This is a genomic window from Sporolactobacillus vineae DSM 21990 = SL153 (assembly GCF_000377985.1).
In the GTDB taxonomy this organism is placed as follows: domain Bacteria; phylum Bacillota; class Bacilli; order Bacillales; family Sporolactobacillaceae; genus Sporolactobacillus; species Sporolactobacillus vineae.
In genome coordinates this window covers 287,602-399,644 of the sequence record NZ_KB899043.1, presented here as the reverse complement: position 1 = coordinate 399,644, position 112,043 = coordinate 287,602, and the positions used below count along the sequence as shown (strand labels likewise).

Sequence of the window (112,043 nt, the reverse complement as noted above, 5' to 3'; positions counted from 1 at the left end):
ATCGCGGGGTGGAGCAGTCTGGTAGCTCGTCGGGCTCATAACCCGAAGGTCGCAGGTTCAAATCCTGCCCCCGCAACCAATGGGTCCGTGGTGTAGTGGTCTAACATGCCTGCCTGTCACGCAGGAGATCGGCGGTTCAAACCCGCTCGGACCCGCCATTTTTATTATTTTGTTTATCTTCTTTAGTTTACATAAAGATTTATCTTTTTATTATGGCTCGATAGCTCAGCAGGTAGAGCAGAGGACTGAAAATCCTCGTGTCGGTGGTTCGACTCCGCCTCGAGCCACCATTATGATGTGCCGGTCTAGCTCAATTGGTAGAGCAACTGACTTGTAATCAGTAGGTTGGGGGTTCAAGTCCTCTGACCGGCACCATTTTTATGTTTATTTACAATCTGGAGGGATAGCGAAGAGGCTAAACGCGGCGGACTGTAAATCCGCTCCCTTAGGGTTCGAAGGTTCGAAACCTTCTCCCTCCATTTATATTATAGGGGTATAGTTTAAAGGTAGAACTGAGGTCTCCAAAACCTCCAGTGTGGGTTCAATTCCTACTACCCCTGCTTATTACGATGGCGGTTATGGTGAAGCGGTTTAACACACCGGATTGTGGTTCCGGCACGCGTGGGTTCGAACCCCACTAACCGCCCTTGGTTTTTTGGCCCATAGCCAAGCGGTAAGGCAACGGTTTTTGGTGCCGTCATGCGCTGGTTCGAATCCAGCTGGGCCAGTAAAAATGCGGAAGTAGTTCAGTGGTAGAACATCACCTTGCCATGGTGGGGGTCGCGGGTTCGAATCCCGTCTTCCGCTCCATTATATGTGGCGGCATAGCCAAGCGGTAAGGCACGGGTCTGCAAAACCCTTATCCCCGGTTCGATTCCGGGTGTCGCCTCCATTTTTTTATGTTTATTTTTATTTATGCCGGCGTGGCGGAATAGGCAGACGCGCACGACTCAAAATCGTGTTCCGCAAGGAGTGTGGGTTCGACCCCCACCGCCGGTATCATTTATTGGATTAAAGGGCCCATTAAACCGAGGACAGTCAGTGCTTTGAGTAAATCAGAGTGCTGGCTTTTTTGTTGTCTTTTGGCTTTATACTAACAAATCGTATATCCAACAATATTGTGATCCCTTTAAATGATTTTTTTGATATGAACGGATCTTTTTCAGATAATTTTTGAGCCAGAGATTTCATTGACAAAACAGACTCAAGTGGTAAAATTAAAATAAATTACATGTAATAGATATAAATTAAAATTATTTACATTTAAACGGTGAGGAGGTTAGCTCTGCAGTCAACCATCGTTTTGTGTATCGTGAAGGGTTTCAATTTTTTATAGTATGAAATGTTAACGGTTACATCATAAGAATGTACCTTGTGAAATGGAGATCTGGACTAAATACAATGTATTGCGTATCGCACGAATGAATGACAGGACCAGTTGACGACTGTTCCAATAAGGGAAATGTTTCACAAAAAATATCAAAGACAAACGAATGGGCTGTAAGGGTTCAGGCGATTCGATAATGACATGAGGGTGAGTGAAGATGAAGATGACCGATCTGATGATCAAGCGTGCCATGGTCATGGACATGCAGGCGACAACTAAAGAAGAAGCGATCGATGAACTGATCGCCAGCCTGGAGAGGAATGAAAGGATCAACGACCCGAAACTCTTCAAAGAAATGATTCTGAAAAGAGAAGCGGAATCGAGCACCGGTATCGGCGACGGAATCGCCATGCCGCATGCAAAAACTAAAGCAGTAAATGAAGCAACAGTTGTCTTCGGGCGCAGCAAAAAAGGTGTGGATTACAAGGCGCTCGACGGCAAGCCGTCCTATCTGTTCTTTATGATTGCCGCACCTGAGGGCGCATCCAATGTCCATTTGCAGACGCTGGCAGCGCTGTCACGGTTGTTGATTGATCAGGACTTTGTTGCCGAGGTTAAGCAGGCTGAGACGCCTGAGCAAGTAGCCAGATTATTTGATGATAAGCAGGCTGAAAAAGAGAAAGCTGAGAAGAAAGAAGCGGCTCATCCGGCGCAGGAGACTTCGGACGATGACAAATTTGTCGTAGCCGTTACCGCCTGCCCGACAGGCATTGCCCACACCTACATGGCTGAAGATGCACTGAAGAAGAAAGCTGCAGAGATGGGCGTGGCCATCCGGGTTGAAACAGACGGATCTGAAGGCGCCAAGCACGTACTAACCCACGATGAAATCAAACGGGCGGCCGGGGTTATTGTTGCGGCTGACAAAAAGGTGGAAATGGCCCGGTTCGATGGCAAGAAGGTGCTTCAGACGCCGGTCAGTGACGGTATCCGCAAGCCTGAGGAATTGATTAATAAGGTGCTTCACGGACAGGCTCCTGTGTATCATGCAGAAGGCGGTGTGGATTTTTCCGAATCTGAAAGCACAGTCAGCATCTGGAACAGGATCTATAAAGACCTGATGAACGGTATTTCACACATGCTGCCGTTCGTTGTCGGCGGTGGTATTCTTCTGGCTATTTCGTTTATGTTTGAGCATCTTGGAAAGAATAACACCATTTTTCAGATGCTGAGTTCGGTTGCCGGCGGCCAGACCGGGGCGTTCCACTTCCTGATCGCGATTCTGGCCGGATATATTGCCGTAAGCATCGGCGACCGTCCTGCATTGATGCCCGGTGTTGTCGGCGGGTTTATGGCATATTCTTCGAACGCCGGGTTTCTCGGCGGCCTGGCAGCCGGCTTCCTTGCTGGCTGGGTGATCATTCTGCTGAAGAAAGTATTTGCCGGACTTCCTAGGACACTCAACGGTTTGAAACCAATTCTACTCTTTCCGGTATTTGGGTTGCTGATTACTGGAGGGCTCATGTATTATATCCTCGATCCAATTTTCACATGGGTTAATACAGGCCTGGTCGGTGCGCTGAGTCATCTTGGCACCGGGAATGCTATATTGCTCGGACTCGTTCTCGGCGGGATGCAGGCCGTTGATATGGGCGGTCCTGTGAACAAGGCAGCTTACACATTTGCGATCGGCGTCTTCACCAGCGGTGCGTCAAACGGCGGTCTGATGATGGCCGCAGTCATGGCCGGCGGGATGGTTCCGCCGCTCGCAATCGCCTTGGCCACAACCTTCTTCAGAGCAAAGTTCAATGAAGAAGAACGTAAGGCAGGAATTACGAATTATGTGCTTGGGTTATCGTTTATTACAGAGGGCGCCATTCCATTCGCCGCTGCCGACCCTCTGCGCATTATCTGTTCAAGCATTATCGGTTCGGCGACCGCAGGCGCTTTGACGCAATTATGGAAAGTCAGCATTCCGGCACCGCATGGAGGCATCTTTGTTGTTGCCCTGAGCAATCAGCCGTTTCTGTTTATCGCTGCCATTCTGATCGGTGCCGTGATCTCCGGACTGATTATCGGCTTTTGGAAAAATCCCCTGAAGAAACGGGAAAATTCGTCAGGGTTGAAACACGAGTAATTAATTATAATAAATCATGAAGGAAAAAACACTTATGGAGTTGATCCTGAATGCGGTCAGCGAAGCATAAAACTGGATGGTGCTCTGTACTTATCTTCCTGCAGCTTCTGCTTGGGGTCGGTGCGATTTTCGGCGGCGGGGCTTTGATCCTGTCGCCTGATGGCACACTGCTCCGGATACCGATTGAACTACTTCGCTACAGTCCATTTCATACCTTTTTGATTCCTGGACTCATTCTCTTTTCTGTGCTTGGCGTACTTCCACTGATCGCTGCTTTTTTTCTGATTACGGAGAAAAGGCCTCGCTTTGGCAGAGGATTCAGTCTCTATAAAGACATTCACTGGGCATGGAATGTTTCCCTTTACATTGGCTTTATCCTCATCGGCTGGATTATGATCGAAGTATACATTTTTCAGGCGATTGCGTTTATTCATGTCTTCTACCTCTTTCTAGGGATGGCGATTCAGGCAGTTACTTTGCTGCCCTCAGTGAAAGACCACTATCTCATTTCGGATTCAGACATTTCATGAGCCGATAACCGGTTCTGTGTTATAGTTGATTTTGTATGTCGTTCAATCCACAGAATTATCATCAAACTCAATGAACAGGTGTGTTAATTATTGATGGATATTCAACTATCGGAGAAAAAGATCAAGGGTCTTTTTTCGCCTTCGATTTATCAGAGAGGTCATCGATACTATACAAGCGGGCATGTCGGAGAACTTCGTTTTGATGCGGAAAGCGGCTGCTGGCAGGCAGAAGTTAACGGAACTGGGCAATACAAGGTTAGCGTTCGATTTGAAGGTCAATCATTTTTCTATCATTGCGACTGTCCGGCGGCTCATCGTTTTTCAAATCCATGCAAGCATGTGGCGTCGGTTCTCTTGAAACTATATGAATATCAACAAAGCGGGAGGATGATACCGGGAAATCGATCGACAGGAAGGCGAACAACTTCTGCCTCTTTGATTTCTTCACGTCGTGCTGAGCTTCAGCAATTGCGCCGTGAAGAGGTACTGACGGATCAGCTGATTGATACGTTTTCCAGGTTTCAGCAGAACGAACGTGACTATGAGTACAATGAACGGAAACAGCGGATGCGTATTGAATGGACACTTAAGCGCCATTCTTCATGGTTTGCTTTGGAGATGACAAGCGGCACGGAGCGGCTGTACATAGTTCGCAAGATCAGGAATTTTATTACTTCAGTAGCCAATCAGACTTCATATCGATTTACAGGCAAGTTTTCATTCAGCCCTTCAGAGCACGGATTCTCCCCGGAAGACAGGGCCGTGATTGACCTGATCAATGAACAAATGGAACGACGAAATTATCGAAATCTGCAATATGCTTATCTGGGCGGTTACGCGAGCTCTGATGAGCGCCAGTTTATTATTCCGCCGATGCTGTTTCCCACCCTGGTGAGTAAGCTAAAATCCTGCTCCTTCTATATTGACGATGACCGTTCAGGACGGATGAAAGCGGTCATACATGAACAGGAGATTCCGTTTGCCCTTCACCTTGATCAGCGTCCCGACGGTCATTATGAGGTGGATCTGTCTGATTTGAATGAATCGGAATATATGGATGAATACGGCTGTCTTATGAAAAATGACGGGCTGTACCCGCTTTCTTCCGCTCAGCAGGATTTCACCAGGGAGCTGATGTCGATCGTCAGGAGCTCGCAGCTCACCTCACTGCCGATTGGGAAAAAACAAATCGAGCCGTTTCTCTCTCATGTTGCCCCCGGTTTGAAAAAAATCAGTCAGCTGACGATTGCCGATGAAATCTCAGATCGAATGGCATCCTATCCGCTGCACGCAAAACTGTGGATTGATCGTGAAGCTGAACAGCTGACTGTTCAACTGGAATATCATTATGGCGATACAGTCGTGAAACCCTTCGAAAAAGAGAAAAGCGTGGGTTCAGACGAACAGATTTTTATTCGTGATGCGGAAAAAGAACAAAGAATTATGGATATACTCGAATCCGCCCAATTAAAGGTGAGGAGAAAACAGGTTTGCGCTGAAGGAGAGGCAAATATTTACGCATTCTTATTTGAAACACTTCCCAGATTGGAAGATTTAGCGGACATATTCATGACAAATTCGGTCAGGGAACTCTTGCTGCCGGAACGAAAGAAACCTTTTGCATCGATAGATGTGGACTCCGGCGGTAATTGGCTGGAGGTCAAATTTCAGATTGACGGCATCGAGGAGAAAGATATCCAGGAAATACTTCGATCGCTTGTTGAGAAGAAGAAATACTATCGCCTCCCCGGCGGAGCATTTGTCCCGCTGGAAGATGAAGAGTTTGCATCGGTCGGTCAAATGCTGGAAGCGCTGAACCTTTCAAAGTCAGAACTTCAGCACGATCAAGTGGAACTGCCGCTTTATCGCGGCAGTCAAATCGAATCGATTATTGGCGAAGAACATACGGCGATTGGCTTCAGTAAGACATTTCGACGTTTTCTGAACCGATTGAAAAATCCTGATCTGATTGACTATGAAGTCCCGGAAGCGCTGCATGCCAGGCTCAGAGATTATCAGCTTTACGGTTATCAATGGATGAAAACACTTGGCCAGTATGGTCTTGGCGGTATTCTTGCTGATGAGATGGGGCTGGGCAAGACGGTGCAAAGTGTCGCATTTCTGTTATCGGAAAAAGAGAAGGCAACTGAAATTCAACCGGTACTGATTGTAACCCCGGCATCATTGATCTATAACTGGAAGAATGAACTGACGAAGTTTGCACCGAATCTGCATGCCGTTGTTGCCTCCGGTACGGCGCAGGAGCGGAAAGCCATGTACCGGCAAGAACAGGGACCGGATATCTGGATTACTTCTTACCAGACGCTCAGGCAGGATATCCGTACCTATGAGGATCAGGCATTCAGCACGCTGATTCTTGATGAGGCGCAAGCCGTTAAGAATTTTAATACCAAGACAGCCAGATCCATCCGTAAAATTAATGCTCGGAATCGGTTTGCGCTGAGTGGAACGCCAATTGAAAATTCGATTGATGAGCTCTGGTCGATCTTCCAGACTATTTTGCCTGGATTTTTTCCCGGACTTTCGGATTTTAAAAAATTAGATAAGGAAAAAATAGCAAAAATGATTCGGCCTTTCTTGCTTCGCCGAGTCAAAAAGGATGTTTTGTCGGAACTTCCGGACAAGATCGAGACGGTCCAGACATCTGAACTGACCAAAGAGCAGAAAGAACTCTATCTGGCGTATCTTCGGAAAATCCGGGAACAAACAAAGGATTCTCTTAAAAAAGAAGGATTTGAGAAGAATCGGATCAAGATCCTGGCAGGGCTTACCCGTCTTCGGCAGATTTGCTGTCATCCCGCTCTTTTTGTTGAAGACTATCATGGGGAATCCGGCAAACTGCAGCATCTGCTGGAGCTGATCTCCGACGGACTCGATAATGGCAGGAGGATGCTCATTTTTTCTCAGTTTACCAGTATGCTGGCAATTATTCGTCAGGCATTGGATAAAGAAGGGATTAGCTTTTTTTACCTTGATGGACAAACACCGGCGAAAAACAGAGTGGATATGGTCGAACAGTTCAATCAAGGGGAGAAAAACGTCTTTCTTCTTTCCCTGAAGGCGGGAAATACAGGACTTAATTTAACTGGAGCCGATATGGTAATCCTTTTTGATCTGTGGTGGAATCCTGCGGTAGAGGATCAGGCGGTCGGAAGAGCTCATCGGATCGGTCAGCGGCACATTGTGCAGGTGATTCGTATGATTACTCAAGGTACCATTGAAGAGAAAATCCATAAACTGCAACAAAATAAACGAGATTTAATTGAATCAGTCGTAGAACCAGGTGATCAGTCGTTGTCCAGGTTAACGGAGAAAGACATCAGGGAGATTTTGAATATCTGATTGTGGTCCTTAAATCGTGGTTAAGAGTCTATTACCCCAGAAAGTAGGAACACCGAGTACTCGGGTATTCTCGAGAAAATCGTACAGCGATTAAAAGCAGCAGGATATGTTCAGATCAACCCGCTGCTTTATTGCTGCCAACCTTTAATAAAGAGTCCCGGTATTAGGTTGAAATTTAATGATGCACAATCTATAATGCATGTACATTATTACAAAATTTGCCGTGCGCGGCTTTACTCAGGCAGCGGCAAAGGAACTGGCCAAGTACAATATTACAGTCAATGCTTATTGCCCGGGAATTGTCGGCACAGGCATGTGGGATCGCATTGACGATGTCATGACGAACTATGAAGGGATTAATAAAGGTGAGGCATTTAAGAAAGCCATCGAGAGCATCTCGCTGGGCCGTCCTGAAAAACCGGAGGATATTGCCAACTTTGTTTCATTCATGGCATTGAGCAATTCGGACTATATGACCGGCCAGTCTGTATTAATTGACTGCGGTATTGTATTCAATTGAATTTTGATCTGTAACTCGGAAATGCGCGCATTTCTGGAAAATCACGCGTATTTCCGGAAATATGCGCGCATTTCCGGAAAATTGCGCGCAAATTGAAATAAATGCGCGCATTTCACACAATATACTAAAATATGGAAAAAATAGAGATGGCTGTTTCCATGATTTTGACCGGGACCAACACCTGGCTAATGATCTTTATTTTTGCAGCATTCACTGCGGTCTGTTCGGGATTTTTATGGGCCATGCTCAGGCGTATCAAAGCGATACCCATCATTTCGAAAGATCAATAGAACTAGTAAAAATCAAAAACCCGGTATGAGGCGGATAATCCCATACCGGGTTTTTGATTTTTTGCTTAATTAATCATTAATAGATTATGAAAGCAATGCTTTGATATAAAAAGTTACATTGAATAGAAGGATTTCTACTGATCTGAATGGCTGAAACGATCTGTGAATCTTAAAAAATGGTGGTTTAATACACTTGAGTATTGTTGCATTGGATCCTGGAAAACGATCCGGTTTCAATCTGTGCTATAGTAAGATCACATATTGCAAGTTGCATCCAGAGGAAAGACAATGAGGGGGAATTCATTTTATGACTAAGAAAAATAGAACGCTTTTCCTGACCCAGTTTAGTATTTTACTAGCAATTGAAATTGTGTTTTGCTTTACTCCGCTTGGTTCGTTACCGGCGCTTGGTCCGATTGTCGCCACTTTGTCCGCGATTCCTGTCGTCATCACGGCCCTGCTGCTCGGAACCGGAGCAGGTGCTGCGATGGGTGCATTCGCGGGGCTGTTCAGTTTAATCATCTGGACGTTAATCCCTCCGATGCCGATTTCAGCTTTTGTGTTCTCACCGTTTTACTCTTTTGGAAAATTTCATGGCAATTTCGGAAGCCTGCTGATCAGCTTTGTGCCGCGTATCTTAATTGGGGTCGTGACCGGTTTGGTCTATCAGGCACTGTCCAAAATTTTTCCCGGGAAAAATGTACTCTGCTTTTCATTGAGCGCTGCGCTGGGCAGTCTGACGAATACTTTTGGCGTTATGGGCGGCATCTGGCTGTTCTTTGGGGCTCAATATTCCTCACTTGTCGGCAAAGCTATGCTGGATATCATTGGTTTGACCGTCCTGACCAGCGGGATCCCGGAAGCGGTGATCAATGCCATTGCCGCGTCTGCCGTCTGCAAACCGGTAAAACTCATTTTGTCAAAAAGACGTTCATAACATCAATAGAACTGGCAACTGCGAGAAAAGAACATTCTGATTATTAATGGTACAGGCGGCGTCGGATTGAATGCAATGCAACTTGCCTATTGGGCCGGTCTGCATGTAATCGCCAGTGCTTCTCGCCCTGAAACAGTAAGCTGGTCAGTTGGAAATCTCGCAAGAATGAGAATCTATCGGTGATTATCGACGATATAGAAATGACACATTATCTATGAAAACCGAATCAAATGCACGAATCAACCCGGCATGAGACGTGCATTCCCATGCCGGGTTGATTCATGACAGTACAGATTGATTTCAAATAATATTTTCCGGAACCGGGAGACCGAGGCCCTCGGCGACACGTCTGCCGTATTCCGGGTCAGCTTTGTAGAAGTGGCGAATCTGCCGTTCTTTAATCGAGTCTTTTTCAACTGGCTTCATCCAGTTCACAAGATTGTTGATGAGCCTGGTGCGTTCGTCCTCACTCATTAAGCGGTACAGGTCGCCGGCCTGGGTATAAAAGTCATCATCGTCATAAGGAACGCTTGCTGCCGTACCGCTGACGTCAAATTCAGCCTGTTTGTTCTCCGGGGTTTCATGCGGTCCGCCGAAGCTGTTCGGTTCATAGTAGGCCGAGCGGCCGCCATTGTCGTCAAACCGCATAGCTCCATCCCGATAGTAATTCGTCGCATGATTCAGCGGGCGGTTAATCGGCAGCAACTGATAATTCGGTCCGATCCGGTGCCGCTGCGTATCCGCATAGGAGAAGAGTCTGCCCTGCAGCATTTTGTCCGGCGATACACCGATACCGGGAACCAGTGTCGCCGGTGAGAAGGCGGCCTGCTCAACTTCGGCAAAGTAATTTTCAGGATTCTTGTTTAACACCATTCGACCGACTTCGATCAGCGGATAATCTTTCTGAGACCAGACCTTGGTCACGTCAAACGGATTGAATCGATATGTTTTTGCCTCTTCAAGCGGCATGATTTGCACTTTTAACGTCCATGAAGGGAACTCACCGGCTTCAATCGCATTAAACAAATCCTGAGTATGATAATCCGGATTCTCCCCGGCTAATTTTTCGGCGAGATTGACATCAAGATTTTTGATCCCCTGATCGGTTTTCCAGTGATATTTTACCCACACGCTTTTTCCTTCGGCGTTCGTCCATTTGAAGGTGTGGCTGCCGTAACCGTGCATATGACGGAGTGTCGCCGGTATGCCGCGATCAGAAGCGAGAATCGTGACTTGATGGAGCGACTCAGGCGAAAGCGACCAGAAATCCCAGACGGCTGTCGGGTTCTTCAGATGTGTCCGCGGATCGCGTTTCTGGGTATGAATGAAATCAGGGAATTTGATGGCATCGCGAATGAAGAACACCGGCGTGTTGTTGCCGACCAAGTCATAATTGCCCTCATTCGTGTAAAATTTAACGGCAAAACCTCTCGGATCGCGGACGGTATCCGCCGATCCCAGCTCACCCGCAACTGTTGAGAAGCGGACAAACACCGGTGTATGTTTCCCGATTTCCGACAGAAAGTCCGCTTTCGTGTAGCGCGAAAGATCATTTGTCACTTCGAAGTAACCGTGCGCTCCGGCACCTTTCGCATGCACGACGCGTTCGGGAACGCGTTCGCGGTCGAAGTGTGCCAGCTTATCCAGCAAAGCCACATCCTGGATCAATGTCGGTCCTGATGAACCTGCTGTCATCGAGTTTTGGTTATCCCCCACCGGAGCTCCCCAACTTGTCGTTAATTTGTTCGTGTTGTCGCTCATGTCTTCCCCTCTTCCTTTGGAGTATGATCTGAGGATATCATAGATTAATTAAAATTAAAACTAATTAATATTAATTCTATATAAATGTTGATTTTGGCTGGTTAGGCGATGATGATTGCAAAGGTGATGGCTGTAATTTGATGGTTCATTCTTTGCACTGAGCTGGAGACTATATGATAATTATATAATACAATTGAAAAAATCCGGCGCCGGTCGGTAAAATGTATACTACGCTGTCAGTCCGGCATGAGCGGGCCGGGGATCCCTCCTGGAAGAGCGAGCGATTCCGAAAAGTTTCATGGATTGGAAAAGAAAAGGGCTGTTCTGCTTTACAAAACTAATAACATTAGTTAAAATACTAAATATAATAGTACCAGGGAGATGATAAATGATGAAGGTGACACAAAAAGACAGTATTTTTCAGCTGACGTTTTTCCCGTCCTGGTTTCCTGTGAACAGTTATCTGGCAGATGAAGGGGATGCACTGACACTGATTGATGCGGCGCTGCCGTTCAGTTATAAGGGGATTTTGAAAACTGCCGAAGCCATCGGCAAACCGATCTCGCGAATTATCCTGACGCATGCCCACAGCGATCATATTGGGGCGCTGGATAAATTGAAGGCACTGCTTCCGGACTGCGAGGTGGTGATTTCGGCCCGGGATGCGAAACTGCTCAGGGGTGATGTGACACTTGATACGAACGAACCGCAAACAAAGGTCAGGGGCGGTGTCCCTAAGCCGGGAACCATTAAGACGGTGCCGGACCGTGAAGTTTCGGAAGGCGATGTCGTCGGTTCTTTCCGTGTGGTTGCAACACCCGGGCACACGCCCGGACATATCGCTTTGTACAATGAGGCGTCGGGCGTGCTGCTTGCCGGCGACGCCTTTCAGGTGCGGGGCGGGGTGGCCGTATCGGGTCAGTTGAAACCCTTTTTTCCCTTCCCGGCCTGGGCAACCTGGAACAAGGAAGCGGCAATTCAAAGTGCGATAAAACTTGTACACTTGTCTCCGACTTTATTGGGCGTCGGACACGGGCACTTTTTAACGGATCCGAAAACAGTCATGGCTCAGGCAATCCGGCAGGCGCAAGTTGCTGAAGAGGTGGTGAAAAGGTGAAAGAAAAGATTACCAAACAGGCGATACTCAGTGTCAGCAGAGACATTGTCAATCAGGAAGGCTATGATGCCCTGACGCTCGCCCGGGTTGCCAAGGCACTAAAAATAAAGACGCCGTCTTTATATAACCATATATCGGGTTTAAAGGATTTGAGAAAAGAATTGGCGCTTGATGCGCTCAAACAACTGAATTATGAAGTGACCCAGTCGGCAGTCGGACGTTCGGGAGATGGGGCATTGAAAGCGATCGGGTTTGCTTTCATTCATTTTATGCGCGAAAATCCTGGTTTATATGCGGCGACTCTGATTGCCCCAGACCTGCAGGATCCGGATATTGACCAGGAGAGCTCCGCAATTGTCGCGATCATTATAAAAGTGCTCGAGCCGTACCATTTTGGTAATGTAAGGGCGATTCATTTCGTCCGGGGGTTGCGTGCGCTTGCTCATGGTTTCAGTACACTCGAATACCAGGGCGGATTTCAAATCGAAGTCCCGCTGGACGATTCGATTTCCGTTGCCTTTGATACCTTCATTAAGGGACTGATGGCGATGAATGAGGCGCCCGGAAAAGAGAATCAGAAAACGGAAAATCACTCTGCCTGAAGGAAAGATGCCCAATGCAAAAGGATCAAATGATCAGAATCGCCGAAGCATCGCTGCCCCGTCAGGCAATCAAAAAGGTTCAGTTCATCAGCAGCGGCTGGGATAATGATTTGCTGATCATTAACAAACGGATCGCGTTCCGATTTCCAAAAAAAGAAGGGATGCTTGATCAGTTTACTGATGAACTGACCATATTGCAGCGCTTAGCGATGAAAGATCCTGTTCTGCAGATTCCAAGATACCAGCCTGTTTACGAGGGCAGTAGAATAAAGGGTGTATCCTATCCGCTGTTGAAAGGCGAGTCGCTCAGTCAATGTCTAAACAATTTTCAAGCGAGTCATGAAAATGCCAGGCTGATTGCTGACTTTTTAACAAAGTTGCACAGCATCCAATTATCGGAGTTTCAGGGAACACATCTACATACTGAGTCAAGGGAAGCATTGTTCTCAAGAGTGCAAACCTTTTATGGACTTCAGCCGGTCTTTCACGAATTGTTACACGAGGTACAAAACAATGAACCCATTAATCGTGAACTGCTTCAACGATTCTTGGAACTTAGCGCTCTCGTCTTTCATTAAGTACTTTAAGATACAAAATAGCTGAATTGAGGTAGTAATAATGACAAATGAAGCATCGATTAAAAAATTCTGGAAGGCATTTAAGGTGCAACAGGAGATAACTCATGACAACTATCAGGCCTGGTCTTTCGGTTATACGCCCGAAACAGCTGATCAGCTGGCGGAATTGGTTGTCAGAGGTGTGAAGACAGCGACCACATCGGCTTATAAGCTCTACGAGGCTGATGAACCGCTCCCTCAGCCAGGGGAGTATAATATCATCCTTGACGGAAGCGGGGAGCCTGTGGCGATCACGAAAACCGTTGTTACGGAAATCGTGCCGTTCCAGTCCGTATCCTCGGAACATGCCTGGCATGAGGGCGAAGGGGATCGTTCATTAGCTTACTGGCGGGAGGTTCATGAAGCTTTTTTTAAGGAGGAATATGCCGAAGCCGGTTTAACCTTCAGTACGGCCATTCCCTGTGTCTGCGAAGTCTTTGAAGTGGTCTTCACAAGATAATCTCACTCCTGGTAAAGTTCCAGCGGCAGGTCGTCGGGATCTTTGAAAAAGGTAAAGCGTTTACCGGTCACCGGATCCACGCGCACGGCCTCTGTGGGGATACCCCTGGCATTCAGCTCCTGCACGGTCTCAGCTACATCATCGACAGCAAAGGCCAGATGCCTGAGTCCGGATGCTTCCGGATGGGTTAACCGGGCCGGCGGATCAGGAAATGAAAACAGCTCGATCCGGTCGCTGCTGTCGCCGACCGCCAGATCCAGTTTATAGGAATCCCGTTCTTTGCGATACATCTCATGAATAATGGTAAGTCCCAGTAAATCAACATAGAAATGTCTGGAACGCCGGTAGTCCGAGCAGATCACGGCACAGTGGTGAAGACGATTGATTTTCATCGCAACGAGCTCCCTTTCAGAAGAATATCCTTCACTGTAACAAAGCCCCGGGAAAAATTCAACGGGTAGTAACAGGGTGTATATCACTTATCACTTATTCACTCAGGTGTATCCCGCGTACATCCACTGGCGTTGAAAAAACGATTTGCGTATTCGTTTTGCCAAATTTTTGCAATGAATTGATGAATGAATCCAGCAATTCTGTACTCTCAAATATGACTTTAATGAGCATGGAGAATTCGCCGGAAATACAATTGCATTCAAGGACGTTAGGAACATCTCTAATGTAGGTATAAAACGCGGCCTTGTCTGCCGGCTCCACCTTTACATTAATAAACGCTTTGATATGGTATCCGGCTTTTTTAGGATCAATCAACGTGTAGTAATTTTTGATAACACCCGATTTCTCCATGTGACGTATTCGGGCGGAAATCGTTGGTGGAGAGATATAACATTCCTTCGCCAGCTCTTTGAGCGACACACGGGCATTTTGCTGGAGCCGATTAATAATCTTCCGGTCTATGGCATCCATTCAACAGGCCACCCTTTCTCCATTCGTCTATTATTATAGGCACTCCACTAATAGAAAATTAAATTTATTGTCAGGTTGTCTTACACATCTAATTTGTTTTTGTTATTATTTTTAACCGAAAAAATTATTAAATGAAAAAGAAATACCAGAAAATTATTTTATTGAACAAGTTCTTTAAAAGCTATCGCCTTTCCGTTCTTCCTGGATTATTTTAATCCTATCCAGGGAATAAATGAGGAGGAGTCAGCAGTGAGAATTGAAACAGATGCCATCGGCACGAAGGAAGTCCCTTCATCAGCATATTACGGCATTCATGCACTGCGCGCAAAAGAAAATTTCAATGTGACTTCGGAAACAATTGATCCGGAGCTGATCGATGGGCTTGCCATTATAAAAAAAGCGGCAGCCAGCGTTAATAGAAAAGACGGTTCACTCAGCAAAGAAAAAGCAGCAGCAATCCGCCGGGCGTGTGATGAGGTTCTCGAACGAAAACTGGATCATGCGTTCATTGTGCCGTCGATTCAGGGGAGCGCCGGGACGTCGATCAATATGAATGCCAACGAAGTCATTGCCAATCGGGCGATTGAACTCCTGGGCGGAGAAAAAGGCAGCTACTCAATAATACACCCGAATGATGATGTCAACCGTGGCCAGTCAACCAATGATACCTTCCCATCCGCAGGCAAACTTGCCTTGCTGCGTCTCAGCCGTCAGCTTACCTTGGAAATCGATCGATTTATCGACAGTCTGGACCAAAAGGCAAGTGAGCTGAAAGATATAGTTAAAATCGGGCGTACCCAACTCCAGGATGCACTGCCGACGACGGTCGGCGATACGTTCAAAGCATACGCTGCTGCTGCTGGCCGGAATCTTGATGAAATCAACCATAGCCGTCATGGGCTGAAAACCCTGAATCTCGGCGGAACGGCCATCGGTACATCCGTCAATGCTTCCGAGTATTATGTCCGTCACATTGTTCCCGAGGTCAGCAAGCTGTTTGGCGAAGAACTCAGCCAGGCTGACAACTTAATTGACGCCACACAGAATGTTGATGCTTTTGTCCGGCTCTCGCATGCTTATAAATTATTTGCGGTCACCTTATCCAAGATGGCCAGTGATCTCCGCCTGCTCTCCAGCGGACCGCAATTCGGCTTTAACGAGTTATTTTTGCCTAAAAAGCAGGCGGGTTCATCGATTATGCCGGGCAAGGTTAATCCAGTCATCCCTGAATTGGTCAATCAGGTCGCCTTCCAGATCATGGGTTATGACACGACAATTACTCTCGCCGCTGAAGCCGGACAACTGGAGCTGAATGCGTTTGAGCCGATTATCGTACGCAACTTAATTGTCACGTCAAGACTGCTGTCTAAAACACTGGTCACCTTCCGGATCAACTGCATCAACGGCATCGAGGCCAATCGCCCAAGATGCACCGATGAAGCAAATCATTGTGCCATTCTCGCAACAGCATTGACGCCATATATTGGCTACAGCAAAACATGCACGCTCGTCAAAGAATCTCTGCAGACAGGAACACCCATCCAGACTCTGGCCGGGCAGCTGCCGGATGTACCCGAATCTGTACTGAAACTGCTTGATCCTAAAAATCTGATTCATGTGTATGAGAATAAACCCGTGTATACCCATTGAATGATCCTTTTTTACCCGTTTGCCCGGGAGGTATGATTCCGATTTTCAAGTTTTATCAGAGTTCGAAGAAGATTGAGAATGCGCAGGCAGGTTTCGATGATGGGGCGGCGTATTTCTGATCACTGATGTCTGCTGAAAAGGGAAGTGCAGCGACAACCTCGTTCTTTTACAGAACGGGGTTTTTGCATTGCGGCGGCTCGAAAACGTTCCGAATCGGTCCGAAGGGGCTCCAAAATTTAAACCCGCACTGAATCCGGCAAAACAGTACCAATCCGACGAGCAATTTCTGAGTGAGAACAACTTCACTTCTCTGCTCTCAATTTAAATGTGACTAATCTGTGACACGACTGTGCTACTATAAATAAGTAAGGAGACGTTTCCCCGCTGGTGCTCACAAAGTCAGGCGTCACCAAGGAATTTTTACCGCTCCGGCTTTCAGAATGAGCGAAGGGGTATGATCCGGCACAGCTCCCGGTCGCCCACAGCAGGCTTTTTCTATGCGGCGGAGGATACCCGTCAGGCACTCTGTGAGCTGTATCCCCGTATAAATGAAGGGATGAAACGAACCAATGGGCAAGGGTTCCCGAAAAAGCTATTCGCCCAGGGCGCCGATCCGCACAATATCATGAATGTGGGCAGCCCGCAGCAGATCATTGAGAAAATTCTTTATCAACATGAAGTTTTCTACAATCAACGCTACATCGTCCAGATTGATTTTGGCGGGATGCCGTTTGACAAGGTCATGAAAAATAGTGACGTGATCAGATCGGAAATTTTACCGGCGATCAGAAAATATACAGCGAAGAAGAAATGAGGTGGGAAAGATGAAAATTGTCGGGCTGTCCGGAGCGATTGTCGGCAAGAAAACAAGAATTGCTATGGATCGCATCGTGAAGACGCTAAGTGAAAAGTATCCGGAGATTGACACAACGCTGATCGATTTAGCGGACTATGACGTTCGCTTCAGCGACGGACGTAATTATCTGGACTATGAAGGCGATACACGCTATGTCGCAAAAAAAGTGATGGAAGCAGACGCAATCATTATCGGCACACCTGTATTTCAGGCGTCCATCCCTGCGTCGCTGAAGAATTTATTTGATCTGCTCCCGGTCAATGCATTCCGGAATAAAGTCGTCGGCATGATTGTGACTGCCGGAACGCCAAAACACTATCTGATGGCCGAGCAGCAATTAAAGCCGATTCTCGCCTATATGAAGGCGGAAATTGTCCAGACATATGTCTTCATTGAAGAGAAGGACTTTTACCAGAACAAGATCCATAATGACGACATTATCGATCGTATCGACCGTCTGGTTGAGGATGCTGTTCTGTTAACCAAAACCTACGCAAAGGTCCATGAAGAAAAGGAAAAGGAGTATGGTTTCTAAACGGTTTGAGCTCTGGTTCGTTGGAAAATAATTTTGGGGAAAATAAATATAGTATGAAATATTACTTTCAAATCCAGCCAAAACGCTGTTATTCTATAACTTTCATGTTATCATTATAATAACAAAATAGAATCACCCGACCATTGAGCAATAATTATGAGAAAGATGAAATGGTAGCTGGTTCTCGTAAAAGGAGATGCTGTTGTGGCTGAAGCAAAAGTTACCGGCCGCGTGAATTCACGCCATATCGCCAGTAATATCTTTAAGGGTTCTTTGGGAAATATGATTGAATGGTATGACTGGTATGTCTATGCCGCTTTTGCTGTCTATTTCTCAACCGACTTCTTTCCGGCAGAAGATACGACGTCACAGTTGCTGAATACGGCCGCTGTTTTTGCCATCGGCTTTCTGATGCGCCCGATCGGCAGTCTGATCATGGGGCGCTATGCCGACCGCCATGGCCGGCGTGCCGCGCTGACGCTGTCGATCACGATCATGGCCAGCGGTTCGCTGATCATCGCGGCGACACCAAACTATCAGACAATCGGTGTCTTCGCCCCGATTATTCTCGTGCTCGCCCGACTGTTTCAGGGCCTGTCGCTGGGCGGTGAATATGGAACGTCCGCAACGTATCTGTCCGAAATGGCCAATAAAGGCCGCCGCGGGTTTTACTCAAGTTTTCAATATGTGACACTGGTCGGCGGACAGCTGGTTGCACTTGGGGTGCAGATTATTCTTCAGCTGTCGCTTAACGAGGCCCAGCTTAAAGCGTTCGGCTGGCGGATTCCGTTCGTGATCGGTGCGCTCGGCGCACTTGCCGTTCTCTGGCTGCGGCTGACCATGGATGAATCCGACCAGTTCAAGAAGATGTCCGGGAAAAAGAAACAGAGTGCCGGCACGATAAAAGCTTTGATGAAATATCCGCGGTCGGTCCTGACCGTTTTCGGACTGACGCTGGGCGGGACCGTGGCCTTCTATACCTACACGACTTATCTGCAGAAGTTCATGATCAATTCGGTCGGACTGGATAAGGAAGTCGTCAGCCTGATCAACTTCCTGGCGCTGCTGATCTTCCTGATTCTGCAGCCGCTCGCCGGCCTGTTGTCGGACCATATTGGCCGCCGGCCGCTGCTGTTCGCTTTCGGTATCTCCGGCTCGCTGCTGACGGTTCCATTGTTTCTGGTCATGCGCTCATCGCACAGTGCGCTTGCCGCCTTTCTGCTGATGCTGCTCGGTCTGGTCATCGTGACCGGTTATACGTCGATCAATGCGATCGTCAAGGCCGAACTGTTTCCGACTGAAATACGGGCGCTCGGTGTCGGCCTTCCATACGGCCTGACCGTTGCCGTCTTCGGCGGAACCGCTGAGTTTATCGCCTTGCTGTTCAAAAGTCTCGGCATTGAGACTGTGTTCTTTTTCTATGTTGCTGCCTGCATCTTCGTCAGTCTGCTCGTCTACTGGCGCATGCAGGAGTCGTCAAAGACTTCTTATATTGAGGCGGAAGCAGTAAAGGAGAAGTGACCGGCTGCTTTTCGGGCAAATAGCAATGCGTTTAAAAATTGAAGGCAAGCCTCCATGCAGGGGGCTTGCCTTCAGTGTCTGTATTCTATTTTTCCGGAATTGCGAAGATTATCTGTTTTTCCTTTTCTGGTGCATAATCAAAATTTCTCCGTCGCTCAGTTTGCTCGTGTCCGTTCCGTTCATTTCCATTTCGATGCGCAGATAGTCGATGAGTCGTCTGAAATCTTTTTTATCCATGGTGCACCGCCTTTTGCTTTGATGGTATAAGGATAGGACATGAAGATTAATAAATGATTAACAACAGTTGAAAATCAGATCATAATTTGACTTTTTATGATAATTATTATAATATAATAGAAGTGATAAATAGATAATAATTATAAATAATGGAGAGATAGAACCGTGAAAAAGTACGATTATAATTTCCCGAAGACTAAGGCAGCCCTGAATCAGCTGATTGCCGACATTAGTGAATTGAGCGCAAAAGTGCATCAGGCACATTGGTATATGCGCGGCCTTAACTTTTACACGATGCATCCAAAAATGGACGAATTTCTCGATATGCTGAACGGTCAGCTCGATGATGTGGCTGAACGCCTGATTGCCATTGGCGGTGCACCCTATGCTTCTCTTACTGAATTTCTTGACCATACGGTATTGAAAGATGTCAAAACGACTTTTGATGCGAAGAATTTGCCTGAACGGATCAGTGATCTTGTCGCGGATTTCAAGACGTTGAGGGATCAGTATCAGGAAACAATCGATATCAGCGGTGAAGAGAATGATCTGAGTTCCCAGGATATGATTATCGGTATGAAGACGGCTCTTGATAAAGATATCTGGATGATGCAGGCTTTCCTGAATAAGGCACCGCTGGATGATTCAACGGTTAAAGTGTCGGAACTGCAATATAAGTAAGCCACTGATTGTGCCTCGCAATTAGCTTTTTTGAATTAAATAGATAATAGAAAAAACAGTACGCGGAGTTCAGAACCGCGTACTGCTTTTTTTACTGATCAATTGTGACAATAATGTGATAATATTGTGCTATAATTGAGAATCAGAAGGGAGATGCTTCTGATGACCCTGTCTCAATCGGAAAGGGAAAAATTAAGGGATTTGTATCTCCAACATGAACGCCATCCATACCATGAGAAACGGATCTATTATCCGAGCTGGCCCATATTCAACCGTCAGGATCGTTTAAAGCACAGTGATTATAAAGAATTGAGTGAAGAAGATTTTATCTCCTACAATCCGTGGAAGCGCAAAACTTTCCTGGCCAAAATTTTAATCAAAGGAAAAAAGTATATAGATCGGCATCAATCGTGATTAAAAATTTAGTGTCCCTCCTTTGAAGGATTTTTTAAGAACAGGGACAGAATGAGTCCAATCACTTCAATGATCAGGAAGGTTATGAAAACTGCATGATAACCGGTGAGTGAGGCAGTTACAATGGTTTGCCCCTGTTTGAACTGTTCTGCACTGACATTAACTAGAATCAGCATTGCAACAGCGACGCCGGTGGATCCGAAAATCTGGCGCATTGTGGTGATCACTGCAGTACTGTCCGCAATCAACTGAGAGGGTAAAGCATTTGCGCCCATAGTCACGGCCGGCATCATCACAAAAGCATTGCCTCCTTCAATGATCATTGAAATGAGGATCATCACGGCAAGATTCATCTTGCCGGGGATCACAGCAAGTGCGAACCAGCCGGCAACAATACTGATCATACCGATGAGCATGGTTGTTTTGAAACCAAACTTATCTGCCAGTTTTCCTGTGACCGGGTTTAGAATGCTTAACAGTGCGGCAGCAGGAACCAGAGACAGACCTGAGGCGAGTGGCGGAAGGCCGATCATGCCCTGGAAATACAGCGGGAAAATGATAGTTGTGACGATCAGTGCAACATAAGACATGGCTGTCAGAAAGATCGCACAATCAAATCGGAGCACACTGAAAACGCGCAGTTGCAGCAGCGGTGTCTTCAGCTTCAGCTGCCTGAGTGTGAAAAGAATCAGGGCAATCAGGCTGACTGCCAGGATGGCAGGATCTGTGCCTGCATTCGTACCGGATTTGCCGATTTCGTTGATGACATAAAGGATCCCGATAAGACCCAAAGAGTAAATGACCGACAGAAAATCAAGCTGTGAACGGTGGAGCGGCACGACATTCTTGATAAAGACAAGGGCAAGAAGAAAGACGCAAGCGATGACGATCAGGAAAAACAGGAACAGCCCCCGCCAATTAATTGTTTGCAAAATGATGCCGGAAATAATCGGCCCACAGGCAAGCGCCGATCCCATGACAAGTCCGGCAACACCCATGATCGTGCTGCGCAGATCTTTTTCTGAAATGATCATCAGCACGGCTTGAAATGACGGAAAAAGAATGCCGACTGCAGCGGCTTCCAGAACTCTGCCGACCATCATGACCGGAAAATTCGGGGCAAGAATGATCACTATGGTCCCGACGGCGAAAAGCGCGAGAACACTTAGGAAAAGAATTTTAAAGTGTATATTGTTCAGCAGCCAGGGACTGACCGGCATCAGAATGCACATAACCAGCATGAATCCTGTCGTCAGCCACTGGATCGTGGACGCATTGACACCGAAGTGTGCCATCAGTGCAGGATAGGCTGTCGACAGTGAGGATTGACTGAGGGACATGGTGAATGTTCCGGCGAGAAGAATCAAGATAAAAAGAAAACGGTGATCAATTATTCCTCCATGTTTTGCTGCTTCTTTCATATAGGTACCTCTAATCTCTTTGATGTAAGTAGTCATCCAGGCATCTGTTCGCTGAATGGATCATAAGACAGCGAAATGGCCGGAGCATGATGTGTTCCGGCCATTTCAGGCTTTAAGCAAATGCATAAGCATCAGGGCATTACTCATTTGTTCCCTCGAGCGGTCCCTCTTGTTTGATGGCATCTGCTTTTGTCTCTTCATCCGTATTTTTGGCATGCTTAACAGGTGAATAGATGGAATAAACTTTCATTGGTTTGTCACCAATATTCGTCACGTTGTGCCAGGTTTCATCAGGAACGATGACAGCATCTCCGCCAGTAACCTCACGGGAAACCGTGATCTTGTTTTTATCCTTCCCCATCTCTACCTTGCCTTTTCCATCAACCAAATACAGGAACTGATCATTACCATGGTGAATTTCCATACCAATATCACCACCACCGGCAGGTATGGACATCAGTGTTACCTGAAAATGATCGCCGGTCCACAGGGTTGTCCGATAACGGGTATTCTGTTTTGCCGCGTCAGCAAGATGAACCGCGAACGGATCACTGCCGTAATCTTTGAGTTCGATTTTTTCTGTAACATTCTCTGTCAATGATAAAACCTGCTTTCCATTTTTACTGGGATGCATCCCAGCTTTAATTTTTCTTCAATGTATCGAGGGACAGGAAGTATCTTAGACGTGTAGTGTATCATCGCCGGGCTGCCAGTTTGCCGGGCACATGCCACCCGTTTGGAGAGCCTGAAGCACACGCAATGTTTCGTCTACGTCGCGGCCGATATTGTTATCATTGATGACAGAGTAGCGAAGATCACCTTTAGGATTAACGATAAAGAGACCCCGTAAGGCAACCCCTTCATCTGGAAGAAGGACACCGTACTTTTCGGCTGTTTCGTGCGTATGGTCGGCAGCCAGGCGGAAATTGATCTTCCCGATGCCGCCTTCTTTACGCGAAGTTTTCATCCATGCCTGATGTGTGTATATCGTATCGCACGAACAGCCAATAATGTCGGCATTTAAATCTTTGAATTCATTGTACCGATCGCTAAATGCGGTAATCTCTGTCGGACAGACAAATGTAAAATCCATCGGATAAAAGAAAAATACCGTCCACTTTCCTGCTTTTATATTTTCACCCAGATCTGCCTTACCGAATGTTCCGTCGGGATTGACACAATCTAGACGAAACTGTGGTGCTTGAGTATCTACCAGTCTTTCCACCAAATTAAAAACCTCCTGTGGATTTATATTTCTTCGGAATCCATGCCTTTTCAAAGAAAACGATTCAATCACAGCTGCAGCCGCGTCCTTTGAGTAAGTATGGATACCTTTTTAAAGAGAGTTCCGAGCAAGAGAGAATGACTAGATGGCTCTGATCCGGCACTCTTTGCGTTTACGACTATGTTTTAGCACATATTTTTAAAAATGTATAACCCGCATGAAAATGTCAAATTGATGTGTGAATTTATGCCGGGATTGGCCGGAGCGGTGAATGGAAGGTGAGGCCAGTATCTTCGCCGAAAAAAGTGAGCAATTAATGTGAATCAATTTTTTCACATGGCTCACTCCAATCTCCTTTTTGGGTACAAAAACACCGACAGAAATCATCACTGCCGGTGCTTTTCTTTGATGTTTCTCCCGGAAAATCAGATTTCCGAAAGTTTTTTCAGATGCTTCTCGGTGATTGCTTTGACCTTCTCATTGCGGCGGGTGTATTTCGGCACATCTGTGATCGGGTCGGTATGCATCCAGACGTTGACAATTTCCAGAGCAATCCCGGGGCCGATGATCTTTCCGCCGATGCAAAGAACATTGCTGTCCGTATGCTGACGGGCGAGCTTGGCACAGAAAGGATCCTGACAGACAGCAGCAGTCAGTCCGTAGATCCGGTTCGCGATCAGCGCACTGCCGTAGCCGACACCGTCGACGAAAATACCGCGGTCGGCTTCACCCCTGGCAACAGCCAGGGATGCAGGGTAGACATAATCGGACAGATCACAGGATTCGGTGCTGTCTGTTCCAAAATCGAGTACCTCATGGCCCTGCGCTTCGAGCCATTTCTTTATTTCACCTTTTAATTCATATCCGGCATGGTCACTTGCCATTGCGATTTTCAAGAAACATACCCCCATTGATTAACATTCCTATCTATTATAATATACCGAATCGCCCGGATCCTGTTTTTCTATGTTCAATCTGTTTCATTTGAGAAGGAAACCACTTGACAGGTTAATACGGAACGATTACTATTTAGAAATGTAATATTCGTAGAAAGGAAGTTGGTCTTTGGTCTATAAATCGTAATAATTACGATTTATAGACCGATCAACAAAGCCAGACAAAAAGATGAAGTGCGTTTCTGATATGAGGAGAAGCTCATGTAAGGAGTCCGGTTCGATGCTTAAAAAGATGAAAGTCAGTCATCTGGAAGTCAGTTTCAACGGAGAACGTGTCCTGAACGATCTTTCTTTTCAGATGTCAGCAGGCGAGATGCTGGCGGTGATCGGCCCGAATGGTGCGGGAAAGTCGACTTTGCTGAAGGCAATTCTTGGTGTGCTCCGGCCGCAGCACGGTACGGTGTTGCTGGATTCCGGCAAGAAACGGACGGTGATCGGCTATGTGCCGCAGTCGCGGGCCATTGATGAAGAAACACCGGTCAGTGCGCGGGACTTTGTATCACTTGGCCAGGTGTCCGGCTTCCTGCCGTGGCATTCTGCTTCAGAGAGACAGACCTTGAAAGACATCATGGCGTTTACCGACACACTGTGTTTTGCATCCAAACCGGTCGGCAGATTGTCCGGGGGTGAACGACAGCGCGCTTTTCTGGCTCAGGCGCTTGTTCGCCGTCCTGATCTGCTGCTTCTGGATGAATCGACGGCGAGTCTCGACCCGGAAGCACAGATCCGGGTGATGGATCTTGTCCGCCGTGCCGCCCGTGACTGGGGTGTCGCCGTTATTTTTATCAGTCATGATCTTCATCAGGTGGAGATGTATGCCGATCGCGTTCTGCTCATGGCCAGGGACTTTTCTCTGACGGGAGACCAGGAGACCATCCTGAACGATCCGGCATTGCTGAAAAAGGCTTATCATTCGGCGGAAACCAGGATCTATCCCGAATCCGGAGATGGTTCCCGGATGGGCGATGTGTCTTTCTCCTCTTAAGCCCCGGATCAATGGCATCAATAGATGAATCACATGGAGGGTTTTTGATGTTTCAGTATGATTTTATGCAGCATGCATTTATTGCAGGAACGCTCATCGGCCTGATGTGCGGCATCACCGGCGTATTTGTCATTGCCAGAAATCTTTCATTTGTCGCGCATACGCTGTCGCATATCGGTTTTGCCGGAGCGGCGTTCGCGGCATTCGCCGGGATTGATCCGCTGGCCGGCCTGCTCCTGTTCACATTGACCGGTGCTGCCGGAATCGGCCGGCTCGGTGTCCGGATGTTCCGCCGTGACGCTTCGATCAGTGTGGTCCTAAGTGTGGCACTCGGCCTTGGGATCCTTTTCCTTTCGCTTGGGAACGTTCAGGGTAACTATTCGAGTACACTCCTGTTCGGAAGCGTTGTCGGGATCAGTCTCCAGGACATCTGGCTGATTGTTGCAATATCTTCTTTTGTACTGTTTGTCCTTGCCGCCGGGTATCGCTGGCTGAAGTTTGATTCCTTTGATCAGACCGGTGCGCAGGCAGCCGGTCTGCCGATCGGTCTGATCTCTGTGGCTTTTCTACTTCTTCTTGCCGTCGCGGTCAGCGTGACGGTACAGATCGTCGGTGCGCTTCTTGTCTTTGCATTAATGACGGTGCCGGCAGCTGCGGCACGTTTTTACACCCATTCGATTTCCGGCATGATTCTGTTTTCGGCACTGATTGCTGTACTGAGTGTCTGGTTCGGCCTGACTGCCGGATATGCGACCAACGCACCGGTCAGTTTTTTTATCGTGCTGTTCAACGCTGCGGCCTATTTTTCCGGGATGGCTTTTCAGATGCTGCTGGAGCGACGCCGCTCTGCCGCAGATCAATCCCGGTGAATGGGTCGCCTGACCACTGACGCTCCATGGCGAAAATCACTTTTTGCTTTTCCCCGCAACGAGATAACTCCAGCCCTTCTCCTGAACAAGTTTCTTTTCCTTCATTAATTTTCCCAGTGCCTTTTTGAAATCACCCTTACTGATCCCGAACTGTTTCCGGATATCTTCAGGCAGGCTTTTGTCTGTAAAAGGCATGGCACCGCCGCGTCCGTTCATATAGTTAAGAATCGCTTCGGCATGCGGACTGATCTGTTCGTAGCTCCGCGGGCGCATCGACAGGTTGAGACTTCCGGAGTCTTTCACTTCGATTACGCGTGTATGAACGCGTTCCCCGAGCCGGAGTCTGCCGGTGGTTTCCCGGTAATGAATAAAACCGAGATAGCCCTCACTGGTGATTACATGAACACCGTCCAGCATTTTTCTGTAGACTGTTGCGTCAAACTCTTTGTTCAGAGAATCTGAAGGGGCCGGGAGCGAGATCACTTTCATGATCGATTCATCAGCAAGCCGGAGGAACAGCCGGTCTTTCTTGTCCCGTTTCAGGCTGCAGTATACTTTGTCGCCTGCCGCAGGCCAGTCGGGCCATTCATCAGGCAGGTCGTCCTTCGACAGGAGAATGTCTTTGTTAATCCCGATATCGACGAAGACCCCGTATTTTTTATGCATCGAAGCAACGGTCGCCCAGTCGTAGCGGCCCATCTGAATCTTCGGGAGGTGCATTGTTGCCGCCAGCCGGCCTTCATGGTCCTGATAGAGAAAGACGGTCAGATCCGCATTTTCATCGACCGGACCGGTGATGTCATTTTCATGGAGCAGGATTTCCTGCTTGCCGTCGGTTAGAAAATAGCCGAACGGTGCTTTGTGGGAGAAATGCAATGTGGCCACGTTCCCTGCTTTCAGCTCGTCCAAATAATCCCCTTCTTTTTACCTGGCTGTCTTTTTCTTGCAAGACGCCGGTCATATGACCTTTATTATACCATGCAGCCCGTTTTTTACGAAAAACCGTGAAAACCTGTTTTTTCTTTTAGTTCACATAAAATGTATATTGTCAATAGCAAAATATCGACAAGTGAATGAATGAGATTACAAAAAAGCATAATTTCATCGATTCGTAACAATTTAAAGTTGCTGATGGCTATGATAGAATGTACCTGCAAGAGAACAGAAAGCGTATTCATATGACTGTGATCTGATCTCGCTTCATTTTGAAAAGAAAAATAAAGATTTCGGGGAGCGATGTGTTGTGTCGGCATTCGAACTGTATGCTTCTGAACGACCGGATCCGTGGAAAAGTTTCTCCGGCCTGAATATGGGCTACCTTGATGAACAGTATGATAAGTATCTGGACGATCCGAAATCCGTAGACCAGACGTTGAGAAATTTATTTGATCAGTGGGGAAGACCGCAGGCGCCTTCCGGGACGGTTGTTGAACTGCCGCACGGGCAGACAGAAGCTCAGACACCGGAGTATGATCTGGACCAGGTTGTCGGATCTGTACGGCTTGCCGACCGGATCCGCAGGTACGGTCATTTACTGGCTCATGTTAATCCATTACAGGATTCCCGGGTGATTGAAACACATCTCATGGATCTTGCCTCATTTAACTTGTCTCCGCGAAAAATGAAAGCGATTCCATCGAAAGTTATCTGGCCTGAGGCTCCGGCAGGTGTCCGGAATGCGCTTGACGTGGTCAACTACCTTCGTGATCTGTATTCACGCTCGGTGGCCTATGAGTTTTCCCATGTGCAGGATCTTAATGAAAAGAAATGGCTGAACGAGGCGGTTGAAACCAGCCGCTATGTGTATCATGCAACCGCCGATGAGAAACGGGATTTGCTGAAACAGCTGATTAAAGTTGAAACTTTTGAGCATTTTCTGCATCACACATTCGTCGGCCAGAAACGGTTCTCGATCGAAGGGCTGGACGTTCTGGTTCCGATGCTTGATAAGTTGATTCAGTTTGGTGCCAGGGACGGAACCGGGCAGTTTATCATCAGCATGGCTCATCGCGGCCGGCTCAGCGTCCTGGCCCATATTCTCGGCAAACCTTATGAGAAGATTCTGGCAGAATTTGTTCATGCACCGATCAAGAGCATGGTTCCGTCCGAAGGGTCGAAAGGCATCAATTACGGCTGGACGGGCGACGTGAAGTACCATCTTGGTGCCGCCCGTTCGATTGAAGACCGGAACCGCAGATACCTGCTTCAGTACCATCAGGGTGATGAGGCGGATGCAAAGAACTTTCAGGTGCGCCTGACACTGGCCAATAATCCGAGCCATCTGGAAATGGTCGATCCGGTGATTGAGGGCTATGCACGCGCGGCACAGGATAATCGTCACCGGAGCGGCTTTCCGGAAAGAAACACGAATCAGGCGCTGCCGATCATGATTCATGGCGATTCCGCCTTTCCGGGAGAAGGGGTCGTTGCTGAAACACTGAATCTGAGCCGGCTGAACGGTTTCAATACCGGCGGGACCATACACATTATTGCCAATAACCAGCTTGGATTTACGACCGACCATCAGGATGAGCGGTCGACAGCCTATTCCAGTGATCTCGCTAAGGGTTTTGAAATTCCGATCATGCACGTCAATGCCGATGATCCGGAAGCCTGCCTCGGCGCCATTTCGCTGGCCTATGCCTACCGGAAGACATTCGGCAAGGACTTTCTGATTGATCTGTGCGGTTACCGGCGGTTCGGCCATAATGAATCGGATGATCCGGCACCGACGCAGCCGCTGCTCTATGCGAGGATTCGTAAACATCCGACGGTGGCCGGTATCTATCAGAAAGAACTGGTGAAGGAAGACATCGTTAAAGGTGAGGAACTGGATCGGTACAAGAAGCATTTGACTGATAAATTCCAGAAAATTTATACGGCATCGCGTGAGAAGGAGAAGGATCTGAAAGAACTGCCGTTCCCGAAGAAACTGGCGGAACCGCTGAGTTCCATTCACACGCAAGTTCCGGCGGATACGCTTCGGGGACTGAATAGCGAGCTGCTTGACTGGCCGGAACGTCTGCACGTTTATCCGAAACTGGCAAAGATTCTGCGCCGCCGCAAGACAGCACTGAATGCCGGGCACCGGCTCGACTGGAGCACGGCTGAATCGCTGGCGTTTGCTTCAATCCTTCGTGATGGTACGCCGATTCGGTTCACCGGGCAGGATGTAGAGCGCGGCACGTTCGCCCAGCGCCATGCCATCCTGCATGACGTCGAAACCGGCGCACAGTACTCCCCATATCATCATTTGAAAGGCGTCGCCGTCTCGTTCGACATCCGCAACAGCCCATTGTCCGAGACAGCGGTGATCGGTTTCGAATATGGATACAATGTGTTTGCCCCGGAAACGCTCGTTCTCTGGGAAGCGCAGTTCGGTGACTTTGCCAATGTCGGTCAGGTGATGTTCGACCAGTTCATTACCGGCGGACGGGCCAAGTGGGGTCAGAAATCCGGACTCGTCATCCTGCTGCCGCACGCCTACGAGGGCATGGGTCCGGAACATTCAAGCGGCAGGCTGGAACGTTATCTTCAGCTGTCCGCCGAGAACAACTGGGTTGTGGCCAATCTGACGACACCGGCACAGTATTTTCACATTCTTCGGCGTCAGGCAGCGATTCTGAATACGGATCTGGTCCGTCCGCTGGTGATTATGACACCGAAGAGTCTGCTGCGCCATCCGAAGGCGACCTCTGCACCGGTTGATCTGTCCGAAGGCGGTTTCCAGCCGGTGATCGAAGAACCGCGGACACCGGGAAGTGCCGAACAGACCGAACGTATCGTGCTTTGCAGTGGAAAAGTCGCTGTTGATCTGGCCGTTGACATTGAAGCATCGACAGAGAACCTGAACTGGCTGAAAGTCCTTCGTGTTGAGGAACTGTACCCTTTCCCGGCAAGCGAACTGAAAGCCTACTTCGACCGGTTCCCTAAACTGAAAGAGATTGTCTGGCTTCAGGAAGAGCCGAAGAATATGGGCGCCTGGAACTATGCGGCACCGAAGATTCGGAAGATCACTCCGGACGGGGTGATCCTCAATTACATCGGCCGTCCGGAACGCTCAAGCACGGCCACCGGCGAACCGAAATTTCATAAACAGGAACAGAAACGGATTATCTTTGAAACCTTGCATACACATTAAAAATTAATGGTAAAAGATGGGGAGGGGAACCGGAATGATCGAAGTTAAAGTCCCGGAGCTTGCGGAATCAATTACTGAGGGAACCATTGTCAGGTGGCTTGTTGATGTGGGAAATCAGGTGAATCAGGGCGATGATATCGCTGAAATTGAAACCGATAAAGTGAATGTGCAGATCAGCGCAGAACAGGCAGGGGTATTGAAGAAGAAAGAAAAAGATGTCGACGATACGGTTGAGGTCGGTGAAGTCATTGCACTGCTGGATGACAATGCGGAGTCCGATGTTGCAGCGGCACCGGCCGACCCGGCTCCCCCGGCTGCAAAACCGGAAAAACCGGCTGCTGCGACTCCGGTTCCTCCGGCAGCCGAACCGGCAGCTCATGTCCCCGGAAGACAGCAGATTGCCTCACCGGCTGCACGTCGTCTGGCCCGCGAGAAGGGTGTTGACCTGAACACTGTTCATACGGCCGACCCGCTTGGACGGATCCGTGCCAATGATGTTGCCCGACAGCCTGAGGCTGCACCAGCGCCGGCGCCGGCTGCCAAACCTCTGTTCATTGATCAGCAGGATCCCGGGAAACCGGTCGAACGGATCAAAATGACGCGTCGGCGTCAGACAATCGCCTCAAGACTGGTTGCGGCGCAGCACGAAGCAGCGATGCTGACGACATTCAATGAAGTGGACCTGACGGCGATTATGGCGATCCGCAAGCGCCGGAAAGAAGCGTTCATTAAAGAACACGATGTGAAGCTCGGCTTTATGTCCTTCTTCACGAAAGCGGTAGTCGGCGCACTGAAGAGCTTCCCGCTGCTGAACGCGGAAATCAGCGGTACGGATCTGATCGTGAAAAAATATTATGATATCGGCATTGCCGTGGCGACCGATCAGGGGCTGGTTGTACCTGTCGTCCGTGACGCCGACCGGCTGAACTTTGCGGAGATTGAACAATCCATCAAAGATCTGGCCGTCAAGGCACGGACGAACAAACTGACATTCAGCGATCTTAAAGGCGGGACATTCACGATCACAAATGGCGGGACGTTCGGTTCGCTGCTGTCCACGCCGATTATCAACGCACCGCAGGTCGGCATCCTCGGCATGCATGGGATCAAGAAACGTCCGATCGCTGTCGAAACGCCGGAAGGGGATAAAATCGAGATTCGGCCGATGATGTATATTGCCCTGTCCTATGACCACCGGATTGTCGACGGAAGTGAAGCGGTCCGCTTTCTCGTGATTGTCAAAAAACTGCTGGAGGATCCGGAAACGCTCCTGCTGGAGAGCTGATCAGGAAATAGTGTATATGCACGTGTAAAACAGCGCTATACCCTTCCGGGGATAGTGCTGTTTTTGCGAATGTGTATGATTTCCGTCACACAGAGCGTCCCAATTCGCCGGATTATCTTGTATAATTAGTGTAGAAGAAGGCCTTATTAAAAAGTTCATTAAATAAGGGCGTGAATGCAGTGGTAAATAAAACGGATCCGACGCAGATTCAAACAAATAACACGACGATGTTTTCTGACCGGAATCTTGAACTAATTCAATCAATAATGAATAAGGCGGAATTTAAAAAGGGTGCCAATATCTACTGGGAGGGGGACGCAGCGGATAAGCTCTACTTTCTGATTGAGGGCCGCGTAAAATTATTTAAGTCGGCCTATGACGGAAAGGATCTGGTCCTGCACTATTTTATACCGGGCGATCTGTTCGGCGAACTGAATTGTTTCGGGTTTGAGGACTATTCGTTTACGGCCCATGCAATTACGGACTGCGTCGTCGGCGTGATCGCAGAACGCGATCTGGAGGCACTGCTCATGCCCAATTCGAGCCTATCCTTCGAATTCATGAAATGGATCGGTCTGATGAGCCGCTATACGGAGATTAAACTTCGCGACCTGCTGTTTTACGGGAAAAACGGTGCGCTTGCCTCAACTTTGCTGCGGATGGCCCATGGTTACGGAAAACGGGAAGCAGACGGTATCCACTTCTCGATCAGCCTGACCAACACGGATCTGGCGCAGTTGATCGGCTCAACCCGCGAAACGGTCAACCGGATGCTGCAATCCTGGAAGAGTGATGGTGCGATTGACTATGCACACGGGACGATTGTACTTCGTGATCTGGGTTACATCAAGGCGATCTGCCACTGTGAAGACAAATGTCCGATGAATATCTGCAGGCTGTGACGGACTGGCCGAACGTGTCACAAGAAGCGATCGATTTAAGGAAAAGGCACTGAGCAAGCATTGAGAGAATAAGAAAATCTCAATGTTTCAGTTCATTGAATTAAAGGTGACGGAATTGAAAGCAGCAGGAAGAAAAATTTTTGCCGTTCTGATCGCATTGCTGCTGGTTGCCGGCTGTGATGCCGGGTCGGGAACGGGTTCATCCTCTCATGCGGAACCGGCCTCATCGCCGGATCAAAGTACACTGTCAACGTCTACGGATAACGAATCGTCGACGGCGGGTAATTCAAGTTCCAGACCGGCGGGAGCCCCGATACATAAAGCGAAGAAAAAGGCGAAAGCCAAAGTTCCAGGCGTGCCGGCCCGGGTGGTCAAGGTAGTCGACGGGGATACGTTTGACGTGATTTATCACAAAAAGGTGACCACCGTCCGTATTCTTCTGATCGACACGCCGGAAACGCATCATCCGATTCTCGGTGTCCAGCCTTATGGTCCGGAAGCGAGCCGTTATGCGCATCAGCTATTGGACGGAAAGACAGTCAATCTGGAAGTCGCCGTTAACGGGGGAAGAGACAAATATGGCCGTCTCCTTGCTTATGTCTTTGTCGGCGGCAAGTCCTATGAAGGGCTGCAGCTCTCGAAGGGCCTGGCGCGGGTTGCTTATATTTTCCCGCCGAACACGAAATATCTGGATCAGTACCGGGCGGATGAAGCAGCAGCACGGCAGAAAAGACTGAATATCTGGTCGGTCAGCGGATACGCCGGGGCAGACGGCTTTCACCCTGAAGTCATGAAGGGAACGGCTGCTTATAAGGAGATTCATCGCGGAACACAAAGCCGCCGGGGGAATTCTTCAAAATCCTCGGCAGCTTCGGCTTCCGGCGGTTTCCCGCCGGACAGTTCGGGAAATTGCAGCGGTGGGATTAAAGGGAATATTTCGGATCGCGGGAAGATCTATCATCTGCCATCGGAACGGTATTATAAAGTCACAAAAGCAGAAATCTGCTTCAGGACGCGCTCAGCAGCGGCTAATGCCGGATTTCGTGCTTCACGGGCAAGATGAATCATAGATGCAGACAGCGCCGGCGGTTCGCTACCGCCGGCGCTGTCTGCATCAGGTACGCATTGCATTTATTGCTGCTGCTGCTCCTGTGCCTGCAATTGAACTTCTTTTTTGACAGCATTGTAAGCCGTATCCAGATTGCGTATCCGGCGAATCAGTTCAAAATTTTTATTGATCCGGTCCTGAATGATTGCGGAGACAACGGTATGATAATAACTGTTGAGCGTCTGATTAGGCGTCATTCGGCCGTTGTTTTTACTGATCTGAAGCTGCAGCGCGCTTTTAAAATAGTCTACACTGAAAAGATTCGAATCCATGACTTTCACTCCCTGTAACAAGTCTTCATCCACCATAGCCCGACTAATGGATGGTATGTCAGCTGACGATCGTCCATTCATGTTCACCGCCGTGAACCTGTGTAAACATCTCCGCGGTCCTGGCCGCCAGTTTCCTCGCTTCCTGGGCCGACATGGACGGGCGGAGATAGACGATCTGCAGCGCATTTTTCGTCTTTTCCGTGACACAGGTGCGCTTCGAGTCGACAATCGGACTGCCGAATGCGCCTGCGCTGTCGGCCGAAACAATTTTATTTTCCATGTGCATCACCCGTCCGTTCAGGCCGTCATACCGGTCTTCGGCACCGCCGATTTTCAGCTGCACTGGCAGTTTCACCCGATCAAGATCATAGATCCCCAGTGGAATGCCGTACTGGACACTGAAGAAGTTATTCAGATCGACTGCCGAATGAATTTGGTGCGGCTGTCCGTCGCGCCTGATCTTCCGGAGAAGCGCTTCCTGCGACGGACGGTATCGGGAAGGGTCCGTCCCGACCTTTCGAAACACGGCGCGCCATTCGCTTACACCCGGAACCTCCTGAATGGGCTGGTCTTCCAGCGACAATCTGATATTCTCATAGTAGAGCGGCAGCCGTTCAGAAATGATTGGCGGTATGTCGGAGATCACGATATGCTGATAGCAGATGACAGCAGCTTTAAAATCCGGAATGACTTGTTTTAATGATGCTGAAATAGATACGTCACACATGGCGAACCTCCTGACACGAGCATTTTCTGTTTTCAGTTTACCACATATTGATTCCGTTCAAGACACAACTGAGGTGATCATTGACGATGAAAGTAAAAGAAGAACTGCTTGTTTCCACGGTTTCCTCACCGGTCGGTCTGCTGACGCTGGCTTTTTACCGCGACCGGCTCTGCCACATTGATTTCGGCACGGCGGAGGATACAACAGCCGGACTGATTCACTGGGCGAAGCGGAACGGTTTGCCGGCGTCGGTCAGTGACGTTTCGCAGGCCGGTGAACAGGCGGCGGAACAGCTTCATGACTATTTTTCCGGCAGACGAAAAACTTTCGATCTTGATCTTCTGTTGATCGGAACGGCCTTCCAGAAAGAGGTCTGGAAGGCACTGGCGGCTATTCCTTACGGGGAAACACGGACGTATAAAGATGTTGCGGTGGCGGTCGGAAGGCCGAAAGCGATTCGTGCCGTCGGCGGTGCGAATCACAGAAATCCGCTTCCAATCGTCATTCCCTGTCACCGGGTCATCGGGACGAACGGGGCACTTGTCGGCTACGGTGGCGGTCTGGACCGGAAGAAGCGTCTGCTGGAGCTTGAAAAGCCGGGTAAAATCAAGGCCGTTTCTTCGTCACTTTCCTGAAACGTCCACGCCTGCCGGATTCCGACGTATTCACCGGACATATCCCGCATAGTTTAGGCATGAGTGGTGAAAGCGGGTGAAAGCGTGAACGGACAGGACAGTTTCAACGCGTATCTGCGCGGCCTTGGCGACTGGTGGGTCGGGCGATCAGATGGGCCGGCCTTATTTGCGGCTGCCGAAGAGCGTCTTTGCAACATGCGCAAAATCAATGAGCTGAAAGAACGCGGGGCCGTGATTGAAAAGGCTGTGGTTCGTGTCGGAGAAAAACGGGTCACAGAGAAACGGGAAGATCAGGTGATCGACTATCAGTTCCATATTCAGTGGCTGATCCGGCAAAGCGCTTCGCTTTATCTGGAAGAAAAAATAGAAAACAGGCAGGCCGTGGTCCGCGGCGGGCTCCTCGTTTCGGACAGCCGGATGCCGGCGGCACTACCTGACAGGCACAGGCAACCGATTGTTCTGGCCGACCGGCCGGCCGATCTGTTCCGCGGCGGGCGGAGATATAACCGGCGCGAAGCCGTCCGATATGCCGAACTCTGGTGGAACCGGCGCAATCCTGCGTATCCTCAGGTAGAAAATGACTGTACCAACTTTATCTCGCAATGTCTGCATGCCGGCGCCATTCCGATGTGGGGCCGGCCGGTCCGGAGCCGCGGCTGGTGGCATCAGCGGTCGAGCTGGAGTTTCAGCTGGGCGGTGGCCAACAGCCTGCGCTGGTATCTGAGCCGCAGCGGCAACGTGATCGGGGCGACCGAGAAGGAACGTGCGGATCAACTCGTTCCCGGCGACGTCATTTGCTACGATTTCAACGGCGACGGGCACTGGAACCACAATACCATCGTGACGGCACTGGACGCATCCGGCCAGCCGCTGGTGAATGCCCACACCTATGATACACGGAACCGTTACTGGAGTTATACAGATTCACCGGCGTGGACGCCGAAAATACACTACAAATTTTTTCATATTGAAGACGACGTCTGAACAGCCGCCTCCTATGGTATAATAAATGAGCCCGTCTGACGGTGGATCAGTGGCCGGAACCTGCCGCTTTTCACCGGAAAAGGGCTACGAATTTTAAAGATGGTTGAGGGCATCGTCAAACCCTGCTCAGGCAGGCTGATGCCGCAGAGGTGTTTTTTCAAAATGGGTATTCATGTTGTGTTGTATCAGCCGCTGATTCCGCCAAATACCGGCAATATTGCCAGAACCTGTGCCGGCACGCACAGCTCGCTGCATCTGATCCGGCCGCTCGGCTTTTCGACAGACGACAAGCATCTGAAACGTGCCGGTCTGGACTACTGGCCGTCGGTGGATCTTCATTATTATGATTCGCTGGATGACTTTTTCACAAAGCATCCGGAGGGTGAGCGGTATCTGGTCGAGACGGACGGCAGCCGGCCCTACAGCGAATTTGATTACAGCGACCCGGCGAAAGATTACTATTTCTTTTTCGGCCGGGAAACGACCGGACTTCCGAAGCCGTTTATCCGCGCGTATCGCGACCGCTGCGTCCGGCTGCCGATGACTGATAAAATCCGATCATTGAATCTGTCCAATTCAGCGGCAATTATCATCTATGAAGCACTGCGCCAGCAGCACTTTCCGGATCTGACCTGAACCGGCTGCGATGATTTTGCAGGTGTCCGTACCAGATTTAATGAAAGATTGCCGAGTCCCCGCATACACTCTTAACTACTAGGGTGAATCTTTTCTGGGGGGATTCGATGAACTTTCTTGATAAGCTGAAACAATTCCGCGACTATGAGGAACAACTGAAGTGGGAAGGCACTTTTGCAGACTACCTGGAACTGGTCAGGAAAAACCCGGTGATCGCCCAATCCGCGCATTCACGAGTGTATCAGATGATCACCTCTGCAGGGGTGACCGAGAAGGATGGGCATAAGCAGTACCACTTTTTTGACGGACAGATTTACGGACTTGAAGAAGCCATCGAGCGGCTCGTGGAGGAATATTTCCATCCGGCGGCCAAACGCCTCGATGTAAAAAAACGGATTCTGCTCCTTATGGGGCCGGTCAGCGGCGGGAAGTCGACGATCGTGACGATGCTGAAACGCGGGCTCGAACGGTACTCCTGGACAGATGAAGGCGCCGTCTACGCGATTAAGAACTGCCCGATGCATGAGGACCCGCTCCACCTGATTCCGCCGCATCTGCGTGAAGACTTTTATCAGGAAACGGGTATCCGGATCGAAGGAAACCTGTCGCCGCTGAATGCCATGCGTCTGGAAAACGATTATAATGGAAAAATTGAAGATGTGACCGTCGAACGGATTTTTCTCTCGGAGGACAAGCGGATCGGTATCGGGACGTTCAGCCCGTCGGATCCGAAGTCGCAGGATATTGCCGATCTGACCGGCAGTATCGACTTTTCAACGATTGCTGAATTCGGATCGGAATCGGATCCGCGGGCATATCGGTTCGACGGTGAACTGAACAAAGCAAACCGCGGTCTGATGGAATTCCAGGAAATGCTGAAATGTGATGAGAAATTTCTCTGGCATCTGCTGTCCCTGACGCAGGAAGGAAATTTCAAAGCAGGGCGGTTCGCACTGATTTCTGCGGATGAGCTGATCGTCGCCCACACCAACGAAACAGAATACAGGACATTCATCAGTAACAAGAAAAATGAGGCGCTGCACTCGCGAATGATCGTGATGCCGGTTCCTTATAATCTGAAAGTCAGCGATGAGGAGCGAATCTATCAGAAACTGATCTCGGAGAGTGATGTGGCGAATGTTCATATTGCGCCGCACGCGCTGCGCACAGCCGCAGTGTTCTCCATCCTCACGCGGCTTAAGGAAACCAAAAGCAACGGGATTGATCTGGTCAAAAAGATGCGCCTCTATGACGGTGAGCTGGTTGAAGGATTCAATGCGGCCGACATTAAAGAGCTGCAGAATGAATTTTCTGATGAAGGCATGAGCGGAATCGATCCGCGGTATGTCATCAACCGGATCTCTTCGGCAATCATCCGCAAGGGCGTTCCGTCGATCAATGCGCTCGACATCCTCCGTTCGATTAAAGAGGGGCTCGACCAGCATCCGTCGATTACCGATGAAGACCGCAACCGTTACTTTGAATTTATCGCCATTGCCCGGCGGGAATATGATGAGCTGGCCAAGCGTGAGGTGCAGAAAGCCTTTGTCTATTCCTTTGAAGAATCGGCAAAGACCCTGATGGATAACTATCTGGATAATGTTGAAGCCTACTGCAACAGCAATAAGATCTTTGACCCGATTACCGGCGATGAGGTCGATCCGGATGAGAAACTGATGCGGTCGATCGAGGAACAGATCGGTATTTCAGAAAATGCCAAGAAGGCGTTCCGTGAAGAGATCCTGATCCGTATCTCCGCTTACGCGCGCAAGGGCAAACGATTCAACTATCAGTCTCATGAACGACTGAAAGAAGCGATTCAGAAAAAACTGTTTGCGGATCTCAAAGATGTTGTTAAAATTACAACATCGAGCAAAACGCCTGATGAGACGCAGTTGAAACGCGTCAATGAAGTTATTGCCCGGCTTGTGGATGAGTACGGCTACAATTCAACGTCGGCGAACGAACTACTAAGATATGTAGGCAGTCTGCTCAATCGATGAGTTCCGGAATTCAGATACCTGTCCGGACCGGATTGGATTTCCGACAGGGCAGCGATCCGAAAAAGAGAAAGTTGATGAAATGCACGAATGAAGGAAATCTGGAGCTGGATCAAGGCCATTGTGATCGCACTGATCGTCGTGGCACTTGTCCGGCAGTTTATTTTCAGCAATTATATTGTCAGTGGAGAATCGATGATGCCGACGCTTCAGAACGGCAACCGGCTGATCGTCAGCAAGCTTGACTACACGTTCGGGAAACCGCATCGTTTTGATATCATTGTGTTCCATGCGACACCGACCGACGACTATGTCAAACGGATCATCGGGCTGCCCGGAGACCGGATCGAGTATCACAACGATCAGCTGTATGTGAACGGGAAACCGGTGCCTGAGCCTTATCTGAAGGCCTACAAAGCCAATCTGCCGAAGGGCACCGATCTGACCGGAAACTTTACACTCAAAGGCTATACAGGGAAAACTGTTGTGCCGAAAGGGAAACTCTGGGTGATGGGCGATAACCGGCAGAACAGTGAAGACAGCCGGTATTTCGGTTTCGTTGATGAGAAACGGGTCGTCGGCAAAGTCGCTTTCCGTTATTGGCCGACAAATGTCTGGGGAACCGTTCATCTCGTAGCCTGGATTCGATAATTTGGATTTTTTTGAAAAGCAGCGACCGGTTTTTCCGGGCGCTTTTTCACTTTTTGGGAAGGGCACTTTGACAGGGGTCTTCTCTGAATCAGGGACAATAAGAAAAGCGCCCCGCTGCCGGAGCGCTTTTCTCCATACCTTATTGAGTCAGATCACGGCGTTTTCTGTATCCTTTTTGAAAAAGTATTTCATGGCATGGTAGACATCACTCTTCTGCTTCAGAATATAAGAGTGAAAGGCATCATGACCGATATTCCGGTATGCGCCCATCAGCGTGCTGGAACGGTGATAAGGGTTAATCTCGCCGTAGCCGAAGAAATCGGTCAGTTCCATAATCTCATTAACGAGCCGGACACATTTGGGATTATCCGAAGAGAGATTGTCGCCGTCGGAGAAATGAAACGGGTAGACGTTATATAAGGAAGACGGGTATTTCGAGTCGATCAGTTCGAGCGCTTTGATGTAGGCCGACGAGCAAATGGTTCCGCCGCTTTCTCCTTTTGAAAAGAAATCCTCTTCACTGACGACGGTCGCCTCGGTGTGGTGGGCGATGAACTGAATCGACACTTTTTCATATTTGGTGCGCAGGAACCGGGTCATCCAGAAGAAGAAGCTGCGGGCAATATATTTTTCCCAGACGCCCATGGAGCCGCTTGTGTCCATCATCGCCAGGACGACCGCTTTACTTTCCGGCTTGATGATCGTGTCCCATGTCTTGAACCGCAGATCCTCATCCCGGATTGGATAGATCTGCGTTTTCCCGTCACGGGCATTTCTCTTGATCGCAGAAAGTATGGTACGCCGTTTGTCGATGTTGCCCATCAACCCTTTGCGACGAATATCCCGGTAATCGATATGATCGACGACGATTTCCGGTTCCTGTTTCTGTTTCAAATGGGGCAGTTCGAGCTCGTTGAAGAAAAGATTTTCAATTTCCATGATCGATACGTTCGCTTCATAGTAATCAATTCCCGGCTGGCTTCCTGCGCCTTTACCCTTGCCGGGACCTTGCCCGGCGCCCGGCTTCTTGCCCGGTGCCCTGGCGATTACGTCGCCGACTTTGCTGTTGCCCTTGCCCTGGCCGACATGTTTCGCTTTATCATAGTTGTATCGCAGCTTGTACTCGTCGAGTGAACGAATCGGTATCCGTGTCGTCTTTTTCCCGTCCGACAGAATGATGCTTTCGCTGCTGACCAGATCAGGAAGATTATTTTTAATGGCTTCTTTAACCTTCTCCGAATGCCGGCGCTGATCCTGTTCGCCCTTCCGGTGCAGATCCCACTGCTCTTCCGAAATCAGAAAGTTTTTCAACGTAGTTTTCCCCTCCTGGTCGTTCTCCGCCTGGCATTGTCTCACAGGCTTATTGATCCAGTTTATGATGCTGAAGCGTAAATCTTGACTCAATTGATACACTTATCTGAGCGCTTCCTGAATTCATAGAATTGTAAAGAAACCAAAGTTTATGACCGAAACAGCCGGATGATTTTTCTCGTTTCGAAACAGGTCGTGGTAAAATGGCATTATGAAGAAAGAGAAGGGTTGTCTGTAAATGATAAAGGCCATTATTTTTGACTTTGATGGTGTCATTCTTGACAGTGAACGGATGATGTACCTGGTTATGACGAAAATGTTCCATGACTATCAGACAGAACTTCCGCTCAGCCTGTGGAGTCAGGCCATCGGCACCCAGCACGGGTTTGACTCAATCAAATATCTGGAAGATAAGGCGCATGTGCAGATCAAGCGTGATGATTTTATTGCGAAAAGGGATGAGCTGTTCCACCAGCTTATCGAAAAAGAGGATGTGCTTCCCGGGGTCCGGTCGGTGCTCAGACAGGCACGGGAACTGGGGCTGAAAATCGGTCTTGTGACGAGTTCAAGAGGCGACTGGCCGCTGAAACATCTGAAACGGCTCGGTATCTCCGGCTACTTTCAGACGATTAAATCGACGGATGACGTTCAGCGGGTGAAGCCGGATCCTGCTTTATATCTTCAGATCCTGGAAGATCTTGAGGTTTCGCCGAAGGAAGCGCTGGCGATTGAGGACTCATTCAACGGTTCGCTGGCGGCAAAGAAAGCGGGCATGACCTGCATTGTTGTGCCGAATGCGGTCACCAAACAGCTGCCGTTCGGCCATGTGGACGGCTGCTTCAATTCGCTTCAGGACGTCCGTCTGAAACGGCTGATCCAGTACTTTTCGCTTCCCGTAAAACGATAGGGGCAAATAAACGGCTTTTCAGTGAAAACGATGCCGCCGCCGCTGCCCTTTTTGTTATATAATAGAGTCGAGATTGATGTTATTTACTTCCAAACGGGGTGTAACAATGAGCTGGAAAACAGTTTATGAAAAATGGAACAGTGATCCGCAGCTGGATCCGGATCTGAAGAAGCAGCTGGACGAGATCGCCGGCGATCCGGCAAAACTGGAAGACTGCTTCTACAAAAATCTGGAATTCGGTACAGGCGGCATGCGCGGAGAGATCGGTCCGGGCACGAACCGCCTGAATATTTATACGGTACGGAAGGCTTCCGAAGGGCTGGCAAGATATATTGAACACGCCGGTGAAGATGCAGTGAAGCGCGGCGTGGTTATCGCTCATGATCCGCGTCACTTCTCACCGGAATTCACTCTGGAAGCGGCCAAAACATTAGGCGCCCATGGAATTAAAACATTTATTTTCGACAGTTTACGGCCGACGCCTGTGCTTTCCTTTGCCGTCCGTTATCTTCATACGTATTCCGGAATTGTGATTACTGCCAGTCATAATCCGCCGCAGTACAACGGCTATAAAGTTTACGATCAGTTCGGCGGTCAGCTTCCGCCGGCTGAAGCGGATGATGTCATTCGCTTTGTCGGGACCGTGGAAGATGAGCTTAAAGTCAAGGTCGGCGACGAAGACGAACTGAAGGCGAAGGGCCTGCTCGAAGTCGTCGGCAAGAAAGTAGACGATGCCTATCAGGAAAAGCTGAAGACACTGTCGCTGAATCCGGACGTGATCAAAAAGGTCGGACCGGATCTGAAAATTGTGTTCACACCACTTCACGGGTCGAGTTACCATCCGGTGATCAATGGTCTGAAAAACTGGGGTTTCACCAACGTCACGGTGGTTAAAGAACAGGCCGAACCGGATCCGGAGTTCTCGACGGTGAAATCGCCGAACCCTGAGGAACACGCGGCATTCAAGCTGGCCATCGGTTACGGCAAGAAGATCGATGCCGATATTCTGCTTGGGACGGACCCCGATTCCGATCGCCTCGGTGTGGCGGTCAAGAATGATGCCGGTGAATACACGGTACTTACCGGCAACCAGACCGGCGCCATTCTCCTTAACTATCTGCTGACGCAGCGCAAGGCGAAGGGGCAGCTTCCGAAAAACGGTATTGTCGTCAAGACCATTGTGACTTCGGAAATTGGCCGGGTTATTGCTGCAGCATTCGGCATTCCGACGGTGGATACGCTGACCGGTTTTAAATTCATCGGTGAGAAAATTCATCAGTATGAAGTCAGCGGTGCGCACCAGTTCTTATTCGGCTATGAAGAGAGCTATGGCTGCCTGATCGGTTCATTCGTACGCGACAAGGATGCGGTTCAGGCGTCTGTATTTGCCGCAGAAGCGGCCGCTTACTATAAATCTAAAGGCCAGTCGCTGTACGACGCGCTTCAGGAGATCTACAAGACATACGGCTATTTCGAAGAGGGTCTGGAATCCATCACCTTGAAAGGCATCTCCGGCAAGGAGGAAATCAATGCGATTATGGATGACTTCAGAAATCATCCGCCGGTTGAAGCGGCCGGAGCCAAAGTGGCGACGATTGAGGATTATGAGCAATCGGTCAGCACGGATGCTGCTTCGGGCAAGAAAACAAAGATCACGCTGCCGGTATCTAACGTGCTGAAATATAAGCTGAGTGATGATTCCTGGTTCTGCCTGCGTCCGTCGGGTACCGAACCGAAAATCAAGTTTTATTTCGGTGTTAAGGGGAAAGACGCGTCCGACCGTGACAGCAAGTTTGCTGCATTGAAGTCGGCCGTCATGGATCGGGTTCACCATCTTGTCAATAAATAATTAGGTAGAAAACAGAGGAGTTCTGGTCCCGGGCTCTGCACGACGCCCTGAGCAAACTCCTCTGTTTTTGTCTATAATATAGGTAGTTTCCATGAAAACATTCGCGCAGGAGAATGGCTTGCTTTCAGCTGCTTCGTTTTTTAGTGCGGCAAGGCTTCGGCGAATGCTTTTTTGTTCAGTGATTCAGTGGCATTTTAAATATGGAGTATGTGTTTCAGGAGGAACTCATGAATAAGTTACAGCAGGAAATCAGCCGGCGGCGCACATTCGCGATCATTTCCCATCCGGATGCAGGGAAAACGACGTTAACCGAAAAGCTGCTGGTTCTGGGCGGTGCGATACGTACTGCGGGTGCGGTCAAATCGCGCAAAGCGGAGAAGTTTGCGACGTCGGACTGGATGGAACTTGAGAAGAAACGCGGCATCTCGGTCACTTCCAGTGTGATGCAGTTTGAGTATGACGACTATAAGATTAATATTCTGGATACGCCGGGACACCAGGATTTCAGTGAAGACACGTACCGGACACTGATGGCCGTCGACAGTGTGGTCATGATCATCGATGCGGCGAAAGGCGTCGAGCCGCAGACGATTAAGTTATTCAAGGTGTGCCGTGACCGCGGCATTCCGATTTTTACCTTTATCAATAAGCTGGACCGGGACGGCAGGGATCCGCTGGAACTTTTTGAAGAGATTGAAAAGGTACTCGGCATTGAGTCCTATCCGATTAATTATCCGATCGGCATGGGCCGCTCCTTCCGCGGTGTCTATGACCGTCAGGAACATAAAATCGAATGGTACAATGAGAAACGGGAACGGCAGGTCCAGAAACTGGATGAGGTCGATGAATTGTCGACCATTCTGAAGGGCCAGGTTGATGATTATACCCTCAGCCAGCTGGAAGAAAATCTGATGCTTCTGGACGAAGCGGGCTCCACCTACGATTTTGAGCGGATCAAAGCCGGTAAGCAGACACCGGTCTTTTTCGGAAGCGCCATTTCCAGTTTCGGTGTGCCGACCTTTCTTGAGCACTATCTGAAGATGGCACCGGGACCGCAGCCGCGCCGGTCCAGCGCAGGTATTGTTCAGCCGGATGACCCGCGCTTCTCTGGTTTCGTCTTTAAAATCCAGGCCAATATGAATCCGTCGCACCGGGACCGTATTGCCTTTCTCCGCATTGTTTCCGGAAAATTTGAACGCGGCATGAACGTCTATCTCGACCGGACCGGCAAACAGCTGAAACTCGCGCAGCCGCAGCAGTTCTTTGCCGACAGTCGGGAACTGATCGATGATGCCTATCCTGGCGACATCGTCGGGCTGTACGATACAGGATTCTATCAGATCGGCGACGCCGTCTGTTCGGAGAAGGAGACGTTCAATTTCGGTGCGCTGCCGCAGTTCTCTCCGGAACATTTTGCCAAAGTGCGGGCAAAAGACGCGATGAAACAGAAACATTTTCTGAAAGGCGTCAGCCAGCTCGCCCAGGAAGGCGCCATACAGGTATACAAAACGCCTTACGAGGAGACGATTCTCGGCGTTGTCGGGACACTGCAGTTCGACGTGTTTGTCTACCGGATGGAAGCCGAGTACGGAGTAAAGCTGGACATTGAACGGATGCCGCATCAGGTGGCCAAGTGGATTGTCAGCCGCGACGACGCTGAAGCGCTGCGGCGGAATTCGAATAATCTCGTCGTAACGGATTATAAGGATCGACCGGTGATCATTTTTGAAAATGATTTTTCGCTCCGCTGGTTTCAGCAGAAGCATCCGGAAATCGAACTGCGCGATTCCAGTCATAATCTGTAAGCCAATTGAAGAAGTAAAAAAACAGGGGACACGGTCTCCTGTTTTTTTTTATCAACACGGCGGCTGTGCGGGACATTATTTTCCAGAATATGGTGTTCGGCTGGATTTTGCGCGCTGACGGCTGGATTTTGCACGCTGACCGCTGGATTTCACGCGCTGACGGCTGGATTTTGTGCGCTGACGGCTGGATTTCAGGATTTTTTTGAACGATCTGCCTTATTCAGACGAATTACTTATGACTGGACGAAGAGATGGTGGCACAAAAAAAGAAAAGCCGTGTTATACGGCTCTTCTTAAGGTTCTCTAATCATCTATCCATAATCTCAGGCAGCAAGTATTGCTTGCCACAGGAGGGACAGACGCTTATTTTTCAATCCGGTCGCTCAGTTCCTGGCGTACCTCTTTAGCAGCTTCCACCATGTTCTTCAGAGCCGGGATCGCTTCTTCCGGCTTGCGCGTTTTCAGACCGCAGTCCGGATTGATCCAGAAGATTTTCGGATCGAGCACTTTAAGCGCCCGTTCGGCGTACGATTTAATCTCATCAACACTGGGAATGCGCGGGCTGTGGATGTCGTAGACACCAAGCCCGATTCCTTTTTTGTATTTAAAATCTTCAAAAGTTGAGATGATCTCGCCGTGGCTTCTTGCCGCTTCAATCGAAATGACGTCGGTATCGAGCGCGTCAATCGCCTCAATGATCTCGTCAAACTCGGAATAACACATATGTGTGTGAATTTGCGTGTCATTATTGACAAATGAGGTTGCCAGGCGGAAGGCATAGACTGCATTGTGCAGATATCCCTTCTTCTTTTCTTCTTTCAGCGGCAGACCTTCGCGCAGGGCGGGTTCATCCACCTGAATCATGCGGATATCCGCTTCTTCGAGCGCGTGCACTTCTTTCTGCAGGGCCAGAGCGATCTGGTTGAAGACATCAGCCTGTGGAATATCGTTCCGGACAAACGACCAGTTGTAGATCGTGACCGGTCCGGTAAGCATGCCTTTAACCGGCAGCCGGGTCAGCGACTGAGCAAAGGCGCTCTCCTTCACGGTCATCGGACCTGTCCAGGCGACGTCTCCGAAAATCAGCGGCGGTTTGACGCAGCGTGATCCATATGACTGAACCCAGCCGAACCGGGTAAACGCAAATCCGGCCAGTTTCTCGCCGAAATATTCGACCATATCGTTCCGCTCGAATTCGCCATGGACGAGCACATCGATGCCGATTTCCTCCTGGATTTTGATCCATCTGGCGATCTCGTCCCGGATAAACTGATCGTACTGTGCCTTCGTCCATTCACCCTTGCGCAGGTTGCGTCTCGCCTGTCGGACTTCTGTTGTCTGCGGGAAACTGCCAATCGTTGTCGTCGGCAGGAGCGGAAGATTAAACGCATCCGCCTGAATCTGCTGCCTGAGCCTGTAGGAGCCGGGGCGGGTCGGCAGGTCGTCCCCAAGCTGATCGAGTTCTTTCCGGACAGCCTGGTTGTTCCTGTGGGCGGATTGCTGGAGCGTCTCAATATCTTTTTTATTGGCCTCAAGCAGTCCGGTAATGGCAGCTTTGCCTTCGTTCAGCCCGTGAGTCAGCGTTACTGCTTCACCAAGCTTCTCATCCGCGAATGCCAGTGCGTTTTTCAGCACGGGATCCAGCTCTTTTTCATTTGTAATGGTGACCGGCACATGCAGAAGACTCGATGACGGTGTGACCCAAAGCTTATCTTTTCCACCGGCGGCCTGAAGCAGTGTTTCAAGTTCGGCAAAGGTCGCGGAAAGATCATTCTTCCAAACATTGCGTCCGTCGATGACACCGGCGGCGAGCACTTTATCGGCAGGGAACCCGTATTTTTTAACAGCAGCAAGGTTGGCGGCTTTCCCATAGACAAAGTCAAGCCCGATGCCGTCAACAGGAAGCTGAACGATGTCGCGATAAGCATCAACAGCTTCGAAATAGGTCTGGAGCAGCAGTTTCAATCCGGGAACGCCATTCTTGATCTGCTGATAAACAGGTTTAAAGACGGCCAGGTCTTCCTCAGGCAGCGTCTTAACAAGAATCGGTTCGTCGATCTGGACCCATTCGGCGCCGGCCTGATGCAGCTCATTCAGTACTTTGATGTAGAGCGGGATCAGGGCGTCCAGCAGAGTCCGGAAGTGCTCCTGATCATAGCCCTTTGACAGTTTCAGCAAAGTGATCGGGCCGAGAATCACGGGCTTTGCCGTAATGCCCAGTTCCTGCTTCGCTTCCTGAAACAAATCGAGGAGCCGGTTTCTCGTGATCCGCGGCTGCGTCCGGTTGCTGATCTCCGGCACGATATAGTGATAGTTCGTATCGAACCATTTGGTCATTTCCGATGCTTCAGCATCCTTATTGCCGCGGGCAATGGAAAAATAGGTTTCCAGAGAAATTTCTTTTTCACCCTGATCGAACCGATCCGGGATCAGTCCGAAAAGGACCGCCGTATCCAATACGTGATCATAAAGACTGAAGTCACCGACCGGAATCAGATCGACACCGATGTCACGCTGTTTCTTCAGATAGCTGAGGCGCAGTGCTTTCACCTTTGCCAGAAATTCATCTTTTGAGATTTTGTGCGACCAGAAATGTTCCAGCGCCCTTTTCCATTCTCGCTTTTCCCCGATTCTCGGATAACCCAGATTTGCACTTAATACAGTTGCCATGAACTTGCCCTCCTGTTTAGCGGCTGCAGAAAAATGACTGAATAAAAAACCTCTCCGATAGAATCAGAGAGGCTTTTGTATTCATCCGCACCCTCTTATTTTTCAAAGCCGTCAATCATGACGCTTTGCTGGAATTGGCACCTTTTTCATGAAAATGGAAAGGTTGCCGGGCTTCATTGGGCCAGTCCCTCCGCCGCTCTGAATAAGAGTTAATTAATTTAGTTGCATTTTAGCACGAAAGCGCCAGAGCGTCAATTTTGAATCCGGTCATTGACGTCAAAATCAAGTCTTAGGGGACTCAGGGTGCAGGCCATTGTTCACAAAAAAGTCGATTACAGATCTGGGAAACGGCAATCCTGCAGATAAACTATGCTATCATGAAAAAGTAATTTTTTTAAGATTATGTCTGCTTGTTTTCCGTTGCGGACCCTCGTTTTTCGCTCCGGACAACAGCAAAAACACCCCTCACTATTACAGCGCTTTTCATAAAGAAAGACAAGGAGGCGGCCCGTCACCGGTGCCGGGACTCCAGATTGTTGACCTTTATGCCGATAAATAGTACAGAAGGTTATTGACCGGTTGATTTGAAGGGAGAAGTAGCTACATGTTTTTACGCACCAGGAAAAATACCGAAAGCAGCTGGCTGAAACAGGCGGAAAACGAAACTGTTGCCATTGGCGTCAGCGATCCGAAGATCAAAGAAAAGCTGGACATGCTTGAGTTGACAGCCCATGATCTTCAGTTGTTAAAGGCCCTCCGTCCGTTTGTTGCCAAAGAGATCGATGCGATCGCGGAAAAGTTTTATGCCAGTTTCTATGAGATTGAACCGCTCCGGAAAATCATTGACCGGTACAGTACGGTCGAAAAGCTGAGCAAGACACTTGCCGGCCATATCATGAATTTTTTTGATGGAAAAATCGATGATGCGTTTGTCGAAAGCCGGGCACAAGTCGGGCGCATGCACTATAAGATCAATCTGACACCAAGCTACTATATGGGCACTTTTCAGAATATCCAGTATCATCTGATTCACATTGTCTTTCGTGAGGTCGGGGACCATCCTGCGGCAGAGCAGGCGATTCACGCCATCAATAAAATGATCAGTCTGGAACAGCAGATTGTCCTTGAAGTCTATGACCGGGAATACGCCAGAAATCTGGAAGGGGAATTCGAGCAGGGCCGTCAGGATCTCCGTTCGGGAATGACGCAAATCAGCGGCAGTCTGAACGAGGTGACGAGCCGCACCAGGGCCGCAGTGAAAAAGTTGCAGGATCACTTTAACCTTGTTCAGACAACGGTGCATTCCAGCAGTGAAGAAACGGAAAAGGCTAAGAACCAGGCTTCAGAAGGAAAAGTTCAGCTCGAGCGCCTTCTTGATCAGGTAAGCATGGCCAATCGGTCAATCACGGACATGGGAACGATGGTCGGTCGCCTGAAGCAGGCATCACAGGAAATCGGGCGCGTGACCGACCTGGTCCGGGACATCTCCGAACAGACCAATATCCTGGCGCTGAATTCGGCGATTGAGGCAGCCAGAGCCGGCGAGTACGGTAAGGGATTCAGCGTTGTTTCCGAAGAAATCCGGAAACTCGCTGAAGAGACCAATCAGGCGACAGCACAAATCTCTTCCTTGATTGCAAATTCATCCAGAGTAACCGGGAATGTCGTGACGTCTCTGGCAGATGCCACAGAAATCATTGAAAAAGGAATGAAAGAGTCCAGAGACACGGGGAAAAAGTTTGAACAGATCATCACTGCCGTCGACAGAAGCAACAAACTGTCGAAGAAGGTGGACAGCAATGCGGAAACGCTGGCAGAAATCACGGAACAGATCGGCCAGGGGACAAATACCCTTTCCGATTCAGTCACACGCCTGATGCAGAAACTATAAGACACGCAGACTGGCATTAAAAGACACACAAGACAAAAAACAAACGGACGATGCGAATGAACTGTGCATAGCCCGTTTTTTGTCTTCGGTGGCTATCCTGGACGACGGGCACTTTAATGGAAATAAGGACGATCGTTAGGTAGAATGAAAATAGTTGTTGAAATAGTCGGAAATGATCAAAAAAGAGAGGAAATGCCATGACGCCAAGCCCCGCCTCACATCAATTGATTGCCGATATGATCGACCATGTGGAAACGGTTGTTGTTGGGAAAAGAAAGATTATCAGACTGATCACTGTCGCGCTTCTTGCCGGCGGGCATGTCCTGATCGAGGATATTCCCGGAGTCGGAAAGACCGTTCTTGTCCGGTCGATCGCCAGGTCGATCGGTGCGGATTTCAAACGCATCCAGTTTACACCGGATCTTCTTCCCTCGGATATTACCGGGATGTCCGTGTTCAATCAGAAAACCGGTGAATTCCAGTTCCGGCCTGGTCCGCTGATGGGCAATGTCGTTCTCGCCGACGAGATCAACCGGACTTCGCCGAAGACTCAGTCCGCCCTGCTTGAAGGGATGGCGGAGGGCCGGGTCACCGTGGACGGGACGACACATAAGCTTCCGGATCTGTTCTTTGTGATGGCGACTCAGAACCCGATTGAGTATGAAGGGACGTATGCTTTGCCGGAAGCACAGCTGGACCGGTTTCTTCTGAAACTGTCCATGGGCTATCCGAGCCGGGCAGACGAACTGGCGATTCTTAACCGGCTGTCAGGTGAAAATCCGCTGGAACGCCTGCAGCCGGTGCTCACGATCGAACAGATACTGGAGCTTCGCCGCCAGGTAAGAGAAGTCTATGTTTCTGACAGTATGAAAAATTATTTGCTGGATATTGTTGAAGCAACCCGGCATCATCCGGATATTTACCTTGGCGTCAGTCCGCGCGGCTCGCTGGCTTTTCTGCAGGCGGCACGCGCCTATGCCTTCATCTGCCGGCGGAACTACACAGTTCCGGACGACCTGAAGGAAGTCGCTCCTTATGTACTGGGTCACCGGATTATCCTGCGCGGGGATCAGACCGGCGGGCAGAAAGCTGCCGAACTGATCCGGAGCATTATCGCATCCATCCACGTTCCTGTCCGTACAAAGGAATCCATCCGATGAAACGACGGCTCAGTTCGTTCCGTTTCCTCAAAAATAAATTGCAGCTCAGATTCTGGGCTGCACTGCTTGTTTTTATCCTGATGTTCTATTTTGCTATGGTACAGGGCGGCTTTATCAGCTGGTTCCTTTTCTACACTTTTCTGCCGGTCATGCTTTATCTGACCCTTATTTTCCTTTATCCGCCAAAATGGATCGCAGCGACCCGGATCGTGCCGGGCGGAGAACTGTTCGGCGGTGATCCTGTACCCGTCAAACTGGACCTGAGCCGGAAAGCCGTCATTCCGTTTTTTATGGTTGCGGCCGGTGAGCATCCGGAACCGGATTCCGGCATTCCTGAAGAGGCAGGTTATCCGATGAGACTTGCCTGGATGGGAAAAAATACCTCGTTTACCGGCTGTCTGGCCTCTGTTCCGCGCGGCATTCATACATTTTCGTCCGTACATGTTGCATTCGGGGATCCTTTTGGCTTCTTCCAGAAGAGGTGCACGCTCCCCTGCCGGAGTACGCTGACGGTTTATCCGAAAATCAGACCGGTCGTCCTGTCCGGGCTGAGAAACCGTCTGGATCGTGCCTCGATTTCAGGCGATGCGGATATTTTCCAGTTCAGCGGTTTGCGGGATTACCAGCCGGGTGACCGCCTGTCCTGGATGGACTGGAAAGCGAGTGCGCGAAAAAATGCGCCGGTTGCCCGTCAGTTTGAGCCGGAGGTCGAACATCATGCTGAAGTCGTCCTGTCTTCCTTTAAGGATGATCCGGCAGTGATTTTCGAACGTGCCGTCTCATTTACTGCGTCGATGGTCATCGCCCTGTTGGCAAAGAGTTCCCGGGTGCAGCTGACGGCCGGCGGCGCTTCACCGGTACGGCTTACGCTGCAGGCCTATGGCAAGAAGGAACGTGCAGAACTGCTTCATCTGCTTGCGGGACTGCATCGAAGTGACGGGCAAGGTCGGGACCGTTCTGAAAAAGTGCCGGCAGGACAGACATCCGTCACAGTGATCATGGGGCGCGATCTCGCCGGCCGATCCCTTCACAGGGAAAGGCTCTGTTTTTATTTTTCTGATCCGGTGCAATCTGAGATCAGGGCAGAGGGAATGCCGAAAGGAACCGTTCTTTTTCGCGTTCCCGGAGATGATTTCTCAGCCATTCAGAAGGTGAGTCATTAATGCGAAACAAGTTTCGAAAGTGGCCGCATCTGCTGTCATGGCTCCTGGCCGTATTCATTTTCTGGACATGCGTCCGGCCGGTTATGACGCTGACGATCCTGAACCAGCCTTTACAGCTTTTCCTGTTCTTTTTTATCCCGCTCCTTCTGCTGAGTATCGGGGCGCCATTCTGGCTGGCCGGGCTCGCAGGAATTCTTCAGACCGGGTGGGCCATTCACAACTATTTTTTCAATGATCTGCCGCTGCTGGACAGTCAGTGGCTGGTACGTACCGTTCGTGAGCTGAACAGGAATGCACGGATGGTCTGGCAGGGCAATCTGACCGGTATGTCCGACCTGTTCAGCGCGTTCCTGTTTTATGTGCTCCTGTGGCTGATCTGCGTGGTGGTATGGCGCTGGTTAAAAACAGGCAGACTTTATCTCTATTTTTTTCTGTCTGTGGCAGCGATCAGTATGGTCGATACGTTTACAGATGTAAAAGCCGCGCAGTCACTGCCTTTCGTGATCGTCGCAGGCCTTCTTATGGTCGGCATCGAAAATTACAGCCGGCTGGATGAAGCGGCAGGGCCGGCCGTGAACCGAACCGGTTTCATTAAATGGCTGCTGATCGTGACGGCATCACTTTTTCTTATTCTGGCAACCGGTTTTGCCGGTCCCAAAATGGATCCTCGATGGACAAGCCCGCTCGTCTATCTTCAGAACAAAGGCCTGATCTCCGGCGGACTGCTGACGAGCCAGCGAATCGGTTATGACAGCGATGATACGCGTCTCGGCGGATCACTTGGCATGGATGCCACCGTCCTGTTCACAGCCCGCATCAGCGGTGATGCCGGATACTGGCGCGTGGCCACCAAACATATTTATACAGGAAAAGGCTGGTCGGCCGGGAAAAGCGGTTATTTTGTTCCGCTGGTCGACCGAACACAGAATCTGAACCGCATCGCGCTCTATGGGAAGAATACGAAAACGACGAAACAGTCAGCCCGGCTGACTTTTACCAATGACAGTCCGGCGATTCTTCCCTATATCGGCCAGCCGGCCTCAGTAGCGGCATCAAATCCAACCTTGAAAATCAATCCGGATGCGGGCCAGGTGCTGACGGCAGATGAAAAACCGGTTCGTACGGAAACCATCAGCTATCTGCAGCCGGTCTACCAGATTCCCAGCTTGCGCCGGGTTAAGGGGAGTCCGGATCCTGAGTCGATCCGAAGCCGTTATCTGCAGCTTCCCGGAGAACTTCCGGATCGCGTGCGCACCCTGGCCCGGAAACTGACCGCAAAGAGTACCAACCGCTATGATGCAGTTATGGCGGTGATGAACTATCTGAAATCGCCGCGCTTCTCCTATTCCACGGATCAGGTGCCGCGGCCCGCCGGGAATCAGGACTATGTTGACCAGTTCCTGTTTACTTCACGGACCGGCTACTGTGATAATTTTTCGACTTCCATGGTTGTCCTGCTGCGATCGGCGGGGATACCGGCGCGGTGGGTCAAAGGGTTTACTTCCGGAGAATATACCGGACAAACCGAAGCAAGAGTCAATGGAAAGACGGTCCCGGCATCCATCTATCAAGTAAAAAATTCCGATGCGCATTCCTGGGCGGACGTCTACTTCCCCGGCAGCGGCTGGGTGAGTTTTGATCCGACACCGACATTTGCCGATCCGTCGGTTTTCACTGAAACAGGGAGCAGCGGAAGCAGCAGCCCTGCGTCAGGGCGAACACCCCGGACGCCGGGAGCGTCTTCCAGTACGTCGTCTGCGCAGGCAGCGTCCCGTTCAAACCGTACACCGGCTCAGAGCATGGCGCCTGATTCCGGGAGCGTGCCGCAGAAGTCGCCTTTTAGTGATCATTCCGGGAAACAAGCAGCTGCAGGGCATGTCTCTCTGCTGCCGCGGCTGCTGAGCGTAGCCGCCGGAATTCTTGTGCCGGCCGTTCTGCTGGTCGCATTTCTGACCCGGAAATCATGGCTGAGCCGGCTTCTGAGCCGGCGCCTGACCAGGCTTGCGGTGACTGACGGAGTCTCATTTAACCGAGCTTATGCGCGCGTGCTGTCACTGCTGCGTCTGAATGGGATGAGACGTAAAGATTCCCAGACTCTTCGTGAATTTGCCGAGGAAGTGGACGGGAAGATTTCCGGCAGGGCGATGCAGGAACTGACGCAGCGTTATGAACAGCTGATCTATTCAGATCAGGCCGGGCTTTCCCGGGCGGATCAGTCGGCAATCATGACCAACCTGCGTCTTATCGCCGCAAAGTTGGCCGATGCACCAAAAAAATCGTGAATGTACGCTGACGACGTTTCTGCTTTTCTCGTCTGTCAGGGCTTTTTTAACTTCCCGGCATCTCCGGCAGGCTGGTTCCGGTTTTATAAAAGCGGGACGGAACATAGGATGAAGAAAGACCATTGCAGATGGCCGGAAAGGCGGGAAGACCAATGCCCATAAACGGCAGCGAACGAAAAGCACTGGAACAAGCCATAGACGAGATCACGGAAATTGCAGAAGGATTCGGCCTCGACTTTTACCCGATGCGCTATGAGATCTGTCCCGCGGAAATCATTTATACATTCGGGGCTTACGGGATGCCGACCCGTTTCTCACACTGGAGCTTCGGCAAACAGTATTACAAAATGAAAATGCAGTATGACCTCGGCCTGAGTAAAATTTACGAACTGGTGATTAATTCCGATCCCTGTTACGCCTTTCTGCTCAATACGAACAGTCTGGTTCAGAACAAAATGATCGTCGCCCATGTTCTTGCACACTGCGATTTCTTCAAAAATAATATCCGCTTTGTCAATACGCGGCGGGACATGGTTGAGAGTATGGGTGCGACGGCAGAGCGGATTCACCGCTATGAAAAGCAGTACGGAAGAAAGAAAGTAGAGAAATTTATCGACGCGGTCCTGGCGATTCAGGAGCACGTGGATCCGCGGATCATCAGAAAGGGCGACTGGCTGGACAATAAACCGGGGAAACCGGCGAAAAAGAAGAAACGTCCGTTATCTGCTTATCAGGACCTGCTGAATCTGGACAACAGTCGGCAGGATGAGCCGGCCGAAGAGGTGACCCGGTTTCCCAGGCGTCCGGAAAAGGATCTGCTGTTTTTTATTGAAGAGTACAGCAGGATACTGGAAGACTGGCAGCGCGATATTCTTACGATGCTGCGGGAGGAAATGCTCTATTTCTGGCCGCAGCTGGAAACCAAGATTATGAATGAGGGCTGGGCGTCTTACTGGCATGTCCGGATTATGCGCGAGCTGGATTTGACGTCCGATGAAGCCGTTGAATTTGCCAAACTCAATGCCCAGGTTGTTCAGCCTTCACAGAACAGTCTCAATCCTTATTACCTCGGACTGAAGATTTATGAGGATATTGAAAAAAATTATGACGATCCGAACGATGAACTGAGCCGGACCGGCGTCCGGGAGGGGTCCGGCCGTGAGAAAATTTTTGAAGTCCGGGAGCTGGAATCCGACCAGTCGTTTATCCGTAACTATCTGAGTAAGGATCTTGTCCGGCAGGAGGACCTGTTCCTTTTTGAGAAAAAAGGAGAGAACTATACCATCACGGACAAAGATTATCGGAATGTCCGGGATCAGCTCGTTGCCATGCGGGTGAACGGGGGTTTTCCGTATATCGTGGTCGAAGACGGCGATTACCGGGATAACGGCGAGCTGCTTTTGAAACACCGCTATGAAGGCGTCGAACTGGATGTCAGGGAGCTTGAAGGTGTGCTGAAATATGTCGTACAGCTCTGGGGGAGACCGGTTCATTTGCTGACAGTGGTCGATGAGCATCCGACCCTGTTCAGCTGCGAGAACGGCGAGGTGCATCGCAACCGTCAGGACGGGTGAGCGGTGCAACCGGATGGACCAAATTCATGGACGACACAGGATCAATAGTGTTCCCGCTTAGTGCGGGCGCTGCTGATCTTTTTTATCTGAAAACGTATGCATTTTTAACGCCTCTTGTTATTGTCGGCTTCCGGCCAGTGGTCTATATTGATCTTAGTATAGGTTTCATGTCACAGAATTGTTTTATCGGCAGTGAGGAGGGATTCTTTTCATGTTCGGGAAACTAAAAGGTTTTCAGCAGCAGGGCAGCAGTGTGACGATCCGCTTTGAACAGAAAGCGGCGACGGTGGACATTATCACACCGGGCATCGTCCGTTTCTTTGTTCCATTTACAGCCAAACAGCAACCGTCGAAAGCGATTGAACAGCTGCAGAAAACGCCGGGATCGTTTACCGTCCGCAGCGGGAACGGTGAAGCGGTGATCGAAACAGAGAAACTGACGGTCCGGATCGGTGACGACTTTCGGACAACGGTTCTGGACAAAGACGGACGCGTCCTGAGTGAAGATGATCCGGGAACGGCGGCGCCTTTTATTCGCCGGGGTGCCGGTGAAGGCCTGGAACTGGCCGCTGCGGAAGGGCACAAACTCGAAGCAGAGCGAAACAAACTGAAGTTTCAGGTGCGGAAAAAGATGGAGCACGACATGTTTTTCTACGGCCTGGGTGAGAAGACCGGGCATCTGAACAAGAAGGGCTATCACTATAAGATGTGGAATACCGATGATCCGAGTCCTCATGTGGAGAGTTTTGAAACTTTGTACAAATCGATTCCATTTTTTATCGCCCTGAAAGACCGGCAGGCATTCGGCTATTTTCTTGATAATACGTATGAATCCGTGTTCGATCTGGGCAAGGAAAACAGCAATTATTACGCGTTCGGCGCTGTTGACGGCAACCTTGACTATTATTTTATTTATGGACCGTCGGCCAAAGAAGTGGTCGGCGGGTATACACACCTGACAGGCACCGCGCCGCTGCCTCAGCTCTGGACGCTCGGCTATCAGCAGTGCCGCTGGGCGTACGTTCCGGAGCAGCGGCTGCGCGAGGTCGCAGAGACCTTCCGCCGGAAAGATATTCCTTGCGACGCGCTTTACCTGGACATCGACTATATGGACGGCTACAGGGTGTTCACCTGGGATAAGAAGAAGTTTCCGGATCCTCACAAGACGCTGCAGGACTTGAGAGAACAGGGCTTTAAAGTGGTGACGATCATCGATCCCGGGGTGAAAAAGGATAAAGGGTACCCAATTTACGACCAGGGCATGGCCGGCCACTACTTTGCGACGGATAAAGACGGCCTTCCCTATGTCAATAAAGTCTGGCCGGGTGACGCCCTCTATCCGGATTTCTCCAGTCACAAAGTCCGGTCCTGGTGGGCGGCCAATCAGAAAATCATGACCGACACCGGTGTGTCCGGTATCTGGAACGATATGAACGAGCCGGCGAGCTTCAACGGACCGCTCCCGGACGACGTGCAGTTCCAGCACGACGGCGTGCCTGCAGATCACCGCGAGATCCATAATGTCTACGGCCATTATATGGCCAAAGCCACCTATGAAGGGCTCAAAAAGGCAACCGGAAAGCGGCCGTTCGTCATTACCCGCGCATGCTACGCCGGAACGCAGAAATATTCGACGGTCTGGACGGGTGATAATCAGAGTCTGTGGGAACATCTGCGGATGTCGCTGCCGATGCTGATGAACCTCGGGCTCAGCGGGGTCCCTTTCTGCGGCACCGATGTCGGCGGCTTCGGCTTTGACTGCACCGCAGAACTGCTCGCACGCTGGATTCAGGTCGGCGCCTTCACTCCGCTGTTCCGCAATCATTCCAGTATCTATACAAGAGACCAGGAACCATGGGCCTTTGGCGAACAGACTGAGGCGATCTGCAGGAAATATATCAAACTGCGGTACCGGCTGCTTCCCTACCTCTATGACCTGTTTCACCAGGAAGAGAAGAACGGGCTGCCGTTGATCCGGCCGCTTCTGCTGAACGATCAGCATGATCCAAGGACGTATGAGATCAATGACGAATTTCTCTGCGGCGATGATCTGCTTGTCGCTCCGGTGGTGACACAGGGGGAAAAAGCACGTGCCGTTTACTTGCCGGAAGGAAGCGACTGGGTGGATTACTGGACGAAGACTGTCTATAAGGGCGGCCAGTATATCATCCGGGAAACACCGCTGGATGTCTGCCCGATTTATATCCGGTCCGGCGCCGTCATCCCATTGTATCCGGTTCAGCACTATGTTGGTGAACAGCCGGTGACGGAACTGACGCTGGATGTCTATCCGGCGAGAAAGGGTATCCGCAGCTACCGGCACTATCAGGACGACGGGGAAAGTTTTGCCTACCGTAAGGGTGCCTTTAACCTGTATCAGTTTGACGTTACCGCTGGCGGAGACGGGAAGACGATCCGAATTTCAGCGGAGAAAAAGCATGCAGGATACGAAAAAGGTTATCGTTCCTTCCGGTTTATCGTGAACCAGATTCATCCTGCAGCAATCACGCTGGAGGGTGAACCGGTTGCTTTTAGTGATTCCGGAAATCAGACTGTGTTCACGGTGAAAAAAACCGGCGAGGTGACGATTCAGCTGTGAGCCGTTCAACCTTTGAGGGAATCTTCCCGATTGCCCTTGATTTCATCGGCATCTTATTTTTTAACGGATTTGGATAAGACAAGGCGCCGACTCGACAGGACGTTCATACCCTGATGGAAAAGGCGAAAGCGGTGAGGTCTTTGTACGATGACGACACTATGAATCCGTATGACTCAGCGGGTACCGGTCCCGAATTCAGGCAGTCCCCTTTGCAACCTGTTCCTGTTCCCGGACCGCAGGAACTTCATGATGCGATGCGGACACTCTGGGAACAGCATGTATTCTGGACCCGACTGGTGATTCTGGGCATTGTTTCGGATCTTCCGGATCTGACGGCGTCCACGGAGCGTCTGCTTCGGAATCCGGCAGATTTTGGCGGAATCCTCAGAATATATTATGGTGAACCGGCCACGTCACAGTTTGTCCGGTTGTTTACCGACCATCTGCAGATCGCTGCTCAGCTGGTCAAAGCAGCAAAAGCCGGTGATACCCGGGCCGCGGAGGCGGCCGAACGCAGCTGGTATCAGAACGCGGATCAAATTGCCCGCTTTCTTGGAAGCATCAATCCGTACTGGTCGGAGCAGCAGTGGCGGGCGATGCTCCATGAGCATCTGGCACTGACCAAGGCGGAAGCTGTTGCTTTACTGACCCGGAAATATCCGGAGAGTGTCCGGCTGTTTGACGAGATTGAGCGGCAGGCACTGATGATGGCAGATATGATGACACAGGGCATCATCAGGCAGTTTTATCATCGACCGGGGCAATGAAAGAACCCGTGCAGCAGCGAGGAGCAGGATCAAAAAAGCAGCGGATGCATGCTGCTTTTTCGTGCTTTTGGGGACAGACTCAACGATCGTAAAGAGCATCAGGGTTTTGAAATAGCTGCGACACAGGAGGAGTGATGACGATGGATCAGAATTTTTCTTCGCCGGCTGATTTTTTGCAGGAGATGGTTCGCGTGCAGCAGATTCCCGGTGCGGTATACGCTGTGGTCAATGAAAAGCAGACATTGACAGAAAATGCGGTGGGCTATGCCCACCTTGGAAAGAAAATACCGATGCAGCTGGATACACTTTTTGACCTGGCGTCTCTGACAAAGGTATGCGCCACGCTCCCAAGCATTCTGCTGCTCGTGGAACGAGGCGTGCTGGACTTCGATGATCCGGTCCGGCGATTCTTTCCAGAAGAAGAAAACGGATCGCTGACACTGAAGCATTTGCTGACACACACAAGCGGGTTTCCGCCGTCCGTTCCCTTTTACCAGTATCATTGGTCCAAAGAGCAGATTCTCGGCTATATACTCTCACTGGACAGTGCACCGGGACAAAAGGTCGTCTACAGTGATCTGAATTTTATGCTACTCGGCTTTCTGGTTGAGAAACTGACGAAGCGCCGGCTTGATGTGTTTACCAGGGAGCATATTTACCAGCCTCTAAAGATGAATCATACCGGCTTTAATCCGGACACGGATCTGTCTGCGGTTGCCGCTACAGAATGGCTCCCGGAGCAGCAGCGTTATCAGTGGGGAAAAGTCCATGATGAAAATGCAAATTATTTAGGCGGCGTTTCCGGCCACGCGGGTTTATTTTCCGATCTCCACGATCTGAAAATTTATGTTCAGATGCTCCTGAATCGTGGAAGGACAGAGAACGGTGATTATTTTCTGTCGCCGGCCATGCTGCAGGCCAGTGAACGGAACTATACACGGGATCTCGGAGCAAGCCGCGGCTTCGGCTGGCAGCTCATGGACGATCAGTCCCCGGCGGGTTACTTTCTTTCAGAACGAAGCTTCGGACACACCGGTTTCACCGGAACCTCCTTCTGGATTGATCCGGAACGGCGTCTTGGTTTTATTCTATTGAGCAACAGGGTACATATCAGCCGCAGAATCAATATGAACCGGATCAGAAGGATTTTCAATAACCTGTTCATGAGCGACTACTCAAGGCACTTATCTTGAGTGGACGCCTTTTTTTGATATGGGTTATTCTTTTTCTAAGGGCTTTGTTAAACCTGTCTGCTGTTTTTCGCTGCAGGCGCTCGCTTTGATAGCAGAGTGTGTGATGGTATGGGAACAGGGGATCAGGAATTTGTGTTAACTTTTATAACACAAATTCCTGATCCCTTCTTTATTTTTTAAAACGATTGGTTTACAATCTCATTATATTACATGAAAAGCAATGAATCTGCATGAAGAAGGAGAGGATCAGATAATAATTGTCAGATCAAATAACAAATAAAAGGGAGAAATTGAGATGAAGCAAGTGAAGCTTTACAAGCGATTATTTGCCGGTCTGATCTATCCGGTTCTGGCACTGATTGTCTATGCTTTTTTCTGGCTTCTTTCATTAACCGGATTCGGAGGATTCAGCGGTGTGGCGCACACATTCGGTTATTTTCTGCCGCTGATTCTTTCCGTCGGACTGGCCATCGGCATTTCTCGCGATCAGAGCGGTGCTTCGGCGCTGGCCGGCTGTGTCGGCTATCTGGTTTTTTCCGCCTCGCTGACATCAATCGTCAATGCAAAACTTGTTTTTGATCTGACGATGCCGGTAACGGTCGGCGGAGGTCTGACCGTAACGATCATTTTCTTCTTGATTTGTGCCTGCCTGACCGGAACGGTAGCCGGCTGGCTCTATAACAAATTTTACAATATCCACTTGCCGGACTGGCTGGCCTTCTTCGGCGGACGCCGTTTCGTTCCGATTATTACCAGTGTCTATGCATTGTTTCTTGGCGCCTTTGTCGCTCAGATCGTGCTGGCTCATATCAAATAAAGGGGGGAATCTGAATGAATGGTTTAGGTGGACTGCAGAGATTAGGCAAATCATTGATGCTGCCGATTGCCGTGCTTCCGGCGGCGGGCTTGCTCAACCGCCTCGGCGCGTCAGATGTCCTGAACATCCCCTTTATTAATGCGGGCGGCAATTCTATATTCAGTTATCTGCCGCTGCTTTTTGCAATGGGCATTGCTATCGGGCTGTCCAGGGATGGCAAGGGTGCCGCGGCACTCAGCGGAGCCATTGTTTACTTTATCTTGAATTTCGGGGTTGTCGGTGTTGATAAAAACATCAACATGGGCGTTTTTGCAGGTTTTATCGCCGGTCTTTTCACACCGATTATTTATAATCGATTCTACGACAAAATGACCGACCGTCCTTATTTTAATGGAAAGCATCTTGCTATACTTTTAAACGCTGTTGCGGCGATTGTTCTCGTTCTTATTTTCGGGGTGGTCTGGCCTTATGTACAGGATGTGCTGAACAGTATTAACAGTTGGATTGTCTCGGCCGGGGCTGTCGGTGCAGCGGTCTTCGGTTTTGCCAACCGCATGCTGATTCCGACCGGTCTGCACCATGTACTGAATACGTATCTCTGGTTCGGGTTCGGTAAATATCACGGTGTGACCGGTGATATCAACCGGTTCTTCGCCGGTGATCCGACGGCCGGAACTTATCAGGTCGGGTTTTTCCCGATTATGATGTTCGGTCTTCCTGGAGCTGCTCTGGCAATGGTGCTCACGGCAAAAAAGGAAAAACGGAAAGAGACGTTCGGCATGATGCTCTCGGTCGCGCTTACTGCTTTCCTGACCGGGATTACTGAACCGATCGAATTCTCGTTCATGTTCCTTGCCTACCCGCTGTATGTCGTCCACGCTTTGCTTGCCGGTATCTCAGGGCTGATCACCAATCTGCTCGGCATTAAACTTGGATTCAGCTTCAGCGCCGGGGCGATTGACTTTGCGCTCAACTTTACGCACGGAACCCGTGCCTGGGAACTGATTCCGATCGGCATTGTCTTCTTCTTCGTCTACTTCGGGATATTCTACTGGGCGATCAAAAAATTCGACATCAAAACGCCGGGACGTGAAGATGACGATGCAATAGCCTTTGCTGGTGCCGGCATTATCAGTGACCAGGGTTTTGACGAAGAAGCGCAAACACAGAGTCAGTCAAAGGACAAGTATCAGGTCATGGCCGATCGCTTTTTCAGGGCCATCGGCGGTAATGACAACCTGGAAGTGATTGACTACTGTACCACACGTCTCCGCCTGACGGTCAAAGATACAGAATCTGTCAATGAAAAAGCGATTAAAGCGGCCGGCGCACGCGGAGTGGTCAAGCTCAATCAGAAAAATCTGCAGATCATCATCGGAACCGATGTGGAATTTGTGGCCGATGCGCTGAAATTCATCGCCGACCCGGTGCATGCCGCAGCGGCAGCTCCGACGGCGGCGAACGCCCCGGATTCCGGAGCAGCTTTGCCCGGAACAGAGAAAATATACGCTCCGGCGGATGGCAAAACCCTGCCTCTCAAGGAAGTGCCGGATCCGGTCTTCTCGCAGGGAATGATGGGTAAAGGCATTGCGATCAGGCCTGAGAACGGCGTCTTTGTGGCTCCGGTGGGCGGCGAACTCATCCAGCTTGGCAAGACGAAGCATGCTTTCGGTATCCGGACACCGCTTGGTGAAGAGATTCTGGTTCATATCGGTCTGGATACGGTGAATCTGAAAGGCGAAGGATTTGCGGCTTTTGCCAAGGAGGGCGACCAGGTCGCAGCAGGGCAGAAGATCATCGAAGCGGATCTGAAGACGATTCGTGAAAAAGCAAAATCAGATCTGACGATGGTTGTCGTTACGAACAGTATGGCGAACAAATTTACTTTTGACTGGGCAGAACCCGGACATGTTAAGGCCGGAGAAACGCTGTTGTTTGAAAGCCGGACAAAATAAAAGGCGATTCAAGGAGCCTGTGTTCTGTCTTATCTGTCAGAAAACCGGAAGTATATATTCGGCTTCCGGCTTTTTGCATGGATTCACCTGCTTGATACGGGTACTTATGCTTCTTTTTTGATAAACTTAATTCAGACAGTCTAACAATCCATTCGGAAGGGAAGCGATTCCATGTTGTGTCCCGTATGTGACGATGTCAGGATGAAGGAAGTTGAAAAAGGTTCGGTGGTCGTCGATATCTGTCCGAACTGCAAAGGCGTGTGGCTTGACCGCGGGGAACTTGATAAAATCACCCGTGTTGTGCGGCAGGAAAAAGAATGGACAGGAAGCCGGTATGACAGCCATGATGATGAAGATGTGTACGATCGAAAAGGGCGGTACGGCGAAAGACAGGATCATGATCGCCATCAGGATTACGGACACAGGAAAAAGAAAAAATCCCCGCTGGATTTTCTCGGCGACCTGTTCGACTGATGTTTAAGATTGCGGTTCCGAAGCAACTGATTGCAACAGAATCCGGCTCTTGCAGCGGATTCTTTCATACATAGCGTGACGGCTATTGAGGACGATGCGGGGTAAATCATGCACAGAAAGAAGGGCTTCAGCATGCACATTCACTATTTTCAGCATGTGCCGTTCGAAACACCGGGAATGATCGCTGACTGGGCGGAAAGACGCGGACATGTAATGACCGGTACACATTTTTACAAACCTGATGCCGCGCTCCCCGAGATCGGACAGATTGACCGGCTGATGATCATGGGCGGGCCGATGAATATCTATGAAGACGCGGCCTTTCCGTGGCTGCGTGACGAGAAACAGTTTATTAAAAATACCCTTGACCGGCATATTCCGATACTCGGCATCTGCCTCGGGGCGCAGCTGCTCGCCGACAGTCTCGGCGCTAGAGTGTATCCGGGCAGGGAAAAAGAAATCGGCTGGTTTCCGGTAACGATCCACGCGGCGCAGGAGAGTCCGTTCCGTGTCCTTCCGGATCAGCTGAATGTCCTGCACTGGCACAGTGACACGTTCGCGCTTCCAGAAGGGGCGCGTCGGACGGCTTCGAGCAAGGTGACCGTGAACCAGGCATTTGTGTTCCGGCAGAATGTGATTGGTCTCCAGTTTCACCTTGAAGTTGCGGATGCTAATGTCCGCCGGCTGATTCGCCATTCACAGGATGAGCTTGTTCCCGGACCGCACATTCAGACGGAGGCGGAACTGCTTGGAAAGCAAGAGACCATTGATAAAAACCGCCGCCTGCTTTTTCAGTTTCTGGATGCCTGGTCTGCCGCCGCAGATCGGGATTGAAACCGGACCTTCAGATCACACCGAACTTTTTGAGCGCCGCTGCGATGCCATCCTGATTATTTGAGGAGGTCACATCGTCGGCGGCTTCTTTTACACCTTCCGGAGCATTGCCCATCGCCAGTCCCTTTCCGGCAAAACGCAGCATTTCAATGTCATTATAGTTGTCCCCGAAGGCCATTGTTTCTTCACGCCGGATGCCGAGTCTTTTGGTCAGAAAGTCAAGAGCAAACGCCTTAGTCGCTTTTTTATCCGTGATCTCGAGATAAGTCGGTTTAGACTTGTAGAACGTGGCCTCTGTTTGTCTTTCAACCAGCAGGTTTTCCAGTGCTGTGATCTGATCCGGATTCCCCATACACAGCACTTTATTAACCGGAGGCACGGGATTTCCAGTCTCAAAATCGAAGACCTGAAGCGCTGTGCCGGCAATTTCCTGTTCCTGACGGATCCATTTATTTTCCGGTTCCGGGACGAGCCATGAGTTAATGCTGTAGGCCGAGAAACAGATATCTGGAAAACGATTACATTTTAGCTGATCGAATCGGGTTACAAGATCAGGATCCATGGAAATGTTCAGCAGCGGATGCCCGATGTCTCCCTCATTGACGATTAACGCGCCTCCGTAACAGACCATCGGATCATGAATTGCAAGCTGTTTCTGAATCGGGCTGATCCCGTCAGGCATCCGTGCGGAGACGAGGATAAACGGGATGTGCCGTTCTTTGCAAGCAAGGATGGCCTGTTTCGTTTTCGGACTGATCCGGTGTTCTGAAGTCAGGAGTGTTCCGTCAATATCACTGAAAATCATTTTAAAAGTCATCTGTAGCGCCTTCTTTTTGTTTTTTCTTTTTGCTGAAGCCGGCCGCTTAGTATCCTCACGCTATTTTTGCCCGGTCCGGTCACGCGAGAATCACTTCAGTTCCGGCAACAGCGGCAACCGGCAGGAATTTTGCCGGAATGTTCTGATCTGTGATGATTGTCTGCACATCTTCCCAGCCGAATCCCTTGAAATAGCTCTTCTTCGCAAATTTCATATGTTCCGCAAGAACAAAGATCCGGTCCGACCGTGTAACAGCCAGGCCATTGATTGCTGCGTCATCCGGATTATCATAATAAAATCCATCTTCCGTGATTGCAGCCGTACCCAAAAAGGCGCTGTCAAAGCGGATCTCGCTCAGTTTACCGGCACTTTCCGGGTCATAGAAGTAACGATTTTTCTCATTCAGCAAGCCGCCCAGCAGGTATACATGGTTTCCTCCCCGCTGAGAAAGAATTTCCGCGGTATCCAGCGAGTGGGTGTAGACCGTAACTTTCCTGTCAATCATTTTCGCCATACAGGAAATGGATGTGGAAGCGTTCAGAAAATATAACTGTCCGGGTATCAGAAACTGCTGCGCACAAGTGCCGATCTTCTTTTTTTCATCCGAGAAGTTGTAGGCGCGCTGATGATAGCCAAGTACCGCGTTCTGCAGGTCGAGCAGCGCGATGCCGCCATGTGTCCGGGCTGCTGCTCCTTTACGCACCAGTTTGACAATATCCCGGCGCGCAGTATCACGCGATACATGAAAGAGCCGGCAGATCTCACCGACGGAAAGGGTGCGTGATGTTTTCAGATGGCTGAGAATCAGCGCCAGCCGTTCTTCCTGGAACACGATCATCACCTTCTTTCAAAGTAATTGTAATCAGTCCTATAAGTAAAATCAAGTACATATAAGTAAACATAATTATTTTGCGACACTCATTCGGACCGTTCGTCCCGACAAGTTTCCAACATGGGTCATGGAATTGCGAACAATGCCGGTCCGTCTGTTCATTTAACTGAAAACAGCGTATACTGCCTTTGCACGATGACATTTGCCAAGGGGGCCTTTTAGCGATTATTCAGCTGACTAGAAGAAAGGAGGTACGGATCGATGACGGTGACGGACATTATCCTGTTATTGATTGTCATTGCTTACAGCGGTTACTATTTGTTCGACGGACTGATTCAGCCTTTTCTTGGTGGAAAAACCGTGCTTACGGTCAGACTGAGACGGAGGAATTATGCGGATCAGCTGATTTTTGCCGGAATCGTCGTGATTATTTTTATCAACAACAGGGTTCATGGCGGCGGCGGACTGACGGACTTATTCCTGCTGCTGCTCACAATGGTCCTGCTTTACGGCGTCATTTTCTATGCTCCGAAGGCACGGTTTAAAGAAAAGGGCTTTTATTACGGGCTATCCTATAATGCGTACGCCGGTATTAAGAAGATGAAACTGTCCAAAGACGGCGTTCTGGTCATTGAATGCGAAAAACGCCGGGTTCTGCTGTTTGTCAGGCAGGAGGAAGATCTGGAGAAGATCCTTAAAATGTTTGTGGCACATGAATGATGGCTGCCTGGTTCGCCTGCGGCAGTCTTTTTGCAATGATGCATCTCACAAAAATGCATCTTAATGGATAAAAATTTTCATGACTCTTAAAATAATGATTAATGAGCTTAATAAAAAATGGGATTTCATGGTGAGATGGAGGCCGTAATATGTCGCAGCTTGACGATATTTTAACATTTAACAAAGATTTTGTGGCGAAAGAGGCCTATGTTCCTTATGAAGCGTCCGGGCATCCGGCCAAAAAACTGACCATTGTGACCTGTATGGACTGCCGGCTGATTGAACTGATGCCGAAAGCCCTGAATATCCGCAATGGCGACGCGATTGTAATCAAATGTGCCGGAGGAATGATTGAAGATGCTTACGGCAGCACGATGAAAAGCATCCTTGTCTCACTCTACGAGCTGGGCTCTGAAGCAGTTTATGTGATCGGTCACACGGATTGCGGCATGCACGGACTGAAAGCGGAAAAAATGATTGCGGATATTAAAAAGCGCGGCGCTGCCGATCATGCTTTTGAAGACGCCCGCAAACAGGGTGTTAAGCCGGAAGAGTGGCTGAACGGTTTTCAATCGGTCGATGAACAGGTCAGCCGCAGCGTTGCGGTGGTCAAAAATCACCCGCTGCTGCCGGAAGGAACACCTGTTTACGGTTTGGTGATCGATCCGAAAACCGGTGCGCTCAGACCGGTTAACGACTGAGATACATAACGGGATCATCCCTGACGGACTGAACTTTTCTGCGCGGATAATTTCCAGTATTTTTCAGCGATCAGATTCTGACGGCTGCGCAGAATAGAGTTATAAGGGGGTGAGACGCATGGCAAATTCTTTAGTAGTTCCTGGCGTACAGCAGGCACTGGACCAGATGAAAGCAGAGATTGCTCGTGAATTTGGTGTCAGCCTCGGACCGGACACGATTTCAAGAGCAAACGGCTCAGTCGGCGGAGAAATTACCAAGCGCCTGGTAGCCCAGGCACAGTCACGCTTTGGCGGACAACAGTAAGTCATTGGAATCTCAAGTAATAAGCGTTGAGGACGGCAATAATGCCGTCCTTTTTCTGCGTTCTGAAAGTGTCGGGCGGTCTTGTTCGGGCAGTCTCCGCTCTGATAGAATGGAGGCAGATATTGGTGGAAGGAAAGGACCCTTAGTGAGCATTCTTTATCAGATCCTGATTCCAACAGTCGTCGGTGCGCTCGTCGGCGGACTGACAAACATTCTGGCGATAAAAATGCTGTTTCATCCGTTCACCGCCATTTACATTGGAAAATGGCGTCTTCCCTTTACCCCGGGACTGATTCCCAAGCGCCGTGAAGAAATTGCGGACAGACTGGGTAAAATGGTCATCGACCATCTCCTGACGGCAGATGTCCTGAGAAAGAAATTTCAGGATCCTGAATTAATCCGGCAGCTCACACAGGTCTTTCTGGACAAGCTGCAGAGGAAAACGGCCGGGTCAGATAAAATCATCGACTTTTTTGTTTCCGGACAAGGTGAAACGAAGCAGAAATTGCGTACTAATTTTTGCGATACAGGTCAGTGCCTCATGGAAACATTTTTTTCAAAATACCGGGAAGCACCTCTGTCTGCGCTTTTTTCACCGGATGTTTTGATCCGACTGGAAGGAAAAGTGCCGGACGTATCGGCGCTCCTGTTAAATGATCTGAAAGCTTATCTGGAAAGCGATGCCGGACGCCGGCTGGTCGGACAGGCAATTACCGATTTTATCGGGCAGCAAGGTTTTATTGGCGAGATGGTGCTGAAGATTGCCGGGAAAAATACGGTTTCCAGGCACTTTGTCCCCGGTGTGACAGACATGCTGGAGTCTCCGGTGCTGAAGCAGGGTCTTACCGACTGGATCACTGTTGAATTGCGCCGGTTCTGGGAGCAGCCGATCAGCCAAAGCCTGTTGCCGTGCGGATCATCGTCCGCAGCAACAAACTTTTTAAGGAAGACGGTGATTCCAGGCTTTTTTGATCAGCTGACCGGGCTGACCTGGGCGGAACTGCCGCCGGCGTTGCAACGTTCCTTGCGGGATGACTGGATCCCGCGCATCACGGCGCGCGGCGCCGCTTATCTTGCCGGGCATGTCCATGATCTGCTTGACGTCCTGAATCTGGAACAGCTGGTCAGTCAGCAGGTACGGACGTTTTCCTTGTCCGAACTGGAGGCGATGATCTTCTCCATCTCAAAAAAAGAGCTGAAAATGATTGCCCGCCTCGGTTATCTTCTCGGCGGGATCATCGGACTGCTTCAGGGTATCGTCTTGCTTCTGTTCTGATCTTTCCATTTGCGAAGCAGCCTGTCTCCCGGGTCTTGTTCTAATTTTGGATACAGGGTCATAAATTGGGAACAGGAATCCGGAAAATTGCAGAAAAAATTTATGTGGCATTCCGAAAAGGGGGAGGACCTTGGTATATCGGCTGCTCGCATTAGACATCGACGGGACTCTTTTGACCAGTAATAACCGGCTGGACCGGCGGACAAGGGACGCAATCGCGTACGCACGAAAGAAGGGTATTATTGTTACGCTTGTATCTGAACGCCATTTTCATGCAGCAGCTAAAGTGGCGCGGGCGCTGAAACTGGATCAGCCGCTTATTACACATAACGGTGCGTTTGTTTCTTCATCGATCGATCATCCCGTTTACACGAGTAAAATTGATCACAGTGTGCTGGTCCAGCTGACGGAGTTTCTTGAGACTTATCCGTGCCAGATTCAGATCTCGCATGAACGGCTGTCGATCAGCAACCGGCCGCGGCAGAAAAATCTGATCGCAAAAATGACGATCGGGATGAACGAACCTTTGTTTTATCCGGTCACTTATGTGGATACTCTGAGCCAGTATCTGCTTGAAAATTATGAAGGTGCGACCGATGTTAAAGTCAAGTTAAATGACACCGCGGCCCTTGGCGAGCTGGAAAAGGCACTGAATAATTATTTTCCGGCGATCGACATCCGGCGCACGGCGCCGACAGATCTCACGCTTGTTCGCCAGGGGACGTCAAAATTCAATGGTCTGCTCTTCTTTGCCGGACAGCTGGGCATTCCGCTCCATGAAATTGTCGCGGTCGGTGATGGACCGGAAGATGCGGAAATGATTGCCAAAGCAGGACTGGGTGTGGCGATGCGCACAGCCCCTGCAGAGGTCAAAACAGCGGCGGACTGGGTTACCCGTTCCAGTGATATGGACGGCGTCGCCTATGCGGTCAGAGAGATCTTCCGCAAACAGCTGCGTGTACACTAACAACCTATTGATCCGTTGATCATTGCTCAAGATCCGATAAATCGGGTCTTTTTTTGATTTGCCTGTGTTTTGAACTAACAGTATTTTTTTTAACAGAGTTTTGTTTTATTGAGGGGAACGTGTGATCGTTCCCGGAGTATGATAAACTGAACCTATGTGAGTCATGGAGAGGCGGAGAAGCAGCATGATACGGTTCATTCATACAGCGGATTTGCATCTGGACAAACCGTTTGAGGGATTATCCGGACTCCCCGGACAACTGTACCGGCGTATCCGGGCGAGTACATTCAGGGCACTTGACCGGCTGACTGAACGGACGGTTGCCGAACATCCGGATTTTATGATCATCGCCGGTGATATTTTTGACGACAGCCACAGAAGTCTCGTCGCCCAGCGGCGGTTTATACAGTCGATGGAGACGCTCAAGGGAGCCGGTATTCCGGTTTATGCGGTCTTCGGCAATCATGATCATCTGGATGATCCGTGGAACCGGCTGACCCTGCCGGATAACGTGCATCTTTTTCCGGCTGCACCTACTGTCTTTCACTATCGGAAAGCCGGCGGCGATCAGGCGGATCTGCATGGGTTCAGCTATGCGCACCGGCATATCCATGAGGATATCGTCAGCCGCTATCTCCGCGGTGAAGATGCAGCTTATCAGATCGGTATTCTTCATGGCGCTCAGCGCTCCGGGAACGGAGAAGATGATTATGCGCCGTTTACCGCCGGTGAGCTGGCTGAAAAAGAATTTGACTATTGGGCACTCGGCCATATCCACAAACGTCAGCAACTGAATCCGCCGCTGCCCGCCTGGTATCCGGGAGATATCCAGGGCCTGTCTGTCAAGGAGACCGGGGAAAAAGGCGCTTCAATTGTTACGCTGAATAAACAGGGAGCGGATGTCGCCTTTTTCCCGACGGCCGATATTCTCTGGGAGAAAAAAGAACTGCCGCTAACCGGTGAACTGGACGCCAACCGGCTGGAATCGGTTCTCGAACAGGTGCAAAAAGAATTGCGCCGTGCCGCAGGGACCGGGGTACTGCTCAAAATCCATGCGGTACTTTCAGAAACATCACAGACGGCTGATGCACTGGAACAGCTGTTTAGTGAAATGACGGAAGCGATGAATGAAGGCGAAGAGAACCGGGACAATTTTATCTGGTTTATGCCGCCTGAATTGACGCTTACTCCGGAATGGGACCGCGACAGCCTGCTGCACAGCAGACATTTTATCGGCGATGTTTTCCGGCTGATTGAGCAGAATGGCAGTGTGGCTGATGCGGCGGCACCACTGCTCAGCCATCGGTCCGGACGCCGTTTTCTGGCCCCGCCGGATCCGGACGCCCGTCAGGCCATTCGTCAGGCGGCAGAAGAACTGATTGCGGAACACTTGATCCGCCAGAAACAGGACGACTGACCCGAGGAAGGAGGCACGGCAGGGGAACTGCCGAAACCAAATGAGAATCACAACTTTGGAAATCAACCGGTTCGGCCGGTTTACCCATCGCAGAATCACCTTTCCGGACACACCGTTCGTGATCGTTTACGGTGAAAATGAAGCCGGCAAATCAACCCTCATGCAGTTCATTCTGGATACGTGGTTCGGCTATCCGTCCGGTAACGGAATGAAGAAATGGCTGGATGATGCGGATGAGGGCAAGGTCGGGGGATCACTGCTGTTTACCGGCAATGACGGCGCCGATTATCGCCTGGAGCGTTTTCTAGCCGGTCCTGCACCGGTTCTTTTAAAAAACGGCACTGAAGCAGGCGACACCGGTTCGGTCCTGCACGGCATTAATCGGCTGCTGTATCAAGATGTTTTCTGCTTTGATCTTGACGGGCTGAACGGGATTGAAAAGAAGAAACCGTCGGAGTTAAACCATCTGCTTCTGGGCGCCGGTATGGTCGGCAGCAGCGAACTGGCCGCACTGGAACAGCGTCTCGAAAAAAAGACCGGTGAGCTGTTTAAAAAAAGCGGGAGAAATCCTGAGCTGAATCAGTTGTTCAAACAGCTGGAAGCTTCGGAGAAGTCGCTGAACGAATGGTCGGAAAAGATGGACGGCTACCGTGCGCTTCGCCGCCGGTCCGCTCTGGAACAAAAAAATATCGAAGCACTCGAGGCACAGAAACGGAAGATTCAGGACCAGTTCCGGGAATGGTCGGTATTTGCGGCAGTCCGTCCGATGATTATCGGGTACCGGGCTATGAATAAAGAGATTTCCAGCTTGAGCGGCGTGGCCGGCTTTCCGGCGAACGGACAGTCCCGGTATGAGGAAGGCCAGAAAGAGATTAAAGCCATTACGAACGAGATTTCCGGTCTGGAGGAACAGATCCGTCTGCTCGATCAGTCGATCGCCGCAAATCCGGTGCGTCAGGACTGGCTGAAGGCTGAAGGCGACCTGACGGCATGGTTCCATGCCGCCGTGCGCGATGAACAGGAACAGAAAGACGCGGAAAGACTGGAACGCGACCGGAATGCAGTAGGGGTTGAGTTGAGTGCCCTGCTGCATCGTCTCGGCACGGCATGGGACGAGGAAACACTGAGAAAAGCATCGGTGACGCTGTCGTTTGCCCATCAGATTGAACGCGAGACGGCTGAGTGGAAATCACGGGCATCGGAGCGCAGGCAGGAAGAGGGCGAACAGCGGATCCGGCAGCGGCTGATGGAGCAGCTTAAAGAGAAGCTGAACCGTTGCCGGCAGGAAAGCGGATATGAAACAGCTTCCGGGCGAAGACAATATGCCCGTAAAGATCAGCAGCAAACACGGCGCCCGTACCCGATTCTGCCATTTCTGTCGCTGGGCGCCACGCTTGTTCTGTCTTTCCTGTCAGCCCTTTTTTTCACGACTCCGGCAGCCATTCCTGTTTTTCTGACCGGCGGCGTGCTGACCCTGCTGCTGTTTCGGGATGCCGCCGGGCGGCGCAGCAGGATGCAGCCGATTACCGCGGACGAGCCGGACCGGCGTCGTGAAGCAGAAATCAGTCTGGTCAGGGAACAACTGGCCGACGCATCGGCTTCCTGCCGGGAGAAAAAGGAGCTGCTGGAAAAACTGACGGCGGACCAGAAGGAACAGGAAGAGAGAGTAAACCGTCTGCTCACGGCAAACGGATATCCGGACTGTACGATTGAATGGGCTGATGAAGCGGTAAGCATTGTGGAAAAAGCGAGGGGCCTTCAGGATCAGATTGACGGGATGACCCGGAACCTTAACGCTTTACAGGTCCGTCACCAACGTTTTCTGGAGGAGAAAGCACGGCTGACAGACCGTCTTGATTTGCCGGAAGGCGACCCGGAATATATTGAGCGCTGTTTCAGAAAGGAAAAAGAAAACGACACCGCACGGCAGGAACTGAAGGCGAAGCGTGATGTTTACGTCAAACAGAGAGCGGTTAAAGCCGGCCGGCTGGACCGACTGAAATCTGAAGAATCGGCACTGCTTCGTGAGGCCGGAACAGATCGGCCGGACGCCTTTCTCGAAAAAGCGGCTCAGGCCAGGAAGCGGGTGAAACTGGCCGAGCAGCGGGATCAGCGGCGGATTCAGATGCTGGAACAGTCCGGCGGTGAAGAACGGCTGCGCACCTTTGGCGAAATGCTGGACGGCGGCATCTGGACCAACAGGGATGAGGACAGTTTTAAAAATCAGCTGGATGAACTGGACGGAAAGATCCGGACCGCGCAGGAAGCTCTGCTGCACGATCGTACCGAGCTCAGCGGTCTGGAGGAAAATACCAGTTATCGTGAGGTGCTGGACAACCATCAGCAGCTCCTGACGGAGGCCAATGCCCGCGCCAGGGAGTGGATGGTCTACCGGACCGCGCAGTGGGCGGTTGAGACCGCCAGGGACCGCTACCGCAAACAGAAACTGCCCAGGATTCTTCATGAGGCGGCAAGCCGTTTTTCACAGATCACGTCAGGAACGTATCTTTCTCTTGAAGTGGACCCGACAGGCGGATTTATCGTCGGACGAAAGGACGGCCGTCATTTCAGAGCGGAGCAGCTGAGCCGGGGCACGGCGGAACAGCTCTATCTCGCGCTCCGTCTGGCGCTTGCCGATCAGGTCGGACCGGAAGAAAAATTGCCGGTCATCATCGATGATGGGCTGGTGAATTTCGATCGAAACCGTGCCGGACAGGTTCTCGATATGCTGAACAATATGGCAGCCGGCCGGCAGGTCATTCTGTTTACCTGTCATGAGACGTTTCTCAGGGAAATGCCTTCCGAGTCGGTCATCCGGCTTGACCCGGCGGCAGTCTGAGTGCCGGCCGGCACAGCCCGGGCACAATATGTGAATTGTTTCAATTCTCTTCAAACATCGGTCCTCATGATATAATTCAAGTGATAAGCTATGGATAAGGATGATTCAGATGGAAGAGACAGAGTATAAAATCAACCTGGTTGAAGACGAAGACAGCCTGGCTTCAATTCTTAAGGCCTATCTCGAAAAGGAAGGCTGGAAGGTCTCCGTATTTCATTCCGCCGAGGAAGCACTTGAATACCTGCATAACGGGGTTCATCTGTGGATTCTTGATATTATGCTTCCTGGCATGTCGGGCTATGACCTGCTAAAGAAGATTAAGGAAAATCATTCGGAGCAGCCGGTTATCTTTATCTCCGCACGGGACCAGGATCTGGATAAAATTATCGGACTGGAAATGGGCAGCGACGATTATCTGGCCAAACCGTTCCTCCCGAAAGAACTGGTCATCCGGGCACGGAAACTGCTGCACCGGGTCTATGGCGGCGGTCTCCACGACAGCAAAATGGTCATCTCCAGATACCAGATCGATGTGGTCCGACGTGATGTTTTTGATGAAGACGGGAACGCGATCGAACTGACGACAAAAGAATTTGATGTGCTGCTCTATCTGGTAGAAAATGCCAACGTCGCAAAATCGCGGGAAGAAATCCTTACTGAAGTATGGGGCAGGGACTACGTCGGTTCGGATCGTGCGGTCGATGATGTGGTTCGCCGGATCCGCCGGAAGCTGAACCGGCTGTCGCTCGAGACCGTCTACGGTTCCGGATACAGGATTGTCTCATGAAACTTCCATTCAGATTAAGAATGACGCTGACGAAACGGATCTGGATGTCGTTCGCACTTCTGATCATTCTCATCGGTGTGCTGATGTCGGTCGTCTATCCCTTTATGATTAAAAATGCCCTTCGTGAAGATTCATTCGACACCATTGAGTATGTTCAGAGTACCCTTTACCAGGGGCAGGGAAGCTACGGGTTCGGGAATTCGACCACTGAAATGAATAAACAGCGGGCTGCCAAATCGGTAGGAAATCTGTTTGTCGACAGCAGTTTCCGGCAGACAGAGGGTAATTTAATCAAAGAACAGGGTATCTATCGGCCGATGGTCCGTGAAATGATGAGGCAGAAATCGGTTTCCGGGCGTTATGAACTTCATTATCAGGGGTCGACACTTTATTATGTCATCAGTAAAGTTAATACAAATCTGGGGAATGGCTACTTTATTTCATACATGTGGGATACGTATCCAAAAGAACTGATGCACAAACTGTGGACGCGGATGATCTATATTTTCATCATGATCGGCGTCCTGAGCCTGTTTATTGCCTTCGGGCTGGCCAGGTATTTGAAAAAACCGCTTGATATCCTGGGCAGGCGGTTCGAGGAGATCGCCGGGATGAACTGGGAGAAACCCTTCGAATGGAAAGGCGATGAAGAATTTGAACGTCTGTCCTCACAGTTTGAGAAGATGCGTGTCAATCTGATCAAGTATGACCATTCGCAGAAAGTATTTCTCCAGCAGGCTTCTCATGAGTTGAAGACGCCGATCATGGTCATTCACAGCTATGCCCAGTCGATGAAGGATCATATTTATCCTAAGGGAAATCTCGATGACTCGATCGATGTGGTGATTCACGAATCCGAGCGAATGGAAGAACGGGTGAAAAAGCTGTTATACTTTACCCGGTATGATTCACTTAATGAACAGAAACCGAAACACGAACTGGTCCGGTTCGGTGATCTTGCCGTGCTCATCCGTGAACGGCTGATTGCCCAGCGTAAAGAGATCTCGATTCATATTGACGGTGACGAGACCATATTATGGGGAGATCGCGAACAACTTCAGACGGTTCTGGAAAATCTGCTGGAAAACAGTCTGCGCTATGCAGAAAGCAGGATCTGGATGACCGCTGAAAAACAGGGAGAAGTAACGGTAATGACGGTCGGTAATGACGGAAACCGTATTCCCGAGAAAGAAAGGGAGGGTATCTTCCTGCCGTTCGAGAAGGGCGTGAAAGGTCAGTTCGGTCTGGGTCTGGCGATTGTCCGGCGGATTGTTCAGGCACACTCAGGATCAATAAAAGCGATCAATCTGCCGAAAGGCGTCAACTTCCAGGTCACGTTCCCCGCTCCGCCGAAGGAAGTGCTTCCGGGAGAAGCAGGGTCGTAAACGTCGCAGAAAAGCAAGTTGCCGGAACCGGATATCCGGAGTATAAGTGATAGCGAAAGGGTGCGATGAATTGAAGGGCATTGCTTATTATAAAGAAGGAGAACACATCAAGGATTTTCTGCTGATCAAATCGGCAACCCGTGGCACAGCAAGCAACGGGAAACCTTTTCTGACCATCATACTGCAGGATAAGACCGGAGAAATCGATGCAAAACTGTGGGGCAGTTCTCCAGAGGATGAAAGAGAATATGTTGCCGGTGTCATTGTTCTGGTCGAAGGGGATATCAATCATTTCCGGGGGAGAAATCAGCTGAAAATCCGTAACATCCGGCTGAAGGCGGAAAATGAAGCGATCAGGAAGTCGGATCTTGTCATGGCTGCGCCACTTTCAGTTTCCGAGCTTGAAGAGAAGGTCACCCAGTATCTCTTTGAGATTAAGAATCCGGTTATTCAGCGCCTGACACGTGCACTGCTCAAAAAGCACCAGAAAGATTTCTTTGAATATCCGGCAGCGATGAGCATTCACCACAATTTTCTGTCCGGGCTTGCTTTCCATGTCTGCTGTATGCTCGATATGGCGAGAGAAGTTGTCCGGATGTATCCGGAGATTGACAGCGACTTGCTCTATTCAGGGATTCTGCTGCATGATATGGGCAAATTGAAAGAACTGTCCGGTGTGACGTCGACCACCTATACACTGGCCGGCAATCTGCTCGGCCATATCTCGATCATGATTGATGAGATCGGCGAAACGGCGAAGGAACTTGGGATCGAAGACCGGGAAGAAGTATTGCTGCTTCAGCATATGGTGCTCAGCCATCATGAGAATCCGGAATGGGGCAGTCCGAAACCGCCGATGTTTAAAGAGGCGGAAATCCTTCATATGCTGGACGACATGGATGCCAAGATCAATGTGATGACACGGGCGATTCGCAAGACGCGTCCGGGAGAGTTCTCAGAACGGATCTTTGCGATGAACAACCGTACATTATACAGACCTGCGTTTGATGCCGGGGATCAATAAACCGGGAGCGAAGACTGTTGACGGCCGAATCGGGAAATCTTCAGTTCCCGGCATAAAGGGACAATCCTTCTCATAGGAATAAGGGGACAGTAAAGGTACTGAATCACTGTTACCCGGGAGGAGATTGTTCATGAAACAGGCAAAACGTGCGTTATATGCGATTGCGCTGCTCTTTCTTTTATTTATGATGCAGCAGCTCGGATTGATCGAACCGGTCATTACAAAGCTGCTTGGGATTGCCTGGTGGGTCTATCTGGTCATTGCCGGTATTCTGTTCAGCGGCTATAAGGCATTTACCTTGTCAAAGCAGGACAAAGAGATCGATGACGAGTGGAATGAAGAACAAGGAAATATTTTTATCAGAAGAATGAGAGACGAAAAAGAGCGGCGCAGAAATAAAAAGCATCCAGGGGCCATGCAGTAAACCGGCCGGGGGTGCCTTTTTTTTGGTCTCTATATTTTGAGTCGCGGACGATCAGTTTAATTATTCATGCAAGGGAAGAAAAAATGTGTCTTATCACCGAATAACCGGCAATAAGACACATTTTTATTCGATCAGATCGTCAGAAGCAGATAAGCGATCTCAGGATCTGGTTACGGCTGAACAGTGGTTGTTGAATTTGATGAACTGAACAGATTCTTGAACTGATTGTCCTGTACCTTGATATCTGCATTTTTAATCAGTGTCTGCATGACGACACTCTGGGATTTTTCCTTGCTGGCAAGGTAAGCGTCTTTAACAGAAGCTTTGAGATGGTTATAGTCGTCTCGTTTTCCTTCAAGCTGGATAATGTGATAACCGCCATCGTTGTTTGAATAAACCGGGTTACTGATCTGGCCGACCTTCAGCTTCATTGCTGCGTTGCTGAATTCCGGAACCATTGTTGACTGTTTGAACCAGCCCAGCTCGCCGCCCTTGGCTTTGGACCCGTTGTCGGTGGAATACTGCTTGGCCAGTTTAGCAAAATCAGCGCCGCTTTTCAGCTTTTTCAGCACGGCATTGGCTGTTTTCTTATCTTTGACCAGAATATGGCGGGCCTTCAGTTCGGTCAGCTGTACTTTGTTCTTGTTGTAGTAGTCCTTCAGTGCCTGATCGGTCACTTTAATGCCGGCCTGCTGCGCTTTGGTCATCATCAGCGAATCTTTGATCTGGCGGCGGAACTGGCTTGTCGTCAGATTGTTCTGAGCCAGCGCCTGCTGAAACTGAGTTTCGCTGGAGAATGTCTTGCGTACCTGATTGTATTTGGCATCCACTGCTTTCTTGGAGACATTGTATTTCTTCTCTAGCAGCTTCTCATATACCATATTCTGAAGTACCTGAGATCCGTTCGTCTTCTTCAGCTCATTGTAAAAATCCGCTTTGGTGATATTACCGCTCTTCGTTGTGACGACGGTCGCGTTGTCCCCGCTGTTACCGCAGGCAGCCAGACTTGACAGCATAAGTACGGCAGCCAGTATCATGATTAATTTCTTCACTACGTCCACTCCTAATCAAATTTGTATCTAGTAATTAATTTTCGATCAACACGGATGCATTCCGTCTCAAATTTGCCGTCTAGCAGGAAATACATGATCTTCTGTGATGGCAACACTGTTTATCATACCCAAAATGGCAGGAAATGTCGAGAAACGACTGGGTTCCGGTTAATTGTTGAAGATCATTTGCAGAGGGATTCATCCTTTTTGCGGCAGCGGAACGTAAAAAACGATATAATTAAAACTTATCAAGGACAGAAGTGGCCAAGTACATACGGATATCTTCTAATAAAAGTGGTAATCAATATGGAGGGGAAAAAGGCATGGAAATGAATCGAAGAAACATTGCCGGACGACGAAGGAGAAATTTCTGGAGATCTGCCTTTTTTGCCTTGCTCCTGACCCTCTTACTCGCCATACTGCTGCTTGCCGGTTTTCTGACAAACGGGTTTACCGCCAGTTCGACACTGCCGGGAAAGGTGCAGGACGCCGCAAAAGGGCAGCCTATTTTTACCGTCCAGGCAAATAAGCAGCAGCTGGAAACGTTAATTAACCGTCAGATGAAAAGTGGTAAAGACAGTAAACTGACTTATCAGGTTGCGATCGGCAATCAGGTGGAGTTAAAAGGAACGTACCGGCTTCTTTTCACCGGAATTCCTTTTTCGTTAAAATTCAATCCATCGGTAAGTCACGGCGATATTGTGCTGAAGGAGTCTGAAGTAAAGCTGGGCAGTATCCGGCTTCCGGATCAGGAAGTACTCGGCTTTCTTAAGGCCGGAAGTCATTTTCCCAAATGGGTCATCATCCGTCCGGGTGAACGTCAGGTTTATATCAACCTGAGCCAGATTAAAATGCAGGGCGGCATGTTCCTGAGAGCGAGATCGATTGATTTGCCGAATAATGACGTTTCTTTTAATGTCTATCAATGAGAAAAAGCGACAGTGTTGTGAACATACATGTGAGCGCTTGCATCCAACGGATCATGAAGTGATAAAATAGATCTGTTAAGTTTAATTAGCGTTTTCAGTTTTTCAGAAGCTACAGGTATTTTCCGGGGAGGATCAGACTTATGAAAACATTTGCAGAGATGCTGGACAGGTATGCGGAACTTGCCGTTAAAATTGGCGCTAATGTTCAGAAAGGTCAGGACGTTCTTGTCAAATGTCCGGTCGATGCCGGCGCACTGGCCAGGCTGGTTGCTGAGAAGTCGTATGAAGCCGGAGCCCGTTGTGTTTATTTTAACTGGATCGATGACCGGCTCGAACGTCTGCGGCTACAACACGCGTCTGAGGAGGTCATCAGGGATTATCCGGCCTGGAAGGTGAATCAGCTGGAATCGCTGGTGAAACGGGGCGCCGCCTGCATTGACATAAGGACAACCGGGATCGGAATGACTGACGGTGTTGATCCCGACAAACTGGCACTGGACCAGGAAACCGCCTGGAATGCCTTGAATACGTACTATGATTACCGGATGTCCGACCGGGTCAGCTGGACCATCCTGATCTATCCGTCGGTTGAATGGGGTAAAAAGTTGTTCCCGGGTAAGATCAGAGAACTTGCTGTTCGTGATCTCTGGAAAGTGATCTTCCGGATGACGCGGACGGACAGTGAAGATCCGTTAAAAGCCTGGCGTGACCACCTGGCTACATTAGAGGAAAAGAAGGGTATCTTAAACCGGAAAAAGTTTCGTAAGCTGCACTACAAGGGTCCGGGAACGGATCTGGAAATCTCCTTTGATCCGGCCAGTCACTGGGACGGCGGCGCATCCAGGACGACGGACGGGACATCCTTTGTCGCCAATCTGCCGACGGAGGAAGTCTATACGCTGCCTTTGAAGACCGGTGTGAACGGGACCGTAGTGAGCACGAAACCGTTGAATTATGAAGGCACGCTGATTGAAGGAATAGCACTTGAATTTAAAGACGGACGGATCGTCCACGCTTCAGCGGATAAAGGTGAAGACGTGCTCAAACGGCTGATCGGGACAGAGGACGCAGCGCATTATCTCGGCGAGGTTGCCCTTGTTCCTGTGGATTCGCCGATTTCTGCTTCAGGGCTGACTTTTTATGAAACCCTGTATGATGAGAATGCCTCCTGTCATTTAGCCATCGGCAAAGCTTATCCGACCTGCCTTGACGGCGGTGAACAGATGACCCGCGAACAGCTTGATGCTCACGGTGCGAATAACAGTCTGATCCATGTTGATTTCATGATCGGTTCAGGAGAACTTGACATCGATGGTGAAACAGCTGATGGGAAGCGTGAGCCCGTATTTCGCCAGGGACATTGGGCACTATGAGTGACTGAATGGTTTGAAATTCATCCATCGGACAGGCAGTAAAAAAGGTCCGGGAAGGTTCATTCCCGGGCCTTTTTGCCAATCATTTTTTACTGCCAGACGAAAGTTACAGAGAAGGCGGTGTTTCTTCTTCTCCTGTTTTCTTCTCCGGTGCATCGGTCTTCAGCTTATTCGTCAGTTTCTCTTTGGCGGCTTCAAGCTGAACGACGTTATTTTTGATTTTTGTCAGATATGGCTGGATATCTTCTTTCCATTCTTTCAGCAAAGTACCGAGGTCGCTGACGGTTGATTTCAGTACAGGCACACTTTCATCTTTCAAAGCGATGACCCGGTCTTTAACCTCGCCCAGGTTGGATGCCGCGTCTTTCAGAGGCTGCTGTACCAGAGAAGCTTTCGTCTTGATCTCCTGACGTATTTCTTCCCCCTTCTTCGGTGTCGTCAGCAGGACAATCGTGCCGCCGACTGCGCCGCCGATGACAGCACCAATCGTGTATGAAAGAAATTTACCCATAGGTCATTCCACCTCTTCCTTCAGAATTCTCTCAACTAAAATTATTATACCCCAGAATGGCTTGCTTATCACTTATCCGCCCTGTAAGGTAAAATAAAAAGCCCCGCTTTTAAAGGCGGGGCCGGACAGTTCGATTAACGTACGGAAGGCTTCGGTGCGGTGTGAATAAACCCGCTTCGTGCAGCAATCTTTTCCACGATTGGATAAAGAACTGCAACACAGACCGTATTGAATACGGCTGTCGGCAGTACGAGCGCCAGATACAGTGTTGTGAACGACAATGGTGCATTCATCAGAAGAATCATGCTTCCAAGGAATAAAGCCCCGCTGATCGCCGTACCGAAAAATCCGAGAATAATGCCGGTAATGTATTTCGGCAACCGGGTTCTGTTCCCGGCGATCAATTTAAATGCCAGAAACACAACCACCGTTGTCGTGAATTTATCGATCACCGACGGAATCTGCCCTGCAGGCATCGACGTCGTCAGCGCGCCGAGAATCGCGGCAGCAAGACCGACGGCCAGAAATGATTTCTTATCCGCAAAGAAGAAAAGAGAAAGAAAGATCATGACCAGCATCAGGTCCGGTTTCATACCGAACAAGATCGGCGGCATAAAAGCATGCAAAACAGTTCCGATCGCAAGAAACACGGCAATAATGACTAAATTCTTAAGCTTCATAACTAATCTCTCCTCAACTATCCTGTTGTTTCCTCCAGCAGTGTCCCACCGACCTGCTGCAAGGTGTAAAATCAATATACACTCATTCTTCAGAAAATGCAACCAATTCCAAACATACCGTCAGCGCCGGATCCGTCTGCCCGTATCAGTGAATATGGCTGCTGATCGCCTGAGCAATGGCGGCACGCTGTTCATTCGTATAATCATCCGTGTGCGTCTGGAAGCCGAAATTAATCGTATCGTCCTTACCGTAGCGCGGAATCAGATGAACATGGTAGTGGAAGACGCTCTGTCCGGCAAGCGTACCGTTATTATTCAGCAGATTCAGTCCGACAGGATGGAATGCTTTGTTGATCGCGTCGGCAATAACCGGCACGCGGCGGAATAATTTTGCGGCGATCTCCGGATCCAGATGGAAGATGTCTTTCTGATGGACTTTGGGCACGATGAGCGTGTGTCCTTTGGTAATCTGTCCAAGATCGAGAAATGCATAGACATCTTCGTCTTCATACACTTTGGCACTGGGGATTTCCCCTTTAATGATTTTGCAAAAAATGCAGTCGTTCTCTTCAGCCATTTCAATCATCCTTTCTGTTGCTGTTTTCTAGTCTGACTTCAATTATTTTCATTTTATCACAAGTCGGTGATTTGTCAGCGGGAAGGCGGATCTTCAGGCGATGCGTGATTCGTGCACGCCTTCCTTGCCTGTGACGCCGGAAATTAAGTAGAATAGACAGGGATGTAAAACACACGCGATGCGCAGTTCCGAATGAGGCGACGCATCGCGAAGACCAATACAGGAGTTAATAAAATGACAGCAATCTTATCGGTGGCTCATCTAAGCGGCGGCTATACACGCCGGAGCCCGGTGCTGCATGATCTGTCTTTTGCGATCGGTCCCGGTGAACTGGTCGGGCTGGTCGGGCTGAACGGAGCCGGAAAAAGTACGACAATTAAACATATTCTCGGTCTTCTGGATCCCTATGAAGGGGAAATCCGGATCGGCGGCAAGACGATCCGGGAAGATAAAACGGGTTATCGCCGTCAGCTGGCTTATGTTCCGGAACTTCCCGAACTGTATGAACAGCTGACGCTTGAAGAACATCTGCAGTTGACAGCGATGGCCTACCATCTGGATCGCCGCACGTATCAGGAAAGAAGCAGCAGGCTGCTCGCACTCTTTCATATGGAGAAGAAGCTTCACTGGTTCCCAATCCATTTTTCCAAGGGCATGCGGCAGAAAGTGATGATCATGTGCGCCTTTCTCGTACATCCGGATCTGTATATTGTTGATGAACCCTTTGTCGGACTGGATCCGATCGGAATACAGTCTCTGCTTGATCTGATGGTCGAAATGAAAAAAAGCGGCTCATCAATTCTGATGTCCACGCACATCCTCTCAACCGCGGAACAATACTGTGACCGTTTTATCATCCTGCACGAAGGCAGAATTGCTGTTCAGGGAACGCTGGATCAGATCAGAAAACGATTCGGGGACGCCGGTGCTTCTCTGCAGGACATCTATCTGTCTGTGGCCAGGGGTGAGACGACATGGACGAACTGAGCGGACTTTGGAAAACAAGGCAGCAGGCTCATTTCCGGCGGGCACTTCGCTATTGGAATCTGATCGGGAAAAACAGCGGACTGATGTTTTTTCTGTACGCCATGGTGATCATCAGCGGATTCTACTATAAAAAATGGCTGGAATCGCTCCCTCACGGCTTTCCGGGGCTTCTTCTTGTCAGCGTGATTCTGGCACTGGCAGCCATGCGTTCGCCGATCCGGACATTTCTGGTGAAGGCTGATGCAGTCTTCCTTCTGCCTGCTGAAGCCGAGCTGCGCGCTTATTTCAGACACAGCCGATGGTATAGTTTCTGCTTTCAGGGAGCGATCCTTCTGCTGGTTCAGATTATTTGCTGGCCGCTCTATCAGTACACATCCGGGCGGAATGCGGCGCCATTCCTTCTGGTTGCTGCAGTGCTTCTGGCGGCGAAAGTCTGGAATATCGACAGCCGCTGGCAGGAACAATTTATCAGGGATACCTTGCCGCTGAAGGTGCTCCGTTCAGGGCTGACGTTTCTGCTTATTTACGGAATTGCCGGAGGGCTGCCAACTCCTGCGCCGGTCATCTGCGCGGCTGTGATGCTCGCAGTTTCTGTCCTGCTTTTTCACCGGCAGACAGCAACAGGCCTGCTTGACTGGTACCGGCTGATCGAGATGGACAACCTGCAGGCACTTCAGTTTCTCAGATTCGTCAATCTGTTTACGGACGTGCCGCGCCTGAGACATTCCGTTCATCCGCGCCGGATCATCAGCACACTGTTTCCAGTCCGCTCGTTCCGCTCAAACCGGATTTACCCGCAGCTCTTTTTAAAAACATGGCTCCGGTCCGATGACTATTTTGCACAGTATTTGCGCCTGACCGTGATCGGCATGCTGGCAAGCTACTTCCTGAACAACGGCAAGTACACCGGATTTGTCGTTGTCTCAGTGGTTTATCTGACCGGTCTTCAGCTGCTTCCGCTCTGGTCGCATCCGTTTCCCCAGGCGCTTGAGGGTCTGTATCCCATTGCCCCGGCCATGAAAAGGCACAGCTTTATCCGCCTGGTTTTTACGCTGCTGGCCATCCAGACGGTGCTGCTGAGTCTTGCCGGGGCGGCCGGACCCGGACGAATACTTCTCTTTCCGGTGCTCCTGGCCGCCGGTGGACTCGTTTCGCTGCTGTTTACTTACGGCTATACGGCGCACCGGCTGTCCGCGCAAAAATAACCGACAGACAAACCGCCCGGAGATTATTCTCCGGACGGTTTGTCTGCTTCATGCTTTGTTTCAGGAAAAAACGGGATCATGAAGAATCCGCGACAGTTTTTCGAGATGATTCTGTTCATCTGAGATCATGTCTTCAAGTTTGACAACCAGTTCGATCATCTTCAGGTCCTGTGCCTGACTGCGGCGGATCTGGTAATTCTCCAATGTGTCCGACTCGGCCTTAAGGGCGGCTTCAAGCATTGCCCGGGCATCCCCAACCTGTTCTACCGGTGCCGGCATGGTGGTCGGTTCACCGCCAAGATGGCTGATTTTTTCCGAAAGATAAGCGGCGTGTCCGAGTTCATCAGGAATTTCCGCTTCGAAAAATGGTTTGAGAATCTGATAGTTCAGTCCGGTCACTGTTGTTGCGTAGTAAGTATACTGAATCACGGCTGCATATTCTCCTGCCAGATCCTGATTCAGTCCGGCAATCAGTGCATCTTTTTGATCCATGTGCATTCACTCCTTCTTGTCATACTGATTGAATTATTCCCTGTTCCGCGGCAAGACAAACTTTTATTTCAGAGACCAACGCTATTTCTCCGTCTTGGGACGGAGCGGGAAACCGTTCCCGGTCTATGGAAATGTTGCGATTCTGCCTGTATAGTTGAGTTATCAGGAAAGCCGTACGGCGGTTCAGCGGCTTTAAAACGGTTACCGCCGGGAAAGATCGATTTTGATTTTCAGGTCATAGATGTAAGTATCAACCAGGTGTGACGGCGATGCCTACCGAAATCATCTGTTTCAGGAAAAATCGGGCGGATAATCCATCAAATGAACGTTGACAGATTCTGCGACCATCAATTATACTTAGAGTAACAAATTGAATAGCCTCTCTTTTAAAGGGGAGTAGCCGAAAGAGAAGAGCCGTCATTACGGGAGAAAATCCCCGGCATTCTCTGGCAGTGAAGAACTGCTGGCGAGACCTTTGCCTCGAACGGAAAAAGGCAAAGGTATTTTTATTGATGCAGCCTTTCCAGACGTTGGAGGGGCTGTATTTATTTTGTTCGATTTTCAGAAAAAAAGATTGCCAATCAATTAGTTCAGGAGGATGATGAAATGGAATTATTTTCAGCCGAGTTCCTGATGTCGCTGCTTTTGATCGTGGGTATCGACCTGATTCTTGCCGGGGACAACGCCATTGTGATTGCGCTTGCCGCTGCCCGCCTTCAGGATCACCAGAGAAAACGTGCCATATTGTACGGCACACTCGGAGCTGTCGCCATTCGTGCGGTCGCCACACTGGCCGTTGTCTGGCTGCTTAAGATGCCCGGTCTGCACCTTGTCGGCGGTCTGCTGCTCGTATGGATTGCCTATGGGTTGCTTAAAAACCAGCAGAAAGACCGGAAAGTAGAGGCAAAAACAAGCCTGAGCGCAGCCATCGGAACGATCATTACCGCCGATGCGCTGATGGGACTGGATAATGTGCTGGCGATTGGCGGCGCTGCTTCGGGAAATTATCTGCTGGTTATTCTCGGACTGCTGATCAGTGTTCCGATGATTATGGGCGGCAGTACGCTCTTTCTTAAACTTGTCGACCGCTTCTCATGGATCACCTACGCCGGATCCGGCGTACTGGCATTTACGGCCGGGAAAATGATATTTGCCGAACACTTTATTACTCAGGGGGTCGAAGGGGCGTCCTGGATTAAGTGGGCAGTGATTGCCCTGATCATTGCCGGTGTGATCTATTTCGGGTGGCGGAAGCAGCAGGCAGGAAAACTGACGGCAGCGGCGCCTGTCAATGAAACCCGCTCGTCCTGAAGTACCTCCCTGCACGCGGATCGGCTGAATGTTTTTTGAATCAACACCATTCCCGCGGCGAAAATAATTCCCGCGGACATCTATATACAGGTGGGTTTTGTAGGAGGCAATAGGAGTCATGGAACTGTTTACTTTAGCATTCTGGTCATCCCTGGTTGTGATTATCGGCATCGACCTGTTTCTTGCCGGTGATAATGCGATTGTTATTGCGATGGCCGCGAGACGGCTGCCGGATCATGAACGGGTCAGAGCGATTCTCTACGGGACGGTTGGCGCGGTAATCATCCGGATCCTTTGTACGGTCACGGTTGTGTATCTGCTGATGATCCCCGGCCTGCATTTTGCCGGCGGGCTGCTGCTTGTCTGGATTGCCTATAAATTGCTGCTTCCTGATGACGGATCAGCTAAAAAAAGCGAAATTAAAGCTGCGGCGAGTATCTGGGCGGCAGTCCGGACTATTATTCTGGCTGATGCCCTGATGAGTCTGGACAATATGCTGGCTGTTGCCGGGGCGGCGCAAAATGATCCGCTGCTGGTGATTGTCGGTCTGCTGTTCAGTGTTCCATTACTGATGGGCGGCAGCGCTGTGATTATGAAACTGACCGACCGTTTCCCGTGGCTGATCTATGTCGGGGCAGCCATTCTGGCCATGACGGCCGGGAAAATGCTTTTTGCCGAACCATTGGTCAGAAAAGGTCTGGGCGGTCTCGCCGCGTGGATCGAGTGGCCGGTTGTGATTCTGATCATCCTTGCCGTTCTTTTTGCCGGCTGGTTCACTCAGAAGAAGCAGACGCATCCGGTCAATAAAAATCAGGCGGTCTGAACGTTTAAGCTCTGAGTTTTCAGGGCAGGCTGTGATCCAATCGTTTGTTAAAAAGTAAAAATCCATCTATTATTAGTAGTGCTGAAAAAAGGTGCCCTATTTCAGGCGCCTTTTTTTCACGTACTTCTGTCACATGTAAAACTCTGTTTCAAGAGACAATGGGAAAAGCAAGGTGTGTGTTGATGTCGCTTCCTTTATGGAAAAAGAACTTATATGTCTGCTGGTTCGGTGCGTTTGCAACGGCGGCGGGAATGAGTCAGATCATTCCTTTTCTGCCGCTTTTTATCGAACAGCTCGGTGTGCATAATACATCAGATATCGAACGATGGTCCGGACTGGTCTTCGGAGCCACATTTCTGGTTTCAGCGCTGGTTTCACCGCTCTGGGGCGCACTTGCCGATAAGTACGGGCGCAAACCGATGCTGCTTCGCGCCAGTCTCGGCATGTGCCTCGTCGTTTTCTGCATGGGTTTTTCACAGAATGTCTATCAGCTGTTTTTTCTGAGGATGGTGCAGGGGGTTGTCTCAGGGTATATTCCCGCGTCGATCATTCTGGTGGCGATGCAGACACCGAAAAGCCACTCCGGCTGGGCACTGAGCATGTTATCCACCGGCGGGATCAGCGGTTCACTGATCGGGCCCTTACTGGGCGGCTTTCTTTCTGATCTGGTCGGCATGCGTTTCGTATTTATCAGCACCAGTCTGTCCCTGGGTGCGGCTTTTCTGGCATCGCTGCTGTTTATCCGTGAGAAGTTTGTCGTTCAGGATAAGAAAAAGATCTCATTTCGCCAGGTCTGGATGATGACGCCGCATATGGGCATGTTTATCGCCATGTTCGTCACCACGTTTATGGTTCAGCTGGCAAACATGTCGATCCAGCCGATCATCACGGTCTACGTTAAATTACTCGCACCGCAGGCTACCCAGCTGGCTTTGATCTCCGGCGTTGTTGTTGCGTCCGCAGGTCTTGCCAGCGTGATCGCAGCACCGTTTCTGGGCCGGCTGACGGATCGGATCGGCCCGCGGCGGGTACTGCTGGCTGCGCTGATCTTCACAGGTCTTGTCTTCATTCCCCAGGCGTTCGTCTCCGATCCGTGGCAGCTCTCCGGGCTGAGATTTTTACTCGGGCTGGCGACGGCGGGTATCCTGCCGGCAATCAATACGATCGTTAAAAAAATGGCCCCTGCAGCGATTACCGGGCGTCTGTTCGGATACAATCAATCCGCACAGTTTCTCGGCACACTCGGAGGGTCATTGCTCGGCGGACATATGGCCGCTTCATTCGGTATTCGCTTTGTTTTCTACTCAACCAGTGCGCTGCTGTTTGCCAATGCCGCCTGGCTGGTAGTCTCCACGCTTGCGGCGCGGCGGACTGAGCGCAAAGCAACGCAGCGATCTGGAAACGATCTTTGAAAAACGGTTTAATGAATGCTGCGCTTCTTAAAGCGGCCGCCTTTCACGTCATGGATATCACTGATCGCAAGAAAGGCATTTTTATCAATCGAGTCCACGATGTTTTTGACTTTCGCTTCTTCCAGCCGGCTGATCACGGTAAAAATAACATTTTTATCGTTTCCCGTATAGGCACCCTCGCCGTTGAGATAGGTCACCCCGCGGCCAAGCCGGTCGTTCAGGGCATCGCCGATTTCCTGATGGAGGTCGCTGATAATCCATACCGCCTTCGAAGACTCCAGACCTTCGCTTGTAATATCGATCATTTTAAAGGCGATAAAGTAGGCGATCAGCGAGTACATGGCGTAGTTCCATCCAAACACGAAACCGGCGGATCCGAGAATGAAAATATTGATAAACATGACCACTTCACCGACGGAGAACGGTGTTTTTTCATTAAAAAGGACGGCAAGAATTTCGGTTCCGTCTGAAGATCCGCCGTTGCGGATGACCAGACCGACGCCGATGCCCATGATAATGCCTCCGAATACGGCGGCAAGAAGAAGGTCATTGGTAAACTGCGGAATTCCCGAAAAAGTCGTCAGCAGGGCGAGTGCCGTGACCGCACAGGCAGAAGTGACGGTGAATGTCTTGCCCATTTGTTTATAGCCGACGATGAAGAAGGGAAAATTGAAGATGATGAGAAAAATGCCGATCGGCAGGCCGCTGAGATGGGTCATCATGATCGAAATGCCTGTTACACCACCGTCGATAATCTTATTCGGAACGAGAAAGCTTTCCAGCGAAATGGCTTCAAAAAAGACGCCGATACTGATCAGAAGCAGTCTGACAATCAACTGACGGATTGTCAGACCTTTATGCTTTGATCTTTCTTTCACAGGCACCTGTGCGTGTTCTACTGTATGATTCAACCTGATACAACCTTTCTCTTAAAGCCCTTAATTTAAAAACTGTTCCATGAAGCTCTGTTTTGATACTTCGTGATCCGGAGCGAAAGGTGTGCGAGACTTCCGCGGGAAAAAGTGAGCACCTGAAGCGGAATACAGCTGCCGGGACAGGTGATAAGAAAAAACGGCAGCCCTGTTCCCTATTAAGGCAAACATGGTTGCCGATCTTCAGCCGTTGGAGAAGCGGGATCGAAACGCCGCTCCGGGTCTGTTTGTTTCATTTTTTTGATGCTTCATATTCCTTGCGGGTTGGCGGAGCCATGAATTCAGTGCCGATCGGTTCCGGAACGTGACGCTTCAGAATGGCATCGATGTCTTTCAGCGTCTGATCGTCAAGATGGAAATCCGCTACTTCAGTGGCAGCGGCAATCTGATCCGGATGACGCGCGCCCCAGAGGGCAATCCCATCCTTAGTCTGATCGAGAATCCAGCGGACGGCGAGTGCTCTGACGGATTTACCGTATCGGTCCTTAGCAAGTTTAGCCAGATCATCAACTGCCGCCAGATAGTGGGCGAAGTGCGGTGCCTTGAACTTCGGATCAGAGAGCCGCAGATCGTCACCGCCGAATTTGCGGTCGGCCGTCATTTTTCCGGACAGCATCCCGCGGCAGAGACTGCCGTAACATAATGCAACAATCCCGTTTTCTTTACTGTAGGGCAGCACGTCCTTCTCAATATCCCGTTCAAACAAGTTGTACGGCGGCTGGACAGTGTGGATCGGCGCAACGGCTTTAAATGCTTTCATCTGGTCCACAGTGAAGTTGCTGACCCCAATCGCCCTGATTTTTCCTTCTTTGTACAGGTCGCCCATGGCTTCTGCCGTTTCTTCAATCGGAACGAGCGGATCCGGCCAGTGAACCTGGTAAATGTCGATATAATCTGTTCCCAGCCGTTGGAGAGAGTCCTCAACCTGCCTTTTGATCAGTTCACGAGACCCATTTCGGAAGACATCGCTACCCACCCAATCAAGGCAAACCTTGGTAGCCAGTACGATCTGATCCCGGTGGCCGTATTCCTTGAGGGCCTGTCCGACAACTTTCTCAGCATGTCCCTGTCCGTACGCAGGGGCAGTATCAATTGTCCGGATGCCGCTGTCCAGAGCCTGATGAATGGTTCTGATTGATTCACGGTCATCCGAACCGCCCCACATCCAGCCGCCGATTGCCCATGTACCCAGGGCGATGCGTGTCGGATGAAGGTCCGTTCCCCTGATTGATGTAGTTTCCATGAATTTATCGCCTCGTTTAAAATTTAGGTTCACTTTAATTATAAAGAAACCAGGCTGATAAAATCAAAACATTCAAACGGATGGTTTCCGGCTTTCGGAAGACAATGGGTCGCCTATTCCGCGGCTCGCGTCTTTTGCGTCCTCTGCCATTTAAAAATCCGGTTCAGTAAAGCAAAGATTTTTTTGGATTCTTTGGTCATGATCGGGCCGAGAATGGCCAGAATCAGCACATATAATGCCGAAAACGGCTTGAGGACCGGCATCAGCCCGCCGACAATGCCGAGATTCGCCATGATGATTGAGAATTCGCCGCGGGAAACAATCGTCAGTCCGATATTTGTCGATGCTTTATAGGAGAGGCCTGACAGGCGGCCGCCGATCAGTCCGGCGGCGAAATTGCCGGCGACTGTGATCAAAACGGCACCAATTGTGAGCCAGACGGCACCGCCAAGCTGAGCAGGATCAATGCCGAGTCCGAAACTGAAAAAGAACACAGCACCGAAGAAATCACGGAAAGGGATAACCAGACGTTCAATGCGTTCGGCCTGCGTTGTCTCCGAGTAAACCAGACCGAGCAGCAGCGCACCGATCGCCTCAGCGACATGAATCGTCTCCGAAAACCCGGCGATGAAGAAAAGCGAAGCGAAGATGACGATGATAAAGATCTCATCGGACCGGATGCGGAGCAGCTTGTTCAACAGCGGCGCGGCAAACCGGGCAATGACAAAGAAGAGGATCATATAAGCCAGTGAGATCCCGATCGAGAGCAGCGATTTCCCGAATGACTGCGAATTCCCGAGGATCAGGCCGGATACCGCCGAGAGATATACGGCCAGAAAGATGTCTTCAAACATGATGATGCCCAGAATCAGTTCGGTCTCCGAATTGCCTGTCCGGCGCAAGTCGACGAGGACTTTTGCGACGATGGCACTGGAGGAGACAGTGGTGATCCCGGCGATGATCAGGATCTCTTTCAGCGGGAAGCCAAGCACCAGCGGATAGAGGATGCCCAGGCCGAAATTCATACCGATGTAAACCGTGCCTCCGAGCAGGATGGACTTTCCGGATTTGAGCAGTTTGCCTGTTGAAAATTCAAGTCCGAGATAGAAGAGTAAGAAAAGAATACCGATCCGGCCGAGAAAATTAATGAACGGTGCACTCTCAATAAATTTCAGACTGAAGACGCCGATCTTCGGCGCATGAGGGCCGACCAGCATCCCGGCAATAATCAGAAAGGGAATAATGGAAAATTTGAGTTTATTGGCGATCAGTGCGGCTGCAGCGACAAGAACGAACGCAATGCCTGTTTCAAGAATGAGATGGTCCATTTATTCCCCCTTATCTCCGGCCAGGAGCGCGTCGTGGAATTTCCGGAGATGCGTCCGTTCGCCGGAAACAACAATGGTGTCACCTGTATCGAGAATTGCGCCGGCTCCGGGATTCAGCTGCTTTGCGTGGTTCTTTCCGATGATCCCGATGACATTAACCTGATAGTTCCGGCGGATGCCGAGACCACCGATTGTCTTTCCCGAAATCGGTGAACCGGCACCAACCTTATACCAGTCGATAATTAAGTTATTTAACGCAAGCTCGACGGACGCCACTGTTTTGGGTTTATAGGTCATGCCGCCCAGTATTGCCGCAACCTGCCTTGATTCAGCATCATTAAAACTGGCGCAGGAGATACTTTCGTCAGGATCTGAATCATCATAATGATAAACATCCCGCCTGCCGTCGTCATGAATAATGATGACGACTTTATCTCCGTTTTCCGTAGATAATTGAAATTTCTTCCCGATTCCGGGTAGATCTGTTTCGATAATTTCCATGTACGCACCTCTTCCTGGTTGAATTGATCCGGATCACCGGATACACTACTGTATTTATTCTATTATAATGAAGAGGGCAATAGCAAAGAAACCGGGAATGAACACGTAAATCAATGTGTTCCCGGTGATCGCAACAGGATTGGGGATTGAATGGATGCATCAGTTAATCTGTTTCGGAGACAGTATTACCGCCGGATGGAATGGCGAAAAAGACACACCGCGGCTGACCGATCGCCTTGTTTCCGGACTGAACTGTCAGGTCAGAAATGCCGGCGTTTCCGGGGAGACAACGGATCAGGCAGTCAGGAGACTCGATCATGACGTACTTGATCTGCCGTACGACAAGGTAACGGTGCTTTTCGGAGCTAATGATTCCTCGTTTCATAAGGGGATCCCGCTGACGAGATTTATTCGTAATCTGGATCGAATCGTCCGGGCCATTTCGCCCGATAAAGTAATCCTGATGACGCCGTCGCCGGTCATCGATGCAAGACAGATCGGGAAGCGGACCAATGAGCGCGTATCACTCTATGCGCAAGCCGTCAGAACATGTGCCCGTTCACATGGAGCAGTTCTGATCGATCTCAATCGGGAAATGGCCGGGAAGGACAACTATGAACCTCTGCTTTTGGCCGACGGTTTACATTTTTCGGATGCAGGTTATGATTTTCTTGCCGGTCTGATGGTCAATAAGCTGAAAGACAATTAACGAAAGAATTGTTCTTTTTTCAGAATAATTGGGTGAAAAAAGTGTCCGGAAATCAAAATACAGCAAAATCAGTAGGGATTTCCATTGCTTTCAGTGCTTTTATGACTTTGCGCTGGACTGACGGATCCCATATGATGAAACAGAAGAAAAACAGCAGGAACAGCAAGGTGGCAATCAGCGTTCACGGCAGATGCCGCCGGTCCGTCTCGGCAGAACGGCTGCGTGAAAACTGTGAAAGCGTACGGCGAACGAATTTATCCGCCATGTGCCGGACCTGGGGCATGTCTATGCATGTGGCTGAACGGGCAGCCGTCTTCTGTACCAGCAGGATCAGGAAGGCATGTTATCCGGCCGGATGCCGTGACACACTGATTCATCCTGCAGAACCTGCCTATTTCTTCCCGGAACATCATACAAAGGGATCGTCATGTTGTTCAGGAAATCGATCGGGGCATCACGGGTATCAAAAGAATCATAGTGACTTACACCTCTCCTTTCTCACTCACGCAAAAAGCAGCTTCCTGGGCTGCTTTTTTGCGCTGGCGAAATTTGCCGCAGTAAAACCGTTGCCGGCAATCCGCATCTGCATCGATGTGCCCGGGATGATGTATCCGTTTTCTAAAACGGGGAATTGCACTATCATATGGTAAGTGGAGTATGTCGGAGAATCTCTGGTGTGAGCCGGATGCACGATGATCGGCAGTTTGTTTCTTATACCCAATGGGGGTATAATGCAGGGAGAAGGGGTGGTAGGCGATGAATGAACGCGAAGATTGCTGCTGCAGTGCGCCAGACGAAGGTCTCGCGATGCAGCCCGACAAATCGCCGGCAGCACCGAGGACTTTGGAAGAGAAGCAGAGAATCATCAATCGCCTGAAACGGGTGGAAGGCCAGATCAGAGGCCTCCAGAAAATGATTGAGGACGATCGCTATTGTGTTGATATTCTGATTCAGCTGTCGGCTGCCCAGGCGGCGTTAAAAAAAATCGGCTTTTCCGTACTGGAGCGCCATGCCAAGTCATGCGTTGCTAAAGCGATTGAAGAAGGGCATGGTTCAGATCAGATCAACGAGTTATTAAAAGTACTCCAGCAATTCTACAAATAGATCGTCAAAGGTGGAGGCGCTGCGGAATGGAAAAAGAAATTTCAATAGGCATTACAGGTATGACCTGTGCTGCCTGTTCGGATCGAATAGAAAAAGTTCTGAATCGGATGGACGGTGTTTCGGCCACCGTTAATCTTGGTCTGGATAATGCCCGGGTAACGATCGAAGACGCGCGGACAACCCCGCAGGAGATCATCGCCCGAATTGAGAAACTCGGCTACGGCGTGCAGCAGAAACATTTTCATCTGACCGTTTCAGGAATGCGCGGCACGGCTGATGCCGCACAGATTGAGAACGGGTTGCATCAAATGCCCGGTATCCTCTCCGTCCATGTGAATCCGGAAGCTGAAAAAGGTATGGTCGTTTACGTTCCTGGCATCACTGAGCCGGAACTGATCCTGAACAGAATCGCGCAGCTGGGCTATCCGTCAGCGGTGATGGATCGGATCAAAGCGGATGAAAAGCGGAAAGTGCTCCGGAAGAAGAAAAAGAAACTGATTTTGTCTGCGGTATTGTCACTTCCCCTGCTTTACACGATGGTCGCTCATCTCCCTTTTAATACAGGCCTGCCGCTGCCTGATCTGCTGATCAATCCATGGCTTCAGCTAATTCTTGCGAGCATCGTACAGTTCTATATCGGCTGGCCGTTCTATGTCAGCGCAGCACAGGCATTAATTAAAAAAAGCGCCAATATGGATGTGCTTGTCGCACTCGGAACAAGCGCCGCCTATTTTTACAGTCTGGCGGAGACACTGCGCTATCAGTTTTCCGGTATGGCTCATCCGGATCTGTATTTTGAAACCAGTGCCATTCTCATTACGCTTGTACTGGTTGGCAAATATTTTGAAGCCCGTGCGAAGCGGCAGACAACGACGGCGATTCGCGAACTGCTGGACCTCCAGGCGAAAGACGCCACCCGGATTGAAAACGGTGTGGAGAAAAAAGTGCCGATCCAGTCTGTTGTTACCGGAGATCTTCTCAGGGTCCGGCCCGGTGAAAAAATTCCTGCAGACGGCATCATTGTCGACGGACGTTCGTCGATCGACGAATCGATGATCACCGGAGAATCACTCCCCGTGACCCGTCAGACCGGAGATAAGGTGATCGGCGCCACCTTGAATGTGAACGGAACGCTGGTTGTCCGTGTTGAAAAGGTCGGCAAAGCAACAGCACTCTCCGAAATTGTCCGGATTGTAGAAAAAGCGCAGAGCTCCAAAGCACCGGTTCAGCGGCTTGCCGACAGTATTTCCGGAGTTTTTGTACCGATTGTAATCACCATCGCCGTTCTTGTCTTTATTGTCTGGATCTCGGCGATTCGTCCGGGAGAATGGCTGCCGGCACTGATTGCCGCGATCAGCGTACTGGTGATTGCCTGCCCCTGTGCACTTGGTCTGGCAACGCCGACAGCGATTATGGTCGGCACGGGAAAAGGTGCAGAAAACGGTATTTTATTCAAAGGCGGCGAGTATCTTGAGGCCGCGCAGAACCTCCAGTCGATCATGCTGGATAAAACCGGAACGATTACCAACGGGAAACCTGAAGTGACCGATGTTGTTCTCTGCGGGGATATCGACCGGGATGTGCTGATCCGCCTCGCCACAGAGGCAGAACATTTAAGTAAGCATCCTTTGGCGCGGGCGATTATCGCTTATGGGAAATCGCAGCATCTTCAGGAACAGCTGCCATCAAGTCGTTTTACAGCACATACGGGCGCCGGTATCACCGTCCAGGTTTCCGGGCATCGGATCGCGATCGGTACGAAACGGCTGATGAGTAATGAGGACGTCTCCGTTCATGAGATGGCCCACGAAGTTCGCCGCCTGGAGTCGGACGGGAAAACAGTGATGTTTTTCGCTCTCGACAGGAAGCTTCAAGGCGTCATCGCAGTTGCCGACACGATTAAGCCGACGTCGCGGCTGGCCATCGAAAAACTCAAGGCACGCGGACTCGGCGTTTATATGATCACCGGCGACAATCAGCGGACGGCTGAAGCGATTGCCAGAAAAGCAGGCATTGATCATGTTTTTGCGGAAGTCCTTCCTGAGGATAAAGCGAATAAAGTACGCGAACTGCAGGCCCAGGGGCTCAACGTTGCGATGGTCGGCGACGGGATCAACGATGCACCTGCTCTGGCGGTTGCCGATATCGGCATGGCCATCGGTACCGGGACGGATGTGGCTATAGAGACGGCCGATATTACGCTTGTTGGCGGTGACCTGATGCACGTTCTTCATGCGCTTGACTTGAGTCGCAAAACCATGCGCAATATTCGCCAGAATCTGTTTTGGGCACTGTTTTATAATACGGTCGGAATACCGGTCGCCGCACTCGGTTTGCTGACCCCGTGGATTGCCGGTGCGGCCATGGCGTTCAGTTCTGTATCGGTCATTGTGAACAGCCTGAGATTGAAGCAGGCCAGACTTTGAACTGTAATTTTTAAAGTGAACGTGCTGAAGAACAGGGCTATGACAAAAAAATATAGATATGAAAACCGGACGAGTGAATTTGCCCGGTTTTTTATTTTGGCTGCGAGTGTTGTTTGATTCCGCCCGACAACGGAGTGGAATCAAACAATTTTTAAACAGAGCCGTTTGTGGGGGGCATTCTGTCGAAGCATTCGTTTTCTGTCGCATCCTGTCTGTGCCTATGATTAGTAAAATAAAAAAAGTGCCGCTATAATAGATTTCAAGTAAACGCTTTACTTTTTGACTGGAGGGGATACGATGCCGCTGCTTCGTTTGAAGAAAAAGCAGAAAATCACTGAAGAACAGATTGCTGCAATCGTGGGGAAGGAAAATGTGGACAGCTCGTCCAGTGAAAGGCTGGTTTATTCATATGATGCCACGCCGAATTATCAATCGCTGCCTGATTTTGTCGCTGCGCCGGGAAATGCCGAAGAGGTCGCCGCGCTGCTAAAACTATGTAATGAAACGGGAACACCGGTTTATTCAAGAGGTTCCGGCACCAATCTGTGTGCGGATACCTGTCCGGTTCATGGCGGAGTTGTTCTGCTGACGAAGCGTCTGAACCGGATTCTGGAGCTCGATAAAGAGAACCTGACGATTACGGTCCAGCCGGGGGTGATCACGAAGGAGATCAGCGATACGGTTGAGAAAGAAGGGCTCTTTTATCCCCCGGATCCCAGTTCAATGAAGATTTCGACAATCGGCGGGAATCTCAGTGAAAACTCCGGCGGCCTTCGCGGGTTAAAGTACGGCGTGACCCGGGACTATGTCATGGCGCTTCAGGTTGCCTTACCTGACGGGGAACTGATACGCACAGGCGGAAAACTGACGAAAGACGTTGCCGGGTACGACCTCACCAGACTGTTTGTCGGATCTGAAGGAACACTGGGCGTGATTACTGAAGCCACCCTGAAGCTGATCCCGAAACCGGAGTCGCAGAAAACAATTCTGGCGCTGTATCAGGACATTGAAGCAGCGGCTCGTTCGGTGTCGGCCATTATCGCCGATAAGATGATTCCCGTCACACTCGAATTTATTGATCAGGATACGCTGAAAGCTGTTGAAGATTTTGCCCATATCGGGCTTCCCACCGATGTCCAGGCCATCCTGCTGATTGTTCAGGACGGACCTAAGGAAATTGTCGATCGTGACATTCACCGGATCGCGGAGATCTGCCGCAGTAAACAGGCCGTGGATGTCCGGCTGGCTGCTTCCGAGCAGGAGGCAGAACAACTGGCGACGGCACGTCGGTCAGCCCTGAGTGCCCTGGCCCGGCTGAAACCGACGACGATCCTTGAGGACGCAACGGTGCCCCGCTCGGAGATTGCGCCGATGGTCCGGGCGATCACTGAAATAGCCAGAAAATATAATGTGCGTATCTCGACATTCGGTCATGCAGGCGACGGCAATCTTCACCCGACGTGTCTGACAGATGCGCGGGATCATGACGAAATGCAGCGGGTCGAGAAAGCCTTTGCCGAGATTTTCGAGAAGGCGCTTGAGCTTGGCGGGACGCTCACCGGGGAACACGGTATCGGGATGACCAAAGCGCCTTATCTCGAATGGAAGCTAGGCAAAGCGGGTGTGGCCGTGATGCGCGGGATTAAACAGGCTCTGGATCCTTCCGGCATTATGAATCCGGGGAAAGTGTTTGCAGAGGCAGCGAGCGAAAGAGAGGCGAATGTGAAATGATGACGGAAAAAGATAAACGGCAGATCCAAAAAGACTTTCAGAAGAACATGGATTATGACGAACTGCTGAACTGTATGCGTTGCGGCTTCTGTCTGCCTTCATGTCCGACTTATATTGAAACAGGCCATAAGGAGAAATATTCTCCGCGCGGCCGGATTGCGTTAATGAAAGGGATCACAGACGGCGTCGTTGAGCCAGACGAGGATATTGCCCATTCGCTTGACCTATGCCTGGGCTGCCGGGCTTGTGAACCGGTCTGCCCTTCCGGTGTCAAATATGGCCATCTGCTGGAGGACGCCCGCAGCATTCTTCAGAAACATAAGAAACAATCGGTACCGGTAAAATTAATCAGGAAGGGCGTGTTTAATGGTCTATTCCCCCATCAGAACCGCATCGAAGCGGCCACGGGACTGCTCGGGTTTTATCAGCGCAGCGGTCTGTCCAAGGTCGGCCGGAAAATCGGATTTATGAATCTTTTTCCGGAAAGTATGGCCGCGATGGAAAAAATCCTTCCCGAAGCCCCGACGAAAAAGGAAATCAGGGAGCGGCCGCGCTTTTTTCCTCACGAAGGGGAGAAAAAAGCAGATGTCGCTTTGTTTGCCGGCTGCCTGATGGATACGCTGTTTTTTAAAACGAACAATGCCACGATCCGGCTGCTGCAGAAAGCCGGCTGCGATGTGACCATTCCGGAACATCAGCTGTGCTGCGGAGCGCTGCACGGCCACAACGGTGAGCTTGAACAGTCGAAGAAAATGGCAAAGCAGAATATCGAAGCGTTTGAGGCCGGGCACTTTGATTACATCATCACGAATGCCGGCGGCTGCAGTGCTTTTCTGATCGAATACGATCACCTGCTAGCCGGCGAGCCTGAATGGGCAGACCGGGCAAAACAATTTGTTTCCAGACTGAAGGATATTTCGGCGATACTGGTCGACCTTGATTTTCACCATCAGCATCATTTGCAGCTTTCGCCGCAGACGGTCACCTATCAGGACTCCTGCCACCTGAGAAATGTGATGCACACTTATAAGGAGCCAAGAATCCTCCTTCAGTCCATCGAAGGGGTCAGATATGAAGAGATGGAGGGTGCGAACACTTGCTGCGGCTCGGCCGGCGATTATAATATCGTCCAGCCGGAGATGGCGATGCAGATTCTTGATCATAAAATGGCCAAGGTGGAGAAGACCGAGGCGCAGACGATTGTCACGGCGAATCCCGGCTGTCTGCTTGAGATGAAAGCAGGTGTTGAGCGCAGCGGCAATAAGGGGAAAATGAGAGCGGTTCACATTGCAGATCTGCTGGTTGAAGCACTGGAGTATTCGGAAGAAAACCAGCTGGTTCGCTGATGGATTAATGAAAAAGTGAAAGTTAAAGGTAAAAACAGAGTGGAAACAATCCATTCTGTTTTTTTTAATTTCTAAAACTGGCTAAACATCATTTTTTTCATGAGACTTCTGCAGGAACAGCGAATGGACCGGACGAGGAGGGACCGCCTGAAGCATCTTATACCGTATCAGCGAGATTACCAAGCAGAATGATTGTTGATCCACAGGCATCGATCCATGAACCCAAAGTGATCTGTTTGTTCACTTCTGTGAATGTGGCCTCCTGATCGAGCTGCTGCCTGCGCCCCAGTGCCTGCATCATATGGCCGAGGGCGATGAGGGTAATGCCGATCAAGGAATACAGTTTACTCCAGATCGAATGAATCGTCAGCAGCATCAGATCACCGGCGATTTCTCTGAGATTCGCTGAAAGTGCCTGCCTGATCAGCAGCGGATCATCATGTACATCCTGAATCAGTTGAATCGAAAAAATGCTGTAGTTGAGAAAGTTCAGTCGGACAATGAACTGAAACTCGGGATTTGTCCGGATTACATCAGTCAGTAAGGCACCGCCGCCAAACTGAATCAGGCTGCTGGTGAGCGCAAGTTGGTTGCGGAGCTCACTGGTGAGCGGGATCTCAGGTGTTTTACCCACAGCATTGATTGTTTTTCCGGCGGCAATAGAGGCCAGCGCAAGATTTCTGGCCAGTTCGGTGTTATTCATGGTTCTCCCATCCTGTCTGTCGCACCTGTCTCTATTCTATTCAGATCCGCTCAGGGTGACAGTGGCCTGGGCCCGGGAGCATGTGGACCGGAGTGCCTACATTTCAACATTGCGGGCATTTACTTTTGGGTGATCATTGTCTGTCTCCATCGTCTCGGGAAAGGTGGTCATGATCTTACGGACAAGACGAAGAAAATGGTCGGGATGCCGTTCCAGAAAGATCTTGAGTTTCCCGGCTTTGACCCAGGCACGGTCATGGAGCGCCTGGGTGATGATTCCGGTTTCCAGCGCCTCATCCAGTTCTTCTTCATCAACAAAGAAGAGACTGCGGTCCGGGAAGAGGATAAAATCAAGGTAAAGATCATCGAACCACAGCACTCCGTCACGCTCGCGACCGATTTGTTTGACAATATCAAAATAACACTGCACGAGCCGGCGATGCTGGTTAAACATAGCGGTCAGCACAAACCCGCAGTCGCCTTCCGGGAAAAGCTGCAGCCAGGAGTAATTTCTGTCCACCGTTTTATTCCGGACCCCGCCGTAAACCACCGACATCGGTGCTTTGATCGCATCAAAATGCAGCAGCACAGCTCGGCCGTGAAAGTCCGGCCACATATATGCTTTTTCCATTATTCTTTTTTTCACGATTCTGCGCCAGCCGCGCCGGTCTGCATATTTTCTTTTCATTCTGTACAGTCGCATCGAATCACCTTCGCCGTATCTCTATCTATTGTAGCCTAATTCACCGGAAAGTGAACGCAGCTTTTCCTTCTCTGTAAAGAAGGGCCATAAAAAGCCAAACCGGTACACAAATACAAATGCATAAAAATACAGAGCGCTTTTCTGTAAAAAGATGCGCTCTGTCAGCCAAAATGTATCGATGAGGAGCGGTCCGTTAAAACACAGCCGGCAAAATAATCGCCGCGTCCTTATCCGATTTTTTAGAGAATTCCGAATGAATCGATTGCCCCGTCCAGTCACATGACTCTGGTTCAGTGGGAATGATTGATGACGATCAGCTGATCACCGGAAGCATTCTCGTTTCCTTTTTCATATCAGAATGGCAGAGCGGACATTTCGGATGACTGTCGAAAGAATAAGCGTCCCTCATCCATCCGGAACAGTCATCATTCGTGCATGTCCAGACAACTGTTTCTTCTTCAGGAACCGGTTCTTGCTGGCCACGGTTAAAACCCATGAAGCATCATCCCCCTTCCTGTTAATCTTTTTATTATAACGCAAACGAGACGTTTAATAAATGAAAGTGCTTTCTCCGGCATCGGACCGTTACTGAGAAATTCCCGTCTGAACAATATTGACGTTGACCCGGCAGTGGAAACGGGCATGGGGATAACGGTCCGGCCAGGAATGCCCGTCGAAACGATAGGTGAAACTTCGGACGGTATTGCCCAGCCCGAGCGGATCGACACGATAAGTCTGAAAACGATGCACCAATTGCCGGGCTTCCCATTCCAGATGACGATTCAGCAGCTTTGTGATGTGATCTGCATTCTTTTTGCTGATGGATCCGGGAAATGCCTGACGGACCTGAGCAGAAATTTTGACCCGGGCGTAAATATCCGGAGACGAACTGTTCCCGTTCCGCACCTTAAAGCTTGCTGAGGTATGGACATTTCTGAGCGCGATATGTTTGCCCCTGGCAAATTCATAGTCATAGACTCCCTGGTCGAATGGCTGAAATAACATTTTGAACACAAATACATCGTCGCCGTCGATCTTCATGACGTACTTGTCTTTCTTAAATGCGGCAACCCCGACCAGTGCCAGATGATCGCCTTGTTTCTGGATGATCGGCATGAACGCGTCCATATATTCTCCGTAATAGCTGTAGAGAATTTGGGCCAGATCAGAATCCGGGTAGTTCTGCTGACTGTTCTGCTGGATCAGATCCTGAATATAACGAGAGACCGGAATCTGGGTCTGGTAATCCGCTGCGGTAAGCATTTCCCGGGTGCTCCCCTCAACGACAGCGAGCGTCAGGTCCCGCGGTGTGTCCGGATCGCGGTTTCTGAAATCAAGCTGTTTACTAAGTCCGTGTCTGGCCAGCTTATCATCAAACAGCATCACTCTGATCTTCCCGATCTTCAGCTGACGCTGACCTTCCGGCTGAAACTTGTCGACCAGCGACTTCCCGTCATAAGTGACGCCTGAGATGTAGCGCATCATCGCCGCGGTAGACGGCAGCCCCGCGCCCTGACTGCCCGGATTACCGCTCTCGACATAGTTCGGCATGGTCGCAGTGCCCATGATCTGTCCTTTTCCGAGATAGTCATACCCCTCTGCTTCAACCATCAGAATGTCGTCGATGATGTTTGACGGCAGACAGCCGGTCAGAAGGAGCAGGAAGAGGCACAGGAGGAGGATCTTTATTCTCATGCCGGCTCCCCCTTCACCTTCTTGACAATCCACTGGCAGAGCAGGAGCAGGGGAATGTAGATGTAGTTAAAACAAAAACCAAGCTTGGAGAAAAGGGCATTGGCTGTTGCGACCAGTTCGCCATTGTAGACAATCTCGGCAACAACAATGAAAACGGCAAGGACGAATATAAGCGCATATTTCTGCCGGATCACCGGAAAGGTCAGTTTGATGCCGCGGGAAACAATCCATGCGGACAGTGCCATGCTGGGCAGAAGAATCCAGATCATATAGACGATGTTGATCATATCCACATGTTCAAAAAGCGGAAATGTAATACTTTTCCAGAAAGTCACCGTCGGCCAGATGGTCAGTTTCATCTCTCCCTGGCTGAAGTAGGCCGTGCCGAGGATCATTATCATCAGATAGATGAAGAGGGTATCTAGTAATGCAAAATAGCACCATTTTTTCGCCTGTTCCGGATGTTTGATGAACGGGTAGTAGAAAAGGATCATTTCACTTCCAAGATAAATATGAATCGAGTAGAAGACCGACAGAAGCAGAGATTTCGGCCCGTGATCAAACAAGGGAAGCAGGTTCGAAAAATGGGCGCCGGGCACGGCAAATACCGTTTCCGCGTAAAGCGGGATCATATAGACGAAGCTGAGTAGAAAGATCCCGCCGATCGTGCGCATGCCGCCAAGCACAATATAGGCAATCAGAAGGCAGAAAAGAGCAGTAAAGACCAGAATCGAGAGTTGAGGGAAAATCCAGACTTGAAGAATTTCAATATAACTGCGCAGATAAATAGCCGCGTAGAGCATGAAAAAAATGATGGTGGCCAGATTCAGTACACCGCCGATCCATTTTCCAAAAATCCGGGTATGAATCGAAAACAAATCGGCTCGTCCATACTTGTGTTCATTTTCGAGAAGGCGCAGGATGAGCCACATGACGCCAAGCGAGGACAATCCGCCGATCAGGCAGGCCACCCAGGCATCCTGGGCACTGAAGCGCGACAGCGGCTGCTGGAATGAGAAAAATCCGATACCGATCTGTGTGACCTGTATCAGAAAGAAACTGCTCATCGGACCTAACTGGTGCGTTTCATTGATTTTGTTTAAAGCCATGGCCGAATCATCTCCACAGTTCGTTTAAGCTCTTCTAACCCTTTATTCATCAATGTCGGGACTCTTTTTCCCTTTCTCTTGGCTGGTCCGTGTCGTATTCATTCGTGCCGGATCGCCCGGGCGAAGGAACATCGGACGACTGTTCTGAAGCTGGAACGGCAGGCGGATAAAGGCGTCTTTCAAATCAGATGCCCGGAACGGAAAAATCGGTTCGATATACGGCCTGCCGAGTGATGTCAGCCGGATCAGATGGGTGACGAAATACGTAAAGCACATGCCAATGCCGAGCAGTCCGAACATCTGGGCACTAATAATAAACGGAAAACGAATAAAACGAATGGTCGTCGCCATCCGGTAATTCGGCGTGATAAAAGCAGCCAGGGCGGACATTGCGATGATGATCAGCAGGATATTGCTGCTCAGACCGGCCTGAACAGTTGCCGTACCGATAACAATACCGCCCACAATACCGATAGTCTGACCAACCTTTGTCGGCAGCCGGGCGCCGGCTTCGCGCAGCAGTTCAATCATGACTTCAAGAATCAGCACCTCCATCACCGGGTCAAAGGGGACGGAGCTGCGCGAGCTGATCAGCGAACCGAGTAAATCTTTAGGAAGCAGCTGGTAATGATAGGTCAGCAGGGCAACATAGAGCGATGATGACAGAGCCGACAGTGCTACGGCGAACAGACGCAGCAGACGATAAGCTGAGCTGATGTTCCAGGGAAGGAAATAGTCGTCAAATGCTGCGAAAAATTCGACGATTGTTGAAGGCAGAATCAATGCGTTCGGCGAGCCGTCGACCAGTACGGCGATTTTTCCTTCGTAGACGGCACCGGAAACACGGTCGGGCCGTTCCGTATCTGTGAACTGAGGAAAAATGGTCCAGTTATTGTCCGTGATCATCAGCGCCAGCATCGTGGCATCGATCAGGCTGGCAACTTCAAGACTTTGGATACGCTGCAGCACGGTATTGACATTTTCTTCGCTGGCGATACCGTCGATATATATGATGCCGACCTGTGTCCGCGACAGTTTGCCGACACGGATTTCTTTCAGCGTCAGCTGCGGCACAGGGATGCGCTTGCGGATGAGATTGATGTTCGTATCGATCGATTCAACGAACGTTTCTTTCGGACCGATGATACTCGTTTCCACTTCTGATTTCTCAATCTGCCGTCCCTGTATCTTGACCGAAGGGACGATCAGGCACTCCGGAGATCGCTCATCCTTTTGAATAATGATGTATCCTTCCAGCAGTTTCGACTGAATCTCATGGATGTCTTTCGTCTGGATCAATTTCTCAAGCGGCAGCTGATCCTTAATATCGGCCATATTGCGAATACTGTCACTATAGAGAAATGGGAAGACGTCACGGTGGACATAGTCGATATCGATCAGTGTCCGGAAGTAAGAAATCCAGCAGCTGAAATGCGTGTTGCCATGTTGAAAATGAACAAAATCGCGGCTCTTGCCGAGGTGGTCGAGAACATCGCCAATTGTTTTCGGATCTTTATTTTTGCTGGCCTGCTGCTGCCTTTTTTTATTCCGGAACATGCGTTTGCCTCATTTCAGTTCATGTTGTTCTTCTTTTTTTCGATTCTCGATTTTTTCTGCTCATATTTTGCGGCATCGATGTAGATGACGATCAGCGGAACGATGCAAAGCCAGGCAATCACCGCATACATCAGCAGGGCGCTCAGTACATCAATTCTGAAAAACACACTGATAAAGAAGACAAGCAGCAGGGCAAAGTAACTGAGATATAGAAAAACAGTGAGCATCACAGGTCCCCTCTTTGCCGCGATCCGTACTTTTGTGTCACAAGCTTTATTATCTCCAGGTAGATTGCCCGCTGCCCGTGAAAAATATTCCGCGGACAGACAGGATTACGGGCGTGACAGCGAAATTGTAAACAGCGGCAGCATTCGGGAGGGCGATCCTGTGGAAGGGCTTTTCTTTTGTGGATCAGCTGTGATAAAGTAAAGCTTGGAATTCGGTGTTTTGGAAAACAGCCGGTTCTGTGTACTCGTTAGTTAATTTCGGAGTTGGAAGGATATTGATATGAAGTCGGCATGGAAAGTGTTTAAGGAACAGATCAGCAGCTTCTATCTGATCAGACGTCTCTCACTGTATGAATTGAAAAGTGAAAACAATAACAATTATCTGGGCATGTCCTGGGTGATCATCAATCCGCTGATTCAAATCCTGATTTACTGGCTTGTCTTCGGGATGATTCTTGACCGGGCAGGCGTCCTGGAAAACGGACGGGGTATACCCTACATCGACTGGCTGATGGCCGGGATTATTGTCTGGTTCTTTCTCCAGCCTTCTGTCGTTCAGGGTTCAAGTTCGATCTATCAGCGGATTCGGTTTATCGCAAAAATGAATTTTCCGATGAGCGCCATTCCCAGTTATGTGATCTTTGAGAAATTTTATCAACACTTAATGCTGACGCTGATTATTTTTATTATTTTGCAGTTTACACCGTACAAGGTCAGTGTTTATATTATCCAGCTGCCATACTTTATGTTTGCCGCATTCGCTTTCTTACTGTCGGTGTCGCTGATCACGTCGACGTTCTCGACGATTGTCCGTGATTTTCATCAGATCCTGATTTCAATGATGCGGATGATGTTCTATCTGACGCCGATTCTCTGGCCGCCGTCTCTTCTGGATGAAAAGTCGAGAACGCTGGCCCATATCATGCTGATCAATCCGATGTACTATCTGATTGAAGGCTATCGTTCATCGATGCTCGGCCTGTCCTGGTATGGCATTGAACACTACAAATATACCCTTTACTTCTGGGCGTTTGTTGTGGTGACCTTTATCATCGGGTCAACCCTTCACCTGAAGTTCAGGGATCGCTTCGTAGATTATCTGTAAGGTGGAAAAAATAAATGGTTAAATCAGTTATCGTCAGTCATGTTTCCAAAGAATATAAAATGTTTACAAAGAATTCGGAGAAAATTCTTGATCTGATCCTCCCGGGCGGCTATGGACAGTCTTTCTATGCTCTTCAGGATATCAGTTTTGATGCTGACAAAGGCGATGTCGTCGGGATCATCGGTGTCAACGGTTCGGGGAAGTCGACCTTGTCGAACATCATCGGCGGCGTCATTCCGCCGACTTCGGGCACGGTCACCGTGAATGGTGAAGCGGCGCTGATTGCCATTCAGTCCGGACTGAAGTGGGAGCTTACCGGGCGGGAGAATATTGAACTGAAATGTCTGATGCTCGGATTTACGAAAAAAGAAATCAAAGAGATGGCACCGAATATTATTGATTTCGCCGATATCGGCGACTTCATCGATCAGCCGGTTAAGTCGTATTCAAGCGGGATGCGTTCACGGCTCGGCTTCGCGATTTCAATCCACATCAATCCGGATATACTGATTATTGATGAGGCGCTGTCCGTCGGCGACCAGACCTTTGCCGACAAATGTCTGGACAAAATGAATGAATTTAAGGCTGAAGGAAAAACCATTTTCTTCATCAGTCATTCGCTGAATCAGATGAAAAAGTTCTGTGAGAAGGCCCTGTGGATCCAGTATGGCCAGGTCGAGGACTACGGCCTGATGAAGGACGTCATGCCGAAGTACGAAAGCTTTATCCGCGACTATAAGAAAATGTCCCGTGAAGAACGCGATGCTTTTCAGAAAAAAGTGCGCGAGCGGCGGATGGCAGCGGCACAATAAAGGCCGGCGTTTACTGACCCTGTTTTATGGTCCTGTTGATTCCTGCCCCGGGCGACGGAGCAGCGAAAATCAACAGGATTTTTTAACAGCAAATTGTGAAATATTTATCGTTTTTTGTGTATACTAAATGAATAATCATCTTAAGTATAGCCAATGGTCGAACAGTAAATAATAGGATGAGCGGTGGATCTATAATCACAGCGCAAAACAGGAAAGGAGGGAAGGGTTCGGGCAAATCATTTTGTAAGCGATTACTTGTCCGGATCCTGTACAGTTTATGAATCATCTGAACCTTTTAAGAACGGCAGTGGAGAAGCGTAAAAGCCATTTGATTGAGCTATTGGAGAGCAATCATGCCGTTTCAAATTCGGCAAAATTGAAAGCACTTACATTGTCCGAACTTGAAGATGAATGGAAGCGGTATTGCGAATGGCGTGAGAGAGGAACAGGCTGAACCGTGCGCGTGAAACGAAAAGGTCCTGATCCTATTATTGTTTATGGCCACTCTGCTGTCTGGTGCGGAAGGCATGAGACTCCTGCGGAAAGCGATCGCCTGCGCCTGAAAACAACGGCTGGCTTTTACAGAGCCGATGAAAAAATACAGGGGGGCCGCTCACAAACCTGTGTCAGGTCTGAGCGGTCCCCCTGTGTGTCGTTGAAACATTCAGCTGAAACCCATGGCCAGTCATGCTCATCCGGGATCTTGTTTAAACGATCGGACCGGCTTGACGGATCTCATCAGAAGCTTCAGGGAAATGATTGAAATTATCTTTAAATTTAAGGGCCAGCAGACGGGCGGTCCGATCATAGGCTTTCGCGTCCTGCCATGTCTTCCACGGCAGCAGGACGTCGTCCGGAACGCCGGGGCATTCGTTTGGAATATGAAGGCCGAAAATCGGGTCTGTCCGAGTTGCAGAATGATCGAAGTGGCCGTCCAGAGCTTCCTGAATCATCTTCCGGGTATAAGCCAGTTTCATTCTTGAACCGGTTCCGTATGGGCCTCCAGTCCATCCGGTATTGACCAGATAGGCCTTGACATGATGCTTCCTGATCTGCCGGCCGAGCAGTTCCGCATAGACGGACGCCGGACGCGGCATAAATGGAGCACCGAAGCAGGTTGAGAACGTTGCCTCCGGATCGGTGACACCGCGTTCGGTACCTGCCAGTTTGCTGGTGTACCCGGACAGGAACTGATACATCGCCTGTTCCGGTGTCAGCAGGCTGATCGGCGGCAGCACACCGAAGGCATCTGCTGTGAGGAAGATAATGGCCGACGGGTGCCCGCCGATGCTTGGAATCAGGGCATTGGATACATTTTCAAGCGTATAAGCAGCCCGGGTGTTTTCCGTCAGCGAGCCGTTGTCATAGTCCGGATGACGGTCGGATTTGGAAACGATTACATTTTCAAGGACGGTAGCGAACCGGATGCTGTTATAGATCTGGGGTTCTCTTTCTTTAGAGAGACGGATCGTCTTCGCATAGCAGCCGCCTTCGATGTTGAAGATGCCCTTGTCTGACCAGCCGTGCTCGTCATCACCAATCAGATCGCGGTCGGGAACATTGGAGAGCGTGGTCTTGCCGGTACCCGACAGCCCGAAAAAGAGCGCTGTATTGCCGTTTGTTCCCTGATTAGCCGAGCAGTGCATCGACATGACGCCGCGTCCCGGCAGCAGGTAATTCATCACTGTGAATATTGATTTCTTGATTTCACCGCCGTATTCAGTACCTCCGATCAGAACTACCTTGTGTGTGATTGAGATGATGATGAATGCTTCCGAACGTGTATGATCGCGCTCTGGAACGGCCTTAAAGCCTGGTGCTGAGAGTACGGTAAATTCGGCTTGATGCCGGACCAGTTCGTCAGGCGTCGGAGCGATGAACAACTGGTGACAGAACAGGTTCTGCCATGCGTATTCATTAACAATCTGGATCGGCAGGCGCTGCTGCGGATCCGCACCGGCGAAGCCCTTGAAAACAAAGCGTTCCGGAAGATCAGCCAGATAATGCACCACCTTGTGAAAGAGGCTCTGAAAGACTTCTTCGCTGATTGCCTGGTTGCGCGTCCAGTCGATCTGATCTTCGGTGGTCCGGTCTTTCACGAAAAATTTGTCATGCGGTGACCTTCCGGTATATTTACCGGTGGTCACTGCAAGTGAACCGCGATCCGTTAAAACGCCTTCATTATTTGACAGCGCTTTCTCGACAAGCACGGCGGAAGGCAGATTCACAAACGTATTCCCGGTTTTCAATAATTCAGAGATGGTTGTTTTTGAAACGGTAGCATTCATAACCGACATCCCTTCCTGATATGGAATTCTATTTGACACCTAAAGTATAGCACAGAAAAATAACATTTTTCTAAATTAAGGGGTTATCTGTGAAATAATTCACAAATAATTTAATGCAGTTCCGGATGCCGGGTCCGGCACATTCTGTTCCCGAGAAAGTACGTTGACACTTTTATATCCCTGCTGTATTATATGAATTAATCAATATGGCTGCTCTTATTCCGAGCAGGCGGAGGGACAGGCCCGATGAAACCCGGCAACCGGCCGTTTCGGCACGGTGCTAACCTGCAGGAGAACGATATGTCCTTCTGAAAATAAGAGGCACATTCAGAGAGTAAGCCTGATCCTGTATCGGAGTGGGCTTTTTTCATGCCTTTAAAACAAAGAGGATCGGATGCCGTTGACTTGTCGGCACCGGACATGCCCAGGGAAGGGTTTGTGCGGGCAGGCTGCGGGAGATCAGCAGTCGCCGAAGCTCGCCTGGCCGGCAGCTTTGACGCAATTAGTGACAACCTCATATACTGTTTGAAAGGCTGGGTGATTGACGATGAGCAAAAAATTTTCCAGAAGGCTTTTTACTTCGGAATCAGTAACGGAGGGACATCCGGATAAGATTTGCGATCAGATTTCCGATGCGATTCTTGACGAATTGCTTAAAGGGGATTCGAACGCCAGGGTGGCCTGTGAAACGGCAGTAAACACGGGACTGGTCCTTGTCACCGGAGAAATTTCGACATCGACTTATGTAGATATTCCTAAGATCGTTCGCCGGACGATCCGCGAAATCGGCTACACGGATGCAAAGTACGGATTTGATGCATCGAACTGCGCCATTCTGACCTCCATTGAAGAACAGTCCCCTGATATTGCACAGGGCGTTGATCAGGCGCTTGAGGCACGTGAGGGGAAAATGTCGGATGATGAAATTGAAGCAATCGGTGCCGGTGATCAGGGGATGATGTTCGGCTTTGCGGTCAACGAGACGCCGGAGCTGATGCCGCTGCCGATTTCATTGGCGCATAAACTGGCGAAGAAGCTGGCGGATGTGCGCAAGTCGCAAGAGTTAACTTATCTGCGCCCGGACGGCAAGACGCAGGTGACGGTGGAATATGATGAAGAAGGGCATCCTGCACGGATTGACACGATTGTCGTA

The 112,043-nt window shown here is 50.0% G+C and carries 97 protein-coding genes, 11 tRNA genes, 2 pseudogenes and 2 riboswitches (1 of these 112 running past the window's edge); of the genes and pseudogenes, 78 read left to right on the top strand and 32 right to left on the bottom strand.

Features of this window, described 5'->3' with window-relative positions:
• Nucleotides 1–2: 2 nt before the first annotated feature.
• From D889_RS0104260 to D889_RS15565, 17 genes and pseudogenes are all read left to right on the top strand, one after another.
• Nucleotides 3–79: transfer RNA gene (locus D889_RS0104260), tRNA-Met, on the top strand.
• Nucleotides 80–81: 2 nt separating this feature from the next.
• Nucleotides 82–158: transfer RNA gene (locus tag D889_RS0104255), tRNA-Asp, on the top strand.
• A 56-nt stretch (nt 159–214) separates the two neighbouring features.
• Nucleotides 215–290 (top strand) — tRNA-Phe (locus D889_RS0104250).
• Nucleotides 291–299: 9 nt separating this feature from the next.
• Nucleotides 300–375, top strand: a tRNA-Thr gene (locus D889_RS0104245).
• Nucleotides 376–397: 22 nt separating this feature from the next.
• Nucleotides 398–479 (top strand) — tRNA-Tyr (locus D889_RS0104240).
• A 10-nt stretch (nt 480–489) separates the two neighbouring features.
• A tRNA-Trp gene (locus D889_RS0104235) sits at nt 490–560 on the top strand.
• 12 nt (nt 561–572) lie between these two features.
• Nucleotides 573–646 (top strand) — tRNA-His (locus D889_RS0104230).
• Between the two features lie 10 nt (nt 647–656).
• A tRNA-Gln gene (locus D889_RS0104225) sits at nt 657–728 on the top strand.
• Nucleotides 729–735: 7 nt separating this feature from the next.
• A tRNA-Gly gene (locus D889_RS0104220) sits at nt 736–810 on the top strand.
• Between the two features lie 8 nt (nt 811–818).
• Nucleotides 819–892 (top strand) — tRNA-Cys (locus D889_RS0104215).
• A 25-nt stretch (nt 893–917) separates the two neighbouring features.
• Nucleotides 918–999 (top strand) — tRNA-Leu (locus tag D889_RS0104210).
• A 545-nt stretch (nt 1,000–1,544) separates the two neighbouring features.
• The gene (locus tag D889_RS0104205) at nt 1,545–3,464 is read left to right on the top strand and encodes a PTS fructose transporter subunit IIABC (protein ID WP_010632869.1); all 1,920 of its coding nucleotides are present in this window, start codon (nt 1,545–1,547) and stop codon (nt 3,462–3,464) included.
• 50 nt (nt 3,465–3,514) lie between these two features.
• Nucleotides 3,515–3,994: a hypothetical protein gene (locus D889_RS0104200; protein WP_010632870.1), complete on the top strand. Its 480-nt coding sequence runs from the start codon at nt 3,515–3,517 to the stop codon at nt 3,992–3,994.
• Nucleotides 3,995–4,087: 93 nt separating this feature from the next.
• The gene (locus tag D889_RS0104195; protein ID WP_018962163.1) at nt 4,088–7,357 is read left to right on the top strand and encodes a DEAD/DEAH box helicase; all 3,270 of its coding nucleotides are present in this window, start codon (nt 4,088–4,090) and stop codon (nt 7,355–7,357) included.
• A 199-nt stretch (nt 7,358–7,556) separates the two neighbouring features.
• Nucleotides 7,557–7,877, top strand: a complete 321-nt coding sequence (locus D889_RS14840; RefSeq protein ID WP_010632872.1) for an SDR family oxidoreductase — start codon at nt 7,557–7,559, stop codon at nt 7,875–7,877.
• A gap of 597 nt (nt 7,878–8,474) precedes the next feature.
• Nucleotides 8,475–9,104, top strand: a complete 630-nt coding sequence (locus tag D889_RS0104185) for an ECF transporter S component (RefSeq protein WP_010630573.1) — start codon at nt 8,475–8,477, stop codon at nt 9,102–9,104.
• 27 nt (nt 9,105–9,131) lie between these two features.
• Nucleotides 9,132–9,248, top strand: a pseudogene (locus D889_RS15565) (zinc-binding alcohol dehydrogenase family protein); the annotation flags it as partial.
• 156 nt (nt 9,249–9,404) lie between these two features.
• On the opposite strand, the gene katA reads toward D889_RS15565, so the two are convergent.
• Complete coding sequence (katA, locus tag D889_RS0104180; RefSeq protein WP_010630572.1) at nt 9,405–10,865, bottom strand: catalase KatA; 1,461 nt, start codon at nt 10,863–10,865, stop codon at nt 9,405–9,407.
• A gap of 391 nt (nt 10,866–11,256) precedes the next feature.
• Here katA and D889_RS0104175 point away from each other — a divergent pair, with 391 nt between their 5' ends.
• From D889_RS0104175 to D889_RS0104160, 4 genes are read left to right on the top strand one after another with little or no spacing between them, the layout of a single operon-like run.
• Nucleotides 11,257–11,982, top strand: a complete 726-nt coding sequence (locus tag D889_RS0104175) for an MBL fold metallo-hydrolase (RefSeq protein ID WP_010630571.1) — start codon at nt 11,257–11,259, stop codon at nt 11,980–11,982.
• The gene (locus D889_RS0104170; RefSeq protein WP_010630570.1) at nt 11,979–12,584 is read left to right on the top strand and encodes a TetR/AcrR family transcriptional regulator; all 606 of its coding nucleotides are present in this window, start codon (nt 11,979–11,981) and stop codon (nt 12,582–12,584) included. Before D889_RS0104175 ends, D889_RS0104170 begins: the two co-directional genes overlap by 4 nt.
• 14 nt (nt 12,585–12,598) lie before the next feature.
• Nucleotides 12,599–13,162 carry a phosphotransferase gene (locus D889_RS0104165; protein WP_010630569.1) on the top strand — a complete coding sequence of 188 codons (564 nt, stop codon included), beginning with the start codon at nt 12,599–12,601 and terminating at the stop codon, nt 13,160–13,162.
• A gap of 40 nt (nt 13,163–13,202) precedes the next feature.
• Complete coding sequence (locus D889_RS0104160; RefSeq protein WP_010630568.1) at nt 13,203–13,661, top strand: ASCH domain-containing protein; 459 nt, start codon at nt 13,203–13,205, stop codon at nt 13,659–13,661.
• Nucleotides 13,662–13,663: 2 nt separating this feature from the next.
• On the opposite strand, the gene gloA2 is transcribed toward D889_RS0104160, so the two are convergent.
• Both gloA2 and D889_RS0104150 read right to left on the bottom strand, forming a co-directional pair.
• Nucleotides 13,664–14,053 (bottom strand): SMU1112c/YaeR family gloxylase I-like metalloprotein, encoded by a 390-nt coding sequence (gene gloA2, locus D889_RS0104155; protein ID WP_010630567.1) that lies wholly within the window; start codon nt 14,051–14,053, stop codon nt 13,664–13,666.
• A gap of 94 nt (nt 14,054–14,147) precedes the next feature.
• Nucleotides 14,148–14,585 (bottom strand): Lrp/AsnC family transcriptional regulator, encoded by a 438-nt coding sequence (locus D889_RS0104150; RefSeq protein ID WP_010630566.1) that lies wholly within the window; start codon nt 14,583–14,585, stop codon nt 14,148–14,150.
• Nucleotides 14,586–14,834: 249 nt separating this feature from the next.
• Between D889_RS0104150 and D889_RS0104145 the strand changes: the two genes are divergently transcribed.
• The 4 genes and pseudogenes from D889_RS0104145 to D889_RS0104125 all read left to right on the top strand — a co-directional run bounded on the left by D889_RS0104145 (nt 14,835) and on the right by D889_RS0104125 (nt 19,147).
• Nucleotides 14,835–16,235 carry an aspartate ammonia-lyase gene (locus D889_RS0104145; RefSeq protein WP_010630565.1) on the top strand — a complete coding sequence of 467 codons (1,401 nt, stop codon included), beginning with the start codon at nt 14,835–14,837 and terminating at the stop codon, nt 16,233–16,235.
• Between the two features lie 450 nt (nt 16,236–16,685).
• A pseudogene (locus D889_RS0104135) lies at nt 16,686–17,049 on the top strand (LLM class flavin-dependent oxidoreductase); the annotation flags it as partial.
• Nucleotides 17,050–17,059: 10 nt separating this feature from the next.
• The gene (locus D889_RS0104130; protein WP_010630563.1) at nt 17,060–17,626 is read left to right on the top strand and encodes an NADPH-dependent FMN reductase; all 567 of its coding nucleotides are present in this window, start codon (nt 17,060–17,062) and stop codon (nt 17,624–17,626) included.
• A 282-nt stretch (nt 17,627–17,908) separates the two neighbouring features.
• Nucleotides 17,909–19,147 carry an MFS transporter gene (locus D889_RS0104125; protein WP_238537524.1) on the top strand — a complete coding sequence of 413 codons (1,239 nt, stop codon included), beginning with the start codon at nt 17,909–17,911 and terminating at the stop codon, nt 19,145–19,147.
• Nucleotides 19,148–19,255: 108 nt separating this feature from the next.
• Here the strand turns inward: D889_RS0104125 and D889_RS15885 are convergent, their stop codons facing one another.
• Nucleotides 19,256–19,384, bottom strand: coding sequence for a hypothetical protein (locus D889_RS15885; protein WP_018962159.1), 129 nt, complete (start codon nt 19,382–19,384; stop codon nt 19,256–19,258).
• A 165-nt stretch (nt 19,385–19,549) separates the two neighbouring features.
• Between D889_RS15885 and D889_RS0104115 the strand changes: the two genes are divergently transcribed.
• Entirely contained in the window at nt 19,550–20,065 is a 516-nt protein-coding gene (locus D889_RS0104115) for a Dps family protein (protein WP_010630561.1), read from the top strand.
• A 422-nt stretch (nt 20,066–20,487) separates the two neighbouring features.
• Here the strand turns inward: D889_RS0104115 and D889_RS0104105 are convergent, their stop codons facing one another.
• From D889_RS0104105 to D889_RS0104085, 4 genes are all read right to left on the bottom strand, one after another.
• Nucleotides 20,488–21,900 carry an MFS transporter gene (locus tag D889_RS0104105; protein ID WP_010630559.1) on the bottom strand — a complete coding sequence of 471 codons (1,413 nt, stop codon included), beginning with the start codon at nt 21,898–21,900 and terminating at the stop codon, nt 20,488–20,490.
• Nucleotides 21,901–22,039: 139 nt separating this feature from the next.
• On the bottom strand, nt 22,040–22,498 hold the full coding sequence (locus D889_RS0104100; RefSeq protein ID WP_010630558.1) for a cupin domain-containing protein: 459 nt from the start codon (nt 22,496–22,498) through the stop codon (nt 22,040–22,042).
• An 81-nt stretch (nt 22,499–22,579) separates the two neighbouring features.
• Nucleotides 22,580–23,128 carry a peroxiredoxin gene (locus D889_RS0104095; protein WP_010630557.1) on the bottom strand — a complete coding sequence of 183 codons (549 nt, stop codon included), beginning with the start codon at nt 23,126–23,128 and terminating at the stop codon, nt 22,580–22,582.
• A gap of 422 nt (nt 23,129–23,550) precedes the next feature.
• Nucleotides 23,551–24,021 (bottom strand): RpiB/LacA/LacB family sugar-phosphate isomerase, encoded by a 471-nt coding sequence (locus D889_RS0104085; protein WP_010630556.1) that lies wholly within the window; start codon nt 24,019–24,021, stop codon nt 23,551–23,553.
• Between the two features lie 280 nt (nt 24,022–24,301).
• On the opposite strand from D889_RS0104085, the gene D889_RS0104080 reads away from it, so the two are divergent.
• The gene (locus tag D889_RS0104080; protein WP_010630555.1) at nt 24,302–25,066 is read left to right on the top strand and encodes a metal ABC transporter ATP-binding protein; all 765 of its coding nucleotides are present in this window, start codon (nt 24,302–24,304) and stop codon (nt 25,064–25,066) included.
• 47 nt (nt 25,067–25,113) lie between these two features.
• Nucleotides 25,114–25,935, top strand: a complete 822-nt coding sequence (locus tag D889_RS0104075) for a metal ABC transporter permease (protein WP_010630554.1) — start codon at nt 25,114–25,116, stop codon at nt 25,933–25,935.
• Between the two features lie 36 nt (nt 25,936–25,971).
• Here D889_RS0104075 and D889_RS0104070 read toward each other — a convergent pair whose 3' ends face one another.
• Complete coding sequence (locus D889_RS0104070; RefSeq protein ID WP_010630553.1) at nt 25,972–26,844, bottom strand: CvfB family protein; 873 nt, start codon at nt 26,842–26,844, stop codon at nt 25,972–25,974.
• A gap of 334 nt (nt 26,845–27,178) precedes the next feature.
• On the opposite strand from D889_RS0104070, the gene D889_RS0104065 reads away from it, so the two are divergent.
• The 4 genes from D889_RS0104065 to D889_RS0104050 all read left to right on the top strand — a co-directional run bounded on the left by D889_RS0104065 (nt 27,179) and on the right by D889_RS0104050 (nt 33,326).
• Complete coding sequence (locus D889_RS0104065; protein WP_010630552.1) at nt 27,179–30,076, top strand: 2-oxoglutarate dehydrogenase E1 component; 2,898 nt, start codon at nt 27,179–27,181, stop codon at nt 30,074–30,076.
• Between the two features lie 34 nt (nt 30,077–30,110).
• On the top strand, nt 30,111–31,361 hold the full coding sequence (odhB, locus tag D889_RS0104060) for a 2-oxoglutarate dehydrogenase complex dihydrolipoyllysine-residue succinyltransferase (RefSeq protein ID WP_010630551.1): 1,251 nt from the start codon (nt 30,111–30,113) through the stop codon (nt 31,359–31,361).
• A 179-nt stretch (nt 31,362–31,540) separates the two neighbouring features.
• Entirely contained in the window at nt 31,541–32,263 is a 723-nt protein-coding gene (locus D889_RS0104055) for a Crp/Fnr family transcriptional regulator (protein ID WP_010630550.1), read from the top strand.
• An 82-nt stretch (nt 32,264–32,345) separates the two neighbouring features.
• Complete coding sequence (locus D889_RS0104050) at nt 32,346–33,326, top strand: thermonuclease family protein (RefSeq protein ID WP_010630549.1); 981 nt, start codon at nt 32,346–32,348, stop codon at nt 33,324–33,326.
• A 68-nt stretch (nt 33,327–33,394) separates the two neighbouring features.
• Here D889_RS0104050 and yvfG read toward each other — a convergent pair whose 3' ends face one another.
• Complete coding sequence (yvfG, locus tag D889_RS0104045) at nt 33,395–33,643, bottom strand: protein YvfG (protein ID WP_010630548.1); 249 nt, start codon at nt 33,641–33,643, stop codon at nt 33,395–33,397.
• A gap of 58 nt (nt 33,644–33,701) precedes the next feature.
• Nucleotides 33,702–34,370, bottom strand: coding sequence for a B3/B4 domain-containing protein (locus D889_RS0104040; protein WP_010630547.1), 669 nt, complete (start codon nt 34,368–34,370; stop codon nt 33,702–33,704).
• A gap of 86 nt (nt 34,371–34,456) precedes the next feature.
• Between D889_RS0104040 and D889_RS0104035 the strand changes: the two genes are divergently transcribed.
• The 5 genes from D889_RS0104035 to lepB all read left to right on the top strand — a co-directional run bounded on the left by D889_RS0104035 (nt 34,457) and on the right by lepB (nt 39,276).
• Nucleotides 34,457–35,005: a methylated-DNA--[protein]-cysteine S-methyltransferase gene (locus D889_RS0104035; protein WP_010630546.1), complete on the top strand. Its 549-nt coding sequence runs from the start codon at nt 34,457–34,459 to the stop codon at nt 35,003–35,005.
• Between the two features lie 84 nt (nt 35,006–35,089).
• Complete coding sequence (locus D889_RS0104030; protein WP_018962156.1) at nt 35,090–35,989, top strand: amidase domain-containing protein; 900 nt, start codon at nt 35,090–35,092, stop codon at nt 35,987–35,989.
• A gap of 162 nt (nt 35,990–36,151) precedes the next feature.
• On the top strand, nt 36,152–36,625 hold the full coding sequence (gene trmL, locus D889_RS0104025; protein ID WP_010630544.1) for a tRNA (uridine(34)/cytosine(34)/5-carboxymethylaminomethyluridine(34)-2'-O)-methyltransferase TrmL: 474 nt from the start codon (nt 36,152–36,154) through the stop codon (nt 36,623–36,625).
• Nucleotides 36,626–36,732: 107 nt separating this feature from the next.
• Nucleotides 36,733–38,628 carry a PrkA family serine protein kinase gene (locus D889_RS0104020; RefSeq protein WP_010630543.1) on the top strand — a complete coding sequence of 632 codons (1,896 nt, stop codon included), beginning with the start codon at nt 36,733–36,735 and terminating at the stop codon, nt 38,626–38,628.
• 87 nt (nt 38,629–38,715) lie between these two features.
• The gene (gene lepB / locus D889_RS0104015; RefSeq protein ID WP_010630542.1) at nt 38,716–39,276 is read left to right on the top strand and encodes a signal peptidase I; all 561 of its coding nucleotides are present in this window, start codon (nt 38,716–38,718) and stop codon (nt 39,274–39,276) included.
• Between the two features lie 147 nt (nt 39,277–39,423).
• On the opposite strand, the gene yhbH is transcribed toward lepB, so the two are convergent.
• Complete coding sequence (gene yhbH / locus D889_RS0104010; protein WP_010630541.1) at nt 39,424–40,587, bottom strand: sporulation protein YhbH; 1,164 nt, start codon at nt 40,585–40,587, stop codon at nt 39,424–39,426.
• A 238-nt stretch (nt 40,588–40,825) separates the two neighbouring features.
• Here yhbH and D889_RS0104005 point away from each other — a divergent pair, with 238 nt between their 5' ends.
• From D889_RS0104005 to D889_RS0103995, 3 genes are all read left to right on the top strand, one after another.
• A complete protein-coding gene (locus D889_RS0104005) occupies nt 40,826–41,494 on the top strand; it encodes an HAD family hydrolase (RefSeq protein ID WP_010630540.1) in 669 nt (222 codons plus the stop codon).
• Nucleotides 41,495–41,600: 106 nt separating this feature from the next.
• Nucleotides 41,601–43,343, top strand: a complete 1,743-nt coding sequence (locus tag D889_RS0104000) for a phospho-sugar mutase (RefSeq protein WP_010630539.1) — start codon at nt 41,601–41,603, stop codon at nt 43,341–43,343.
• A 227-nt stretch (nt 43,344–43,570) separates the two neighbouring features.
• Nucleotides 43,571–45,148 carry a peptide chain release factor 3 gene (locus tag D889_RS0103995; RefSeq protein WP_018962155.1) on the top strand — a complete coding sequence of 526 codons (1,578 nt, stop codon included), beginning with the start codon at nt 43,571–43,573 and terminating at the stop codon, nt 45,146–45,148.
• A 363-nt stretch (nt 45,149–45,511) separates the two neighbouring features.
• On the opposite strand, the gene metE is transcribed toward D889_RS0103995, so the two are convergent.
• Complete coding sequence (gene metE, locus D889_RS0103985) at nt 45,512–47,818, bottom strand: 5-methyltetrahydropteroyltriglutamate--homocysteine S-methyltransferase (protein ID WP_010630537.1); 2,307 nt, start codon at nt 47,816–47,818, stop codon at nt 45,512–45,514.
• A gap of 92 nt (nt 47,819–47,910) precedes the next feature.
• A riboswitch (SAM riboswitch) is annotated at nt 47,911–48,027 on the bottom strand.
• Between the two features lie 395 nt (nt 48,028–48,422).
• On the opposite strand from metE, the gene D889_RS0103975 reads away from it, so the two are divergent.
• The 12 genes from D889_RS0103975 (at nt 48,423) to D889_RS0103915 (ending at nt 64,527) form a co-directional block, all read left to right on the top strand.
• Nucleotides 48,423–49,709 carry a globin-coupled sensor protein gene (locus D889_RS0103975; RefSeq protein ID WP_010630535.1) on the top strand — a complete coding sequence of 429 codons (1,287 nt, stop codon included), beginning with the start codon at nt 48,423–48,425 and terminating at the stop codon, nt 49,707–49,709.
• A 197-nt stretch (nt 49,710–49,906) separates the two neighbouring features.
• Nucleotides 49,907–50,869, top strand: coding sequence for an AAA family ATPase (locus tag D889_RS0103965; RefSeq protein ID WP_010630533.1), 963 nt, complete (start codon nt 49,907–49,909; stop codon nt 50,867–50,869).
• A complete protein-coding gene (locus D889_RS0103960; protein WP_010630532.1) occupies nt 50,866–52,032 on the top strand; it encodes a DUF58 domain-containing protein in 1,167 nt (388 codons plus the stop codon). The genes D889_RS0103965 and D889_RS0103960 overlap by 4 nt, the downstream gene beginning before the upstream one ends.
• Entirely contained in the window at nt 52,032–54,314 is a 2,283-nt protein-coding gene (locus tag D889_RS0103955) for a transglutaminase TgpA family protein (protein ID WP_010630531.1), read from the top strand. Before D889_RS0103960 ends, D889_RS0103955 begins: the two co-directional genes overlap by 1 nt.
• Before the next feature lie 158 nt (nt 54,315–54,472).
• Complete coding sequence (locus D889_RS0103950; protein ID WP_141629365.1) at nt 54,473–55,888, top strand: SpoVR family protein; 1,416 nt, start codon at nt 54,473–54,475, stop codon at nt 55,886–55,888.
• A 211-nt stretch (nt 55,889–56,099) separates the two neighbouring features.
• Nucleotides 56,100–58,487: a glycoside hydrolase family 31 protein gene (locus tag D889_RS0103945; RefSeq protein ID WP_010630529.1), complete on the top strand. Its 2,388-nt coding sequence runs from the start codon at nt 56,100–56,102 to the stop codon at nt 58,485–58,487.
• Nucleotides 58,488–58,600: 113 nt separating this feature from the next.
• Nucleotides 58,601–59,254 carry a hypothetical protein gene (locus D889_RS0103940; protein ID WP_010630528.1) on the top strand — a complete coding sequence of 218 codons (654 nt, stop codon included), beginning with the start codon at nt 58,601–58,603 and terminating at the stop codon, nt 59,252–59,254.
• A gap of 140 nt (nt 59,255–59,394) precedes the next feature.
• On the top strand, nt 59,395–60,447 hold the full coding sequence (locus tag D889_RS0103935) for a serine hydrolase domain-containing protein (RefSeq protein WP_010630527.1): 1,053 nt from the start codon (nt 59,395–59,397) through the stop codon (nt 60,445–60,447).
• A gap of 295 nt (nt 60,448–60,742) precedes the next feature.
• The gene (locus D889_RS0103930) at nt 60,743–61,264 is read left to right on the top strand and encodes a PTS transporter subunit EIIC (RefSeq protein WP_010630526.1); all 522 of its coding nucleotides are present in this window, start codon (nt 60,743–60,745) and stop codon (nt 61,262–61,264) included.
• A 14-nt stretch (nt 61,265–61,278) separates the two neighbouring features.
• Complete coding sequence (locus tag D889_RS0103925; protein WP_010630525.1) at nt 61,279–63,219, top strand: glucose PTS transporter subunit IIA; 1,941 nt, start codon at nt 61,279–61,281, stop codon at nt 63,217–63,219.
• Between the two features lie 171 nt (nt 63,220–63,390).
• On the top strand, nt 63,391–63,693 hold the full coding sequence (locus D889_RS0103920; protein ID WP_018962151.1) for a TFIIB-type zinc ribbon-containing protein: 303 nt from the start codon (nt 63,391–63,393) through the stop codon (nt 63,691–63,693).
• Between the two features lie 108 nt (nt 63,694–63,801).
• Nucleotides 63,802–64,527, top strand: coding sequence for a type 1 glutamine amidotransferase (locus tag D889_RS0103915; RefSeq protein WP_018962150.1), 726 nt, complete (start codon nt 63,802–63,804; stop codon nt 64,525–64,527).
• 10 nt (nt 64,528–64,537) lie between these two features.
• Here D889_RS0103915 and D889_RS0103910 read toward each other — a convergent pair whose 3' ends face one another.
• Together D889_RS0103910 and D889_RS0103905 are read right to left on the bottom strand one after the other, a co-directional pair.
• On the bottom strand, nt 64,538–65,344 hold the full coding sequence (locus D889_RS0103910; RefSeq protein WP_010630522.1) for a Cof-type HAD-IIB family hydrolase: 807 nt from the start codon (nt 65,342–65,344) through the stop codon (nt 64,538–64,540).
• 79 nt (nt 65,345–65,423) lie between these two features.
• Nucleotides 65,424–66,182, bottom strand: a complete 759-nt coding sequence (locus D889_RS0103905) for a DeoR/GlpR family DNA-binding transcription regulator (protein ID WP_018962149.1) — start codon at nt 66,180–66,182, stop codon at nt 65,424–65,426.
• A gap of 255 nt (nt 66,183–66,437) precedes the next feature.
• Between D889_RS0103905 and D889_RS0103900 the strand changes: the two genes are divergently transcribed.
• The 11 genes from D889_RS0103900 (at nt 66,438) to D889_RS14835 (ending at nt 78,020) form a co-directional block, all read left to right on the top strand.
• Nucleotides 66,438–66,896, top strand: coding sequence for a DUF986 family protein (locus tag D889_RS0103900; RefSeq protein WP_010630520.1), 459 nt, complete (start codon nt 66,438–66,440; stop codon nt 66,894–66,896).
• Nucleotides 66,897–67,045: 149 nt separating this feature from the next.
• Nucleotides 67,046–67,597, top strand: coding sequence for a beta-class carbonic anhydrase (locus D889_RS0103895; RefSeq protein ID WP_010630519.1), 552 nt, complete (start codon nt 67,046–67,048; stop codon nt 67,595–67,597).
• 118 nt (nt 67,598–67,715) lie between these two features.
• Nucleotides 67,716–67,901: an alpha/beta-type small acid-soluble spore protein gene (locus D889_RS0103890; protein ID WP_010630518.1), complete on the top strand. Its 186-nt coding sequence runs from the start codon at nt 67,716–67,718 to the stop codon at nt 67,899–67,901.
• 145 nt (nt 67,902–68,046) lie between these two features.
• Nucleotides 68,047–69,177 carry a DUF445 domain-containing protein gene (locus tag D889_RS0103885; RefSeq protein ID WP_010630517.1) on the top strand — a complete coding sequence of 377 codons (1,131 nt, stop codon included), beginning with the start codon at nt 68,047–68,049 and terminating at the stop codon, nt 69,175–69,177.
• Between the two features lie 130 nt (nt 69,178–69,307).
• Nucleotides 69,308–70,144: a Cof-type HAD-IIB family hydrolase gene (locus tag D889_RS0103880; protein ID WP_010630516.1), complete on the top strand. Its 837-nt coding sequence runs from the start codon at nt 69,308–69,310 to the stop codon at nt 70,142–70,144.
• A 184-nt stretch (nt 70,145–70,328) separates the two neighbouring features.
• On the top strand, nt 70,329–71,561 hold the full coding sequence (locus D889_RS0103875) for a metallophosphoesterase (RefSeq protein ID WP_010630515.1): 1,233 nt from the start codon (nt 70,329–70,331) through the stop codon (nt 71,559–71,561).
• Nucleotides 71,562–71,601: 40 nt separating this feature from the next.
• On the top strand, nt 71,602–74,400 hold the full coding sequence (locus tag D889_RS0103870) for an ATP-binding protein (RefSeq protein WP_018962148.1): 2,799 nt from the start codon (nt 71,602–71,604) through the stop codon (nt 74,398–74,400).
• A gap of 109 nt (nt 74,401–74,509) precedes the next feature.
• Nucleotides 74,510–75,187 (top strand): response regulator transcription factor, encoded by a 678-nt coding sequence (locus D889_RS0103865; protein WP_010630513.1) that lies wholly within the window; start codon nt 74,510–74,512, stop codon nt 75,185–75,187.
• On the top strand, nt 75,184–76,572 hold the full coding sequence (locus tag D889_RS0103860) for a sensor histidine kinase (RefSeq protein WP_010630512.1): 1,389 nt from the start codon (nt 75,184–75,186) through the stop codon (nt 76,570–76,572). Before D889_RS0103865 ends, D889_RS0103860 begins: the two co-directional genes overlap by 4 nt.
• A 70-nt stretch (nt 76,573–76,642) precedes the next feature.
• Nucleotides 76,643–77,596: a 3'-5' exoribonuclease YhaM gene (gene yhaM, locus D889_RS0103855; protein WP_010630511.1), complete on the top strand. Its 954-nt coding sequence runs from the start codon at nt 76,643–76,645 to the stop codon at nt 77,594–77,596.
• Between the two features lie 130 nt (nt 77,597–77,726).
• Nucleotides 77,727–78,020, top strand: coding sequence for a sporulation YhaL family protein (locus D889_RS14835; protein ID WP_010630510.1), 294 nt, complete (start codon nt 77,727–77,729; stop codon nt 78,018–78,020).
• A gap of 170 nt (nt 78,021–78,190) precedes the next feature.
• On the opposite strand, the gene D889_RS0103845 is transcribed toward D889_RS14835, so the two are convergent.
• Nucleotides 78,191–79,072 (bottom strand): peptidylprolyl isomerase, encoded by an 882-nt coding sequence (locus D889_RS0103845; RefSeq protein ID WP_010630509.1) that lies wholly within the window; start codon nt 79,070–79,072, stop codon nt 78,191–78,193.
• A gap of 323 nt (nt 79,073–79,395) precedes the next feature.
• On the opposite strand from D889_RS0103845, the gene D889_RS0103835 reads away from it, so the two are divergent.
• Entirely contained in the window at nt 79,396–80,001 is a 606-nt protein-coding gene (locus tag D889_RS0103835) for a YpmS family protein (protein WP_010630507.1), read from the top strand.
• Nucleotides 80,002–80,141: 140 nt separating this feature from the next.
• Nucleotides 80,142–81,374, top strand: coding sequence for an aminopeptidase (locus D889_RS0103830; protein WP_010630506.1), 1,233 nt, complete (start codon nt 80,142–80,144; stop codon nt 81,372–81,374).
• A gap of 106 nt (nt 81,375–81,480) precedes the next feature.
• Here D889_RS0103830 and D889_RS0103825 read toward each other — a convergent pair whose 3' ends face one another.
• The 3 genes from D889_RS0103825 to D889_RS0103815 form a co-directional block, all read right to left on the bottom strand.
• Nucleotides 81,481–81,885 (bottom strand): YtxH domain-containing protein, encoded by a 405-nt coding sequence (locus D889_RS0103825; protein WP_010630505.1) that lies wholly within the window; start codon nt 81,883–81,885, stop codon nt 81,481–81,483.
• A 134-nt stretch (nt 81,886–82,019) separates the two neighbouring features.
• Nucleotides 82,020–82,565 carry a tryptophan transporter gene (locus D889_RS0103820; RefSeq protein WP_010630504.1) on the bottom strand — a complete coding sequence of 182 codons (546 nt, stop codon included), beginning with the start codon at nt 82,563–82,565 and terminating at the stop codon, nt 82,020–82,022.
• A 145-nt stretch (nt 82,566–82,710) separates the two neighbouring features.
• The gene (locus tag D889_RS0103815) at nt 82,711–83,142 is read right to left on the bottom strand and encodes an HIT family protein (protein ID WP_010630503.1); all 432 of its coding nucleotides are present in this window, start codon (nt 83,140–83,142) and stop codon (nt 82,711–82,713) included.
• 234 nt (nt 83,143–83,376) lie between these two features.
• Between D889_RS0103815 and D889_RS0103810 the strand changes: the two genes are divergently transcribed.
• Both D889_RS0103810 and D889_RS0103805 read left to right on the top strand, forming a co-directional pair.
• Nucleotides 83,377–84,129, top strand: coding sequence for an ABC transporter ATP-binding protein (locus D889_RS0103810; protein ID WP_010630502.1), 753 nt, complete (start codon nt 83,377–83,379; stop codon nt 84,127–84,129).
• Nucleotides 84,117–85,334, top strand: a complete 1,218-nt coding sequence (locus tag D889_RS0103805) for an ABC transporter permease (protein WP_010630501.1) — start codon at nt 84,117–84,119, stop codon at nt 85,332–85,334. The genes D889_RS0103810 and D889_RS0103805 overlap by 13 nt, the downstream gene beginning before the upstream one ends.
• A 60-nt stretch (nt 85,335–85,394) precedes the next feature.
• On the opposite strand, the gene D889_RS0103800 is transcribed toward D889_RS0103805, so the two are convergent.
• On the bottom strand, nt 85,395–85,832 hold the full coding sequence (locus tag D889_RS0103800) for a ferritin-like domain-containing protein (RefSeq protein ID WP_026038971.1): 438 nt from the start codon (nt 85,830–85,832) through the stop codon (nt 85,395–85,397).
• 600 nt (nt 85,833–86,432) lie between these two features.
• Between D889_RS0103800 and D889_RS0103795 the strand changes: the two genes are divergently transcribed.
• The 3 genes from D889_RS0103795 to D889_RS0103785 all read left to right on the top strand — a co-directional run bounded on the left by D889_RS0103795 (nt 86,433) and on the right by D889_RS0103785 (nt 89,372).
• Nucleotides 86,433–87,137, top strand: coding sequence for a TerC family protein (locus D889_RS0103795; protein ID WP_010630499.1), 705 nt, complete (start codon nt 86,433–86,435; stop codon nt 87,135–87,137).
• Between the two features lie 118 nt (nt 87,138–87,255).
• A complete protein-coding gene (locus D889_RS0103790; protein WP_010630498.1) occupies nt 87,256–87,960 on the top strand; it encodes a TerC family protein in 705 nt (234 codons plus the stop codon).
• 182 nt (nt 87,961–88,142) lie between these two features.
• Nucleotides 88,143–89,372, top strand: coding sequence for a multidrug efflux MFS transporter (locus D889_RS0103785; RefSeq protein ID WP_010630497.1), 1,230 nt, complete (start codon nt 88,143–88,145; stop codon nt 89,370–89,372).
• A gap of 8 nt (nt 89,373–89,380) precedes the next feature.
• On the opposite strand, the gene D889_RS0103780 is transcribed toward D889_RS0103785, so the two are convergent.
• The 4 genes from D889_RS0103780 to D889_RS0103765 form a co-directional block, all read right to left on the bottom strand.
• Nucleotides 89,381–90,283 (bottom strand): YitT family protein, encoded by a 903-nt coding sequence (locus tag D889_RS0103780; protein ID WP_010630496.1) that lies wholly within the window; start codon nt 90,281–90,283, stop codon nt 89,381–89,383.
• Between the two features lie 253 nt (nt 90,284–90,536).
• Complete coding sequence (locus D889_RS0103775; RefSeq protein ID WP_010630495.1) at nt 90,537–91,547, bottom strand: aldo/keto reductase; 1,011 nt, start codon at nt 91,545–91,547, stop codon at nt 90,537–90,539.
• A gap of 113 nt (nt 91,548–91,660) precedes the next feature.
• Nucleotides 91,661–92,875: a cation:proton antiporter gene (locus D889_RS0103770; protein ID WP_010630494.1), complete on the bottom strand. Its 1,215-nt coding sequence runs from the start codon at nt 92,873–92,875 to the stop codon at nt 91,661–91,663.
• The gene (locus D889_RS0103765; protein WP_010630493.1) at nt 92,876–93,376 is read right to left on the bottom strand and encodes a cation:proton antiporter regulatory subunit; all 501 of its coding nucleotides are present in this window, start codon (nt 93,374–93,376) and stop codon (nt 92,876–92,878) included. It lies immediately after the preceding gene.
• 154 nt (nt 93,377–93,530) lie between these two features.
• Here D889_RS0103765 and D889_RS0103760 point away from each other — a divergent pair, with 154 nt between their 5' ends.
• From D889_RS0103760 to D889_RS0103735, 5 genes are all read left to right on the top strand, one after another.
• Entirely contained in the window at nt 93,531–94,085 is a 555-nt protein-coding gene (locus D889_RS0103760) for an SGNH/GDSL hydrolase family protein (RefSeq protein ID WP_010630492.1), read from the top strand.
• A gap of 756 nt (nt 94,086–94,841) precedes the next feature.
• The gene (locus D889_RS0103750; protein ID WP_010630490.1) at nt 94,842–95,189 is read left to right on the top strand and encodes a metal-sensing transcriptional repressor; all 348 of its coding nucleotides are present in this window, start codon (nt 94,842–94,844) and stop codon (nt 95,187–95,189) included.
• A 26-nt stretch (nt 95,190–95,215) separates the two neighbouring features.
• The gene (locus D889_RS0103745) at nt 95,216–97,615 is read left to right on the top strand and encodes a heavy metal translocating P-type ATPase (protein WP_010630489.1); all 2,400 of its coding nucleotides are present in this window, start codon (nt 95,216–95,218) and stop codon (nt 97,613–97,615) included.
• A 297-nt stretch (nt 97,616–97,912) separates the two neighbouring features.
• Nucleotides 97,913–99,346 (top strand): glycolate oxidase subunit GlcD, encoded by a 1,434-nt coding sequence (glcD, locus tag D889_RS0103740; protein ID WP_010630488.1) that lies wholly within the window; start codon nt 97,913–97,915, stop codon nt 99,344–99,346.
• Nucleotides 99,346–100,692 (top strand): (Fe-S)-binding protein, encoded by a 1,347-nt coding sequence (locus D889_RS0103735; protein ID WP_026038969.1) that lies wholly within the window; start codon nt 99,346–99,348, stop codon nt 100,690–100,692. Before glcD ends, D889_RS0103735 begins: the two co-directional genes overlap by 1 nt.
• A gap of 157 nt (nt 100,693–100,849) precedes the next feature.
• Here the strand turns inward: D889_RS0103735 and D889_RS0103730 are convergent, their stop codons facing one another.
• From D889_RS0103730 to D889_RS0103700, 7 genes are all read right to left on the bottom strand, one after another.
• Nucleotides 100,850–101,395 carry a DUF6944 family repetitive protein gene (locus tag D889_RS0103730; RefSeq protein WP_010630486.1) on the bottom strand — a complete coding sequence of 182 codons (546 nt, stop codon included), beginning with the start codon at nt 101,393–101,395 and terminating at the stop codon, nt 100,850–100,852.
• Between the two features lie 96 nt (nt 101,396–101,491).
• Nucleotides 101,492–102,097, bottom strand: coding sequence for a DUF402 domain-containing protein (locus D889_RS0103725; protein WP_010630485.1), 606 nt, complete (start codon nt 102,095–102,097; stop codon nt 101,492–101,494).
• 313 nt (nt 102,098–102,410) lie between these two features.
• On the bottom strand, nt 102,411–102,593 hold the full coding sequence (locus D889_RS0103720) for a cold-shock protein (protein ID WP_010630484.1): 183 nt from the start codon (nt 102,591–102,593) through the stop codon (nt 102,411–102,413).
• 89 nt (nt 102,594–102,682) lie between these two features.
• Entirely contained in the window at nt 102,683–103,792 is a 1,110-nt protein-coding gene (locus D889_RS0103715) for a Ger(x)C family spore germination protein (protein ID WP_010630483.1), read from the bottom strand.
• Nucleotides 103,789–104,901 (bottom strand): GerAB/ArcD/ProY family transporter, encoded by a 1,113-nt coding sequence (locus tag D889_RS0103710; protein WP_010630482.1) that lies wholly within the window; start codon nt 104,899–104,901, stop codon nt 103,789–103,791. The genes D889_RS0103715 and D889_RS0103710 overlap by 4 nt, the downstream gene beginning before the upstream one ends.
• A gap of 42 nt (nt 104,902–104,943) precedes the next feature.
• A complete protein-coding gene (locus tag D889_RS0103705; protein WP_010630481.1) occupies nt 104,944–106,458 on the bottom strand; it encodes a spore germination protein in 1,515 nt (504 codons plus the stop codon).
• Between the two features lie 14 nt (nt 106,459–106,472).
• Nucleotides 106,473–106,685, bottom strand: a complete 213-nt coding sequence (locus D889_RS0103700) for a hypothetical protein (protein ID WP_010630480.1) — start codon at nt 106,683–106,685, stop codon at nt 106,473–106,475.
• Between the two features lie 280 nt (nt 106,686–106,965).
• Between D889_RS0103700 and D889_RS0103695 the strand changes: the two genes are divergently transcribed.
• Both D889_RS0103695 and tagH read left to right on the top strand, forming a co-directional pair.
• Nucleotides 106,966–107,790 carry an ABC transporter permease gene (locus D889_RS0103695; protein WP_010630479.1) on the top strand — a complete coding sequence of 275 codons (825 nt, stop codon included), beginning with the start codon at nt 106,966–106,968 and terminating at the stop codon, nt 107,788–107,790.
• A 14-nt stretch (nt 107,791–107,804) separates the two neighbouring features.
• Nucleotides 107,805–108,602, top strand: a complete 798-nt coding sequence (gene tagH, locus D889_RS0103690) for a teichoic acids export ABC transporter ATP-binding subunit TagH (protein WP_010630478.1) — start codon at nt 107,805–107,807, stop codon at nt 108,600–108,602.
• Between the two features lie 707 nt (nt 108,603–109,309).
• On the opposite strand, the gene pckA is transcribed toward tagH, so the two are convergent.
• A complete protein-coding gene (gene pckA, locus D889_RS0103685; protein ID WP_010630477.1) occupies nt 109,310–110,890 on the bottom strand; it encodes a phosphoenolpyruvate carboxykinase (ATP) in 1,581 nt (526 codons plus the stop codon).
• 213 nt (nt 110,891–111,103) lie between these two features.
• Nucleotides 111,104–111,211, top strand: a riboswitch (SAM riboswitch).
• A 226-nt stretch (nt 111,212–111,437) separates the two neighbouring features.
• Here pckA and metK point away from each other — a divergent pair.
• Nucleotides 111,438–112,043, top strand: the 5' portion of a protein-coding gene (gene metK, locus D889_RS0103680; protein ID WP_010630476.1) for a methionine adenosyltransferase. The gene runs 627 nt beyond the window's last position; 606 of the gene's 1,233 nt are visible here — the first part of the coding sequence; the start codon lies at nt 111,438–111,440; the stop codon falls past the right edge of the window.

Excerpts from the sequence above, each read along its gene's own strand:
- D889_RS0104005 (WP_010630540.1), top strand. The coding sequence starts at position 40,826 with ATGATAAAGGCCATTATTTTTGACTTTGATGGTGTCATTCTTGACAGT.
- metE (WP_010630537.1), bottom strand. The coding sequence starts at position 47,818 with ATGGCAACTGTATTAAGTGCAAATCTGGGTTATCCGAGAATCGGGGAA.
- D889_RS0103770 (WP_010630494.1), bottom strand. The coding sequence starts at position 92,875 with ATGGACCATCTCATTCTTGAAACAGGCATTGCGTTCGTTCTTGTCGCT.
- D889_RS0103940 (WP_010630528.1), top strand. The coding sequence starts at position 58,601 with ATGGAAAAGGCGAAAGCGGTGAGGTCTTTGTACGATGACGACACTATG.
- D889_RS0104035 (WP_010630546.1), top strand. The coding sequence starts at position 34,457 with ATGAAAGTAAAAGAAGAACTGCTTGTTTCCACGGTTTCCTCACCGGTC.
- D889_RS0103930 (WP_010630526.1), top strand. The coding sequence starts at position 60,743 with ATGAAGCAAGTGAAGCTTTACAAGCGATTATTTGCCGGTCTGATCTAT.
- D889_RS0103835 (WP_010630507.1), top strand. The coding sequence starts at position 79,396 with ATGGAAATGAATCGAAGAAACATTGCCGGACGACGAAGGAGAAATTTC.
- pckA (WP_010630477.1), bottom strand. The coding sequence starts at position 110,890 with ATGAATGCTACCGTTTCAAAAACAACCATCTCTGAATTATTGAAAACC.
- katA (WP_010630572.1), bottom strand. The coding sequence starts at position 10,865 with ATGAGCGACAACACGAACAAATTAACGACAAGTTGGGGAGCTCCGGTG.
- tagH (WP_010630478.1), top strand. The coding sequence starts at position 107,805 with ATGGTTAAATCAGTTATCGTCAGTCATGTTTCCAAAGAATATAAAATG.
- D889_RS0103920 (WP_018962151.1), top strand. The coding sequence starts at position 63,391 with ATGTTGTGTCCCGTATGTGACGATGTCAGGATGAAGGAAGTTGAAAAA.
- D889_RS0103715 (WP_010630483.1), bottom strand. The coding sequence starts at position 103,792 with ATGAGAATAAAGATCCTCCTCCTGTGCCTCTTCCTGCTCCTTCTGACC.
- D889_RS14840 (WP_010632872.1), top strand. The coding sequence starts at position 7,557 with ATGTACATTATTACAAAATTTGCCGTGCGCGGCTTTACTCAGGCAGCG.
- D889_RS0103965 (WP_010630533.1), top strand. The coding sequence starts at position 49,907 with ATGACGCCAAGCCCCGCCTCACATCAATTGATTGCCGATATGATCGAC.
- D889_RS0104105 (WP_010630559.1), bottom strand. The coding sequence starts at position 21,900 with ATGAAAGAAGCAGCAAAACATGGAGGAATAATTGATCACCGTTTTCTT.
- D889_RS0103995 (WP_018962155.1), top strand. The coding sequence starts at position 43,571 with ATGAATAAGTTACAGCAGGAAATCAGCCGGCGGCGCACATTCGCGATC.
- D889_RS14835 (WP_010630510.1), top strand. The coding sequence starts at position 77,727 with ATGAAACAGGCAAAACGTGCGTTATATGCGATTGCGCTGCTCTTTCTT.
- D889_RS0103925 (WP_010630525.1), top strand. The coding sequence starts at position 61,279 with ATGAATGGTTTAGGTGGACTGCAGAGATTAGGCAAATCATTGATGCTG.
- D889_RS0104125 (WP_238537524.1), top strand. The coding sequence starts at position 17,909 with ATGATTGAATGGTATGACTGGTATGTCTATGCCGCTTTTGCTGTCTAT.
- D889_RS0103710 (WP_010630482.1), bottom strand. The coding sequence starts at position 104,901 with ATGGCTTTAAACAAAATCAATGAAACGCACCAGTTAGGTCCGATGAGC.
- yvfG (WP_010630548.1), bottom strand. The coding sequence starts at position 33,643 with ATGGATTCGAATCTTTTCAGTGTAGACTATTTTAAAAGCGCGCTGCAG.
- D889_RS0104195 (WP_018962163.1), top strand. The coding sequence starts at position 4,088 with ATGGATATTCAACTATCGGAGAAAAAGATCAAGGGTCTTTTTTCGCCT.
- D889_RS0103785 (WP_010630497.1), top strand. The coding sequence starts at position 88,143 with ATGTCGCTTCCTTTATGGAAAAAGAACTTATATGTCTGCTGGTTCGGT.
- D889_RS0103910 (WP_010630522.1), bottom strand. The coding sequence starts at position 65,344 with ATGACTTTTAAAATGATTTTCAGTGATATTGACGGAACACTCCTGACT.
- D889_RS0103890 (WP_010630518.1), top strand. The coding sequence starts at position 67,716 with ATGGCAAATTCTTTAGTAGTTCCTGGCGTACAGCAGGCACTGGACCAG.
- D889_RS0103760 (WP_010630492.1), top strand. The coding sequence starts at position 93,531 with ATGCATCAGTTAATCTGTTTCGGAGACAGTATTACCGCCGGATGGAAT.
- D889_RS0103915 (WP_018962150.1), top strand. The coding sequence starts at position 63,802 with ATGCACAGAAAGAAGGGCTTCAGCATGCACATTCACTATTTTCAGCAT.
- D889_RS0103695 (WP_010630479.1), top strand. The coding sequence starts at position 106,966 with ATGAAGTCGGCATGGAAAGTGTTTAAGGAACAGATCAGCAGCTTCTAT.
- trmL (WP_010630544.1), top strand. The coding sequence starts at position 36,152 with ATGGGTATTCATGTTGTGTTGTATCAGCCGCTGATTCCGCCAAATACC.
- D889_RS0104050 (WP_010630549.1), top strand. The coding sequence starts at position 32,346 with ATGTTTCAGTTCATTGAATTAAAGGTGACGGAATTGAAAGCAGCAGGA.
- D889_RS0103725 (WP_010630485.1), bottom strand. The coding sequence starts at position 102,097 with ATGCGACTGTACAGAATGAAAAGAAAATATGCAGACCGGCGCGGCTGG.
- D889_RS0103805 (WP_010630501.1), top strand. The coding sequence starts at position 84,117 with ATGGACGAACTGAGCGGACTTTGGAAAACAAGGCAGCAGGCTCATTTC.
- D889_RS0104000 (WP_010630539.1), top strand. The coding sequence starts at position 41,601 with ATGAGCTGGAAAACAGTTTATGAAAAATGGAACAGTGATCCGCAGCTG.
- D889_RS15885 (WP_018962159.1), bottom strand. The coding sequence starts at position 19,384 with ATGGATAAAAAAGATTTCAGACGACTCATCGACTATCTGCGCATCGAA.
- D889_RS0104200 (WP_010632870.1), top strand. The coding sequence starts at position 3,515 with ATGCGGTCAGCGAAGCATAAAACTGGATGGTGCTCTGTACTTATCTTC.
- D889_RS0104165 (WP_010630569.1), top strand. The coding sequence starts at position 12,599 with ATGCAAAAGGATCAAATGATCAGAATCGCCGAAGCATCGCTGCCCCGT.
- D889_RS0104185 (WP_010630573.1), top strand. The coding sequence starts at position 8,475 with ATGACTAAGAAAAATAGAACGCTTTTCCTGACCCAGTTTAGTATTTTA.
- D889_RS0104160 (WP_010630568.1), top strand. The coding sequence starts at position 13,203 with ATGACAAATGAAGCATCGATTAAAAAATTCTGGAAGGCATTTAAGGTG.
- D889_RS0104175 (WP_010630571.1), top strand. The coding sequence starts at position 11,257 with ATGAAGGTGACACAAAAAGACAGTATTTTTCAGCTGACGTTTTTCCCG.
- D889_RS0103875 (WP_010630515.1), top strand. The coding sequence starts at position 70,329 with ATGATACGGTTCATTCATACAGCGGATTTGCATCTGGACAAACCGTTT.
- D889_RS0103810 (WP_010630502.1), top strand. The coding sequence starts at position 83,377 with ATGACAGCAATCTTATCGGTGGCTCATCTAAGCGGCGGCTATACACGC.
- D889_RS0104205 (WP_010632869.1), top strand. The coding sequence starts at position 1,545 with ATGAAGATGACCGATCTGATGATCAAGCGTGCCATGGTCATGGACATG.
- D889_RS0103905 (WP_018962149.1), bottom strand. The coding sequence starts at position 66,182 with ATGATCGTGTTCCAGGAAGAACGGCTGGCGCTGATTCTCAGCCATCTG.
- D889_RS0103900 (WP_010630520.1), top strand. The coding sequence starts at position 66,438 with ATGACGGTGACGGACATTATCCTGTTATTGATTGTCATTGCTTACAGC.
- D889_RS0103735 (WP_026038969.1), top strand. The coding sequence starts at position 99,346 with ATGACGGAAAAAGATAAACGGCAGATCCAAAAAGACTTTCAGAAGAAC.
- D889_RS0103955 (WP_010630531.1), top strand. The coding sequence starts at position 52,032 with ATGCGAAACAAGTTTCGAAAGTGGCCGCATCTGCTGTCATGGCTCCTG.
- D889_RS0103705 (WP_010630481.1), bottom strand. The coding sequence starts at position 106,458 with ATGTTCCGGAATAAAAAAAGGCAGCAGCAGGCCAGCAAAAATAAAGAT.
- D889_RS0103895 (WP_010630519.1), top strand. The coding sequence starts at position 67,046 with ATGTCGCAGCTTGACGATATTTTAACATTTAACAAAGATTTTGTGGCG.
- D889_RS0104040 (WP_010630547.1), bottom strand. The coding sequence starts at position 34,370 with ATGTGTGACGTATCTATTTCAGCATCATTAAAACAAGTCATTCCGGAT.
- D889_RS0103960 (WP_010630532.1), top strand. The coding sequence starts at position 50,866 with ATGAAACGACGGCTCAGTTCGTTCCGTTTCCTCAAAAATAAATTGCAG.
- D889_RS0104020 (WP_010630543.1), top strand. The coding sequence starts at position 36,733 with ATGAACTTTCTTGATAAGCTGAAACAATTCCGCGACTATGAGGAACAA.
- D889_RS0103830 (WP_010630506.1), top strand. The coding sequence starts at position 80,142 with ATGAAAACATTTGCAGAGATGCTGGACAGGTATGCGGAACTTGCCGTT.
- D889_RS0104075 (WP_010630554.1), top strand. The coding sequence starts at position 25,114 with ATGTTTCAGTATGATTTTATGCAGCATGCATTTATTGCAGGAACGCTC.
- glcD (WP_010630488.1), top strand. The coding sequence starts at position 97,913 with ATGCCGCTGCTTCGTTTGAAGAAAAAGCAGAAAATCACTGAAGAACAG.
- D889_RS0104150 (WP_010630566.1), bottom strand. The coding sequence starts at position 14,585 with ATGGATGCCATAGACCGGAAGATTATTAATCGGCTCCAGCAAAATGCC.
- odhB (WP_010630551.1), top strand. The coding sequence starts at position 30,111 with ATGATCGAAGTTAAAGTCCCGGAGCTTGCGGAATCAATTACTGAGGGA.
- D889_RS0103730 (WP_010630486.1), bottom strand. The coding sequence starts at position 101,395 with ATGAATAACACCGAACTGGCCAGAAATCTTGCGCTGGCCTCTATTGCC.
- D889_RS0103975 (WP_010630535.1), top strand. The coding sequence starts at position 48,423 with ATGTTTTTACGCACCAGGAAAAATACCGAAAGCAGCTGGCTGAAACAG.
- D889_RS0103700 (WP_010630480.1), bottom strand. The coding sequence starts at position 106,685 with ATGCTCACTGTTTTTCTATATCTCAGTTACTTTGCCCTGCTGCTTGTC.
- D889_RS0103815 (WP_010630503.1), bottom strand. The coding sequence starts at position 83,142 with ATGGCTGAAGAGAACGACTGCATTTTTTGCAAAATCATTAAAGGGGAA.
- D889_RS0103870 (WP_018962148.1), top strand. The coding sequence starts at position 71,602 with ATGAGAATCACAACTTTGGAAATCAACCGGTTCGGCCGGTTTACCCAT.
- D889_RS0103790 (WP_010630498.1), top strand. The coding sequence starts at position 87,256 with ATGGAACTGTTTACTTTAGCATTCTGGTCATCCCTGGTTGTGATTATC.
- gloA2 (WP_010630567.1), bottom strand. The coding sequence starts at position 14,053 with ATGAAAATCAATCGTCTTCACCACTGTGCCGTGATCTGCTCGGACTAC.
- D889_RS0103865 (WP_010630513.1), top strand. The coding sequence starts at position 74,510 with ATGGAAGAGACAGAGTATAAAATCAACCTGGTTGAAGACGAAGACAGC.
- D889_RS0103745 (WP_010630489.1), top strand. The coding sequence starts at position 95,216 with ATGGAAAAAGAAATTTCAATAGGCATTACAGGTATGACCTGTGCTGCC.
- lepB (WP_010630542.1), top strand. The coding sequence starts at position 38,716 with ATGAAGGAAATCTGGAGCTGGATCAAGGCCATTGTGATCGCACTGATC.
- D889_RS0104080 (WP_010630555.1), top strand. The coding sequence starts at position 24,302 with ATGCTTAAAAAGATGAAAGTCAGTCATCTGGAAGTCAGTTTCAACGGA.
- D889_RS0104130 (WP_010630563.1), top strand. The coding sequence starts at position 17,060 with ATGAAAATTGTCGGGCTGTCCGGAGCGATTGTCGGCAAGAAAACAAGA.
- D889_RS0103795 (WP_010630499.1), top strand. The coding sequence starts at position 86,433 with ATGGAATTATTTTCAGCCGAGTTCCTGATGTCGCTGCTTTTGATCGTG.
- D889_RS0103860 (WP_010630512.1), top strand. The coding sequence starts at position 75,184 with ATGAAACTTCCATTCAGATTAAGAATGACGCTGACGAAACGGATCTGG.
- D889_RS0103820 (WP_010630504.1), bottom strand. The coding sequence starts at position 82,565 with ATGAAGCTTAAGAATTTAGTCATTATTGCCGTGTTTCTTGCGATCGGA.
- D889_RS0103935 (WP_010630527.1), top strand. The coding sequence starts at position 59,395 with ATGGATCAGAATTTTTCTTCGCCGGCTGATTTTTTGCAGGAGATGGTT.
- D889_RS0103945 (WP_010630529.1), top strand. The coding sequence starts at position 56,100 with ATGTTCGGGAAACTAAAAGGTTTTCAGCAGCAGGGCAGCAGTGTGACG.
- D889_RS0103750 (WP_010630490.1), top strand. The coding sequence starts at position 94,842 with ATGAATGAACGCGAAGATTGCTGCTGCAGTGCGCCAGACGAAGGTCTC.
- D889_RS0103720 (WP_010630484.1), bottom strand. The coding sequence starts at position 102,593 with ATGGGTTTTAACCGTGGCCAGCAAGAACCGGTTCCTGAAGAAGAAACA.
- D889_RS0103825 (WP_010630505.1), bottom strand. The coding sequence starts at position 81,885 with ATGGGTAAATTTCTTTCATACACGATTGGTGCTGTCATCGGCGGCGCA.
- D889_RS0103765 (WP_010630493.1), bottom strand. The coding sequence starts at position 93,376 with ATGGAAATTATCGAAACAGATCTACCCGGAATCGGGAAGAAATTTCAA.
- D889_RS0103775 (WP_010630495.1), bottom strand. The coding sequence starts at position 91,547 with ATGGAAACTACATCAATCAGGGGAACGGACCTTCATCCGACACGCATC.
- D889_RS0103800 (WP_026038971.1), bottom strand. The coding sequence starts at position 85,832 with ATGCACATGGATCAAAAAGATGCACTGATTGCCGGACTGAATCAGGAT.